Below are 110,948 nucleotides of genomic sequence, written 5' to 3' on the forward strand. Positions count from 1 at the left end.
GGGTGGTCGGGGTCGCCGTTCACCACGTTCATCGCCCAGCAGCCTTCGGTCAGGGTGCGTTTGGTCAGGTCCCAGACCTGACGTTCCTCGTTCCAGTGCGCACGCTCGGCGGTGAGGGTTTCGAACTGCTGGCGGCTGGCCTGCAGCTCGTCCTCGAGCAGGGCGCATTGCTGTTCGGCCTGCGCCAGGCGCTGTTGCAGGGCGGCGTATTGCTCGGTACTGCAGGGCGCCGGCGGTAGTTGCTCGGCGTGCTGGCGAATGCGCTGCAGCTCCGTCCAGTCGTGTTGCAGGCGCTGCAGGCTGCCGAGCAGCTGCGGCTGGCGCTGCAAGTGCGGGCGGCTGGTGTCCTGCGGTCGCTGGGCGAGCAGGCTGTCGAGCCATTGGTTAAGTTCGCTGGCCAGGTTGCGAGTCGCGTTGTTGAACCACATCGGCCGGATCTCCTTGGCTATGGGATGAAACGCGTAGGGGCGAGCCCTGCTCGCAAGCAGAGCCCGCTCCTACAGATGGCGGCTTCCCTAGCAATTCCTTCTCCAAGATCAGTACTGCCGCGTAGCTCGCGACTGATGGGCATGCCAATGCCGCGGCTAAAGCCTCGAAGCGGAAAGCTTCGCCCCGGGGCGGTGCTCCCACAGGGATGACGTATGCCCTCCACTTTTGCAGCAGCCGCGCCCCGCGGCGAATGGGAATAGCCAGCCATCACGACCTACGCCCGCACACGGTTCTTGTCCGGGTCGTAGGCGACAGTGCCGGCGCTCACCGTTGCCGCGATGCGTTTCTGCTGGCCGTCGAGCTTGCCCACTTCCAGCCGGGTGCCGGGCTCGCAGTAGGAGGCGTCGAGACGGCATAGGGCGATGTTCTTGCCCAGCGCTGGCGAGCGGGTGGCGCTGGTGATCACCCCGACCTGGGCGCGGCCGAGGTGTACGCAGTCGCCGTGGGACGCTGGCTCGTTGCCTTCCAGTTCGAGGCCGGCCAGCCTGTGCATCGGGTGTTCCTTGCGCCGCAGCAGCGCCTGGCGGCCGATAAAATCGTCCTGCTTGCTCTTCAGCGGCACGCAGAAGCCGATGCCGGCCTCGAACGGGTCGGTCTGGTCGCTGAACTCGTAGCCGGCGAAGATCAGCCCTGCCTCGATGCGCAGCATGTCCAGGGCGTGCAGGCCGAGCGGTGCCAGGCCCAGTGGCTCGCCGAGTTGCCAGAGGCGTTGCCAGATCTGCATGGCATCGCTGGGGTGGCACCAGATTTCAAAGCCCAGCTCGCCGGTGTAGCCGGTGCGCGAGACCATCAGCGGACAGCCGTTGTAGTCGCCCAAGCGGCCGGTGAGGAAGCGGAACCAGCCCAGCTCTGCCAGGGGCGGCTGGGTACCTGGCGTCCAGATCATCTGCTGCAGCAGTTGGCGGCTGAGCGGGCCTTGCACAGCGATGTTGTGGATCTGCTCGGAGGCGGATTTGATCCACACCTTCATGTCCAGTTTCTCGGCCTGCTGGCGCAGCCATTCGCCACCGAAGTCCTCGCCGCCGATCCAGCGGAAGGCGTCCGGGCCAAGGCGCAACAGCGTGCCGTCGTCGAGCATGCCGCCATGCTCGTAGCACATGGCGCTGTAGACCACCTGGCCTACCGCCAGCTTGCGCACGTCGCGGGTCAGGCAGTAGTTGAGCAGGGCTTCGGCGTCGGGGCCGAGCACCTCGAATTTGCGCAGGGCGGAGAGGTCCATCACCGCGACCCGTTCGCGGCAGGCGTGGTATTCCGCCAGCGTGCCGTAGCCGTCGAACTGGGTGGGGGTCCACCAGCCGCGGTAGTCGATGAAGTGGCGGGTGAGGGCAGAGGTGCCGGGGTGGAAGCCGCTCTCGCGGGTCAGCACCGGGTCGGCGTCGGGTGTCTTGCGAGTGGCCATGGCGATACTGAAACGCTCCTGTTCGGAATACACGCGGATGTGGATGTCGGTGGGCTGCCAGCCATTGGCCGGGTCGATGTCGTCCGGGCAGGAGCTGCTGGCGCAGACCAGGTCGGTCATGGCGCGCAGCAGTACATAGTCGCCGGGGCGCGACCAGGGCTCGTCGAGGGTCAGTTGCTGGTGGGCGTCGATGCCGGTGTTGAAGAAGAAATTGATCGCCGGCCAGCCGGGGCGGCCGTGCACGCCATGCTTGGCCAGTGCGCGGCTGATGTTGTCGCTGCAGTTGGCGTGGCCGAAGTAACCCTGGCTTTCGTAGTAGCGCGCGGTGCAGGCCAGGGCAAAGGTGTCGTGGCGGCCGACGGTGTCGCGCACCACCTCCAGCATCGGCTGCATGTCGCGGTCGAAGAATTTGCTGAACAGGCCGGGGCCCGGGTAGGCATTGCCGTTCAGGGTGCGGGTGACGGTGGGGTCGAGGTCGATCTCGCGGCCGGCGTCGAGGCCGCGCCGGTCGAAGGCGACGAAGTCCGAGCATTGCCGCCCGGCGACGTCGATCACCTGGATGTACTGGCCGGCAGCGACCACGTAATCGCGCGCCGTGCCGGGGTGGATGGTGAACTCGTCAACCAGTTCGCCGAGCGGCGCCGGCAGTGTCGGCAGCAGCAGGCTGGACGGGTTGGCGCGTTGGATCAGCAGGCGCAGCTCGCTGGCGCGCGTCTGCTGGTCCACCGGCGTCTGTCCGCCGGGTGCGGCGACTATCACCAGCAGTGCTGCGCTGGCGCTGAGGGTGCGGCGGTAACCGGCTGGGGTGCCGGGTGGCCAGAGCCGCGCGGCAGGCGGCAGGTGGCGGCAATCGATGCCGCGGCGCAGCAGCGCGGCGCCGACCTGGGCCGCCTCGCGGCTGCCGTCGTGCAGCAGGTGAGTGATGAACTCGGCACCCGGGCAGGCGGCGAGCCCGAGGGCGGTAAGCGCCGCTCGGCCATTGTCGGCGAAGGCCAGCAGCTCGGCGGCCTGGTCGCCTTCGAGGTCGATCAGCTCCAGGCGGTCGCCCGGCTCCAGGGCCACCACGGTCAAGCCGCCGGGGGCGACGCGGTGGCGTTCCAGCCCTGGGGTACGGGCGAACAGCGCCGGCTCCAGCGGCCGGGAAATCACGGGCAGGTTCATGTCATGGCTCCACGCAAGGATTCGTTCCGTAGGGTGCGCCGTGCGCACCGACAGCCGTGGCATTCGAGGGCCATCCATTGGTGCGCGCAGCGCACCCTACGGGTACGGTTTCAACCCACGGCTTTGATGGCGGTCGACGGCTCGTCGGCGAGGTAGGCGGATAGCGAATCGTCCAAGGCCTGCAGCCAGGGCGTGTGGTGCGGCGTGGCCAGGGTGCCGGTGATCAGCGAGCGGAAGCACTTGTCGCGGTAACCCATAATGTTTTCGTACTTGTCATGCTTCCATTCGAGGAAGGTCTGGTTCACCGCGGCGATGTCGAAGCTCGGGTAGTCGGTGGCTTCGATCAGTTGGCGGATGTACTCGCCCTGGAACTCGAACATCTGCTGGGCGGTTTCCAGGGTTTCTTCTTCCTGACGCCAGGCCAGGTTCTCAGCGTGCATGCGCTCCTGATCCGGCAGAGCGATGCGGCCGAGGATCACATCGCGGGCGTACCAGGCCTGGGCGTCGAACATGTTGAAGCTGTACCACTGGTCCTGCATGCCGAGGTAGATCAGCCTGGGGTTCTGCTCCCAGAACACGCCCTTGTACAGATTCAGCGGCCACAGGCGGTTGCCGGTCTTCAGGCGCAGTTCTTCCGGCAGGAAGGGGAAGTGGTGCTTGTAACCGGTACAGAGGATCACCGCGTCCACGTGCTTGCTGCTGCCGTCGGCGAAAAAGGCGGTGTTGCCGCAGACGCGCTGCAGCAGCGGCTTCTCTTCCCAGTTCGACGGCCAGCGATAGCCCATGGGCGCGCTGCGGTAGCAACTGGTGATGGAGCGGGCTCCGTACTTGAAGCATTGCGAGCCGATGTCCTCGGCCGAATAGCTGCCGCCGACGATGAGCACATCCTTGCCCTTGAATTCCAGGGCGTCGCGGAAGTCGTGGGCGTGCAGCACACGGCCGCCGAAGGATTCGAAACCCTCGAAGTAGGGCACGTTTGGGGTGGAGAAGTGGCCGCTGGCGACCACCACGTAGTCGAAGGTTTCGCTGTAGGTCAGATCCTGCTCGTAGCTGTGGGCGGTGACCTCGAAGGTGCCGTTGGCAGCGTCCCAGGTTACCCCGCGCACCGTGGTGTTGAAGCGGATGAAGGGGCGCACGCCGGCCTTCTCCACGCGGCCCTTGATGTAGTCCCAGAGCACCTCGCGCGGTGGGTAGGAGCCCATGGGGCGGCCGAAGTGTTCGTCGAAGCTGTAGTCGGCGAACTCCAGGCATTCCTTTGGCCCGTTGGACCAGAGGTAGCGGTACATGCTGCCGTGAACCGGCTCGCCGTGTTCGTCCAGGCCAGTGCGCCAGGTGTAGTTCCACATGCCGCCCCAGTCCGATTGCTTCTCGAAGCAGACCAGCTCGGGTATCTCGGCGCCCTCGGCATGGGCCGACTGGAAGGCACGCAACTGGGCGAGGCCACAGGGGCCGGCGCCGATGATGGCGACTCGTTGTTTCATGCGGGGTTCTCCAAGGTAGATAGGGGCAGGCCGGTGGCCGGGTGCTGGAGGCGCGCCGCGACCAGGGTGTTCTTCATCAGGAAGGCGATGGTCATGGGGCCGACGCCGCCGGGCACTGGGGTGATGGCGGCGGCGCGGGTGAGGGCGGAGTCGAAGTCGACATCGCCGACCAGGCGCGAACGGCCGCCTTCGTCGATGCGGTTGATGCCGACGTCGATGACCACGGCGCCGGGTTTCAGCCAGTCGGCGTCGACCAGACGCGGTTTGCCGACGGCGGCGACGACGATGTCGGCCTGGCGGCACAGCTCGCGCAGGTTGGCGCTTTTCGAGTGCACCACGCTGACCGAGCAGTGGGCCTTGAGCAGCAGGGCGGCCATGGGTTTGCCGACGATATTGGAGCGGCCGATGACCACCGCATGCTTGCCGGTCAGGTCGCCGCAGCTGTCCTGCAGCAGGCGCAGGCAGCCCGCCGGGGTGCAGGGCGTGAGCACGTCGCGGCCTTGGCTGAGGCCACCGACGTTTTCGGCGTGGAAGCCGTCGACGTCCTTCAGTGGGTTGATCGCCTGCAGCACGCGGGTTTCGTCGATATGCGCCGGCAGCGGCAACTGCACGAGAATGCCGTGCACGCTGTAGTCGGCATTCAGGCTGTGGATAAGTGCCAGCAGGTCGGCTTCAGCCGTGTCTGCCGGCAGCTTGTGTTCCAGGGAGCGGATGCCGCATTCCTCGGCGCGCAGCACCTTGTTGCGCACATAGACCTGGCTGGCCGGGTCGTCGCCGACCAGCACCACGGCCAGCGCCGGTTTGATGCCGGCGGCTTTCAGGGTGCGCACATCCTCGGTCACTTCGGCCAGCACGCGGGCGGCCGCCGCCTTGCCATCGATGAGCTTGGGAGACAGGACGGCGCTCATCGGAAGATCACCGTCTTGTCGCCGTTGAGGAGCACGCGGTGTTCCAGGTGGTACTTCAGCGCCTTGGAGAGGGCCACCGTCTCGGTGTCCCGGCCGATGGCGACGAGGTCATCGGGCAGATAGGCGTGGTCCACGCGCTGGACTTCCTGTTCGATGATCGGACCTTCGTCGAGGTCCGAAGTCACGTAGTGCGCGGTGGCGCCGATCAGCTTGACGCCGCGTTCATAGGCCTGGTGATAGGGCTTGGCGCCCTTGAAACCGGGCAGGAAGGAATGATGGATGTTGATGGCGCGGCCGGAGAGCTGCTGGCACAGGTCATCGGAGAGGATCTGCATGTAGCGCGCGAGCACCACCAGCTCGGTCTGCGTTTCGTCAACGATCTTCATCAGCGCCGCTTCCTGTTGGGCCTTGGTGTCGCGGGTCACCGGCAGGTAGATGAAGCGGATGCCCTCGCGCTCGGCCATTGGCCGCAGGTCGAGGTGGTTGGAGACGATGGCGGTGATCTGCATGTCCAGCTCGCCCTTGTGGTGGCGATAAAGCAGGTCCACCAGGCAGTGGTCGAACTTGCTCACCATCAGCAGCACGCGCATCGGCCGCTGGCTTTCGAACAGTTCCCAGTCCATGGCGAAGGGCACGGCAATGTCATCGAAACCCTGGCGCAGGGCGTCGATGTCCGCCCGGGTCGTGTCATTGAAGCGGAACACCGCACGCATGAAGAAGCGCCCGGTGAACTCGTCGTCGAACTGCGCCAGCTCGCTGAGGTAGCAGTCGCGCCCGGCCAGGTAGGTGGTGACCGCCGCGACGATGCCGGAGGTGGCCGGGCAACTGATCTTGAGGATGTAATGATTCATGGTGGTGGCTCTCGTGCAGGCAAGGTCGTGCGCTCAGCCCTTGGCGGTGCGCTTCTTCTTCTCGGGGTCGTCGAACGGCAGACTGTGGGCGATGGCGGCGCAGTCGAGGCTGCCGCGCACCTGCAGGGGCACGCCCTGCTCGGCGATCTGCGGCTCGACACGGGCGATGGCCATGGAGCGTTCGGTCAGGCGCGAGTACATGGAGCAGGTGATGACGCCGACCTGACGGCCGTCGTGCCAGAGGGTGTCGCCGCCTTGGGCGGCCTGGTGGCCGTCGAGCAGCACACCGAAGATCTTGAAACGCTCCTGGCCCTTGAGCCGGTAGTGCTCGCCGGCGCCACGGAAGTCCTGCTTGCCGGGCGATACGGTGAAATCCAGGCCCAGTTCCCACAGGGTGTCGCCGGCCTTCTGATCGGCGAAGGGGTACATCTGCGAGTTGTCGTAGGGGAAGAACAGCAGGTAGCTCTCCACCCGTAGCCAGTCCAGGGCGGTGAATGCGCAGGGGATGATGCCGTAGCCCTTGCCCTGCTCCAGGATGGCGTCCCAGATCGCTGGGGCGTCGGCGGCCTTGCAGAAGATCTCGTAGCCGCGTTCGCCGGTGTAGCCGGTGCGCGAGATCATCACCGGGCGGTCGAACAGCTTGGTCTGCAGGTGGTGGAAGTAGGGCAGGTCGCGGATGCCCGGTACATGCTCGGCGAGAAAATCCACCGCGCGTGGGCCCTGCAGGGACAGGTCGTGCAGGTCGTCGTCGAACAGCACCGCCACCTGGCGGCCCTGCGCCGAGCGGATCAGCATCTCGTGGCCGGTGCCGGCGCCGTGCACCACCATGAAGGCGTTGGGGCCGGTACGGTAGACGATGCAGTCGTCGATGAACTTGCCGTCCTCATCGAGCAGGCAGGCATACACCGATTTGCCCGGATACAGCTTGCCGATGTCGCGGGTGGTGGCGTAGTCCAGCAGGCTTTCGGCGTGCGGGCCGACGTAGTGCACCTTCTTCAGCCCGGATACGTCCATCAGGCCGGCACGGGTGCGGATGGCTTCGTGGTGGTCGGCCAGGTCGCTGGCGTAGGTCCAGGCGGTGCCCATGCCGTTCCAGTCTTCGAGTTGCGAGCCGAGTGCCAGGTGACGTTCGCGCAGCGCGCTGATGCGCCATGAATTGGCCATGGTTGAATCCTCTTGTTGGGGGAGTGTTCAGGCTTCGGGATCGAACCGGCGTAGCCAGTCCACCAGCGTCTGGCGGTAACGGGTGATGCCCTTGTAGTCGGCGATGGGATCGGGCAGGTCGCGCATCACCCGGTGCAGGCGTTGGGCCCAGGCCGGATTGCTGACCAGTTCATCGAGGCTGATGAGGTAGGTGCGGATGCCGAACAGCAGCGCGTTGGAGCGCGGCAGGCGGGCCATCAGTTGCAACTCGACGCGCAGGTGCACCAGGCGGCCGACGTTGTCCGGCGTGACCTTGCCGCGATCGTTGCCCCATTCGTGGTAGGTCTCGGGCGAGGTGTCCAGGCGCGGGTTGATGGTCAGGGTCCAGTTCAGCCGGCGTACCGGCGCACCGACCTGGATGTTCAGCAAATACTTCAGCGCGCGGTCGAACACGCCCATCTGGTGCGCCATCGGCACCGGCGAATGCCACTGCTTGAAGCTCATGCCGGCGTCGAAGCGCAGCGACCAGTCGGCCGGGCAGGTGACCATGCCTGCGTCCATGAACAGGTCGCCGTCGCGCTGGTCGAGCACCGCGAAGTCGCCCTGCATCTGCCGGGTGATGTACTCCAGCGGCTCGCAGGGCAGGCTGGCCGGGTCGCCGAAAGTGAAGCGCTGGTCGATGCCCAGAGCCAGGTTCTGCCAGTGCCAGGCATCGCCTTGCCGCGTCAGGCGAAAGTGCTGTGGGTAATCGCGGGCCAGGTGCTCCATCAGCATGGCCAGGGTGTCCCAGGCGGCCTGGGCCATATGCGGCATCACCAGGCAACGGCCGGGGTCGAGTTCCAGCACGCGGGCGCGCTCGGCCATCTCGGACACGTAGTGCTCGTCCACGTCGAATTGATGTTCGAACACCGAGCCGGGATCGCGCGACACCGCCGGCTCCAGGTTGACCGAGTACATGTACTGGTCTTCCGGGAAGGGGAAAGGAAAACGGGCGATGGCGGCGGGGCTGTTGCGGAAGCTGAAGTCTTCCCGGTAGCTCTCCAGCGGTTTGAAGGTCAGGGTCATGGGTGGCGTCTCCGGGTCAGAGGTCGAGCAGGATCGGGCTGCCGCAGCCACGCGAGACGCAGGGCATCAGGCTGCTGGTGCGCTCGTTGGCGCTAAGAAAGTGGTCGCGGTGTTCCACGTCGCCTTTCAGCCAGGGCGTCTGGCACTGGCCGCAGACTCCGCCCCGGCAGAGGTTGGGCACCTCCACACCGGCAGCCTCCAGGGCTTCCAGTAGGCTTTCGTCCGCCGCCACTTCCAGTTGTTGGCCACTGCGCGCCAGCTCGACGCGGAACGGCTGGCCGGGCTCCGCCGCGGCAAAGGCTTCCCAGTGCACGCGGCGCGGGCTCCAGCCCTGGGCGGAGGCCTGTTCCTGAAGGTCCAGAAGGAGCGATTGCGGGCCACAGGCGTAGACGTGGGTACCCAGCGTGCGGCCCTGCAGCAGGCTGGCGAGGTCGAGGCGGCGCTGGCCGCTGAGGTATTCGTGCAGACGTGGACCGAGTTGCTGGCGCAGTTCATCGACATAGGCGTCGCTGCTGCCGGCGCGGTAGGCGTAGTGCAGTTCGAAGTCGGCGCCCCGGCGCAGGAGCTCCTGGCTGTAAGCGAGGAAGGGTGTGATGCCGATGCCGGCGGCCACCAGGATGTGCTTTTGTGCTTCACCGTGCAGCGGGAAGAGGTTGGCCGGTGGCGACAGGCGCAGGCGGTCGCCGACCTTCAGGTGCTGGTGCAGGTAGCGCGAACCGCCCCGCGAGGCGTCCTGCTGGCGCACGGCGATGCGGTACTGGCGGGTGTCGGCAGGGTCGCTCAGCAGCGAGTAGGCATTGCGCCGGCCGTTGGGCAGGTGCAGTTGCACGTGGCTGCCCGCCGAGAACCCCGGCAGTGTGCTGGCCAGTGCTTCGAAGCTGTATTCGCGGATCACCGGGGTGAGCTCACGGATGGCGGCGACGCGGACGTCGAGCAGGGTGCTCATGGCTGTACCCCCTGATACGGCTGGTCGGCATCGGCGCAGACCCCAAGGTAGGCCCCCAGGCGCTGCGAGAAGTGGCGGCGCACCTCCAGCATCACGCCGCACTGGGTGCAGGTCAGGTGCCCAGCGCTGGTGGCCGGCTGGCAGGTGGCGCAGTGCACGCAGAACACCAGGCGGGTGCCTTCCGGGCTGCTGCTCATGAAGATTTCGTCGGCCAGCAGGCCAGCGGCCCGCGCCAGGGCGTGCAGCGGCCAGACGAAGGCCTCGTCGCCGCGCAAATCCAGGCGCAGGCCGACGCGAGCGTCCTTCAGCGTCGTGCTGAGAACCAGCTGCAGGTCGGCGACGCTGGGAAAGTCCGGCAGGGCCAGATGGGTTATCCGGACCTTTCCCAGCTGCGCGGCGAGAGCGTCGCGCTCTTCCTGCCCGGCACCCTGGGTTACCAATAGGTGCTCGGACGCTGCTGGGCACGTCTGGCCGCTGGGATAGCGCGGCACGCTGAAGGGGTGGTTGGTTGCGGCGCTGCTCATGGCGGCCCTCTGGCTGTCTGGTTGGGCAGAGAATCGTCTGTTTCCTCGTGGGGAAGATAATTTCCTCTAGAGAATTAGCGCTCAATCCGCAGGAGGAGGTATGCCAAAAGGAGTAGTGCCCTTGCGCAGGCATGGAAGTTGCTGCCACAGGGAACCCGCCAACCCAGAGTCGCGTACCGGAGGAGGAGAGGAATGCACCACGCCAGCCTGGTATTGACCGCCGCGCCGCCGGTGCCGGCCTGGGAAGAGTTGACTGAGCGCGAAGGGCAGACCCTGGCGCTGATCGGCGCGGGCCTGAGCAACAAGCAGATCGCCCGTGAGCTGGGCATCAGCGACGGCACGGTGAAGATCTACGTGCGCAGCCTGCTGCGCAAATTCCGCCTCAGCTCCAGGCTGGAGCTGGCCACCCGGCTGCACCGCCGCGGCGCTTCCTGGCGCATGAGCGACGAAGCGGCTTTGCCCCCCGAGGGTGCAGACGAGGGCGTGACTGCACCGATTGCGCCCGCCGCAGGCCTGCTCGACGAACTGCCGGGGCTGATCTACCGCGGTGACAACGACCGCACCTGGTTTATGGAATACGTCAGCGCCGGCTGCCTGCCCCTGACCGGCTACCCCGCCGAGTACCTCACGCGCAGCCCTCAGCACAGCTTCGGTTCGCTGATCCTCGACGAGTACGCCGACTACATCTGGTATTGCGTGCAGTGCGCGCTGCTCAAGCGCGAGCCCTATCAGCTCAGCTACCGCATCCGTTGCGCCGACGGGCGGATCAAGAACGTCTGGGAGACGGGAGTGGGTATCTATTCCAGTACCGGCGAGGTGTTGGGGATCGAGGGGGCGATCTTCGAGCGCCACGACTGATTGGGCTGGGGCAGGGAGCGAGATTCTTGCGCGTCCCCGTTTCTGTGTGGGGGCTCTGCCCGACAGTAACCGGTTGGCAAGCTAGCAGGCGTTTGAAAAACGACCTGAGTTGCCAGCGCATACGTTTTCAACGGCCTGCTAGACGGCAAGCTGGTCATAAAAAGCCCCCGGCTAAGGGGGCAAGACAAGCACACAACAAATAGAGATCAGGCGAAGGCCGGCAGGGCGCCCATCTTGCCGCGGCAGTAGATCATCGGTTCGACGCGCTGCTGCGGCACGATCAGGTTCTGCACCGCACCCACCAGGATCGCGTGATCGCCACCTTCGTATTCGCGCCACAACTCGCACTCGATGATGGCGGTGGCGTTGCCTAGCAGTGGGTTGCCCAGCTCGCTCAGCGTCCATTCGATACCGTGGGCCTTGTCCTTGCCCTTCTTGGCGAAGGCATAGGCTTCGCCCTGCTGCGCTGCCGACAGCAGGTGGATGGCGAAGCGCTTGTTCTTGATCAGCACCGGGTAGGAGTCGGAGCTGTAGTTCGGGCAGAACAGCACCAGGGCCGGGTCGATGGACAGGGAGCTGAAGGCGCTGGCCGTCAGGCCGACGATCTGGCCATCGTCGTCCAGCGTGGTGATCACGGTGACGCCGGACGGAAAGGAGCCCATGACGAGTTTGTAGGTATTTGCATCGATCATTTCGAGTACCTGCTTGGCGTATCGGCTGCGACCAGCAGCGCTTTAGTGTCTGATGGTATACCATAATATTGTTCGTGCAAGCGCTATTTGCGGGTGCTCGCGGCTCGCCCAATGCACGGCGTCTGGCGGCCTGGCCTCGTGGGGTGACGCGGGGCCGCCCGGGTTGCACGCACCCAGCGAAGTGGCGAACAGCTGGTGCTCCCGGCGCACCCTACGCTCGTATTCGACGGCGACAGGCAAAGAAAACCCCCGCCCTGCGCAGCAGGGCGGGGGCAAAGGGGGAGTTTGCCTCAGTGCGCGCCGGCGGCCTTGCTCAGGTCGCTTTCCTGCCACTGGTTGTAGACGCAGGCATCGTCCGCGGCCCAGCGCACCAGAACCGGGGCGCCGGTTTGCAGGGGCGGGGTGCTGCCGGACAGCTCCTTCAGGGTCAGCTGGGTGCCGCCGGGGGTGGTCACGCTGCAGGTCAGGCTTTCGCCGAGGAACACGGTTTCCGCGACCCGCGCCTGGATCTCGTTCCAGCCGGCCGGCCGCGGCATGCTCCCGGCCTGCTGCGGGGTCAGCACCTGGGCTTTCTCCGGGCGCACCATCAGCAGCAGTTCCTGGCCCTCGGCGATGCCCACGGTGGGGCGAACGATCAGGGTCTGGCCCTCGAAACTGGCCGCCGCGTGGCCCTGGGCCTTGATCTTGAGAAAGTTGGAGTTGCCGAGGAAAGAGGCGACGAAGGCGTTCGGCGGGTTCTGGTACAGGTCGTAGCCGCTGCCCAGGCCAACGATCCGGCCGTGGCTGAAGATGGCGATGCGCTGCGACAGGCGCATGGCTTCTTCCTGGTCATGGGTCACATAGACGATGGTGATGCCGAGGCGACGGTGCAGGTGGCGCAACTCGTCCTGCAGGTCCTCGCGCAGTTTCTTGTCGAGGGCGCCGAGCGGCTCGTCCATCAGCAGGATGCGCGGCTCGTAGACCAGGGCGCGGGCGATCGCCACGCGCTGTTGCTGGCCGCCGGAGAGCTGGGCCGGGCGCCGGTGGGCGAACTGCTCCAGTTGCACCAGCTTGAGCATGGCCTCGACCTGGCGCTCGCGCTCGCCGCGCGCCTGCTTGCGAATGTCCAGGGGGAAGCCGATGTTGTCGCGCACGTTCAGGTGCGGGAACAGCGAGTAGCGCTGGAACACCATGCCGATGTCGCGCTTGTGCGGCGGTACCTTCACCAGGGATTTACCGTCGACCAGGATCTCCCCGCTGCTGGGCGTCTCGAAGCCGGCCAGCATCGACAGGGTAGTGCTCTTGCCCGAGCCACTGGAGCCGAGGAAGGTGAGGAACTCGCCCTCCTGGATGTCGAGGGAAATATCGTCCACGGCGACGAAGTCGCCATAGTGCTTGTTCAGGTTGCGCAGGCTGACCAGCGGTAGCGGTGCCTGGCTGCGGCTGTCTTGGATTACGGCACTCATGGGGCTTTCCTCATGGCTCAGGCGCTGGGTTCGTTGCGCCGACGCAAGGCGGCGGCGATCAGCATGATCAGGATCGACAGGGCGATCAGCAGGGTCGAGGCTACTGCGATTACCGGCGTCAGGTCCTGGCGCAGGGTGGTCCACATCTTCACCGGCAGGGTCTGCAGGCTCGGGCTGGCCATCATCACGCTCAGCACCACCTCGTCCCATGACACCAGGAAGGCGAACAGCGCGCCGGCCACCATGCCGGGGCGGATGGCCGGGAAGGTCACCTTGATCACCGCCTGCAGGCGCGAGGCGCCGCAGATCACGGCGGCGTCCTCGATCGACTGGTCGAACAGTTTCAGCGAGTTGATGATGGAAATGATGGTGAAGGGCAGGGCCACTATCACGTGGCTGACCACGAAGGCGAACAGCGTGCCGGTGTAGCCCAGCTTGAGGAACAGGGCGTAGATGGCAACGGCGATGATCACCAGCGGCACGATCATCGGCAGGGTGAACAGGGCGTAGAGCAACTCCCGACCGGGGAACCTGCCGCGCACCAGGGCGAAGGCGCTGGGCAGGCCGAGGGCCACGGCGCAAAGGGTGGTCAGCAGCGCGACCTTGAGGCTGGTATAGGCCGACTCCATCCACTCCACGTTGGCGAAAAACTGCTCGTACCATTTCAGCGTCCAGCCCGGCGGCGGGAACACCAGCCACTGCGACGAGCCGAACGACAGCAGCACGATGAACACGATCGGCAGCAGCAGGAAGGCGGCGATGGCCCCCGTGGTGAGGTAGAGGCCGACGCGCAGGCGCGGCCCCATGGCGTTGGGTGAAAGCAGCATGGCTTACCTCGCTGTACTGGAAGCCACCGGCGATTCCGGTTGCAGCTTCAGATAGGCGTAGAACAGCAGCAGGGTGATGGCGATCAGCAGCGCGGCGGCGGCACTGGCCAGGCCCCAGTTGAGGAAGGACTGCACCTGCTGGACGATGAACTCCGGCAGCATCATGTTCTGCGCGCCACCGAGCAGGGCCGGGGTGACGTAGTAACCGAGCGACATGACGAACACCATCAGGCCGCCGGAGAACAGCCCAGGCCGACACAGCGGCAGGAACACCCGGAAGAAGTTGCGCCAGGGGCTGGCGCCACAGATCGAGCCGGCCTGCAGCACCATGGGGTCGATGGCGCTCATGGTGGCCTGCAGCGGCAGCACGATGAAGGGGATCATGATGTAGCTCATACCGATCACCACGCCGGTCAGGTTGTGCACCATCTCCAGCGGCTGGTCGATCAGGCCCATGGCCATCAGCGCCTTGTTGATCACCCCGGAGGCCTGCAGCAGCACCAGCCAGGAGTAGGTGCGTGCCAGCAGGCTGGTCCACATCGACAGCAGCACGATGCTCAGCAGCCAGCGACCCCAGCCGCGTGGTGCCAGGGTGATCGCCCAGGCCAGCGGGAAGCCCAGCAGCAGGCTGATCAGGGTGACCAGGCCGGCGACGGCGAAGGTATTGAACAGCACGCGGGCATAGGCCGAGTTGGCGAACAGGGTTTCGTAGTTGCCCAGACCCGGCTCCGGTTCCAGCACCCCGCGCAGCAGCAGGCCGATCAGCGGGGCGAGGAAGAACAGGCTGAGAAACAGCAGGGCGGGCAGCAGCGGGAGCGAACCTTTCCAGCGAGCCAGGCGCGCCGAGCGGGGAGTGCCGCCGGCGGGTGACTGGGTCAACTGCACGGCGGCGATCTTCATTTCAGCAGCCACTCATTCCAGCGGGCGGCAATGGTGTTGCCATGCTCGGCCCAGTAGGCGAAGTCCAGGGTAACCTGGTCGGCGGCGTGAGCCGTGGGCAGGCTGGGCGCCAAGTCGGCTTCCAGGTGCGGGACGGAATCCAGATTCACCGGTGCATAGGCGGTCAGGTTGGCGAACTCGGCCTGGCCCTCGGCACTGCTGGCGGCAGCGAGGAATTTCATCGCGGCATCCTTGTTCTTGGCGCCCTTGGGGATGACCAGAAAATCGGCCATCACCAGGTTCTGCTTCCAGCTTACGCCTACCGATGCGCCTTCCTGTTCCAGTGCATGAATGCGGCCGTTCCAGAATTGGCCGAGGCTGGCCTCGCCGGAGGCCAGCAGCTGTTGCGACTGGGCGCCGCCGCCCCACCAGACGATGTCCTTCTTGATGCTGTCGAGTTTCTTGAAGGCGCGATCCAGATCGAGCGGATACAGCTGCTCGGGCGTTACGCCGTCGGCCAGCAGGGCCAGTTCCAGCACGCCGGGGCTCGGCCATTTGTAGAGGGCGCGCTTGCCCGGGTAGGTGGCGGTGTCGAACAGAGCGCTCCAGTCCTGCGGCTGCTTGCCGCCCAGACGACGCTCGTTGTAGCCGAGCACGAAGGAGAAGAAGAAAGAGCCGACGCCGTGGTCGGAAACGAAGCGCGGATCGATGCGCTCGCGGTCGATGACGTTGAAGTCGAGCGGCTCCAGCAAGCCTTCGCGGGCAGCGCGCAGGGCGAAGTCGGCTTCCACGTCGACCACATCCCACTGCACGTTGCCGCTTTCGACCATGGCCTTGAGCTTGCCGTAGTCGGTGGGCCCATCCTGCAGCACGCGAATGCCGGTGGCTTCACTGAAGGGCGCGGCCCAGGCCTGTTTCTGCGCTTCCTGGGTGGTGCCGCCCCAGCTGACGAAGCTGAGGTTATCGGCTGCGGTGGCCGTGCCTGCGGTTATGGCCATCAGTGCGGTGGCGATTACCGCGGTAGCTGTTTTCTTGAACACCATCTTGCTTGCCCTCGTTGTTGTGTTTGTACGCAAGCGGGCTTTTGCGATGCCCGCTTTTCAGGGAGCAGTGGCCCACCAGGGGCTTTAACAGTGGCCTTACCGATGCTGTTGTTGGTGCTTTCCCATGACTGGGGGCAGTGGTAATAATTACGGCCTACGGGATGTCATATTATGGTATTCCAAAAGTTGTGCAAGACCTAATCGATGGCATTTTTCGCGGTGAGTGCAGGGGACTGCCGGGCGGCTGCGTAGGTGGCCACCAGGCGCTTCGGTAAGTGTTTGAAATAGAAAAACAAGTGCGCCTGAGCACGATCTGGCGAGGCTGCTGGAGGATGGCACCGGAGCGGCGCCATCCGTCAGCTCGTGGTCATCCCTGGAAGGGGATGCTTTCCACAACTTCCAGGTCATAGCCCGTCAGGCCGGCATATTTGAGCGGCGGGCCGAGGTGGCGCAGCTTGCCCACACCCAGGTCCTGGAGGATCTGCGCGCCGGTGCCCACTTCGGAGTAGATGCGCGACTGCGAACGGCTGAACTGCCGACGTGCTTGGGTCAGTTGCGGTACGCGCTCGAGCAGCGCCTGCGACGATTCGTTGTTGGCCAGCACCACGACAACCCCGTGGCCGGCCTCGGCCACCTTCTGCAGGGCCGCCCACAGCGTCCAGTTCTGCGGGCCGTTGTACTCGGCACCAACCAGGTCGCGCAGCGGGTCGATCACATGCACGCGCACCAGGGTGGCCTCGTCGCGGCGGATGTCGCCCATCACCATGGCCATATGCACGCCGCCTTCGATGCGGTCCTCGTAGGTCACCAGGCGAAAGGTGCCATGCACCGTGGGCAGTTCGCGTTCGCCGATGCGGCTGACGGTGTGCTCGGTGCTCAGGCGGTAATGGATGAGGTCGGCGATGGTGCCGATCTTGATGCCGTGCTTCTCGGCGAAGGTTTCCAGATCGGGACGGCGGGCCATGCTGCCGTCTTCGTTCATCACCTCGACTATCACCGCCGCCGGGCTCAGCCCGGCCAGGCGCGCCAGGTCGCAGCCGGCCTCGGTGTGGCCGGCGCGGGTCAGCACGCCGCCCTCACGGGCGCGCAGGGGGAAGATATGGCCCGGCTGGACCAGGTCGTCCGCGCAGGCTTCGGGCGCCACGGCGGTGAGCACGGTGAGGCAGCGGTCGGCGGCGGAGATACCGGTGGTCACCCCCTGCGCCGCCTCGATGGAGACGGTGAAGGCGGTGGCGAAGGCGCTGCCGTTGGCCGGCACCATCTGCTCCAGACCCAGGCGCTGGCAGTGTTCGTCGGTCAGGGTCAGGCAGATCAGGCCGCGCGCCTCGCGCGCCATGAAGTTGATCGCTTCAGGCGTGCATTTCTCGGCCGCCAGCAGCAGATCGCCTTCGTTCTCGCGATCCTCGTCGTCGACCAGCAGCACCATCTTGCCTTGGCGGAAGTCTTCGATGATTTCTTCGATGGGGTTGAATGGCATGTCGGGGTCCCGGGTGTGGATGTCGGTGAGCTTTAATGGTATACCATAATACCGTATTAACCGAAGCCTGGACGACCACCATGAAGGCCTACTGGATTGCCCACGTCGATGTCACCGACCCTGCTCGATACGCCGAATACACCAGCCGTGCCCCTGCGGTGTTCGCCCACTTCGGTGGTCGACTGCTGGCCCGCGGCGGTCGCAGCGAAGCGCTGGAGGGCAGAGCCACGCCGCAGCGCAGTGTGGTGATCGAGTTCGAGTCCTATGAACAGGCGCTGGCCTGCTACCGCTCTGCGCAATACCAGGCGGCCTGCGCCCATCGCGTGGGCGCTGCGCAGGCTGAAGTAATCATAGTCGAGGGCATCTAGGCCGGCCTCGGCCTAACCGCAGCCCGGATGCAATCCGGACAAGCGTGCCCCGGATTGCATCCGGGCTACCAAGGTGAACCGGCTCGTAGGGTGCGCCGTGCGCACCGAGGCAGATACGCGACGCGGTTTGGCGCCTTAGCGGATAAAGTGCACTCTGCCGCAGTCGTCGTTACCCATGTAGATGCCGTAGACGCCCGCCTGGCGTTCTTCGATATAGCGCTCGAGAATCTGCCGGATGGCCGGGTAGTAGATGCTCTCCCAGGGGATTTCCTCGGGTGCGAAGAAGCGGTAGGCAAGGGTTTCCGGGCCGTGCTGGCCGCTGATCTGCAGGACGGTGGCGCGGAAGATGATGTACACCTCGCTGATCTTCGGCACGCTGAAGATGGAGTAGGGCGAGACGATCTCGGCGCGGATGCCGCTTTCCTCCCAGACTTCGCGCAGGGCGGCCTGTTCGGTGGTTTCGCCGTTTTCCATGAAGCCGGCCGGCAGCGTCCAGGTGCCCGGCCGCGGCGGGATGGCGCGCTGGCACAGCAGGTACTTGCCGTCCTGCTCGATGATGCAGCCGGCGATGACCTTGGGATTTTCGTAGTGGATGTAGCCGCAGGCCGCGCAGATCAGCCGTTCGTGGGTGTCCCCGACCGGCTGCCGGCGGCTGAGGCCGGCGTCGCCGCATTGCGGACAGAAGCGCGGGCTGGGCATGGCGTCAACGTCCTATGCGCGGCTCGTTGAGCGCGATGGGGGGGACGAAGTCGCGAACCTCGCCCGGCTCGTCCTGCTTGGACTTGAGGTAGTCCAGCGCCACCTTGGCTGCGGCGCGCACGTGGTCCACCGAGGCCTGGTGCGCCGCCAGCGGGTCGCCACTCTTGATCGCCTCGACGATGCGCTCCATTTCCTGGTTGCTGCTGCCACGGCGGTTGCTCTGCGACACCGAGGTGGCGCGCAGGTAGCTGATGCGGGCCTGCAGTTGGCGCAGCTGGGTCGCCGCGATCTGGTTACCGGAGCCTTCGAGCAGTACGTCGTAGAAACCCTGCACGGAATCGAGCACCTGCTGCAATTCGCCGCTTGCCAGCACCTTGCGGTTCTCCTCCAGCGCCTTTTCCAGGGCGCGGATGTCCTTGGGCTTGGCATTGAGGGTGAACAGCTGGACGATCAGCCCTTCGAGCACGCAACGCAGCTCGTAGATGTCGCGTGCGTCTTCCAGGGTGATGATGGCCACGCGCGGACCTTTGGCGCCGGCGAACTCCACCAGTCCTTCGGACTCCAGGTGACGCAGTGCTTCGCGCACCGAGGTGCGGCTGACGCCCAGGCGGTCGCACAGGTCGCGTTCCACCAGCCGATCGCCAGGCAGCAGTTGAAAGTTCATGATGGCGCCGCGCAACTTGTCGAGCACGATTTCGCGCAGGGTGACGGGGTTGCGATTAACCTTGAAGCTATCGTCGAGTGGCAGGCGTTTCATGGGTTCCGCTCTTTTGAGGCTATCCGTAGAAAAACAACGAAGGAGCACCCGAGGGCGCTCCTTCAACAGTTTCACCGGCCCTACTGCTCCGCCTCAGCTTCAGCGAAAGCTTCGCGAGCGATGCGGAAGCTGTCCACTGCTGCAGGTACGCCGCAATAGATGCCGACCTGCAACAAGATCTCGCGGATCTGCTCACGGCTCAGGCCATTGCGCAGGGCGCCGCGAATGTGCAGCTTTAGCTCATGAGGGCGATTGAGGGCCGAAATCATCGCCAAGTTTATCATGCTGCGCTCTTTCAGCGATAAACCCTCGCGCCCCCACACGTGGCCCCAGCAATACTCGGTGACCAGCTCCTGAAGCGGCCGGTTGAAGTCATCGGCGTTCTCGATGGATTTGTTGACGTAGGCCTCGCCCAGCACCTGGGTGCGAATGGCCAGGCCCTTGTCGTATTTCTCGTTGCTCATGTGCTTGTCCTTCTGTGGTTACAGGCCACCCATGAGGGTGTACTTGATCTCCAGATAGTCTTCGATACCGTATTTAGAGCCTTCACGGCCCAGGCCCGATGACTTGACGCCGCCGAAGGGGGCCACCTCGGTGGATATCAGCCCCTCGTTGATGCCGACCATGCCATATTCCAGCGACTCGCTCATGCGCCAGGCGCGGCCCAGATCCTTGGTATAGCAGTAGGCGGCCAGGCCGTACTCGGTGTCATTGGCTAGGTGCACGGCCTCGGCTTCGTCGGTGAAGCGGAACACCGCGGCCAGGGGGCCGAAGGTTTCCTCGCGTGCCACCTTCATCTCAGCCGTTACATCGGCCAGCACCGTCGGCAGGAAGAAACCGTGGCCCAGCGGATGGCGCTCACCACCGGCGATCAGGCGTGCGCCTTTGGCCAGCGCGTCCTGCACATGGTCGGCGACTTTCTCCACCGCGCGCTGGTTGATCAGCGGGCCGAGCTTGACGCCCTCGGCGAAGCCATCGCCCACCGCCAGTTCGGCGACCCGTTCGGCCAGCCGCGCGACGAAGGCGTCGTGAATGCCGTCCTGCACCAGGAAGCGGTTGACGCACACGCAGGTCTGTCCGGCGTTGCGGTACTTGGCGATCAGCGCGCCTTCCACGGCCTTTTCCAGATCGGCGTCGTCGAAGACGATGAACGGCGCGTTACCGCCCAGCTCCAGCGAAACCTTCTTCAGGGTATTGGCAGACTGCGCCATCAGCAGCTTGCCGATCGGCGTCGAGCCGGTGAAGGAGAGCTTGCGCACCAGCGCGCTGCTGGTCAGCTCGCCGCCGATGGCCACGGCGTCGCCAGTGACCACATTGAGCACGCCGGCGGGAATGCCGGCTTGTTCGGCGAGGACCATCAGGGCCAGCGCGCTGAAGGGGGTTTCCGGTGCTGGCTTGATGATGCAGGTGCAGCCGGCGGCCAGGGCCGGGCCGACCTTGCGAGTGATCATCGCCGCCGGGAAGTTCCACGGTGTGATCGCAGCGACCACGCCGATCGGCTCCTTGCTGACGACGATGCGTGCATCGCCCTTGTGGCTCGGGATGGTGTCGCCGTAGACGCGTTTGGCTTCCTCGGCGAACCATTCGATGAAACTGGCGGCGTAAAGGATCTCGCCCTTGGCCTCGGCCAGTGGCTTGCCTTGCTCGAGGGTAAGAATGCGCGCCAGTTCGTCGGTGTGATCGAGAATCAGCGCATGCCAGCGCTTGAGCAGGTTGCTGCGTTCCTTGGCGGTCAGTGCCCGCCAGGCCGGCCAGGCGCCATTGGCCGCAGTGATGGCCTGACGTGCCTCTGCCGCGCCCATGTGCGGCACGCTGCCGATCTGCTGGCCGTTGGCTGGGTTGAAGATGGCCTGGGTCGCGCCGTCCCGGGCATCGAGCCAGTGCCCGTCGATATAGGCCTGTTGGCGCAGCAAAGCATTCATGGCGGCTCCCTTGAAAGGTGCGGGCAGCGAGCGCGGCGGCTCGCTGCGACGAATAAACGGGGCTCTGTACGAGTTAGCTGTCGAACGCCCTGTAGGAGCGGATTTATCCGCGAAAATCGCGGCTGAAGCCGCTCCTACAGCAGCTAGATCGGCGCAGCGACAGCCAAATACGACATGGCCCAACAAGACCGCGACCGAGGGTGAGTGGGCGCGGTCGTAAGCGGGTATCAGGCGATGGAGGGCAGGGCGCCGAGCTTGCCGCGGTGGTAAACCATGGGCGTCACCTCCTGCTCGGGCAGGATCAGGTTCTGCACCGCACCGACGATGATGGCGTGATCGCCACCGTCGTACTCGCGCCACAGTTCGCACTCGATGATAGCGGTCGCCTTGCTCAGCAGCGGGTTGCCAAGTTCGCTCAGCGTCCATTCGATACCCTGTGCCTTGTCCTTGCCCTTGCCGGCGAAAGCGTAGGCTTCGGCCTGCTGGTCGGCGCATAGCAGGTGGATGGCGAAGCGCTTGCTGTCGCGCAGGATCGGGTAGGTGTCAGAGGCGTAGTTAGGGCAGAACAGCACCAGCGCCGGGTCGATCGACAGGGCGCTGAAGGCGCTGGCGGTGATGCCGACGATGCCGCCTTCGCTGTCCAGGGTGGTCACCACGGTGACGCCGGACGGGAAGGAGCCCATCACTTCTTTATAAATGCCGGGTTCGATCATTTTAGGAATCTCCTAGCGCATCACGAAAGGGTCGGGCATGGGCGCCTGCGAGAGGTTGATCCACACCGTCTTGAGCTCGGTGTAGGCCAGCACCGAATCGATGCCGCTCTCGCGGCCATAGCCGCTATTGTGGAAGCCGCCGATCGGCGCCATGGCAGATACCGCGCGGTAGGTGTTGATCCATATGATCCCGGAGCGCACATCGCGCGCCATGCGGTGGGCGCGGCCGAGGTCGCGAGTCCAGATGCCGGCGGCGAGACCGAACTGCGAGTCGTTGGCCATGGCCAACGCCTCAGCCTCGTCCTTGAAGCGGATCACCGAGGCCACCGGGCCGAACACTTCTTCCTGCATGATCTTCATCGAGTGACGGTCACACTCGAACAGGGTCGGTTCGTAGTACCAACCCTTGGCGTCGATTTCGGGACGCTTGCCGCCCATGCGCAGGCGGGCGCCTTCAGCCTGGGCTTCGGCGACCAGACCTTCGACCACTGCGAGCTGCTGGGCGGTGGCCATGGGGCCCATCTCGCTGGCGTCGTCCTGCGGGTTGCCGATGCGGATGCGCTTGGCGCGTTCGATCAGACGCTCGACGAACTCGTCGTAAATCTCGTCCTGGACCAGCAGGCGTGAGCCCGCTACGCAGCTCTGTCCGGAGGCGGCATAGATGCCGGCCACGGCGCCGTTGATGGCGCTGTCCAGATCGGCGTCGGCGAAGATGATGTTGGGCGATTTGCCGCCCAGTTCCAGCGACAGCTTGGCGAAGTTCTCCGCGCTGCTGCGCACCACGTGACGGGCAGTGGCGGCACCGCCGGTGAAGGCGATCTTGCGTACCAGCGGATGACGGGTCAGCGCCGCGCCGGTGCTCGGGCCGAAGCCGGTGACCACATTAACCACACCTGCCGGGAAGCCAGCCTCCAGTGCCAGGCGCGCCAGCTCGAGGATGGTCGCCGAGGCATGCTCGGAGGGCTTCAGGACGATGGTGTTACCGGCCGCCAGGGCTGGTGCCAGCTTGATCGCGGTCAGGTACAGCGGGCTGTTCCAGGGGATGATGCCTGCCACCACGCCGATCGGCTCGTGCACCGTGTAGCCGAACATTTCCGGCTTGTCGAGGGGCAGGGTGCCGCCTTCGAGCTTGTCGGCCAGGCCCGCGGTGTAGTGAAAGAACTCTGGTAGGTAGCCGACCTGTCCGCGGGTCTCGCGGATCAGCTTGCCGTTATCGCGGCTTTCCAGCTGGGCCAGGTGCTCCTTGTTCTCGGCGATCAGATCACCCAGGCGGCGCAGCAGCTTGCCGCGCGCGGTGGCCGACAGGCTGCGCCAGGCCGTGCTTTCGAAGGCATGCTGTGCGGCCTGCACGGCGCGCTCGACGTCCTGTTCGTCGGCATCCGGCAGTTCGGCCCAGGGTTCGGCCAGAGCCGGGTTGAGGCTCTGAAAGGTCTTGCCGGAGAGCGCATCGACCCATTGGCCGTCGATGCACATCTGGAAGCGGGCGAGTGTCATGCGACTATCCCCTTTGCTTGGTTGCGCAGGTTCTGGGCCTGCTCGAGGAAGTTAAGGAGAACCTGATTGACCAGGCGCGGCGACTCCACGGGCATCATGTGGCGCTGTTCGGGCAGAACCGCGACCTGGGCGCCGGGAATGCGCTCGGCCAGCTGCCTGGCCATGTCCGGGGTGGAGCCCGGGTCCAGTTCACCAGTGGCGATCAGGGTCGGCACGCAAATGCTGCCCAGATCTTCGGCGCGATACATGTCTTGGGTCGCGAACAGCTCGTAGGTGGTCAGATAGCCCTGCGGGTCGTTGCCTGCTAGCGTCTGTCGGATAGCTGCGATCTGCGCCGGGTTAGCCGCCTGGTATTCGCGACTGAACCAGCGCGACAGGGCTTGCTCTGCGTTGGCATCCGGGCCGTGTTCGGCCGCCTGGCGAGTGCGTTCGATTACCCCGGCGCGCTGGTCGCTGCTGCGGTTGAACACACTGTTGAGTACTACCAGGCCATCGATTTGCTGCGGGTGGTGCAGAGCGAAAGCTCGCGCTACCAAGCCGCCCATGGAGAAGCCGATGACGGTGGCATGGTCGATCTGCAGGTGTTCGAGCAGCTCGCGCAACTGCTCGGCATAGCCGGGCAGGCCCGTGCCCGGCTGCGGGCGCGGGCTGGCGCCGTGGCCGAGCATGTCGTAGGCGATGACCTGGAAATGAGGTGCCAGACCGACGATCTGACCACCCCACATTTCCTTGTTCAGGCCGACCCCGTGGATCAGCACCACAGGATGTCCTTGGCCGGTGGCCAGGTAGCTGGTGCCGGCCGGGGTGGATTTAGCGGTGAGCCGAATCATGGAGAGCTCCTGCACGGGCCTTGAGGGATCACTGCGCCTGTTCTGCGGCCAGTTCTTCCAGGTCGATGTAGCGGTTGCCGATGCGCGGGTGCAGGCGGCCACCGTTGGCAGCTCCGAGCACGACCACGATTTCGTCGGCGCGCGGCGCATCCTCTATCTGCATTTCCAGGGTGATGTAGTGCGAGCGCAGGCCCTCGTCGTCTTTGTGCATCATCGGAATCTGGATCGAGGTGCCCGGGCCGCCGCGCTTGTTGGTGAAGCTCAGGTAGCTCTTGGCATCGACCGCCTGGCGGTAATGGTTGCCAAAGCGCAGGGTGTGGATCACCGCTGACGCATGCTCGATCTCGCCATCGGCGCCGACCACAGCGGCCTTGCCGTAGGCTTCGATATTAGCCGCGCCGCCGATGGCTGCTGTCAGGCGCTCGACCATCATGGCGCCCAGCTCGGAGCAGTTGGCCTTGATTTCGGGCTTGAGGTCTTCGACGAAACCGCGGCCGAGCCAGGGGTTCTTGATCACTACGGCGAGGCCGACCATGGTCACCGGCTTGTCGGTGACCTTGCCGCCTTCAATCAGGGTTTCCTCGATATAGCTGACGATCTTGCGGATCTCGAAACTCATGGATGTGCTCCTGTGTGCTGTGGGTTCGGATGCTGTCTGGCATCGATAAGTTCGTATCATGGTATACCATAATACGAGATGCGCAAGTCAAGCTTTGTCGTGTTCCTACAGCGCCCGTCGGACAAGGCTTCTGGCACAAAGACCATTAATCGGGGACTTTCCAATAAGGCGTTGAAAATGCTGATTGGTTGATGGTATACCGTAATACATCGCAAGGTTTGGCATGTATCCGGGTAGCGCAATCCTTGCCTGCAATCAGTCACACGCATTAGAAAGTGAGTGGTTCCAGGCAGGGTTATCCATCGGTCAGCCGAGCCGGCACTTGCGACGCCCCATTGGTTCACAACAAAAACAAGGAGACGCCTGTGAGCGAACGTCCCAAGAACCACCTCGAACGCGTGTTCGCAGGTGTCAATCCGACCATGGCGATCGCCTCGATCACCATGGTCCTCGCCTTCGTGCTGTTCACTGTGACCAACGCCGAGCTGGCCAACGGTATCTATACCGCTACCAAGTCCTGGATCGAGGGCTCACTGGGCTGGTACTACGTAGCCGTCGTTAGTTCGGTGCTGTTCTTTACCGTCTGGGTCGGTTTCAGCCGATTTGGCACTTTGCGCCTGGGCAAGGACGATGAGCGCCCCGAGTTCAGCAACTTCTCCTGGTTCGCCATGCTGTTCAGCGCCGCAGTTGGCACCGGCCTACTGTTCTGGAGTATCGCCGAGCCGCTGATGCACATGCAGGGCAACCCCTACATGGACATGGCCGGGGTCGCGGCTGGCAGCGCTGAGGCCGCGCAGATCGCCCTGCGCATCACCATGTTCCACTGGGGCCTGCACGGCTGGTGCATCTATATCGTGGTCGGCCTGGTGCTGGCCTATTTCACCTATCGCCGCGGCCTGCCGCTGACCATCCGCTCGGCGCTGTATCCGCTGCTGGGCGAGCGGATCCACGGTCCGATCGGCCATGCGGTGGACTTGCTGGCGATCTTCAGCACCCTGTTCGGCACCGCCACCACCCTGGGCCTGGGCGTTTCGCAGATGAACGCCGGGCTGAGCTACATGTTCGGCTGGGAAATCTCCACTACCAACCAATTGCTGCTGATTGCCGGCACCTCGGTGGTGGCGACCTTCTCCGCTGTCTCTGGCGTGCGCCGCGGCATCCTCTGGCTCAGCGAGTGGAATATCCGCCTGAGCAGCATTCTGTTCCTGTTCCTGCTGCTGGCCGGGCCGACCGTGTTCCTGCTGGGCTTGTATGCCACCAGCATCGGCGACTACCTGGCTCACTTCATTCCCATGGGGCTGTGGACCGACTCCGATCCGGAGCGCCAGTGGCAGGGCTGGTGGACGATCTTCTACTGGGGCTGGTGGCTGTCCTGGGGCCCGTTCGTCGGCATGTTCATCGCCCGTATCTCCCGTGGTCGCACCGTGCGCCAGGTGGTGGTGGGCGGGATGCTGGCTTCCACCCTCGGCGCCTTCCTGTGGATCGTGATCATGGGCGGCACCGGCGTCTACCTGCAGCTCAATGGTGTCGACCTGGCGAGCGTGGCCAACAGCGACCTGACCATGGTGCTTTACAAGACCATCGAAGGTCTGGGCGTGGAGTGGGCCATCCTGCCCATGGCCGGCCTGGCGACGCTGATGATCGTCAGCTGGTTCGTCACCTCGGCAGACTCGGCGACGCTGGTGATCTGCACCATCCTTTCCCAGGGCGACCACAACCCGCCGCAGCGCTACCGCATCATCTGGGGCCTGGGCCTCGGCGCCCTGGCCGGCGTGCTGTTGTTGGCCGGCGGCCTGCAGGGCCTGCAGGCGGCGACCATCGCGGCGGCTCTGCCGTTCTCCCTGGTGCTGCTGCTGATCTGCTACTGCCTGGTCAAGGCGCTGCATCAGGAGGAAAGTGCACTGCAGCGCACTGCCGAACCGAGGGTGGGCGCTCGCGTCTCTTGATGCTACTCACAGAGCCGAGGCACTGGGTTAACCCCGGTGCCTTGTGCTTTATCTATTGACTCGCAGGAATGACTCACTCGTTACCTGAGCGCCCTGATTTAGATAGGGTCTCCCCCGCTATATCGATGTCTGTTCCAAGCTGATCGCAATGAGGAGTGCTAGGCACGCGCCGAGGCCAGCGCTGCTGGGTGTTTGCGTTATGCACAGCACGCCGATGCATGCATTGGGTGCCGTCTCCAACCCTCGTGCAGACTGCTTTCCGGGCCAACGAAGTGCCGCCCCCTTTTATCTTGCCCTCCGCTTATTCCCTGCTTTTGTGCGCCTGAGCAGGGTAAACAGGCATGGTGATGTTAAGGATCTCGCCGCCGCTGTGCGGTAGCCGAGGGCAGAGGTAACCGCAGGTCCGCAGTGCTTGAATGCGCAGGCTGAGCACACGCTATCGACATCTAGATCGACGCGATAACCGACAGCTCATCGACATGAGTCTGATCACAAGAGCTGCGCCCGAGCGCTCACCGCGCCGACAGACACCTGACCGACGTAGCGACTGTTGAATCACTTCGGGTTTGTGCTGCTGAGCAGGAGCCGTTCCTCTCCAACTAGGCGCCGGCAGCTGTGCCAGGCTGGCAACGCGCGACCCTGTCGATCTCTGCGCAAGAGCCTGGCAACAAGGACGCCATTGATGCGCTCCCGTCTGACTATCTTGCATGCACACGTGCTGCGGTCCCATCGCCGCCACTGTTTTCGACAGCGGTGCGTTCGCCTGCAGGTGGCCGTGCTACGCAGCCACTGCATTGCCTCTGGCGGTAGGTGAACTAGCATCAGATCGCCGGCGCCAGTGAGTTGGCCGGCGAAGTGCGATACCTGCCGGTAGGCATGCTGTCGGACGTGTTGTAGATCAGCCGTGGTGGCGACGTTGCGAGCGCTGCCTAACTCAACATGAATATGCTGCCTGCGAGTAGTGTCAGCGGTCGCCATGCCTGATGAGTCCCCGGCGTCATGACGTGGCCTGCTGCTTCAGCACCTCGCGCAGCATTTCCGCCATGGTCACGCCGCGCTCGAAGGCCGTCAGCTTGATGCGCGTATGCAGCGACGATGTCACGTTCAGCGTCAGCCGAGCGCTGTCGAGGGCTGCGCCCTGGCGTATCCAGGCTTCGGCCTGCGGATCGGCCAACGGGCGTGCACCGATCCCGATACGCTTGCCGCTCATGACGACCACCTCAGCAACTCGTCGACCAGGCTGCTGACCTCGCGCGCGGCGGCGCTGTCCGGTGCCAGTTCGCGGGCAAGGCGACCGGCCGCCACGCTCTCGGCGAAGACGATACGCTGGCGTACTTCCGCCTGCAGTGCCGGCAGCGGTTGATCGGCCAACGCGCCGCGCGCTTCACGGCCGATTACCGTGGTACTGACGCGGCGGTTGATGGCGAACGCCGCGCGCAGCGTGGGCCTGAACACCTGCGCCTCGCGGATCAGGTTGACCATCTCCGCGCTGGCCCACAGGTCGTAGGGGCTGGGCTGCACCGGGATCAACACGCGATCCGCTGCCAGCAACGCCGAGCGGGCGAGGGCGGCGATGCGCGGTGGCCCGTCGATGATCACGTGATCGGCGCGACGAGCGAGCTCCGGGGCTTCCTGGTGCAGCGTCTCGCGCGCCAGGCCGACGGCGCTGAACAGCCTGGGCAAGCCCTGCTGGCTGCGCCGCTGCGCCCAGTCCAGCGCCGAGCCCTGTGGGTCGGCATCGAGCAGGATGACGTTCTTTCCACGCAGGGCCAGTTCACCGGCGATATGGGTGGCAAGGGTGGTTTTTCCTACCCCGCCTTTCTGGTTGAGCAGGGCGACGATCATGGCCGGTTCTCCCCAGCCAGACTGCCCCGATCAGCACCTGTCCACATACAAGCGCTGCCCCAATAACAAGTTAGAGCTTTTAAGTTAGCTAAGTTAAGGGAGGCTGGAAGCCGCGCCAGCCATGGCCTGTAGAGGCGTTTGTGCGCCTGAAGGCACGTGCGCCGCGCTCCTGATAGCACGGGCCGGCGTGCGCCTGAAAGCACGTCGGGATTCACAGCTTTTCCCAAAGTTATCCCCGTGCCGTTGACGGCACGCGCCGGAGATCCGGTCGCCTGGGTGCTAGCGCTGCGATGTTTCAGCGGTTTCCGAGGCAGGAGAGGGCGTCGCTCCGAAGCTGGGCGCGGGCGGCTCCAGATAATCTCGCCGAGGAGATGCGTTGCGATTTGCGGCGCATCGTCCTCGTGCTGGAGTTAGCGCCGATGGTTGCCCTCCGGGCCTGTGCGCGTTTGCCGGAAACGGGTCAGGAGCGCGTTGAGGCGCTTCAGGTGACTTGGGAAAGGGCCGCAGGTGGGGTAAGCGGCTGGAGCGTTCTAAGGGGCTCTGGAGGCGTTTCTGGCCGCTGTCGTTGAGCGTGGCTCAAGGGTGAACAGACGGGCCTAACTGGTAGACCCTGGCCTGTTCGTGTGCGAGCTCGCGTCTCGCAGTCTCGCCCAACGGGCGGCACGTGGCGTGAGTGGCTGCAGTCTCCGAAGGTGCGGTTCTACGGCTTTCTGCAAAACCGGAAAACCGCATCGGCGGATTTCAGTAAATCCGTAAAAGCGTAAATCCGCTTCCCCACCAAGCCGTAAATCCGTGGATACGGATCGACGGATTTGGGTAAAACCGTAAGACCGTAACGGTCTCAATCAACTGGCGGCACAACGTGGTTGTTCCAGGCTGATCGCCGGGGGCGCGCACCCGTGCATCAGCCTTGCGGGTGGGGCGCGCGGGTGGCCGGCAGGACAGGGGCGTAAAAACAAGGCACCGGGTCGCCCCGGTGCCTCCGCTGGGTTAGCGATTCCAGAACACGTGCACCTGCTCGAAGCCGGTCTCCAGGGTGAATAGGTCGCCGCTGTACTCCATGTCGCGGGCCATGGCGCGGTAGTCGATGTACATGGCCAGGTGCTGCGGAATGCTGGTGGTTTCCTCGGTCAGCTCCTGGGCGTAGTCGGCCAGCGAGCTGTAACAGCCACAGTAGTCTTCCTCGGCCGCCTTGCGCGCTTGCTCCAGGTCGTTGAAGTGAGAGAGCAGGGCGCCGCCAAACTCGGGGTACTCCTCGATGAAACACGCAATCTCATGGGCGTTTTCGAGACCCTCATATTCGCCGAGGCGGTAGCCGTCGAAGCCCTCGAAGTCATGGATGGCGTACTCCTCCGCCCCCTCGACCGGCGAGGCCGCCAGCATGGCGTCGACCTGCGCCTGGATATCGTTCAGCTCCAGGGTGGCATCGATCCAGATTCCATTTAGATGACCGGCGTTATAGGCGGCCAGGTCGGCAACGTAGATCCTGATTTCTTCGCTCATGGCTTTCGCTCCTTCGTCTTCAGGGTTCTGCGCTTGCGCTGCGCATGAACCCCTGCCGACTAGGGCGACTAAGGCGGTCGTGAAAAAATCAGGAAAAATCGCGGAGGCTCCACCCAGCGCAGCGGCCGGGTGGAAACCGTCTATTTTTCTTGATTTTGAGGGGGCAAGAACCCCTGCTCTGGAAAGGGGAGAGTGTCACCAGCGGTGGCAACCTAGCGTTTCGTTTGTCGGTAACTGGCTGGAGCCGGCCAGAAGCAGCCGTTAGTGGTTGGCTACGCGACGCCCTCTCATGGAGGACCTAGGTATGAGGGCAGGAGGGCTCTAGGGAAGTTGGGCCTATTCACTTTGTCCCGCTCAGCGTTTGTGACTCGCTCTAGTATCGATTATGGCACCATGCTACTTTCGCAAAAATGCCATGGACGGAGTCTCACATGCCCGAGCGGTTAACCCTGACCCAGAATGCTCAGTTTTATCGTGAAGATGTGGCGCTGACAAACGAAGCCATTCGTAATATTTTGGATGCGGCTTCTGATAACAAAACGCTTGGTTCTGTTTTTCTTATCGACCAGATAGACGCAGTACGTGAGCTTGAGGACGGCAGTCAATTTCGGTTCAGTCTGAGAGTATTCCCAACCGCGAGACCTGTCCACTTCTGGGGCGAGCCTCTATCAGACTTAATCCATGCGCTCATTTTGATCATCCAGATTGACGGCTATGTGGCGGTACTGAAGAAGTCCTGCGCAAGCGTTACCGAGGTTCTAGAAAGATACCTCACCCCCATCAAGAGTTCAGAGTTAACGGCTTCATTCAGCGATGAAGAAGCTGAGTTTCAAAAAATCGCGATGCGGAACATGACTGTTTCGGAACGAGCAATGCGCAGTAAGGCTTACGAGGCAGCAGATCTGAAAGGTCTGCTTTCCTTACACGCTGCGGGAAGGTCAATTCCCTACTTTTTCAAACTTAAGCTCAATGGGCAAGTTAAAACTATCTCGGCACAAAGTGGCCGAGTAGTGGAGTCCTCCGAGCGAAAATCACTTAACGACGTCGTGAAGTGGGTTCGCCTGCAAATTGAGCAGATCAAAAATCCTTCTGGTGAAAAAGAATTCTTAGAAGCATTCGCACAGATGGTTGAGCTAGATATCGTGTGGGATGCCACGCAACCTACTGCCGCATTAATTGAGTCATCTTTCATCGTTGATAATTTGCTAGAGAAGGATGTGCCGTTAATCTATACGACAAAAAGAGGTCGATCTTTCGAGCTGACAGGAAAGCAAATTAGCGCATTAATTCACCAACTTGAAAAGGTATACGAAGTTAACCCAGCACCGGGCTTTGAACTAAATGGCACGAGCAGGTCGGCCAGCCTTAAGAAAAATAAAAATTCAATTTCCTTGAGTTCCCCAGCTTTACGGAAGATCAAGCTTGAGGAAAATGGGAAAGAGCGCACCCTACAGGCATTTATAAACAAGAATGACCTGATTACTATTAGTTTTGCCAATCCGCAATATATGTACTTTATGGGGCAGTGCTTTAAGGATGGGGCGGGCCTAAATGAAATACCGAGCCTTCTCAAATCGTTTGTGGCGATTGACGATCTAGCGCTAGCGATCTCTGAAAAGGGTGATTACAAACCCGCCAGGAAAAAATTTGACGCAAATTCCGTTTTCGGAATTATCGAAAAGCATTTCAGCAAGAATGACTACGTTTTCTGTGACGATCTAGGTGATGAATGGGCAGATCACATCGCCTTCAACAAAAAAGAGCACTCAGTAAGTTTTATTCACTCCAAGCACGGAGATGTCAGTAAGTCTGCTAGCAATCTGCATGATGTTGTAGGTCAAGCGATAAAAAATATCGGAAACATGGACCTAGACTTGCGCACATTCATTCGAAAGTACGACGAAAAGATTCTAACAAACTACCGCGACGGCACAATGCCGCGGATAAGGAAGAAAATTCCAGGCGACTTTAAAATCTACCTTACTGAACTTAGACAGGATTATCGATTCAACAAGCGCTGCATAATCTGCTGCTCGTTTCTATCAAAGGCACTTATTGAGAGCGAGTTTGGTAAATTGCACAGAGGAGTGCGAGTGCCTGGAAATATAACCCAGATGTTTTGGATTCTTTCATCTTTTGTGCATGCAACAAAAGAAGCAGGAGCTTCACCTATTATCTATTGTCGGCCATAAAGTCGGTCATAAATGTTAAGAGAAAACCCTTTGTGGGTCGAGCTATGCCTGTGAAGACCCGCCGAGGGGCGCCTGAAGAATTTTGCACGTGCGTATATAGCAATTTCTGGCGGTTTGCAGCCGATCGCCTCCAGTTGCATGCTCAAAGAAGACATTGAGACGTACCTAAAGTGCGCCTCTCCATCGCCCAGAAACGTGTATATGTACTTATAGCCAGCCTGGGCAAATGGTCAGTACGATCAGGCAGAACAGCTAGTCGGGAAAAGAATATGGGGCTCAAAGAAGATCAGGAATTTTCCCGCGCGGCCTGTGAGCGCTTAATCATGGGGTTTCCAGCAAAGCTCCTCAAGAAAGAGTCCGCAATCGCAGATCGCCTCAGCCAGGTGAAACTATCGCCCTTGAAGAAGCTGGAGGCCGTCTACGAGCTTCTTGGTGAGATAGGTGCACACATAGCGCCTTCAACGCCCTGCAAGAAAGGTTGCTCATCCTGCTGCCACTACGGGGTCAATGTTTCTGAGGTTGAAGTTCAGTACATAGAGGCACGCACAAAGCACAAACGATTGAAGCAGATGCTGCCTAATGAAAACTTCCATGGGCAAGCGTGTCCTTTCCTTAAGGAAAACTCCTGCAGTATCTATTTAGCTAGGCCATTCGTTTGTCGCCGGCATCATTCACTGGCACCGACTCCTGAATGGTGTGCTCCCGATAAGTCAGCTGCAGGTGATTTTGCTCGGCTTGAATCCAGCGAGCTGAAAAAAGCTTTTGACGCCCTACGTGTAGGCAGTCCAGTTTGGGATATCCGACAAGTTTTCAGGGCCCAATGAGCCTCGTAGTTCGTATAGAAGAGTCAAAATGATCACTTCCAATAACATCTCAGCGGCGCTTCCCTGAGATCGCTTCTGGTCTTGGCTACCGGAAGCGGTCATTTGAGACAGGCCGCTTCCAGCCATTAACAGGCGTGTATTTACAGGGCTAGCCGGTACAAAAGTGTGGAAGCAGTGTCTCCACTGCCAACGGGTCGAATGTAAAGGTAGCGTGGAGGTAATAGCCGCCCAAGAGGGCAGCTATCATTGCTCCGTACGCTTCTAACTAGCTGGCATCTGCTTGCCGCGACGAGACACCTCTTATCATGGCCGGTTGAAGGCGGTGCCTAGCATGCTTGGCGCAAAATCCCTCCATTAGCTCACTCGGAGCATAGACAGGAGTCATTTTAGTAGTGGCCGCTCCGGAACGAACCAGGATCTTATCGACTGTGCATGCTTTGCACGGCAGCAGCCCGGCAAGAAATGCGCATTCAGCGCATACCACAATATGGTTGCTCGGGTCGTGGTCGTGGGTGTTTGACAGCTCGATATGTGTTGCGTGGTGATCCCAGACATGCGCGCAGCGTATGGTGCCAGCGGACTCGTTGTCCGCCGAAATAATGCGGGTAGTCATGACTGACCCCTCCTGAAAAGAAGTTGAGAAAAATCTTTCTGAAAAGGAGGGTATTAACGGAGTCTGTGGCGGAACTCGCTGAGCTCCGGCCCGTAGGCAAACAGAGGGGTTCGATTGCAAGCGGTTTCAGCTATTTTATCGAGGCTCATTAGTTTGCAGAGTTCAGTTTTTAACAACCGAATCGTTTCCGCTGAGCCCAGATAATATTTGCTTCCTGATAGATGACCCGCGACAGCTCGCAGAGAGTCGAGAATCGCACCTATTGCTTCCGTAAAGCTGGTAGTGCGGGAGCTAATTACAACTCGCGCGTAATCATCGTAGGCCTGTAACAGCTCTTTGCTGATGCCGCGAACTGCGATGCTTGCGGTGCCGCCCCTTAGGTCGCCTTCCGACGATTCAAGGGCTTCTTGGGTCAAACGAGCGATTTTGTCCTGATAGATATGCGCCTCAAGCAGCGCAATCTCACGGGCGACCTCCTTTTTGCCCCAGGACGTAGCCGGAGAGGCACTTTCATGCGCCTCAATGACTAGGTGGTTGGATTTAGGGCAGTTCATCGTTACGTCTACCGTTGGGGATCTGAACCAGCTCAGACCACATCTCAACTATATGCATCAGGAACGAGCCCTTCAACCAGCAGTAAGCCTATACTTCCCCAAAAGCTCATTGGTCCGAGGATTCGCTGGTGTGCTCTTGCCGTGTTTGTGCCACTAGGTTGCAAGTGCCTCCATCGTTGGGCAGAGCGCTCTCGCCTTGTCGGTAATCTCGTGTTCGGCGCATGGCGGTGTCTTCGCGTAGACGGTGAGTCGTCCTTCGTCTGTAGGCAGCCAAAGACTGCTCCTGGCCGGTTTCGGCCGGTTTCCACAGGCCGCAACGGGTCGAATGCTGCTGGTCGGGACAGGCCGGAATCGGCCCAAGACAGACATCACTTGAATATGGCAAATGTCAGGGAGTCACCGCAGGGCTCATCAGCCCCACTGCCAATGTCTTTGCTCCACCCAAATCCAGCTGCATTGTGGCGTATGACTGCATGAGTAACGCTGGCGGGAGCACCCAATCCCATTTCTCTTGAGCCATGTTCTGTACTTCCACCAGAACAGCGGATTCATCAATGCCATCCCACTCGGCGATCTCGCGCAGCTTGCTTTCAAGCGACGTCCGATCTCCCTCAACCTCGATGACCAATCCACTGTTCTCACTGGCTAGTCCGGTATACGTCAGCAAGATAGCCAGTGCATCGTTCGTCCAATCGCCTTGCCAGGTGAAAAGGTAAGTCTTACCTCCGCTTTCGGTCATGCTCGAATGTTCCAATCCGAGCTCCGAAAAGGTTCTACGCGCCTGAGCCAGTAGTTCCTGCGCCGTGGTATCGAGATAGGGATAGATGTCCGTCTCCAGCAAGACGGCCTTCATCTCTTGCCGAACCCGATCATGTACACGGGCTCCAAGCCCGTCGAAGGACGGGGGAGCACCACCAGGATCGGATCTCACGACGATGACCTTGGCCTTAGTGTCCACGCTCGTGACCCGCCAGCGGCGCCCCGCAAAGATGATGCGCTGATCGACGGTCAGTGGCCTGGAGACGGGCAATGCGCCAAGTGGTTTGCCATCGCATACCAGGCGGAACTCTTCATTGCTGACAAATGCACTGTAGAAGTCGTAGTGGTTGATCATGCGTTCCCCCATCACACCGGGCAGCAGGAGCCCCGATGGTTCCTGGGTTATCAAATCGCGCTCACCGAGGGCACGAAGCAAACTGAGGAAGCTGCCCTGCTCCACCCCAGTGAACGGACCACTGCATATCAAGGTGCTCCACAGCTCTGCAGCTGTAGCTCCACCCCGCTGGGCTATCACCGAGAGGCACTGCTGTACCAGTGTCGATAAATGAAGGCCATGAACACGAGGTGGCTCGAACCAGCCCTGCATCAACAACCGGATCATCGCGATGCTTTGCAGCAAACCCTGGCGAAGTCGATCCGACAGTGGCGAGCCATCGTCCAGCTGACGCTCCTTGCAGTAACTTCGGAGAATGGCTGCTTCTCCCGGACGGCGCCCGGATCGACCCAAGCGCTGACGTAAGCTGGCTACCGATGGCGGCGCCCCGATCTGCACCACCGTCTTGATGCTGCCTATATCGACCCCAAGCTCCAGCGTGGTAGTGCAAACTGCGGTGGCAGGCCGGTCACCGCCTTTCAGCGCTTTCTCGGTTTCCTCTCGAATGTCCTTCGCCAAGCTGCCGTGATGCGGCCAGAACTCGTTCGGTACACCATCCTGCTCGCAACGGCGACGCAGATTGTCAGCGAACCACTCCACCTGAGTTCGACTGTTGGGGAAGATCAGGTTGTTGCTGCCCCGTAGTACCTGAAAGAGGTGCTCTGCGATGGCATGGTCCGGAGAAAAAACCTCATCATCTTCAGGCTGTATCGGGAGCGCATGCTTGGACTCCACATACCCTCTAATCTGAACCTTAAGTATCTGGCCACTCCCCTTGGACTCAATCACCGATACATGATGAGGGGCATTGGGACGCAAAAAGGCAGCGGCCAGCATCATGTCGCCCAGCGTGGCGGAAAGACCAACCCTGGGCAGGGGGCGATCAATGATTGTTTCCACTCGATGCATGAGTGACTGGAGCTGCTTGCCTCGCTCACTACCGATAAAGGCATGGAGCTCATCCACCACTAGGTACCGTAGGTTGGCAAACAATCCCGCTAGACTGGTCCCCCTGTTGACGAAAAGAGCTTCGAGCGACTCCGGCGTGATCAGCAGAATGCCTTCCGGGGACTTGAGGAAGCGATGTTTGCGGCTCGCTGATATATCCCCATGCCAAGCAATGACTGGAAGTTCAAGCTCATCGCAAAGTCTCGCCAAACGATCCCACTGGTCATTGATGAGAGCCTTTAACGGGCTGATGTAAAGCACCGCCCCTGGCGTTTCTGTGTCCTGCAGGAGGTTGGTAAGGATGGGCAGGAACGCGGCCTCGGTTTTCCCTGCAGCTGTAGCCGCCGCGATGATGACATCCTGATCCGCGCCCAAAAGCGCAGGGATAGCGCGCTCCTGGGCATCGCGCAGGGAGGTCCAGCCTTCGGACCATATCCAGCGCTGGATTCGCGGCTCAAGGAGTGCGAACCCAGCCGATTCAGAGCTGGAAGGTGGCAAGCTCATCGTCCGTATCTACCTGGGTATCGGCCTCACCACCTCGATCCGGTGCAATCTCTACGGCCCCCAGCAGGGCGCGCCAATCAGCATCCGGATTCTGCTCCAGCACCGCTAGCAGGTTGATGAATGCGGTGATGGTCGTTCGTGGGGTCCGGAAGTAGGCCTCGCCCATCCGCTGATTACAGTGGGCCATAAACAGCGGCAATGCTTCGTCGGGTAGCAAATAACGCTCGCTCACGCCTGCCGCGTATACATGACGCAGTTTCTGCAGCAGCACGTAGAAATCCTCAGGCGTCAGACTGGTGAGGCGTATGACAGGACCAGAAAGATCTACCAGCCCGGACTTGGCGAAGTTGTTTTCCGCCAAACGCGACTGCAGAGCCGGATAGCTGTAGAGGCCGCGGCGAGTATCCATGAGAAACTCGGGGGTACCACCCAACACAAAACCAAGCCCCTCAGCGGAGCCCTGCAGGGAGTCATTGAGGATACGCAGAATCTGCTCGTAGTTAGCGTTGCGAGCCTGGGTGTTGGATAGCTTGTATAGGTTCACCAGCTCATCGAGACATACCATCAACCCGCTAAAGCCGGCCAATCGAACGAATCGTGCCAGCAGCTTGAGCTGATCGTAGACCGACGCATCGTCGACGATGGTTCGCACACCCAGTGCAGTGCGGGCATCTGTCTTGGTAGTGAACTCGCCACGCAACCAGCGGATAGCATCAGCTTTGAGCTGCTCGTTGCCCTCCTCGAAACCTTTGCAATAGGCCGCGATTACATCAGCAAAGTCATAGCCGTTGACCATCTCTGTCAGTTGGTCGAGATGCTCACGAATCACAGCCTCACTGTCTTTGCCGGACGCTTTAGCTTCCGTTTTGGCCTGTGCAATGAACTTCTCGACTATTCCTTGCAGAGCGCCGCCATCAGGCTTAGTCCGGGTGGACATATTCTTGGCCAATTCGGCATACAGCGAGCGAGCCTGGCCGCCAGTAGCATGGAGACGACGATCAGGGTTCAGATCGGCATGCATGGTGACGAGCTTGCGCTCCATCGCAATAGAGCGAACCAGGTTGAGGAAGAACGTCTTGCCTGCACCATATTCACCGATCACTACGCGGAACGCGGAACCACTTTCCGCGAGGCGCTCCACATCACGGATGAGCGCTTCCAGCTCACCGACACGCCCCACTTGAATCAGGTGCTGGCCTGCACGGGGAACGACGCCGGCGCGCAGGGACTGGATGACCGCATCGCGGTCCTTGGCTCTGATGCTGCTCATAGCGGTAGTTTGTCCATGATTTCAGGGTTGATTTCGAAGGGGTCTTCACCCTCGGTGACTGGCATATCGAAATGCTCGAAGGCCATGTCGTTGATCTGCTCCAATGCTCCGTCGAGCATGAGCTCCATATCGCTTGCAACCGCCTCCAACTCGTCGCGAGACCACTCAGTACGGGATACGAGTACGCGCAGGAAGGCTGAGTGATCGGCGTCTAATCCACAGATGGAGGAAGTATCCTCGACAGTCTCTTCGACAACGACCTCATCCGGCTCAGCAGGCTTGTCATCAACGAAAACCTGAGCCAGCAGCGCAGATACCTGTTCCGTTTCACGCTGCAACTGAGCGATGCGCTCCTGGTCCAGAGCAAATCCGCCAACGGGCTTGGACGGAGTTGCTCCGGGTATGGAGGGCGTTGTCTGCGATGAGCCAACGGGGCTGCCACTGGCGGCCACATGAAGGTCGCTGTACAGCGATTGCGGATCCAGCTGCAGGGTCTTGTAGACACGCTCCAGCAACTTCACCTCTGCGGGGCTAACCTCGCCGTCGACCTGCGCCAAGTGAGCGAGAAAAGCCGCCACAACCCTCTTCGCTGGCCCGGCTAGGGGCTCCAGTTTCTTCTTCAGGCTTTGCAGAGTTAGTGGCTGGTTAAGCTGCAGACGCAGGTGGGCCTTCAGGCGTTTCCGATGAGCACCGCTCAGGTGACTCCAGGAGTCGATATGCTGGGATAGCAGCATAATTTCCTGCGGCGACGTGTCACCATCGGCCGCCGCCACAGCACAAGCAAGGTCCAACGTAACAGAGGCGGCGCTATAAGCCGGCGAAGACCGCAGATCGCCATCTTCAGACTGGGTCGCAAAGAGCGCCACATTGTCCTCTGACTTGGGTGTTCGGCTGCCTGCCAGCACATCCGGCTCGATACCTATGTGTAATGACTCCAGCGCGCGGGCGAGCGTCAGAACCTTGTCTCGCGACAGGCTACCTGCACTCTGCAGCCGCCCTGCCAGCTCACCGAAGCTCATGACCACCATGCCGTCGCCGATGCGTTGTTTCAGCTCGTCGAGCGCTGTTCGAGCAGTTGGCGGCCACAGGTTTACGGGCAGCTGTAACAGTCCTTCTAGTGCATCAGGAGTGCTGGGGTTGCGGCCGAGATAACGACTGTAGGGCTCCAACTGCACCGTGCATTCGTCAACCAACTGCTGCAGCTTTTTCCGAGCTGCGCTGGTCGCAGTGACATCAGGAATACCGGATAGGCCATCCAGCTCTTGGGGTGGTAGACCCGCAGAAGCGGTGTTGTATTGAAGTCTCAGACGGGTCTTGTTCTGAGGGAGCACCATACCAGCGCCATAGCGTTCCTCGTAGCACATACGGAACAACTGGGCGAACGCTTCTTTACAGCGGGTTACAGGTGTCCGCTTCCCGATGTTGTGATCAGACAGCACCCAGGCCAACGCCCAGTCTGCCGGCATTGGTTGCTTGTCAGCAGCCAACTGTCCCAGGCCAATACGTAGCTCTATGGGCATTTCATAGCCGTAAGACAACGGTGCCGGCGGCGCCTTTTGATAGCGGCGGGCAAGCACTTGACCTTGACGGAGGAAGTCTACGAAGCGACTGGCGTAGGTATTGAACGAATGATTCTCGTCGTAGATCGAGAGCAACCTTTCGACCTCGGCAATGATGCTAGGTATCTCGGCGGCTGCAGCCTGATCCTTCTTCGCATCGACGAATGCCCTGCGCTCCAGGCCATAGAAGAACAGGAATACGTAGCCGATGTTGGCATGCGGAGCCTTCCGACCACTGGATAGCCATTGCAGATATGCGCGCCGAGCTTCAGGGGTGATGTTGTCGTAACTGGGCCAGTAAGAAGTGAGACGCTCAGCGATATCAACAATGCCCCGTGCAACCTTCAGCTTCGGGTTGATCAGCGAGGGTTCCGAAGATCCATAGCGGCTGTTTCGATCCTCACCGACATAGATCAGGCCGCCAGAAATCTTCTCGCCAGCAACCTCAATGGGTTCGCCAGCGGAAAGCCAGCGCACCTTGGCACTAGCCAGGTCCGCCGGCGCACTCGGAATTCGGTGGGAAGGCCACTCGGCGGCCTCAAGTGTCACGGTAAAGAAACCTGAGCTGTCCCGCTTTGCCGAAACCTGCTGGGGCGAGGCCGGGACTTGAGCCGATACAGACGGCTCACCTGGGGGAAAAACCTCGTCCAAAGAGAACGTCAGCCCCATGCTCGTGGGGGCATCAGAGGAGCTTGAACGAGCGACCTCTCGACGGAACGGCTGCTTAGCCGGTGGCGAAGATACGGCTGGTGGTTTGCTGAAAGCCTTGATGATCAGCCAACCACCCATACCAATAATGGCTACTCCACCCAAGACAACCCACACCCCCTTGGGAACGGAAGCAAGCAGCCCGATCACTATGGCGCCCAGAACCATCACTCCAGATACACCGGACTTGCTGCTGCGCCTACGCTTCCTTGCCATCGCCTCGACTCCCCTAAAGCTATGCTGGCCGTTTGGCAGTATCGGAAATTCGAATGCATCAGCCAATACCTCGCCGATAACTCTAGCACCGCCGTCGTTACCCTATGAGACAGCGGAGTGAAGTGTCCTCGCTTTCGTAGCCGCGGTATGACCGCTGTTGGCCGTTCTCGGCCTGTTCTAGGGCGCCCGCGTTATCGGGGCGTCCCAAAAATTTGACGACATGTGACGGTTAGCGCGAGCCGGTAAGGCCGGCTCGCGAACATCCGCTTCACAGCTCCAAGGAAAGGGGTTTAGCCGACTGGCCGCAGCACTTGGGTGAGCATATGCGCTGGTGGATGCGGCTGAGGAAGCCTACTTCGAAGGCTCTCCGTTCTATCGCGCATGGCAGTAAGTCGCGCTCGGCGATCATGACCGCCCAGAGCCAGCCGCTGCGGGCGTTGTCGAGCCAGGTTTGGGCCAGCTTCACGCCTTGGTTGAATGCCTCTCTGCAGTCAGCAGCCCAGATGATCTCGACACCTGGGTGGCCATCATGGGGAGGCAGGCAGGTCATTACGCCTTTGCTCATCTCGCACCTCCTCGCGCCTCGGATAGGGCTCGACGATAGAGCACGACCATTTCGTCGAGCAGATCCAGAGCTGAGTAAGCAGCGATCCGTATGCGCAGGTCTGCCGGCTGCAGCCCATCAGGTTCAGCCAGTTGATCCAGCAGATTGCCGAGCATGACGCCACGCAGTTCAGCTGCAGCTTCAGCGGGTAGATGAGAGCCTTCGGATTCATGCAGCGGGCTTCGCTGCAGCGGAAAAGGTACAATGCAGGATTCGAACTCAGCCATGGCACACCTCCAGGTCAGAGGTGTGCAGCAGTAATAGAAGCCCAAGGCGGAGCTCTCGGGTAAAAAGGGGGTAGCGCATTTTCCTTATGCTCCTTCGTGAGATTAAGGAGCCGCAGCCATTCGCTACCACACGAATGGAGGCGGACCGTGCAAGGGTGGTAGACCGACCCACGAAGGAAGGCCGGCCAGGCAAAAGCCTGCCTCACACGGCCCGCCATAAATGCACGAGAAAACAGCAGATCCTGAGAAGGGCCTACTCTCGTTTATGACGCAACCGCGCCTTCGTGTGAATCGGGCTACCACACCCGGCCGTGGGATTGACCACGACGGGCGCACTCTAGCCCGAGGGTTTCAGGATGGCAACCTACTCTGGCGTAGCTGAGATTGGAGACGGGTAACTCCTCGGCCTCTGATTCGGCGGCGGCATGTTCGAACTCGTCTCGAGGGCAGGGTACGGATAATATGAGGGCTGATTGATGATGGTGCCGCCAGAGCCGTCGCCCCGCAAATCGATCTATCTCCCGCGTCAGCAAAAGCTCTGCGCGATTGACGGTAGAAGTGACGGTAGGGCTCCATTGCAATCACAACGAATCCCCTAAGCCAAGCGGGCTCGGGCGGCTTGTTGATGATCGAGTGGGAGTGATCCCCGGCGCTGTATGAAGAAACCGGCTTAGGCCGGTTTTTTCATGCCTGCAGATCGGTGCTGCGGCAACCCGTCTCTGTTTGCGGACTCGTTTTTCAAGTGATGAAAATGAGAAGATACCGCAAATGAGTATGGCTACAGATTGCCGAGGATGAAAATGTCGTTTACCCGCAGACAAGTGCTCGCCGGCCTGGCTGGCCTCGGTGTTGCCGGCCTGGGCGCCGGTGGCGTGCGTTACTGGCTGGGGCGCCCGGAAAATGTGGCGACTCACGACTATGAGCTGATCGCCGCGCCGCTTGATCTGGAGCTGGTGCCGGGGCAGGTGACGCCGGCCTGGGCTTATGGCGGGCAGGCGCCGGGTGTCGAATTGCGCTGTCGTCAGGGCGAGCGTCTGCGGGTGCGCTTCATCAATAAACTGGATGTGCAGAGCACCATTCACTGGCATGGCATTCGTCTGCCGCTGGAAATGGACGGTGTGCCTTACGTTTCCCAGGCGCCAGTGTTGCCGGGCGAGTATTTTGACTATGACTTCATCTGCCACGATGCCGGCAGCTTCTGGTATCACCCGCATACCACCAGTGCCGAGCAGTTGGGGCGCGGCCTGGTCGGGCCGTTGATTGTCGAGGAGCGTGAGCCGAGCGGCTTTGGCCATGAGCGCACGTTGAGTCTTAAGACTTGGCACATCGACGAGCAGGGCGCCTTCACCGAGTTTCTGGTACCGCGTCAGGCGGCGCGTGAGGGTACGCGTGGGCGCTTGACTACCATCAACGGTGAACCCAACCCGACTCTCGACTTGCCGGCAGGGCAGGTGGTGCGTCTGCGTCTGATCAATGTCGACAACACCGTGACCTATCGGCTCAATTTGCCGGGTGGAGAGGCGCGCATCTATGCGCTGGACGGTAATCCGGTGCAGCCGCGCCCCTTGGGCAAGGAATACTGGCTGGGGCCGGGCATGCGCGTCGATCTGGCGCTGAGGGTACCGGCAGTCGGTGAAGCCTTGTCGCTGCGCAATGGGCCGCTGCGTCTGGCGACGCTCAAGGGTGTAGCCACTGGCGAAACGGCGGGAAGCTGGCCGCCGCCCCTGCCGGCCAACCCGATTGCCGAGCCGGATCTGGCGCGCGCCGAAACGCTGCGTTTCAACTTCGAGTGGGCGGCGATGCTGTCCGGTAACGTCGAGCGTGGCGGCAGTTACAAGTATTGGCAGATCAATGGCCAGGCCTGGGATATCAATGACAAAACCTGTGCCGAGCGCCCGATTGCCACGCTGAAGAAGGATGGCCACTACATCTTCGTGCTCCGCAACATGGCGCAGTACCAGCACCCGATTCACCTGCACGGCATGACTTTCAAGGTGCTGAGCTCGGACCGACGCAAAATCATTCCCTACTTCACCGACACCTACCTGTTGGGCAAGAATGAGACGGCGCGCATCGCCTTCGTCGCCGATAATCCCGGTGTGTGGATGTTCCACTGCCACGTCATCGACCATATGGAAACGGGGCTGATGGCGGCCATCGAAGTGGTGTAGGGTAGGCGCCGTTTTTCGCCGGCACCCTATGGATTGTTGCAATGAAACGACCGCAGATCATCGACCGCTCGCGTGACGAGCACTTCATGCGCCTGGCGCTGGCGCAGGCGCATCTGGGGGCTGAGCAGGGCGAGGTGCCGGTCGGTGCCGTGCTGGTGCAGGACGGTGAGGTGGTGGGGCAGGGGTTCAACTGCCCGATTCTGCGTCATGACCCCAGCGCCCATGCCGAGATGGTGGCGATCCGTGCGGCGGCGCAAAGCGTGCAGAACTATCGACTGCCCGGCAGCACCCTGTACGTCACCCTGGAACCCTGCAGCATGTGTGCAGGTTTGATCGTGCATGCGCGGGTCGCCCGCGTGGTGTTCGCCGCCAGCGAGCCGCGTGCGGGGGTGGCGATCAGTCAGGGGCAGTTCTTCGATCAGGCTTTTCTCAACCACCGCGTGCAGGTGGAAGGGGGCTTGCTGGCCGAAGAGAGCGGGGCGCTGTTGAAAGCGTTCTTCAAGGCTCGGCGCGCCTGAGTGATGTAGCCCGGATGCAATCCGGGGCGAATGCGGGCTGCTGTCGAACCTCTTTCAGGATTGCGTCTTGCCACTTGGTGCGAGTGGCGCACCCTACAAGGGCGGGGTTTGTTCTTCTTCGGGTTTACGCTTGTCGATGCCGGGCAGGTGAGCGCCGCTTTCAGCCACTTGCGTGCCTTCCAGTTGCGGCTGGGTCACCCAGGTCAGGATGTCGTAGTAGCGGCGGATGTTGCGCACGAAATGCACCGGCTCACCGCCACGCGCATAACCGTAACGGGTCTTGCTGTACCACTGCTTTTGCGCCAGGCGCGGCAGGATCTTCTGCACGTCGGCCCATTTGTTCGGGTCCAGGCCTTCGGCCTCGGTCAGCTTGCGTGCGTCTTCCAGGTGACCACCGCCAACGTTGTAGGCGGCCAGGGCGAACCAGGTGCGATCCGGCTCCTGAATGCCTTCAGGCAGTTGCTGATGAATCTGCACGAAGTAGCGGGCACCGCCGTCGATGCTCTGCTTGGGGTCGAGGCGATTGGAGACACCGACCGACTGGGCGGTGCGTTGAGTGAGCATCATCAGGCCACGCACGCCGGTCTTGGAGGTGGCATTGGGTTGCCACAGCGACTCCTGATAGCCCATGGCAGCCAGCAGGCGCCAGTCCACCTGATTGGCCTGACCGGCCTGGCGGAACATCTTCTCGTAGCGCGGCAAGCGCTGTTGCAGGTGCTGGGCAAAGGTGTAGGCGCCGACATAGCCAAGCACGTCGACATGGCCGTAGTAGCGCTCCTTCAGGCGCTGCAGGGTGCCATTGGCTTCGGCGCGCTCAAGAAAGGAGTTGATTTCCTGCAACAGGCTGTCATCTTCGCCAGCGGCCACGGCCCAGCGCATGCTGTTGGTATCGCCCAGGTCGAAGGCTACGCGCACGTTGGGGAAATACACCTGGTTCATCGCCAGCTCGTTGGAGTCGACCAGGGTCAGGTCGATCTGCCCTTCGTCGACCATGCGCAGCAGGTCGACCACTTCCACCGCGTCAGACACCTCGAACGCCAGCTGCGGCTGCTCCAGCTTGAGCGCTTCCAGCTGTTCGGCATGGCTGCTGCCGGCGAGCACCAGAATGCGTTTGCCAATCAGATCTTCAGGCTTGGTCGGGCGGCTTTCGCCCTGGCGATAGATGATCTGCGGAGTCACTTCCAGGTACGGAATCGAGAAGCGCGCCTGGCGCAGGCGCTGGGGTGTGTCGACGAGGCCGGCGGCAGCCATGACCGGGCCGTCGCTGCGAGCCAGGCTGGAAAACAGGCTGTCGAGGTTGTCGGCAGTTTCGATCTTCAGTTCCAGGCCCAGATCGGTGGCGAAGCGTTTGGCCAGTTCGTATTCGAAACCGGTGGCGCCGTTACGGTTCTGGAAGTAGGTGGAGGGACTGTTGCGAGTAACCACGCGCAGCTCACCCTCCGCCTTTACCTGCTCGAGTACGCTGGGCTTGGGGTCTTCGCCACAGCCAGCAAGCATCAGGAGGGTGCCAATCGCCAACAGCCCTGTGGCGCAACGCATGCGTGTCGCAGGTCGTGCAAACATCGGCGCAGTATACGCAAAGCGCAGGCGGCGCCATATCTCGACAGCGCAGCGCTTCTCTGCTAGCGCTCGCCCGTCTCGAAAGCATCCGGTACGGGTGCTGCGAGCGCGGCTTTAGGCTAGAATGCACGGCCTCCAAGTACACACTCTTGCCCAGAGGCTGTCCCGACGATGTTGATTCTGCGCGGCGCTCCCGCCCTTTCCGCTTTCCGCCATGGCAAATTGCTCGAGCAACTGACCAGCAAGGTGCCGGCCGTGACCGGGCTGTACGCCGAGTTCGCGCATTTTGCCGATGTCACCGGCGTACTCGACGCCGATGAGGAGCAAGTGCTGGCCCGCCTGCTCAAGTACGGCCCGAACGTGCCGGTGCAGGAGCCCAGCGGCAAGCTGTTCCTGACCATTCCGCGTTTCGGCACCATTTCGCCCTGGTCGAGCAAGGCCAGCGACATTGCCCGCAACTGCGGCCTGGCCAAGGTTCAGCGCCTGGAACGTGGTATCGCCTATTACGTCAGCGGCGAACTAAGCGAAGCCGACAGCACTGCCGTCGCCAGCCTGCTGCACGACTGCATGACCCAGCTTGTTCTGAATGCCCTCGAGGACGCCGCCGCGCTGTTCAGTCATGCCGAGCCCAAGCCGCTGACCGCCGTGGACGTCCTCGGCGGTGGCCGCGCCGCGCTGGAGCAGGCCAACCTGGATCTGGGCCTGGCCCTGGCCGAGGACGAAATCGACTACCTGGTGAAGAGCTTCAATGACCTGGGGCGCAATCCGCACGACATCGAACTGATGATGTTTGCCCAGGCCAACTCCGAGCACTGCCGCCACAAGATCTTCAATGCCAGCTGGGACATCGACGGCGAGAGCCAGGACAAGTCGCTGTTCGGCATGATCAAGAACACCTACCAGATGCACAACGAAGGTGTGCTGTCCGCCTACAAGGACAACGCCTCGGTGATCAAAGGCCACACCGCCGGGCGTTTCTTCCCCAACCCGGAAACTCGCCAGTACGGCGCGGTGCAGGAGCCGGTACACATTCTGATGAAGGTCGAGACGCACAACCACCCGACCGCCATCGCCCCGTTCCCTGGCGCGGCCACCGGCTCCGGTGGTGAGATTCGTGACGAAGGCGCGACCGGCCGTGGTGCCAAGCCGAAGGCCGGCCTGACCGGTTTCTCGGTCTCCAACCTGAATATCCCCGATTTCCTCCAGCCCTGGGAAAAGCCCTACGGCAAGCCCGAGCGCATCGTCAGCGCGCTGGACATCATGATCGAAGGCCCGCTGGGTGGCGCTGCGTTCAACAACGAGTTCGGTCGCCCGGCACTTAATGGCTACTTCCGTACCTTCGAGCAGGCTGTCAGCAGCCCCCGCGGTGAGGAAGTGCGTGGCTACCACAAGCCGATCATGCTCGCCGGCGGTCTCGGCAACATCCGCGAAAACCACGTACAGAAGGGCGAGATTTCCGTCGGTGCCAAACTGATCGTGCTCGGTGGCCCGGCCATGCTCATCGGCCTGGGCGGCGGCGCTGCTTCGTCGATGGCCACCGGTGCCAGCTCGGCCGATCTGGATTTTGCCTCGGTGCAGCGCGAGAACCCGGAAATGGAACGCCGTTGCCAGGAGGTCATCGACCGCTGCTGGCAGTTGGGCGAGGCCAATCCGATCAAGTTCATCCATGACGTCGGCGCCGGCGGTATCTCCAACGCCCTGCCGGAGCTGATCAACGACGGTGGTCGCGGTGGCCGTTTCGAACTGCGTAACGTGCCCAATGACGAGCCGGGCATGGCCCCGCACGAGATCTGGTGCAACGAGTCGCAGGAGCGTTACGTGCTGTCCGTCGATGCGGCCGACTTCGAGCGTTTCCAGTCCATCTGCGAACGCGAGCGTTGCCCGTTCGCCGTGGTCGGCGAGGCCACTGCAGAGCCGCACCTGACCGTGACCGACAGCCACTTCAGCAACACCCCGGTGGACATGCCGCTGGAAGTGCTGCTGGGCAAGCCGCCGCGCATGCACCGCAGCGTGGCTCGCGAGGCGGAGCAGGGCGATGATTTCAGCGCCGCCAGCGTCGATATCGAAGAAGCCCTGGGTCGTGTGCTGCATCACCCGGCCGTGGCCAGCAAGAGCTTCCTGATCACCATCGGCGACCGCACCATCACCGGTCTGGTTGCTCGCGATCAGATGGTCGGCCCGTGGCAGGTGCCGGTGGCCGATTGCGCCGTGACCGCCACCAGCTTTGACGTCTACACCGGCGAAGCCATGGCCATGGGCGAGCGCACGCCGCTGGCGCTGCTCGACGCACCGGCCTCCGGCCGCATGGCGGTGGGTGAGACCATTACCAACCTGGCCGCTGCACGCATCGAGAAAATCTCCGACATCAAACTGTCGGCCAACTGGATGGCGGCTGCCGGCCACCCGGGCGAAGACGCCCGCCTGTATGACACCGTCAAGGCTGTCGGCATGGAGCTGTGCCCGGCGCTGGGCATTACCATTCCGGTGGGCAAGGACTCCATGTCCATGAAAACCCGCTGGCAGGAAGAGGGCGTCGACAAGAGCGTGACCGCGCCGTTGTCGCTGGTGATCACCGGCTTCGCTCCGGTGCAGGACATCCGGCAGACCCTGACCCCGCAACTGCGCATGGACAAGGGCGAGACCGACCTGATCCTGATCGACCTCGGCCGCGGCCAGAACCGTATGGGCGCCTCGATCCTGGCGCAGGTCTATGCGCAGATCGGCCAGCAGGTGCCGGACCTCGACGACGCCGAAGACCTCAAGGCCTTCTTCGCCGTGATCCAGGGCCTGAATGCCGACGGCCACCTGCTGGCTTACCACGACCGTTCCGACGGCGGTCTGCTGACCACCGTGCTGGAAATGGCCTTCGCTGGTCATTGCGGTCTGTCGCTGAACCTCGACGCGCTGGCTGATGACAGCTCCGAGCTTCCAGCCGTGCTGTTCAACGAAGAGCTGGGTGCGGTGATCCAGGTACGCCAGGACGCCACGCCAGAAGTGCTGGCGCAGTTCAGCGCTGCCGGTCTGGACGACTGCGTGGCCGTGATCGGTCAGGCCGTGAACAACGGCGAGGTCAGCATCAGCTTCAATGGCGAGCCGGTGTTCGCTGGTGATCGTCGTCTGCTGCAGCGTCAGTGGGCCGAGACCAGCTATCGCATCCAGCGTCTGCGCGACAACGCCCAGGGGGCCGATCAGGAATTCGACCTGCTACTGGAAGAAGACAACCCCGGCCTTTCGGTCAAGCTCGGCTTCGACGTCAATCAGGACATTGCTGCGCCCTACATCAAGAAGGGCGTGCGTCCGCAAGTGGCGATCCTGCGCGAGCAGGGCGTCAATGGCCAGGTGGAAATGGCCGCCGCGTTCGACCGCGCCGGCTTCTCCGCCATCGACGTGCACATGAGCGATATCCTCGCCGGCCGCGTCAGCCTTGAAGAGTTCAAAGGTCTGGTGGCATGCGGCGGTTTCTCCTACGGCGACGTGCTCGGCGCCGGTGAAGGCTGGGCCAAGTCGGTGCTGTTCAACGCTCGCGCCCGCGATGCCTTCCAGGGTTTCTTCGAGCGTCGTGACAGCTTCACCCTTGGTGTATGCAACGGCTGCCAAATGATGAGCAATCTGCACGAACTGATCCCGGGTACCGAGTTCTGGCCGCACTTCGTGCGCAACCGCTCCGAGCAGTTCGAAGCGCGCGTGGCCATGGTGCAGATTCAGGAGTCGGCGTCGATCTTCCTGCAGGGCATGGCAGGTTCGCGCATGCCGATCGCCATCGCTCACGGCGAGGGTCATGCCGAGTTCGAGAGCGAGGAGGCGCTGCTGGAGGCGGATCTGTCCGGCACCGTGGCCCTGCGCTACGTCGATAACCACGGCAAGGTCACTGAAGCCTACCCGGCCAACCCCAACGGTTCGCCGCGTGGCATTACCGGCCTGACCAGCCGCGACGGCCGCGTGACCATCATGATGCCGCACCCGGAGCGGGTATTTCGCGCCGTACAGAACTCCTGGCGCCCGGACGAGTGGCAGGAAGACGGCGGCTGGATGCGCATGTTCCGCAACGCCCGAGTGTGGGTGGACTAAAAGCGGTCGCGTAGCGGCCCTCTGCTAACCCTCTCCCGCTTGCGGGAGAGGGTGCCCGAAGGGCGGGAGAGGGCAAAAGCGGCCGCGCTCCGATCCAGCTTGAGCTGGCACCGGTGTATAGCGAACGCCGAACCCTCTCCCCAGCCCTCTCCACTAGGCGTGCCCCCAATAAATGGGAGAGGGAGCCGATCGTGGAGCGCGTAACCCGGATGCAATCCGGGAAGCCGTTGCCAAACCCTCTGCTCGGATTCCATCCGAACCACACAGGCCCAGCCATGGCCGATGATCCTCTCCCCATCTTCCCCGAAGTTCGCCTAGTCAGGCCTGGCGAAACTCATCATCTATGCCGCTGTGGGCATTCGCCCGAGATGCCTGACTGCCCACCCGATTGCGCCCAATCCCTGATCCTGCAGCCCGAGCGCGAGCAGCGTCTGCTGCTATGCCGCTGTAGCCGATCCGCAAACCTGCCCTACTGCGATGGCAGTCACAGCCCGCCGGCCACCGGTCTGGCCGACAAATGGCGGCGCTTTTTCAGCGGTCGCTGAGAACGCCACGCCCTTTGCCTGAGTCGAAAGCAACGAATCGTTTTAATGCTGCGTATGGATTTGTGCGGGCGATCTCAAGACAACTTCATGGCGCAATGACATCATATTGGCGTCATGGCTTGTCTGTTGTTCGGTTGCCCATCTGCGGAGAACTTGATGTACAAACTGTGTTTTTACGTGCCGGAAGCCTATCTGGAGCCGGTGAAAAAGGCGGTGTTCGCAGCCGGCGGCGGGCGCATCGGGCGGTACGACAACTGCTGCTGGCAGGTGTTGGGCCAAGGTCAGTTCCGCGCTCTGGAAGGTAGCCAGCCGTTTATCGGTCAGGTTGGCAGCGTCGAGCAGGTTGCCGAGTGGAAGGTGGAAATGGTCGTTGCCGACGAGTTGATCCACGATGCCGTCAAGGCACTGAAGAAGAGTCATCCTTACGAAACACCGGCCTTCGATGTCTGGCGCTTGTCCGATCTGCAGTTCTGAATCACCTCAGCTAAGGCCTGCAACGCAGCCCTTCGTAGGAGCCCCGCCTCGGGGCGAAGCTTTTCGCCTCAGCGCGGCACGGGTTCGCGGCGGGGCGCCGCTCCTACAGGTTCAACGGGCGATTCAGTGTCTGGCTCAGGGCCTGATTTCGATCAGCGTCCCATCCTTGACCAGGCTCCATACCTCGCGCATGTCGTCGTTCTTCATGGCGATGCAGCCCTCGGTCCAGTCCAGGGTGTGGAAGAACCACTCCGGATATTCCTCATCCAGTGGCGTGCCGTGAATCATGATCATGCTGCCCGGCGGCACCCCGGCTTCCTTGGCGCGAGCCAGATCGCGTGCGTTGGGGTAGGAGATATGCAGCGACATTTGGTACTTATCGCTCGGCTTGCGCCAATCGATCCAGTAGAAGCCTTCCGGTGTGCGCAGGTCGCCTTCGCGTTGCTTGGCGCCATTGGGCTGTTTGCCCAGGGAAATACGGTACGACTTGATGGTCTCGCCGCGCTGCTGCAGGTGCAGTTTGCGCTCGGATTTGAGCACCAGCACCTTGTCCACGGTGCGGCTGCTGGTTGCTGGCGTGGTGCTGGCCAGGACGTTGAAGCTGAGGGTCAGGCAAAGCAGGGGCAACAACCAGCGCATCGGGAACGTCCGCAAGGGTCAACGGGGTGTGTAGTGGGCACGCAGCGCTTCGAGTGGCTCATTGCGTAGCGGAAAGAGATTCTGCCGACGGTCGGCGAAGAAGCATTCTAAGGTACGGCCTATGGTCGGGAAAGCCAGCTCTGACCAAGGGATTTCGCTCTCTGCAAACAATCGCACCTCCAGGCTTTCCTCGCCGACGGCAAAATCCAGGTCGACCAGTTCGGCGCGAAACAGCATGTACACCTGGCTGATGTGCGGCAGATCGAAGAAGGTATAGAGGCTCAGGTCGCGTACGCGGGCGCAGGCTTCTTCGAGGGTCTCACGGGCGGCGGCCTGTTCGGTTGTTTCGCCGTTTTCCATGAAGCCGGCCGGCAACGTCCAGTAGCCGCGGCGCGGCTCGATGGCGCGGCGGCACAGCAGCACCTGGTCGCCCCACACAGGCAGGCAGCCGGCAACGATACGCGGATTTTCGTAATGCACGGTGGCGCAGTGGCCGCAGACATGGCGCATGCGATTGTCGCCCGCGGGGATCATGCGGGTGACCGGGTTGCCGCACTGGCTGCAGAATTTCATGCCCGTTCCTCTTTTTCTGGCGTTATCTTGGCCGGCTGAGAGGTGGCCGGCAAGCCCGCTATTGCGGCCGGCCTGTCCTGTCGTCGGGGTTGGGCGGCCGCGTGCTTTCATGCCATGATGCCTGGCAAAACAAGACTCCGAGTATGCCCATGCTGGACGAGTTGCTCCATCGTGTGCGCGGTTACAGTCCGCGCCCTCTGGAGACCGAGCGCAGCTTCCCCGAAGCGGCGGTGCTGGTCCCGATTACCCGCAGTGACGAACCTGAGCTGGTGCTGACCCTGCGCGCCAGCGGTTTGTCGACCCACAGTGGCGAGGTTGCCTTTCCCGGTGGCCGGCGTGACCCGGAAGACCGCGATCTGGTGGACACCGCACTGCGCGAGGCCGAGGAGGAAATTGGCCTGCCACCTGGTTTGGTCGAGATGGTTGGGCCGCTCAGCAGCCTGGTGTCGCGCCACGGCATTCAGGTCACGCCCTACGTCGGGCTGGTGCCGGATTACGTCGAGTACAAGCCCAACGACGCTGAGATCGCCTCGGTATTCTCGGTGCCGCTGGAGTTCTTCCGCAGCGACCCGCGCGAAGTCACCCACCGTATCGACTACTTAGGGCAGAGCTGGTACGTGCCGTCCTACACCTATGGCGAGTACCGCATCTGGGGCCTGACCGCGATCATGGTGGTGGAGTTGGTCAACCTGATCTTCGACGATGCGCAGATCGCTCTGCACCAGCCCCCCGAACACTTCATACACCTGCGCTGATAGCGCCGAGGACTGACAAGCATGAAATACCGCCTGGGAAGCTCCCGTGTCGACGCCCATCCCGAGAGCTGGGTCGCACCAAGCGCCGACCTGATCGGCAAGGTTCGCCTGGAGGCTGGTGCCAGCGTCTGGTTTGGTGCCGTGCTGCGCGGCGACAACGAGCTGATCCATGTCGGCGAGAACAGCAACGTGCAGGACGGCAGCGTGATGCATACCGACATGGGCTTTCCGCTGACTCTGGGTAAGGGCGTTACCGTTGGCCATAACGTGATGATGCATGGCTGCACCGTCGACGATTACAGCCTGATCGGCATCAACGCGGTGATCCTCAATGGCGCCAAGATTGGCAAGTACTGCATCATCGGCGCCAACAGCCTGATTCCCGAAGGCAAGGTGATTCCTGATGGCAGCCTGGTCATGGGCAGCCCGGGCAAGGTGGTGCGCGAGCTGACCGAGCCGCAGAAGAAGATGCTGGAGGCCAGCGCCGCGCATTACGTTCATAATGCGCAGCGCTATTCCCGTGAGCTGGTGCCTGATGACGACGAGTGATGTAGAAAAGCCGGTGCGTTCGCCCTGTGTGCATGTCTGCGCGCTGGACGAACAGGATGTTTGCATTGGCTGTCAGCGCACCGTCGCCGAGATCACCCGTTGGGGCCGCATGGACAATGCCGAGCGCCGCGAGGTGCTGCAACTTTGCCTGGAGCGCGCCCGCGCTTCGGGTCTGCTAATGACTTCTTCCTGATTCACTGTTCGAGGAACACTCATGCCCCGTATTGGAACCCCTCTGTCGCCTTCCGCGACCCGTGTGCTGCTGTGTGGCTGCGGCGAGCTCGGCAAGGAAGTGGTGATCGAGCTGCAGCGCCTGGGCTGCGAAGTCATCGGTGTCGACCGTTACGCCAATGCGCCGGCCATGCAGGTGGCACATCGTAGCCACGTCATCGACATGCTCGACGGTGCCGCGTTGCGTGCAGTGATCGAGAAGGAGCAGCCGCACTACATCGTGCCCGAGATCGAGGCGATCGCCACGGCCACGCTGGTCGAGCTGGAAACCGAAGGCTTCAACGTGGTGCCGACCGCACGTGCCGCACAGCTGACCATGAACCGCGAAGGCATTCGTCGTCTGGCGGCCGAGGAGCTGGGCCTGCCCACCTCGCCGTACCATTTCTCCGACACCTTCGAGGACTACGCCGCGGCGGTGAAATCCGTCGGCTACCCCTGCGTGGTCAAGCCGATCATGAGCTCTTCCGGCAAGGGCCAGAGCGTGCTCAAGAGCGACGCCGACCTGCAGCGCGCCTGGGACTACGCCCAGGAAGGCGGCCGTGCCGGCAAGGGGCGGGTGATCGTCGAGGGTTTCATCGACTTCGACTACGAAATCACCCTGCTCACCGTGCGTCATGTCGGCGGCACCAGTTTCTGCGCCCCGATTGGTCATCGCCAGGAGAACGGTGACTACCAGGAGTCCTGGCAGCCGCAACCGATGAGCCCGAAGGCGCTGGCCGAATCCGAGCGCGTGGCGCTGGCAGTGACCGAGGCACTCGGTGGCCGTGGCCTGTTCGGTGTCGAGCTGTTCGTCAAGGGCGATCAGGTGTGGTTCAGCGAAGTTTCGCCGCGCCCGCACGACACCGGTCTGGTGACGCTGATTTCCCAGGAATTGTCCGAGTTCGCCCTGCATGCCCGCGCCATTCTCGGTCTGCCAATTCCGGCAATCCGCCAGATGGGCCCGTCGGCGTCGGCGGTGATTCTGGTGGAGGGCAATTCGCAGCAGGCCAGCTTCGCCAACCTCGGCGCCGCGCTGAGCGAGCAAGACACGGCGCTGCGCCTGTTCGGCAAACCCGAAGTCAAGGGCCAGCGCCGCATGGGCGTGGCGCTGGCGCGTGACGAGTCCATCGAGGCGGCGCGTGCCAAGGCACTGCGCAGCGCGCAAGCGGTTCGCGTCCAGCTGTGAGCCGGCATGCGCTGTGGTGGCTGGCGACTGTGCCACTGCTGCCATTGGCGCTGCCTCTGGCTTTGCATACCCGGCGCACGGCGCTGCGTCTACCGATTGCGCAGGGCGAGCCGGGCGGCATCGCTGCTGCGCACTTGCCGGGTGAACCCTTGCGTCTGCTGCTGATCGGTGAGTCGACCGTGGCAGGCGTTGGGGGCACCCGCTTCGATCAATCCCTGGCAAGTTGCCTGGCCGCCGCCCTGGCTGAACGTCTGGGGCGACCGGTACGCTGGCGTGCCTGTGGCGAGAATGGCATCACTGCTTCTGCGGCCTGTGAGCGCCTGCTGCCATTGGCCCTGGCGGAACCGGCCGATCTGGCACTGCTGGTGTTTGGCGTCAATGACACCACGCACCTCACGCCGAGCAGGCGCTGGCAGCAGGCACTTACTGCGATGGCCGATGCACTGGGCGGACGTGGCTGTCGCGTGGCGTTCAGCGCTGTGCCGCCGTTGCAGCATTTTAGCGCCTTGCCCTGGTTGCTGCGGCAGTTGATGGGCTGGCGGGCCAGCTTGCTGGATTGTGAGTTGCAGCGCCTGGCGCAACGTCTGGGCGCATTGCATTGCCAGTTGGATATACCGTTCGAGCCGGCCTATCTCGCCGAGGATGGTTATCACCCCTCGGCATTGGGCTATCGATGCTGGGCCGATGGCCTGGCCGAGCGCCTTACTCCGGTGCTGTCGGGCTCGGTTTGACTTTCCCCGCCTGCCACACGCGTACGCTTTTCACCCGGTTTTCCGCCGCCTGGAGAATCTCCAGGCGATAGGGGCCGATCTTCAGGCAGACGCTGCTGTCAGGGATGGTCTCCAGGGCTTCGGTGATCAGGCCATTGAGGGTCTTGGGACCATCGCTGGGCAGATGCCAGCCGAGAGTCTTGTTCACTTCGCGAATGTAGGCGGCGCCGTCGATGACCAGCGTGCCGTCTTCTTGCGGATGAATGTCGGGGCTGCGCAGGCTGTCCTGGTTGCTGAAGTCGCCGACGATCTCTTCGAGGATATCTTCCAGGGTGACGATGCCGATCACCTCGCCATACTCGTCGACGACGATGCCGATGCGCCGCTTCTGCTTCTGGAAATTGATCAGCTGGGTCGCCAGCGGCGTGTTTTCCGGGATGAAATAGGGCTCGTTGCAGGCTGCCAGCAAGCTGTCCTTGGTCAACTGGTTGTGGCTCAGCAGGCGGGCGATCTGGCGCATGTGCACCACGCCTTCGATCTGATTGATGTCGCCACGAAACACCGGCAGGCGCGTGTGCGGGGTGGTGCGCAGCTGGTCGACGATGCTCTCCAGGTCGTCGTCCAGGTCGATGCCGGCCACCTCGTTGCGCGGGATCATGATGTCGTCCACCGTCACCCGTTCGAGGTCGAGGATGCTCAGCAGCATGCTCTGGCGGTTCGTCGGCAGTTCTGAGCCGGACTCACGCACCACGCTGCGCAGTTCCTCGGTGGACAGACTGTCGCTGACGCGCTGCGTCGGGTCGATGCCGAACAGGCGCAGCAGGCCGTTGCTGATCACGCTGGTCAGCCAGACCACCGGGTAGAGCAGGCGTAACAGCAGGCTCAGTACGCGGCTGGCAGGGAAGGCCACCAGTTCCGGGCGTAGCGCGGCCAGGGTCTTGGGCGTAATCTCGCCGAAGATCAGTACGATGATGGTCAGGCCTGCGGTGGCGATGGCGATACCGGCCTCACCCCACATGTCCACCGCCAGCACTGTGGCGATGGAAGCGGCGAGGATGTTGACCACGTTGTTGCCGACCAGGATGGTGCCGAGCAGGCGATCCGGGCGATCCAGCAGGCGGGTGACGCGCTTGGCGCCCTTGTGGCCCTCCTTGGCCAGATGCTTGAGCCGGTAGCGGTTGAGGCTGAGCAGGCCGGTCTCGGAGCTGGAGAAGAACGCCGAGCAGAGGATGAGGAAAAACAACAGGCCGAGCAGGTAGCTCGAATGTATGTCGTCCATGACGTCTGCCTCAGATGTGCAGGATGAATTCGCGTACCAGCTTGCTGCCGAAATAGGCCAGCATCAGCAGACAGAACCCGGCGAGGGTCCAGCGAATGGCCTTGTGCCCGCGCCAGCCGAGCTGGTGGCGCCCCCACAGCAGCACAGCGAAAACCACCCAGGCGAAGCAGGACAGGAAGGTCTTGTGCGCCAGGTGCTGAGCGAACAGATCATCGATGTACAGCGCGCCGGACAGCAGCGACAGCGACAGCAGCAGCCAGCCGGCGAAGAGAAAGCCGAACAGCAGGCTTTCCATGGTTTGCAGGGGTGGAAAGTTGCGGATCAGCCCGGACGGGTGCTTGTGCTTGAGCTGATGGTCCTGCAACAGCAGCAGGATCGACTGGAACACGGCGATGGTGAGCATGCCGTAAGCCATGATCGAGAACAGGATGTGGGCGAGGATGCCGGGGTGCTCGTTGATCGGGTTGATGGTGCCACTGGGCATGAATTCGGCCGCCAGCACGGTCAGTGTGCCGAGCGGGAACAGCAATAGCAGCAGGTTTTCCACCGGGATGCGCAAGCAGGCCAGCAGAATCAGGCCGATAACCGCCCAGGCAATCAGGCTGGCTGCGTTGAAGAAGTCCAGGTTGAGGCCGTGTACGTCATACAGCTGGTAGAACAGGCTGATGCCGTGCAGGCACAAGGCGAGCACACCTAGCGACGCCAGCAGGCGTTTGTCGGGGATGCTGCGCTGCGTCAGACGCAGGCCTTGGTAAGCGGCGGCGCCGGCATAGAGGAGGGCGGCGGCGAGACTGGGCAACAGAGGGTGCATAAATCCGTGTAAGGCGAGCCCGAAAGGCGCTGAGTGTGGCACAGAAGGGCGTCAGCACGAAAGACCGCCGGCGGTGTCGGCAGCTCGGCGACTTCGCTATAATCCGCCGCCTGTCGCACACCCGGCGCGCCGGGTCGCACCTATCAAAGGAACGCGCATGTTCGAAAATCTTACCGATCGCCTGTCCCAGACGCTGCGTAATGTCACGGGCAAGGCCAAGCTGACCGAAGACAACATCAAGGATACGCTGCGCGAAGTGCGCATGGCCCTGCTCGAGGCCGACGTGGCTCTGCCGGTGGTCAAGGACTTCGTCGGCAAGGTCAAGGATCGCGCCGTTGGTACCGAAGTCTCCAAGAGCCTGACGCCGGGCCAGGCCTTCGTGAAGATCGTTCGCGCCGAGCTGGAAGAGCTGATGGGCGCTGCCAACGAAGACTTGGCGCTCAATGCAACTCCGCCAGCCGTGGTGCTGATGGCCGGCCTGCAGGGCGCGGGCAAGACCACCACCGCCGGCAAACTGGCCAAGTTCCTCAAGGAGCGCAAGAAGAAGTCTGTGCTGCTGGTGTCGGTCGACGTCTACCGTCCGGCGGCAATCAAACAGTTGGAAACCCTGGCGGGCGACCTCGGGGTGACTTTCTTCCCCTCCGATGCCAGTCAGAAGCCGGTGGATATCGCCAACGCAGCGATCCGCGAAGCCAAGCTGAAGTTCATCGACGTGGTCATCCTCGATACCGCCGGTCGCCTGGCCATTGATGCCGAGATGATGGCCGAGATCCAGGCGCTGCACGCAGCCGTCAAACCGGTCGAAACGCTGTTCGTGGTCGACGCCATGACCGGCCAGGACGCCGCCAACACCGCCAAGGCGTTCGGCGAGGCGTTGCCGCTGACTGGTGTGGTGCTGACCAAGGTCGACGGTGACGCCCGTGGTGGCGCTGCCTTGTCCGTCCGTCATATCACCGGCAAGCCGATCAAGTTCATCGGTATGGGCGAGAAGAGCGACGCGCTCGAGCCCTTCCATCCGGATCGTATCGCCTCGCGCATCCTCGGCATGGGTGATGTGCTCAGCCTGATCGAACAGGCCGAGCAGACCCTTGATCGCGAGAAGGCCGAGAAACTCACCAAGAAGCTGAAGAAGGGCAAGGGCTTCGATCTCGAAGACTTCCGTGATCAGCTGCAGCAGATGAAAAACATGGGCGGCCTCGGCGGTCTGATGGACAAGCTGCCGTCCATCGGTGGCGTTAATCTGTCGCAGATGGGCAATGCTCAAGGTGCGGCGGAGAAGCAGTTCAAGCAGATGGAGGCGATCATCAACTCGATGACGCCGGCCGAGCGCCGCGATCCGGACATCATCAGTGGCTCGCGCAAGCGCCGCATCGCTATGGGTTCCGGTACCCAGGTGCAGGACATCGGTCGCTTGATCAAGCAGCACAAGCAGATGCAGAAGATGATGAAGAAATTCACCGCCAAGGGCGGTATGGCCAAGATGATGCGCGGCATGGGCGGCATGCTTCCGGGTGGCGGCGGAATGCCGAAATTCTGAGGCCTGTACGCCGGCCGATGGTCGTCCGGAAAAAGAGATTTGCAAACCGCCGCATAATCCTTAAAATATGCGGCCTTTCGGGCCTAGGCCCATTTTTGATGTGTGCCTCAAGTTAGCACCGACTACAGGAACGATGTTCTCATGGTAACTATTCGTCTCGCTCGTGGCGGCTCCAAAAAGCGCCCCTTCTACCACCTGACCGTGACCAACAGCCGCAATGCGCGCGACGGTCGCTTCGTAGAGCGTATCGGTTTCTTCAACCCGATCGCCGCGGGTGCTGAAGTCAAGCTGTCCGTCAATCAAGAGCGTGCTGCCTACTGGCTGAGCCAGGGCGCGCAGCCGTCTGAGCGCGTTGCTCAGCTGCTCAAGGAAGCTGCCAAGGCTGCTGCCTAAGCATCTTTATGAGTACGACGCCGGCCGTCGCCGAGGATTTGATCGTTCTCGGCAAGATTGTTTCGGTGCACGGCGTCAAGGGTGAAGTGAAGGTGTACTCCTTTACCGATCCCATCGATAACGTGCTCGATTACCGCAACTGGACGCTCAGGCGTGACGGTGAGGTAAAGAAAGTGGAACTGGCCAGCGGCCGCCTTCAGGGCAAGGTGCTGGTAGCCAGGTTGAAAGGTCTGGATGATCGCGAAATTGCGCGTACCTACGCCGGTTTCGAGATCTGCGTGCCGCGTAGCGAGTTGCCAGAGCTGGAAGATGGTGAGTTCTACTGGTACCAGTTACAGGGCTTGAAGGTCATTGATCAGGCAGAGCAGCTGCTCGGTGTGGTCGACCACTTGTTCGAGACCGGTGCCAACGATGTGATGGTGGTCAAGCCCTGCGCGGGCAGTCTGGATGATCGCGAGCGTCTGTTGCCCTACACGGGGCAGTGCGTGCTTTCGATTGACCTGGCAGCTGGTGAGATGCGGGTCGACTGGGATGCGGATTTCTAAGGCTCATGCGTGTAGAAGTCATCACCCTGTTCCCGGAAATGTTTGCCGCCATCGGCGAGTACGGCATCACCAGTCGAGCGGTCAAGCAGGAGCTTCTCAAGCTCAATTGCTGGAACCCGCGAGACTACACGACTGATCGTCACCATACGGTGGATGACCGCCCTTTCGGCGGTGGTCCGGGAATGGTGATGAAAATCAAGCCTCTCGAGGATGCCTTGGCCGGTGCCAGGCAAGCCGCGGGAGAGAAGGCGAAGGTGATCTACCTGTCGCCGCAGGGCCGTAGCCTGAATCAGGCGGCGGTCCGCGAGCTGGCGCAGGAGGATGCACTGATCCTGATCGCTGGTCGTTATGAAGGCATCGACGAGCGTTTCATTGAGGCGCATGTCGATGAGGAATGGTCGATTGGCGACTACGTCCTGTCCGGCGGTGAGCTGCCGGCCATGGTGCTGATCGACGCGGTGACGCGCCTTTTGCCTGGTGCATTGGGTCATGCCGATTCGGCCGAGGAGGACTCCTTTACGGATGGCCTGCTCGACTGCCCGCACTACACCCGCCCGGAGGTGTATGCGGATAAACGTGTTCCCGAAGTGTTGCTTAGTGGCAATCACGAACACATCCGGCGCTGGCGTTTGCAGCAGTCCCTTGGTCGGACCTGGGAACGTCGCGCTGATCTTCTGGATAGCCGCTCGCTTTCTGGAGAAGAGAAGAAGCTGCTGGAGGAATACATCCGCCAGCGGGACGATAGTTAACGTATCGATGATGGGCCGGGAGGCTTGTCTTAGGAGCGCAGCATGACCAACAAGATTATCCAGATGCTCGAAGCTGAGCAGATGAACAAAGAAATACCGACTTTCGCCCCTGGCGACACCGTAGTCGTACAAGTGAAAGTAAAGGAAGGCGACCGTCAGCGTCTGCAGGCCTTCGAAGGCGTGGTTATCGCCAAGCGTAACCGCGGCCTGAACAGCGCCTTCACCGTGCGCAAGATCTCCAGCGGCGTTGGCGTTGAGCGTACCTTCCAGACCTACAGCCCGCTGGTTGACAGCCTGGCAGTCAAGCGTCGTGGTGACGTGCGCAAAGCCAAGCTGTACTACCTCCGCGATCTGTCCGGCAAAGCCGCACGCATCAAGGAAAAGCTGTCCTAAGTTCGGACGCTTCTCTGACAAAGGCAGCCTAAGGGCTGCTTTTGTCGTTTCTGGCTTGCAGTGATCATGAGTGGCATTGAGATGACCCCGAGAGAGCAAGAGATCCAGCGACGCATCGCACTGTCGGAAACCCGTGTGACCAAGGCGGTGTTTCCACCGACCACCAATCATCACAACACCCTCTTCGGCGGCACCGCGCTGGCCTGGATGGACGAAGTGTCGTTCATCGCTGCTACGCGGTTCTGCCGTCTGCCGTTGGTCACCGTTTCCAGCGATCGCATCGATTTCAAGCACGCGATACCGGCGGGCTCCATCGTCGAGTTGGTTGGGCGGGTAATCAAGGTCGGCAATACCAGCCTCAAGGTGGAGGTTGAGGTGTTCGTCGAGGGGCTGTATCAGGAAGGGCGCGAGCGGGCGATCAGCGGTAGTTTCAGCTTCGTCGCCGTCGATGATCAGCAGAAGCCAGTGCCGGTATTGCCGGGATTCGCTAGCTAGCCATTTGCCGGCCTTGGGCAAGGGCCGCTGATCGTCGGCCTGGTCTGCTGGTGCGTCGGGTGTTGGCTGTGGAACACTTGCCTACCCTGTAATTGAAGGTCAATCGATGCCTGCGCTGACTCACCCTCTGATCGAGCGCTTCCTCGAAGCCCTATGGTTGGAAAAAGGGCTTTCCGCCCATACTCAGGCCGCCTATCGCAGTGATCTGGAGCACTTCAATGGCTGGCTCGCTGGGCGTGGCCTGGCGCTGCAGCATATCGGCCGCGACGCCATTCTCGATCACCTGGCCTGGCGTCTCGAGCAGGGCTATCAGGCGCGCTCCACGGCGCGCTTTCTCTCCGGTGTGCGCGGCTTCTACCGTTTCCTGCTGCGTGAAGCACTGATCAGCGAAGACCCGACCTTGCAGGTCGAGCTGCCGCAGATCGGCCGGCCACTGCCCAAGTCACTGTCCGAAGCGGATGTCGAGGCGTTGCTGCAGGCGCCGGACCTGGATGACCCCATCGGCCTGCGTGATCGCGCCATGCTCGAGGTGCTCTACGCCTGCGGTTTGCGTGTCAGCGAGCTGGTCGGTCTGACGCTGGAGCAGGTCAATCTGCGTCAGGGCGTACTGCGGGTGTTCGGTAAAGGCAGCAAGGAGCGTCTTGTACCGTTGGGTGAAGAGGCTATTGCCTGGATCGAGCGCTACATACGCGAGGCGCGTCCGCTGTTGCTGGGCGGCAAACCCAGCGATGTGCTGTTTCCCAGCTTGCGTGGCGAGCAGATGACTCGGCAGACCTTCTGGCATCGCATCAAGCATCAGGCCCAGGTCGCTGGCATCAGCAAGGCGTTGTCGCCGCACACATTGCGCCACGCCTTCGCCACGCATCTGCTCAATCACGGCGCCGATCTGCGGGTGGTGCAGATGTTGCTGGGGCACAGTGACCTGTCCACCACGCAGATCTACACCCATATCGCACGTGCCCGTTTGCAGGAGCTGCATGCGCAACACCACCCGCGTGGCTGATGCGCTGGCGGAATGGGGGGCCGTTGGCTGCGCCATCTGCTAGCTGGTCGGCTGTCCGGTGTTGCATCTGTGGTAGGCTGTTGCGATCTTCAACGGTCCGTCGTTCGACAGGAGTATTCATGTCCCTGACCCGTATTTCCCTGGCTCTGGCACTTGTGCTGGGCAGTAGCGCCGCCCTGGCTGCCGATCCTGATCAGGCCATTCGCCAGTCGCTCAAGTCGCTCGACGCCAATTTGCCGATCGAGGCGATTGCCGAAAGCCCGTTGCCGGGTATCTATCAGGTGCAGCTGGAGGGCGGCCGTCAGCTCTATACCAGTGCCGATGGTCAGTTCCTGATCCAGGGTTATCTGTTTCAGGTCAAGGACGGTAAGGCCGTCAACCTGACCGAGCTCGAAGAAAGCCGCGCGGTGGCCAAGCAGATCAATGCCATTCCGGCCAAGGAAATGGTGGTGTTCGCGCCGAAGGCGCCGAAGACCCATATCACCGTGTTCACCGATACCGACTGCGGCTACTGCCAGAAGCTGCACAGTGAAGTGCCCGAGCTCAACCGTCTGGGCGTCGAAGTGCGTTATGTCGCCTTCCCGCGCCAGGGCCTGAACAGCCCGGCGGCCAAGGAGCTGGTCAATGTCTGGTGCGCCAAGGATCAGCAGGAGGCGATGAACCGCGCCAAGACCCGCCAGAGCGTAGCCGATGCCTCCTGTGACAACCCGGTGGCCAAGCAGTACCAGCTCGGCCAGATGATTGGGGTCAATGGTACGCCGGCTATCGTGCTGGCCAACGGCAAGATGATTCCGGGCTATCAGCCGGCGCCGCAGTTGGCCAAAATTGCGCTGGAGTCGAACTAAGAACCTGTCCACGAGCTGCTGTGCGTCGGCTCTGCTGCGTTAAAAACAGGCCCGGAAAGCCGCTTGCGGCTAACGCACCTCAGTGCGGCCCGAAAGGGTGAGCGAAGCGAGTAATGCTCATTTACACCTCGTAAACTGCGCTTCCTTGCCTGTTTGACTCGCTGGCGCTCGCCCTTCGGGCCAGCCTTCGGCTGTTACTCCCGCTGGTCGTTGCGCCTTGCATAGCTCTAGCTCGCGAGCTCGTGATCAGGTTCTGTGAGCGGTGGATTGACTAACAAACAGCCGCTTCGTAAGGTGCGGCTCTTTATCTGCGGCCGGAGCATGCTCCGGCCGTTTCGTGCAGTGCTGATGGGGAATTGAGTGTGAAGCCGGTCAAAGTGGGCATCTGTGGGTTGGGCACCGTCGGTGGCGGTACGTTGAATGTACTCAAGCGCAATGCCGAGGAGATTACTCGGCGCGCCGGTCGCGGCATCGAGATTGCCCAGATCGCCATTCGTTCCCCCAAGCCGCAGTACGACACCACCGGCATTGCCATGACCAGCGACGTGTTCGAGCTGGTCAACAACCCCGAGATCGATATCGTCATCGAGCTGATCGGCGGTTACACCCTGGCCAAGGAGCTGGTGCTCAAGGCCATCGACAACGGCAAGCATGTGGTCACCGCCAACAAGGCGTTGATCGCCGTACACGGCAACGAGATCTTCGCCAAGGCGCGCGAGAAGGGCGTGATCGTCGCTTTCGAAGCGGCTGTGGCTGGCGGTATTCCGGTGATCAAGGCGATCCGCGAGGGGCTTGCGGCCAACCGCATCAACTGGCTGGCCGGCATCATCAACGGCACCGGCAACTTCATCCTCACCGAGATGCGCGAGAAGGGTCGTGCCTTCGAGGACGTGCTCAAGGAAGCGCAGGCGCTGGGTTATGCCGAAGCTGATCCGACTTTCGACGTCGAAGGCATCGATGCCGCGCACAAGCTGACCATTCTCGCATCCATCGCTTTCGGCATCCCGTTGCAGTTCGACAAGGCCTACACCGAAGGCATTACCAAGCTGACCACAGCCGACGTGAACTATGCCGAGGCGTTGGGCTATCGCATCAAGCACCTGGGTGTCGCTCGCCGCACCGATGCAGGCATCGAGCTGCGCGTGCACCCGACGCTGATTCCGGCCGATCGCCTGATCGCCAACGTCAACGGCGTGATGAACGCGGTGATGGTCAATGGCGATGCCGTCGGCAGCACCCTGTACTACGGCGCGGGCGCCGGCATGGAGCCGACCGCTTCGGCAGTGGTGGCTGATCTGGTAGATGTGGTGCGTGCACTTACTACCGATCCGACCAACCGCGTGCCGCACCTGGCCTTCCAGCCGGATTCGCTCTCCGATCACCCGATCCTGCCCATTGCCGAGTGCGAGAGCGCCTACTACCTGCGCATCCAGGCCAAGGATCATCCTGGCGTGCTGGCCCAGGTGGCGAGCATTCTCTCCGAGCGCGGCATCAATATCGAGTCGATCATGCAGAAGGAAGCCGAGGAGCAGGACGGCCTGGTACCGATGATCCTGGTCACCCACCGTGTGGTCGAGGCGCGTATCATCGAGGCCATCGCCGCCATGGAAGCGCTGGATGGCGTGACCTCGCCTGTCATGCGCCTGCGCGTCGAACAGCTCAACTAATCCCGTGTCCACCCGCAGGCGCAGGCCTGCGGGTGCAGTCGAACGAAGGTTTATCCCATGCGCTATATCAGTACCCGCGGCCAGGCGCCGGCCCTGAATTTCGAAGACGTGCTGCTGGCTGGCCTAGCCAGTGATGGCGGCCTCTACGTGCCGGAGAATCTGCCGCGCTTCACCGTCGAGGAGATCGCTTCCTGGGCCGGCCTGCCGTACCACGAGCTGGCCTTCCGGGTGATGCGCCCGTTCGTTGCCGGCTCCATCGCTGATGCCGACTTCAAAAAGATTCTCGAAGAGACCTACGGTGTGTTCGAGCACAACGCCGTGGCGCCGCTGCGGCAGCTCAATGGCAATGAGTGGGTGCTGGAGCTGTTCCACGGCCCGACCCTGGCGTTCAAGGACTTTGCCCTGCAACTGCTCGGCCGCCTGCTCGACCACGTACTGGCCAAGCGCGGCGAGCGCGTGGTGATCATGGGCGCCACCAGTGGCGATACCGGCTCGGCCGCCATCGAAGGCTGCAAGGCCTGCGACAACGTCGACATCTTCATCATGCACCCGCACAACCGCGTGTCCGAAGTGCAGCGCCGGCAGATGACCACCATCCTCGGCGAGAACATCCACAACATCGCCATCGAAGGCAACTTCGATGACTGCCAGGAGATGGTCAAGGCCAGCTTCGCCGACCAGGGCTTCCTCAAGGGCACGCGCCTGGTGGCGGTCAACTCGATCAACTGGGCGCGGATCATGGCCCAGATCGTCTACTACTTCCACGCTGCGCTGCAGCTCGGCGCGCCGGCGCGATCCATCGCCTTCTCGGTGCCGACCGGCAACTTCGGCGATATCTTTGCTGGTTACCTGGCGCGCAACATGGGCCTGCCGGTCAGCCAGCTGATCGTCGCCACCAACCGCAACGACATCCTGCACCGCTTCATGAGCGGCAATCAGTATGTAAAAGAAACCCTGCACGCGACCTTGTCGCCGTCGATGGACATCATGGTCTCGTCCAACTTCGAGCGCCTGCTGTTCGACCTGCATGGGCGTAATGGTGCGGCTATCGTCGGCTTGATGGATACTTTCAAGCAAGGTGGTGGCTTCAGTGTCGAGGAAGATCGCTGGAGCGAGGCGCGCAAGCTGTTCGATTCGCTGGCGGTGAATGACGAGCAGACCTGCGAGACCATCACTGAGGTGTACAGGGAGTGTGGCGAGCTGCTCGATCCGCACACCGCCATCGGTGTGCGCGCCGCGCGTGAGTGCCGCCGCAGTCTGGCGACGCCCATGGTGGTGCTGGGTACCGCGCATCCGGTCAAATTCCCCGAGGCGGTGGAAAAGGCCGGTATCGACGCCGTGCCGGCGCTGCCGGCGCACCTGGCCGATCTGTTCCAGCGCGAGGAGCGCTGCACCGTACTGGCCAATGACCTGAAGACCGTGCAGCAGTTCGTTGCCGCGCATGGTAATCGCGGCAAGCCGCTCTGAGGCTGTCGCTTCGATAAAACCGGCGCCCTCGTGGCGCCGGTTTCGTTTACAGGGCGAAGATCAGGCCGGCTAGCGCCATCAGAATGATCAAAATCAGCCAGATCAGCGCATTGAGGCGGCTGGCGCGTACCACGGCAGCGCCACGCATACGTATGGGCGGGTTGTCTTCCAGGTATCGGTCGACGCGGCGCTCGGCTTCCTTCTGGTCGTTGGCCAGGTTTTCGCTGAGCAGGTCGATGGCGGCCTGGCGTTGATTGGCATGCAGCAGTTGGCGTACGGCCGGGGGGAGTTCGTCAATCATGCGGCCGATCCTCTTGATCAGGTGAGCGTCAGTCAGTCCGTGCTGGTGGCGACTGTTGGTCGGCACCTGATGTCGTCACAGTGGCAAGCTGGCAGTCATGGAGATGCTGCAGTTACCTTTAATAAGCCCTCGTAGTCGAGATATTGGCAAGGCGCCAGTTGACCATCGCCACTGCATGTCTGCGCTGCCGGTATCGAACGGTGCTTGCAGCGCTTGCGCAGGGCACGCAAGAATTGCCGGAGAGGGCAATAGCCTCCTGTCGCGAATAAGGGTTATGCAAACGAATACCGATATTGGCTGGCGTAGTTGTGGCGTTACATGGGAGGTATCCATCTCGATCCTTTGCATGACGGCAGGCGGCGTAGCATCGTGAGGCGAGGCTGGCTGGTCGAGTTGCGTCCGCTGCTGTTGATCAGTGGCGCGCTGCTGCTGGTGCAACTGGTCAATGCTTCGCTCGGTGGCGCCTTGAACGTCTGGGGGCTGGTGCCCCGGCATATCGAGGCGCTGCCTGGCATTCTCCTCGCGCCCTGGCTGCACGGCAGTTGGGCGCATTTGCTGAGTAACCTCAGTGGACTACTGGTGCTCGGTAGCCTGGTGTTGTTGCGTTCGCGTAGAGACTTCTATTTGTCCAGCGCCTTCATCATTGTCGGTAGCGGTGTGTTGGTCTGGTTGTTCGGACGCACTGGTCTGCACGTTGGAGCCAGTGGCTGGCTTTTTGGCTTCTGGGGATTGCTGTTGGCGCGAGCCTGGTTCGAACGCAGCCTGCTCGACCTGTTGCTGGCTGTGCTGGTTTTTTGCCTTTATGGCGGCTGGTTTTTCGGTCTGTTGCCGCGTGCCGATGTCTCCTTTGAGTACCACCTGGCGGGTGCGTTTTGTGGCGTGTTATATGCCGCGCTGAGTCGCCGACAATATCGTTGAATGGACTGCAGCCGGCTCGGTGAGTAACTGGTGTGATTGCCTGGTTGGCCTGTGCCGAAGTAGCGATGCGCGCGACGGGGCAGGTGGTGTGAGGGTGGGGCGGGTTATGGCCTGAGCTCTTGCAGATAGAGCATCCTGTCGTGCCGGGCATCAGGGCGGCTCAAGTGGCTGACGATGCGCTTGTGTCCGGTCGGGCGGCGGAAGAGGTTTCGCGGTAGACTTGGCGACTTTCCCGACCAGCCAAGAAGCCCGCCATGGCCCTGCCATCGACCACGTACAAGATCGAACTGAACCTCACCGACATGGATCGCAGCGTCTATGAAAACCTGCGTTTCACCGTCGCGCGTCACCCGTCCGAAACCGAAGAGCGCCTGGCCGCGCGGTTGATCGCCTATGCGCTGTTCTATCACGAGCAACTGGCGTTCGGCCGCGGTCTGTCGGATGTCGACGAGCCGGCGCTGTGGGAAAAGAGCCTGGATGATCGCGTGCTGCACTGGATCGAAGTGGGGCAGCCGGATAGCGAGCGCATTACCTGGTGCTCGCGGCGTACCGAAAAATTCAGCCTGGTGGCCTACGGTAACCTGCGCGTGTGGCAAACCAAGTGCCTCGATCCCGTACGCAGCCTGAAGAATATCAACGTGGTCGCCCTGGGCCAGGAAGCATTGGCCGACCTGGCGCTGGACATGCCACGTTCGCTGAATTGGAGCGTGATGATCAGCGATGGTGAGTTGTTCGTCACCGACGAGCGTGGTCAGCACGAAATCCCCATTGAGTGGCTCGCTGGTCAGCGTTGAAATCATAGGGCGGGTGCAACCCGCCGGATCACTGTGGCGGGTTGCACCCGCCCTACAAGAAAAAGACCCAAGATGCGTATCGAAGCCCGTCCCTTACCCGCACAACTGCCTGACCTGGGCAATCTGCCGCCTTTGCTGACCCGTCTCTACGCCGCCCGCGGCGTGCAGTCTGCCGAGGAGCTGGACAAGGGCCTTGCACGGTTGATCCCGTACCAGCAGCTCAAGGGCATCGATGCGGCGGTGGAGCTGTTGGTGCAGGCGCTTGAACAGCGTCAGCGTATCCTGATCGTCGGCGACTTCGACGCCGACGGCGCCACCGCCAGCTCGGTCGGCGTGCTTGGCCTGCGTCTGCTTGGCGCGGCGCATGTGGATTATCTGGTGCCGAACCGCTTCGAGTACGGCTATGGCCTGACTCCGGAGATCGTTGCCGTGGCGCTGGAGCGCCAACCCGATCTGTTGCTGACCGTCGACAACGGCATCTCCAGCGTCGACGGCGTGGCTGCCGCCAAGGCGGCCGGGCTGACGGTGCTGGTCACCGACCACCACCTGCCTGGGCCGGAGCTGCCGGCGGCCGATGCCATCGTCAACCCCAATCAGCCGGGTTGCGAGTTTCCGAGCAAGGCCATGGCTGGTGTCGGCGTGATGTTCTATGTGCTGTTGGCGCTGCGCGCGCGGCTGCGCGAGATCGGCTGGTTTGCCAGTCGGCAGGAGCCGAATCTAGGCGAGCTGCTCGACCTGGTGGCGCTGGGCAGTGTCGCCGATGTGGTGCCGCTGGATGCCAACAACCGCATCCTGGTGCACCAGGGCCTGGCGCGTATTCGTGCCGGCCGGGCAAGGCCGGGCCTGCGGGCGATTCTCGAAGTAGCCGGGCGCGACCATCGCCGTATCACTTCCACCGATCTCGGTTTCATCCTCGGCCCACGGCTGAATGCGGCCGGGCGCCTGGACGACATGAGCCTCGGTATCGAATGCCTGCTCTGCGACGACGAGGCCCTGGCTCGCGACATGGCGGTGCAACTCGACCAGCTCAACCAGGACCGCAAGGCCATCGAACAGGGCATGCAGCGCGAGGCGCTGGCCCAGCTCAAGGACCTGTCACTGGACGACATGCCATTCGGCTTGTGCCTGTTCGAGCCGGACTGGCACCAGGGCGTGATCGGCATCCTCGCTTCGCGCCTGAAGGAGCGCTATCACCGCCCGGCCATCGCCTTCGCCGATGCCGGCGACGGCATGCTCAAGGGCTCGGCGCGTTCGGTGCCGGGGCTGCATATCCGCGATGCGCTGGACGCCGTGGCGGCGCGTCATCCGGGGCTGATCAGCAAGTTCGGCGGGCATGCCATGGCTGCCGGGATGTCGCTGCCGCAGGAGAATTTCGGCGCGTTCGCCGTCGCCTTCGACGCCGAGGTACGGCGCCAGTTGTGCGAGGACGACTTGACTGGCCGCCTGCTCTCCGATGGCCAGCTCGATGCCACCGAGTTCCACCTGGAACTGGCCCGCGCTCTGCGCAATGCCGGCCCCTGGGGCCAGCACTTTCCCGAGCCGCTATTTCATGGCGTGTTCCAGATCGTCAATCAGCGCATCGTCGGTGAGCGTCACCTGAAACTGGTGCTCAAGACCGAGTGCGGCAGCGTGCAACTCGACGGCATCGCCTTCAACATCGATCGCGAGGTCTGGCCCAACCCGACGCTACGCTGGGTCGAAGTGGCGTACAAGCTCGACCTCAACGAGTTTCGTGGCAATGAAACCGTGCAACTGATGGTGGCGCATATCGCTCCGCGTTGATTGCGGCTGCAATGAAATTCGGCGTTACCAATATGCCCGGCTGGTTGGGGCGAACTCTGTTAGAAATTCACGTCCGTTCAACCGCTGTCGGTTGAAGAGCCACGGGATTTCCCGGTGCTTTCCGGGGTCGGATGTTCCGGTGCCTACTTTTCAGGAGAGTTCGTGATGAACACCAGTAATCTGCTCGACCAACTGCTCAAGGCCGGCCAGCAGGCCATGCATAAACCTGCGGCGAAGAGCCCTCAGGGGCAGCAGGCAGGCGGTTTGGGTGGCCTGCTCTCTGGTGGAGGCCTGGGCAGCCTGCTCTCGGGTGCGGGGGGCGGCGCGCTGGCGGCCGGTGCGGTCGGCTTGCTGCTGGGCAACAAGAAAGCGCGCAAGATGGGCGGCAAGGCGCTGACCTATGGTGGTCTGGCCGCGCTCGGCGTGATGGCGTACAAGGCCTATGGCAACTGGCAGGCGCAGCAAGCCCAGCAGGGTGGTGCGCAGCCGGTCGAGCCGCAAACCCTGGATCGTTTGCCGGCGCCGCAAGTCGAGCAGCACAGCCGCGCCATTCTCAAGGCGCTGGTGGCGGCGGCCAAGGCCGATGGTCATGTCGATGAGCGTGAGCGTCAGTTGATCGAAGAGGAGTTGGGCAAGCTGGCGCAGGACGCCGAACTGCAGAGCTGGCTGCACACCGAGCTGAACAAGCCGCTGGATCCGGCCGACGTCGCGCGTGCTGCCAGCACGCCGGAAATGGCCGCAGAAATGTACCTGGCCAGTGTGCTGATGGTCGACGAAGAGCACTTCATGGAGCGCGCCTACCTCGAGGAGCTAGCGCGTCAACTGAAGCTGCCACTGGCGCTGAAGAGCGAGCTGGAAACCCAGGTGCGCTCGCTGTCGGCCGGTGTCTGAGTCGTCTTCTCATTTCAGTCCGCATGCCGGGCATGGCCCGGCATCGCCTCATCAGCATGATCGCTCAGGTAGGCTTCGACGGCCGCGCTAACCGTTGGTTGAAGGTGCCTTGGCTGATCGTCGTGCAGTAACCCGAAGCGCCGCAGCTTGTCCTTGAGCGGCCCCTTGACCTCCGCGAAATGCAGTTCGATGCCGGCTTCAGCCAGCATCCGTTCCAGGTCGCCGAGCATGTCGGCAGAGGTCACGTCGATGCTGGTAACCGGTTCGGCGGCGATCACCACGCGGCGCACTGGCGCCGGGGCTTTTTCCAGCGCTTGCAGCAAACATTGCTGGAAGAGCTCGGCATTGGCGAAGAACAGCGGCGCGTCCCAGCGAAACAGCAGCAGGCCGGGTATCTGCCGCGCATCGGGGTGTCGCTTGATGTCATGGAAACCGCGGATGCCCTCTACCTGGCCGAGAACGGTGTAGTACGGGCGCCAGCCATCCCAGAGAAATTCGAGCACCGCCAGCACCACGGCAATGCCGATGCCGGGGATCACGCCGAAGGTCACCACGCCGGCGAAGCAGGCCATCGACAGCCAGAACTCCCATTGCTGCACGCGGAAGATGCGCCGCAGGTCGGTGACCACGAACAGGCCGATGACAGCGGCAATCACCACCGCGGCCAGCGCACTGGTGGGCAGGTGCTGCATCAGGTCCGGGGCCAGCACCAGCAGCAGGGCGACGCTCAGGGCGCCGACGATACCGGCGACCTGGGTCATCGCGCCTGCAGCTTCAGCGACCGGCGTGCGTGAGGCGCTGCTACTGATGGGAAAACCCTGAAACAAACCACCGGCCAGGTTCGCCGCGCCAAGGGCGACCAGTTCCTGATTGGGGTCTACTGGGCGTCCGGTACGTGCTGCATAGGTACGCGACAGCACGCTGGTGTCGGCGAACGCGACCAGGGCAACGGCGATACCGCCCAGCACCACGCTGGCCAGATCGACGCCGCTGAGCCAGGGCAGGGTGAAGCTGGGCAGCCCCTGGGGCAGTTCGCCGAGCACCTGTACGCCCTGGCTATCGAGCTCGAACAGGGCCACCACCAGGGTTGCCAGGGTCACGGCGATGAGGATGCCGGGCAATTGCCGGAAGCGGCTCAGCAGCAGGATCAAGGCCAGTGTGCCGGCGCCGACGAGCAGGCTGTAGAGGTGGGCCTGGCCCTCGATCAGCGCGCTGGCGATGGCCCGGAGGTCGCTGAGCGGACCCTGGCTGTCGATGCTAAAGCCGAACAACTTGGGCGTCTGGCTGATCAGCACGCTCAGCGCAATACCGTTCATGTAGCCATAGCGGATGGGCTTGGACAGCAACTCGGTGATGAACCCCAGGCGCAGCAGTCCGGCTATCAGGCAGGTGAGGCCGGCCACCACGGCCATCATGCTGGCCAGGGTCACCGCGCGCATCGGGTCGCCGCCTGAGAGCGGCAGCACCACAGCGAGAATCAGTGCTGCCAAGGCTGAATCCGGGCCGAGCACGAGAATACGGCTGGGGCCGAACAGGGCGTAGGCCAGCAGCGGCACGATGGTCGCGTACAGGCCATAGATGCCGGGCACGCCGGAAGCCTCGGCATAGGCAATGCCCACCGGCACCAGCATGGTGGTCAGCACCAGGCCGGCGGCAATGTCCTTCGGCAGCCAGGCCAGGCGATAGTCCCTGAGCGTTTGCAGCCCCGGAAGCCAGCGGAGCCAGCCGCGCTGTCGCGATAAGCGGGGAAGGGGCTTGTGTGGCGTGCTGGCTGGCGCTGGTGGCATAACGGGTGGGCTCTGGCAGGATTACGTGCAAGTAAAGCGCAGAGCGCAGGTGCTTCACCATAGCTGCCAGGCGATGAACGCGCATTCAGCATGCGCATCAGACCAAAAGACCATTCATCCCGGCCCCCGGCTTGTTTTAGGCTGAAGACCAACGACAAGAACGACACGCGAGGATGCCCATGTCGCAAGCGCTCCTGGATGCCTATGACTACCTGATCGTCGGTGCCGGTCCGGCCGGCTGTCTGTTGGCCAATCGGCTGTCTGCCGACCCTGGCGTCAGCGTGTTGCTGGTCGAGGCGGGTGGGCGTGACAACTACCCCTGGATCCACATTCCGGTCGGCTACCTCTACTGCATCGGCAATCCGCGTACCGACTGGTGCTACAGCACCGAGGCCGATCCCGGTCTGCATGGCCGTTCGTTAAAGTACCCGCGTGGCCGCGTGCTTGGCGGCAGCTCGTCGATCAACGGCATGATCTATATGCGTGGCCAGGCCGCGGACTATGATGGCTGGGCTGCGGCGGGTAATCCCGGTTGGGCCTGGCGTGATGTGTTGCCGCTGTTCAAACGCTCGGAGAATCATTTTGCTGGCACCAGCGAATGGCACGGTGGCGACGGCGAATGGCGGGTCGAGCGCCAGCGTTTGTCGTGGGAGATTCTCGAGGCCTTCCGTGAGGCAGCGGAGCAGAGTGGTATTGCCAGCGTCGATGATTTCAACGGTGGGGATAACGAAGGCTGCAGCTACTTTCAGGTCAACCAGAAGCGCGGTGTGCGCTGGAATGCCTCCAAGGCCTTTCTGCGCGATATTCGCCAGCGCCCCAATCTGCAGGTGCTGACCGGCGCCGAAGCCGAACGGCTGGAGCTGGAGGGCGGTCGCGCCCGTGCCCTGCATATGCGCAGCCAGGGGCGGGCGCTGCGGGTGGCGGCACGTCGCGAGATCATCCTGTGTGCCGGCGCCATCGGTTCACCGGTCTTGCTGCAGCGTTCCGGCATCGGCCCACGGCCGCTGCTCGAACGCCTGGGCATCGGCGTCAGGCACGAGCTGCCAGGTGTCGGTGAGAGCCTGCAGGATCACCTGCAACTGCGCCTGATCTATCGCGTCGAGGGCGTGAAGACGCTCAACCGCATTGCAGCCACCCCCTGGGGCAAGCTGGGCATGGGCCTGGAGTACCTGCTCAGGCGCAGCGGGCCGCTGTCCATGGCGCCCAGCCAGCTTGGTGCCTTCGCCAAGTCCGACCTCGGCCAGGCGCGCGCCAACCTGCAGTATCACGTGCAGCCATTGTCGCTGGAGCGCTTTGGCGAGCCCTTGCACGATTTTCCGGCCTTCACCGCATCGGTATGCAACCTGCGCCCGACCAGCCGCGGCAGCGTTCAGATTGCCTCCGTCGATGCCAGCGTAGCCCCGCTGATACGGCCAAACTACCTCAGTGACGAACGGGATCTACAGGTGGCGACCGATGCCATTCGCCTGACCCGGCGCATCGTCGCCGCGCCCGCCCTGGCCCGCTACCGGCCCGAGGAATACAAGCCGGGGCCGCAGTACCAGAGCGAGGAGGACCTGCAGCGTGCTGCGGGCGAGATCGGCACTACCATCTTCCACCCGGTCGGCACCTGCGCCATGGGCCAGGGCCGTGAAGCGGTGGTCGATGCGCGTCTGCGCGTACATGGTATCGCCGGTTTGCGTGTGGTCGACGCGTCGATCATGCCGAGCATTACCTCGGGCAATACCTGCTCGCCGGTACTGATGATCGCGGAAAAGGCCGCGCAGATGATCGCCGCCGATGCGCGAGCGGCGATAAGCGTGGTGCCGCAGTGCGAGCCTGGTTGAGGGGTGAGCGCGTGACCGCTCGACCGAGGTGCCTCGGTGGGTGTGGCTGACGGTGTGCTCTGCTAGGGTCTGTTGCCGTTTCGCGCACGGCTCGCCTCGAAACGGCAACAGACCCTAGCATTGGGCGTCGATGACTGGAGGCGAACATGGCTCTGCGTGTAGCGCTGCTCGGGTTGGGCTTGTTTCAGGTCGCCACGGGCGTAGTCGCTGGCGACCTGGCGTTGGACCAGCGCGCCCTGCTCCTGGAGGGCGATAGGTTGCCGCGTGAGGCAGCCCTGGATCGTCTGCAGCAGGTGCGCTTCGCTTTTCGCGAGGCGGCGCCTGAGGCCGGCGAGTGGCCACTGTGGTCGCGCACTTGCGGCATCCAGGGGCGCTGGGACGACGCCGGCCTCGAGCGCCGCGGCGAGGGGTTGCTGATGGGGATGGATCGTGCGCTGGGCGGACAGTGGATCGGTGGTGTGCTGGGTGGAGTGGCGCGTGCCCGGCTGGATCATGATCAGGGTCATGGCCGCACCGACAGTCGTTACCTGGGGGGCTACGCCGCGACTCGGGTATACAACCAGTTGGGGTTCGGCTCGGGTTGCTGCACGGCTGGCATGAGCTGGAACGGCGCGATAACGCGTGCAGTTGGCAGCTGTTTGGCGAAAGCAGTTACGCCATGGACTATCGCAATTTCACCTTGGAGCCATTTGCCGGCCTGGCGTTAGTGCATCTGGATGCCGACGCCCGGCGTTTCGACGGACAGCGCCTGGTGGCAGCGTACGAGCAGGCTGGCTACCTGACGCTTGGCTGGCGCCTGGCCGCGCCCTGGCACTGGCAACAGCGCAAGTGGGTAGGGCGTGCCAGTCTGACGCTGCGGCAGAACCTGGGCAGCGACCGCTTGCGCGACGAGGCGGTCGACGGCCAGGGCGTACTCCAGCAGATGCACAGTCGTGAGTTCGAGCGCAGCAGCCTGCGTCTTGACCTGAGTCTGGATCATGAGCTCAGCCGCAGTCTCTACCTGGGCCTGACCTATGCGGGCCATTACGCCGAAGACGCGCGCGACAACGCCTTGGCCGCACGCCTGAGCCTGAAGTTCTGAGTGCGCCCCGCCGGTCAGCCAGCGGGCTGCCAGGGGGCTGCGAGTCGGGTATACTCTCCGGCTTTTCAGAAACTTTGCGGTCACGGCTCTTGCCGTGCTCGGCCAGGGCAGCGCATTAGCCGCCCGGGCGAGCCGGATTGAGCCGTTTCGCGTCTTTTGCCCGAGAGTGCTGCCCACCATGGAAATCAATCCGATCCTCAACAGCATCAAGGACCTGTCCGAGCGAACCCAGTCAATTCGGGGGTATCTTTGACTACGATCACAAGCATGATCGCCTGGTCGAAGTAAACCGCGAGCTGGAAGACGCCAGCGTCTGGAACAAGCCCGAGTACGCCCAAACCCTGGGCCGTGAGCGCGCCATGCTGGCGCAGATCGTCGAAACCATCGACGACCTCACCGGCAGCCTGGCCGATTCCAAAGATCTGCTGGAAATGGCTGCCGAAGAAAACGACGAAGGCGCCGTGAACGATATCGCCGCCGAAGTCGAGCGCCTGCGCGAAATCCTCGAGAAGCTGGAATTCCGCCGCATGTTCAGCGGCGAGATGGACCCGAACAACTGCTACCTGGATATCCAGGCCGGTTCCGGCGGCACCGAGGCCCAGGACTGGGCCAACATCCTGCTGCGCATGTACCTGCGCTGGGCCGACAAGCGCGGCTTTGACGCCACCATCATCGAACTGTCCGAGGGTGAAGTCGCCGGTATCAAGGGTGCCACCGTGCACATCAAGGGCGAATATGCCTTCGGCTGGCTGCGCACCGAGAGCGGCGTGCACCGCCTGGTGCGCAAGAGCCCGTTCGACTCCGGCGCGCGTCGCCACACCTCGTTCTCGGCGGTGTTCGTCTCGCCCGAGATCGACGACAAGGTCGAGATCGAGATCAACCCGGCCGACCTGCGCATCGACACCTACCGCTCCTCCGGCGCCGGTGGCCAGCACGTCAACACCACCGACTCGGCGGTGCGCATCACCCACGTGCCGACCAATACCGTGGTCGCGTGTCAGAACGAACGCTCCCAGCACGCCAACAAGGATACGGCGATGAAGATGCTGCGGGCCAAGCTCTACGAGCTGGAGATGCAAAAGCGCAACGCGGCTTCGCAGGCGCTGGAAGACAGCAAGTCCGATATCGGCTGGGGTCATCAGATCCGCTCCTACGTGCTCGATGACTCGCGCATCAAGGACCTGCGTACCGGCGTCGAGCGTAGCGACTGCCAGAAAGTCCTCGATGGCGACCTCGACGGCTACCTCGAGGCCAGCCTCAAGCAGGGCCTGTAAGCCTTACCCTGTAGGGGCCAGCTTGCTGGCGATCACGCTCTCGAAGCGCATCGCCAGCAAGCTGGCTCCTACCAAACCCCCATTTGCATATACACGCCAGGCAGATAAAACGACCATGAGCGACCAACAACTCGACCACAACGAGCTGCAACAGGAAGAAAACAAGCTGATTGCCCAGCGCAAAGAGAAGCTTGCTGCCGTCCGTGAGCAGGGCAATGCCTTCCCCAACGATTTCCGCCGTGACAGCCTGTGCGCCGACCTGCAGAAACAGTACGCGGAGAAGACCAAGGAAGAGCTGGAAGCGGCCGCCATCCCGGTCAAGGTCGCCGGGCGCATCATGCTCAACCGTGGCGCCTTCATGGTTATCCAGGACACCTCCGGGCGCCTGCAGGTCTACGTCAACCGCAAGACCCTGCCAGCCGAGCAGCTGGAAGCGGTCAAGCACTTCGACCTGGGCGACATCATCGCCGCCGAGGGCACCCTGGCCCGCTCGGGCAAGGGCGACCTGTACGTCGACATGCAGAACGTGCGCCTGCTGACCAAGTCGCTGCGCCCGCTGCCGGACAAGCACCATGGCCTGACCGACACCGAGCAGCGCTACCGCCAGCGCTACGTCGACCTGATCGTCAATGAGGAAGTGCGCCACACCTTCCGCGTACGTTCGCAGGTGATCGCGCACATCCGTCGTTTCCTCAACGAGCGCGGTTTCCTCGAAGTGGAAACCCCGATGCTGCAGACCATCCCCGGCGGCGCTGCGGCCAAGCCTTTCGAGACCCATCACAATGCGCTGGATATGCAGATGTTCCTGCGTATCGCCCCGGAGCTGTACCTCAAGCGTCTGGTGGTCGGTGGCTTCGAGAAAGTCTTCGAGATCAACCGCAACTTCCGTAACGAAGGCGTCTCGACCCGGCACAACCCCGAGTTCACCATGCTCGAGTTCTACCAGGCCTATGCCGACTACCGCGACAACATGGACCTCACCGAAGAGCTGTTCCGCGAGCTGGCCCTGGCCGTGCTGGGCAGTACCGACGTGCCCTATGGCGACAAGGTATTCCACTTCGGCGAGCCGTTCGTGCGCCTGTCGGTGTACGACTCCATCCTCAAGTACAACCCGGACATCACCGAGGCAGATCTCAACGACGTCGAGAAGGCCCGCGCCATTGCCAAGAAGGCCGGCGCCAAGGTGCTCGGCCACGAAGGCCTGGGCAAGCTGCAGGTGATGATTTTCGAAGAGCTGGTGGAGAGTAAGCTGGAGCAGCCGCACTTCATCACCGAGTATCCGTTCGAAGTGTCGCCACTGGCGCGTCGCAACGACGACAATCCCAATGTCACCGACCGCTTCGAGCTGTTCATCGGTGGCCGCGAGATCGCCAACGCCTACTCCGAGCTCAATGACGCCGAAGACCAGGCCGAGCGTTTCCTCGCCCAGGTGGCCGAGAAGGACGCCGGTGATGACGAAGCCATGCACTATGACGCCGACTTCATCCGCGCCCTGGAGTACGGCATGCCGCCGACGGCTGGTGAAGGCATCGGTATCGACCGCCTGGTGATGCTGCTGACCAACTCACCGTCGATCCGCGACGTCATCCTGTTCCCGCATATGCGTCCGCAGGCTTGATGCCAGACAGAAAGCCGCCTTCGGGCTAATGCCAGTCAGTTAAGCCGTTGCACTCGATTTTTGTAGGAGCCGGCTTGCCGGCGATCCGCCATAAAAAGCATCGCCAGCAAGCTGGCTCCTACGAAAAGCGCCCCCTCTACTGCAAGTAGGAGGGGGTGGTGACGAACTTATCTGATCAGCATTAGCCTTCGGGCGGCTTTTTGCTACTTGTCGTTATGCATTTCGCGGCGATTTCGCTGGGTGCCTGGCCTGTAAGCGAAACGGAGCCTTTTGCTTGCCTGTCCAAGCCATTACTCTCCCTGTCATAACTAGAACGTAGAGGGTCGACCCACCGTGAGCTCCGTGCCCGCGCCCCCGAATGCCACCCGGGCAGCCAATGCCGTCGCCGAAAGCGTCCAGTACCAGGGCCGCAAGGCCAGTCGTCAGGGCAGCGAGCAGCGCCGTCAGGCGATTCTCGATGCCGCCATGCGCATCATCGTGCGCGATGGCGTGCGCGCCGTGCGCCATCGCGCTGTGGCGGCCGAGGCGCAGGTACCCTTGTCGGCCACGACCTACTATTTCAAGGACATCGATGACCTGATCACCGATACCTTCGCCCAGTTCGTCGAGCGCAGCGCTGCGCAGATGGCGGCATTCTGGGCCGGTACCCAGGGTGTGCTGGAGGAGATGGTCGGGCGCCTGGATGGCAGCGAGCAGGCGCGTCGGCAATTGGCTGACGAAATCGCCGCTCTGGCGGTGCAGTACGTGCAGCGCCAATTGCGTGAGCGTCGTGATCACCTGATCGCCGAGCAGGCATTCCAGCAGGAAGTCTTGCTCAATCCGCGACTGCGCGAGCTGGTGCGAGCTCACCGGCAGATCCTGCAGCAGGGGGTCACCCACTTCTTCGAGGTGCTGGGCTCGCGCCAGCCTGAACAGGACGCCGTGCTGTTGACGGCCGCCATCGTGCGGATGGAGTATCAGGGCCTGCTAGACGGTGTAGAGCACCTGGACAGCCAAGGAATGCTGGCCATCCTTAAACGCTACATGAATCTGGTTCTGGGGTTGTAAACCGTCGATCATCGGGTCGAACGGTCTTCACAAGGAGAGCGTAATGAAAGCCTGGCGCGCATTGGTCGCCCTGTCCTTCCTGCTGTTGAGTGGTTGCCTGGTTACCTTCAAGGACCCGATTCCGGCCAACGAGGCTGCCCCGATACCTCTGCTGGGCGAATGGACCCGGCAGGACGAGTGGGGCGACCAGCTATTTCTGGAAATCACCCGTGCCGGCTCCAATCTCTACCAGGCGCGCATTTACGAGGGCAGCGCGGACAACCTCGGCAGCCTCGAGGAGTTCGGTTTCACCGTCGCTCATCATGGCCGCCGCTGGTACCTCTCGGCGGGCCTGCCGAAGAGCCTGGGGGCCAATTTCGCCATTGCCGGTTTCGAGTTGACCAAGGACAACGAGCTGGTGCTGTACAACCTCGACACCGACCGCATTCTCCAGGATATGGAAAAGGGCCTGCTGCAAGGGCAGGCCGTTTCCATGCCCGAAGCGGACGGCGCACTGATCACCAGCCCGCTGGACAAGGTATTCGCCTATCTCGATGACCCGGCCAATGCCGACCTGTTCGTCGAGGTGGCGCGTTACCAGCGGGTGGCCGAAGTGGCCGAATAGGAATCGTAATGAACAGCCTGCAAAAACTGGATGACTACCAACTCTGTATTCGCGCTCTCAGCGACCGTATTGTCGAGGCGCAGACCCCGATCCGTGTACTGGATGCGGTGAAATGGGATGACGGTATCCGTGAGGCGTTTCTCCAGGCCAAGGGCAAGCAGTTGCCAGCGGTGGATCGCGACTACTACCTAAGTCGGCCGCTGGCCTTCGATGCCGCCGCGAAGAAACTGGAATTCCAGAACATCGAGCGTGATATCACCCGTCAGCTCGGCCAGTTCAACCCGGTCGGGCAGATCATGCGGCGCATGTGCAAGGAATACCGCATGGTCATCCGCATGCTCGAGGCACGCGGCACCGAGGACTTCGGCCTGATCAGTCAGGAGCTGTATGGCGCTGCCTCCGACGCCTTTCATGCCGGTGATCCGACCCTGGCCGACCTTGGCCTGATGCTCTCGGACTACCTCAACAACATCGCTGCGCGTGGCGACCTTGAAGACGAGGCCAAGACCCTCGGTGCCAGTGATGCGGTGAACATCCTGCAGCAGCGTCTGGCTGGCGTATTTGGCGACGAAACCATTCGTGTGTTCGAGTCCGACGGTATTCTCGCCGATGCCGCGGCTGGCGCCGACTACATCAAGATCCGCAGCGATGCGCGTTTCAACGAGCGCGACGTCAAGGCGCTGGAAGTGCATGAAGGCCTGGTGCATGTCGGCACCACGCTCAACGGCCTCAACCAGCCGATCTGCACCTTCCTGGCCAAGGGCCCGCCCTCATCGACGGTGACCCAGGAAGGTCTGGCCATTCTCATGGAAGTGATCGCCTTCGCCTCCTACCCGACCCGCCTGCGCAAGCTGACCAACCGCACCCGCGCCATCCACATGGCCGAGGAGGGCGCGGATTTTCTCGAGGTGTTCGAGTTCTTCCGTGGCCAGGGCTACGGCCTGGATGGCGGCTACAGCAACGCCAGCCGGGTATTCCGCGGCTCGCTGCCGACGGGCCTGCCGTTCACCAAGGACCTGTCGTACCTCAAGGGCTTCATCCTGATCTACAACTACATCCAGCTGGCGGTGCGCAAAGGCAAGCTGGAGCAGATCCCGCTGTTGTTCTGCGGCAAGACCACCCTGGAAGACATGCGCACCCTGCGCAAGCTGGTGGACGAAGGCCTGGTACTGCCGCCCAAGTACCTGCCTCCGCAGTTTCAGGACATGAACGCACTGTCGGCCTGGATGTGCTTCTCCAACTTCCTCAATCACCTGAGCCTGGATCGCATCGAAGCGGACTACGCCAATATTCTCTGATCGCAGCCCTGTAGGGTGCGCCGCGCGCACCGCTGGCGCAGCGCATCGTCAGGTTTACAACGTCGTGGCCCACCCCAGAGACCTGCAAGTGTCCAGCCATCAACTTGAATATGAAATCCTCGGTGCTTCCGCCCAGTCGGTGGAAATCATCCTCGACCCCGGCGAGACGGTGATCGCCGAAGCCGGGGCGATGAACTACATGACCGACGGCGTGCGCTTCGAGACGCGCATGGGCGACGGCTCGTCCAGTGGGCTGTTGGGCAAGCTGTGGAGCGCCGGCAAGCGCATGCTCACCGGCGAGTCGCTGTTCATGACCCACTTCAGCAATGCCGGCAAAAGTCAGGCACGAGTGGCCTTCGCCGCGCCTTATCCGGGCACCGTGGTGCCCATCGACCTGGCGAAGATCGGCGGGCGCTTGATCTGCCAGAAAGACGCCTTCCTCTGCGCCGCGCATGGCACCAGCATCGGCATCAGCTTCGCCAAACGCCTGGGCGCCGGCTTCTTCGGCGGCGAGGGTTTCATCCTGCAGAAGCTCGAAGGTGACGGCCTGGCCTTCGTGCATGCCGGTGGCACGGTGATCCGCAAGGAGCTGAACAACGAAACCCTGCGCCTGGATACCGGCTGCCTGGTGGCCTTCAGCAGTGGCATCGATTACGACATCGCTCTGGCCGGCGGCCTCAAGAGCATGCTGTTCGGCGGCGAAGGCATCTTGCTGACCACGCTCAAGGGTACCGGCACGGTGTGGATTCAGAGCCTGCCGTTCTCGCGCCTGGCCGAGCGCGTCTATGCGGCGACTGTTCAGGCGCGCGAAGAGGTGCGCGCCGGTGGCAAGTAGCCTACGGGCGCTGGTGTTGCTGCTGGCCAGCCTGTGGCTGGCCGGTTGCAGCGGCCTGCTGTTCTACCCGGAACCAGGGCTGCCGATTACCCCGGAGCGTGCCGGGCTGGAATACCGCGACATCGAACTGCGCGCCGCCGATGGCACGCGTCTGCATGCCTGGTGGTTGCCGGCCAAGGCTGGGGTGCAGGTCAAGGGCACGGTGCTGCATCTGCATGGCAATGGCGGCAACCTGGCCTGGCACCTGGGTGGCGTTCACTGGCTGCCGGAGCAGGGCTATCAGGTGCTGATGCTGGATTACCGGGGGTATGGCCTGTCCGCTGGCAAGCCGCGTTTGCCCGAGGTCTACCAGGATATCGACGCGGCCTTCGCCTGGCTCGATCAGGCGCCGCAGGTGCAGGGCGCGCCGCTTTTCCTGCTTGGGCAGAGCCTCGGTGGTGCGTTGGCCGTGCATTATCTGGCCGAGCATCCCGAGCGCCAATCGACCTTGCAGGCCATTGCACTGGACGGTGTGCCGGCCAGCTATCGCGACGTTGCCCAGCATGCGCTGAGCAAGTCCTGGTTGACCTGGCCGCTGCAGGTGCCGCTGTCCTGGCTGGTGCCTGACGGCGACAGCGCGATTCACAGCATCGATCGACTCGCAGGTGCGCCCTTGCTGATCTATCACAGTGTTGACGACGCGATCGTGCCGCTTTCCAATGGCCAGCGTTTGTATCAAGCTGCGCGCCCGCCACGCGCCTTTCAGGCGACCCGTGGCCCGCACGTGCAAACCTTTGCCGAGCCCGCCTGGCGTCAGTCGCTACTGGCGTTCTTCGTCGCGCCGCAGGCCTACGTCGAGCGCCTGGGACCGGCTACCGAATCCGCAACAGAGAGTCCGCAATGACCGAACGTAACCCCATTCCCCTGATCCTCACAGGTATCGCCAGCATCGTCGGCACCATCGGCGTGCTTTGGTACTACGGCTACGTGCATTTCGCCAAACCGGAAGATGCGCTGCTGCTGTCCGATTTCACCATGCTCAAGACCATTCCTGGTGAGGACTACAAGGTCTCGCTGAAACCGGCCAATCAAGTGGCGCAGTGCATCGATGGCGTGCTGGTATTGTTCGACATGCAGCAGAAGGGGCTGACCGGCGTGCTGGTGGACAACAAGAAGCAGGCGGTGCGCTGCATCGGCCAGGAAACCCCGGCCCTGGAGCAGTAAGGTCCGGCGCTAAAAAGAAGGTCCTTCGCATAGTTTGGGGAAAGTGCGGGTTGACACACCGGACTGGCAATTAGGTGTGGGCTTTCGATGACTTGGTACTCTCCATTCTCACGCCGCCTGGCCTGATGGGTTTCGCCCCTTACGGGGGCGAGTCACTTGATTCGCTGCGCTCACCCTTCGGGCCAGCCTGCGGCTGTTACTTCGCTGCGCTTCGTAGCTGCTTGCCCAAGAGAAAGTAACCAAAGAGAAGGGCACTCCGACATCCGAGCTAGACGCCCCCGCCCTGCTGCGCCGGGGTTCCCTCGCTCCATCACCACTCCGGGGGCACGACCGGATGCGGCCCACTGACGAAGGGCCATCCATGGCCCATCGCAGCTCTCGCGACATCCATGTCGCTCAACCCCTTACGTGGCGATTCCACTCGGCCTCCTGAGGGGAATTGGACGTCGCCTGTACCATCGCAGTTGAAGAGCAAAGGCAAAGGCCAGACGCCGCCAATTCCAATTCCGCAAAGATTACGTAAGCTCGCGACCTGGCCCCTTCAGGAGGCCGAGTGAAGGTGTTGCGTAGGGGGAGCGAGCCGCATGGATGCACCCAGTGCCAGGGCAGCCAGTTTGATCCCGTGCAGGCGGCTGCGCGGGGCTTTCTCGGTATGGGGCTTCATGGCGGCTAACTTCATTTGAAACACTCCTATGAACGACGTTATCCGTGGCAATTGGCCCATCGTGATGCTCGTCTACCAAGGGGCTTGGCGATATTGGCGTGTCACGATGGCTTGTCTCTTTGCCCAGGTCACTCAGTTCACGCAGGTATTTGCGCGACAGCGCCAGAAAGCGCGGTGTGGGCCCTATGTCCTCTTACAGCGGGTCGCCTTGCTCGTCCAGCGCCACGACCTTGCTGCCGCGCACGTAGGGCTGCCTGGGTACGCGTCGCACCCTTGTAAGAAGTTGGCGCGCTGGGCACTCTGTTGACACCAGACAGGAGAAGGAGTGCGACATGGCGGAAATCGATGCGCGCCTGCGTGAAGAGGTGCACCTGCTCGGCGAGCTGCTCGGGCACACCATCAGCACCCAGTTGGGCGACGAGTTTCTCGACAAGATCGAACGCATACGCAAGTCGGCCAAGGCCGGTCGTCGTGGCTCTGCCGCGGGTGCCGAGCAGTTGACCAGCACCCTGGGGGACCTGGGTGACGACGAACTGCTGCCGGTGGCGCGGGCCTTCAATCAGTTTCTCAACCTGGCCAACATCGCCGAGCAGCAGCACCGTGTGCGCCGTCGCCGTGCCGGTGAGCCCGAGCCATTCGAGTTGCGCGTGCTCGACGAGCTGCTCGAGCGCCTGCTCGCTGCCGGGCAGGGCAGCGATGATCTGGCGCGGCAACTGGGGCGTCTGGACATCGAACTGGTGCTGACCGCGCACCCCACCGAAGTGGCGCGGCGTACGCTGATCCAGAAATACGATGCCATCGCCGCGCAACTGACGGCGCTGGATCACAGCGACCTGTCGCCGAGTGAACGTGAGCGCATCGTCGAACGTTTGCAGCGGCTGATCGCCGAGGCTTGGCACACCGAGGAAATTCGTCGTAGCCGGCCCAGCCCGGTGGACGAAGCCAAGTGGGGTTTCGCTGTCATCGAGCATTCGCTATGGCAGGCCGTGCCGCAGTTCCTGCGCCGTGCCGATCAGAGCCTGCAGGCCGCTACCGGCCTGCGTCTGCCGCTGGAGGCTGCGCCGATTCGCTTCGCCTCGTGGATGGGCGGTGACCGTGACGGCAACCCCAATGTCACCGCGCGCGTGACCCGTGAGGTGTTGCTGCTGGCGCGCTGGATGGCCGCTGATCTCTACCTGCGCGACGTGGACAATCTGGCCGCGGAACTGTCCATGCAGCAGGCCAGTGACGAACTGCGCGCGCAGGTGGGCGACAGTGCCGAACCGTACCGTGCCTTGCTCAAGCAGCTGCGCGAGCGCCTGCGCGAAACGCGTAGCTGGGCGCAGCAGGCCCTCACTGCCGATGTGGCGCCGAGTACTGCAGTGCTGTGCGACAACCATGAGCTGCTGGCGCCGCTGCAGCTCTGCTACCAGTCGCTGCATGCCTGCGGCATGGGTGTGATTGCCGATGGTCCGTTGCTCGATTGCCTGCGCCGGGCAGCCACCTTCGGTCTATTTCTGGTACGCCTCGATGTTCGTCAGGATTCCTCCCGGCACGCTGCGGCGATGTCGGAAATCACCGATTATCTCGGCCTCGGTCGCTACGTCGAATGGGATGAGGAGGCGCGCCTCAGTTTTCTCCAGCGCGAGCTGGATAACCGCCGGCCACTGCTGCCGAACGACTATCGTCCTTCGGCCGATACTGCCGAGGTACTCGCCACCTGCCGCGAGGTGGCTGCCGCTCCCGCCGCATCGCTGGGCTCCTACGTGATCTCCATGGCCGGTGCTGCCTCCGACGTGCTGGCCGTGCAACTGCTGCTGAAAGAGGCCGGGTTGCGCCGGCCGATGCGGGTGGTGCCACTTTTCGAAACCCTGGCCGATTTGGACCACGCCGGGCCGGTTATCGACCGGCTACTGGGGTTGCCCGGCTATCGCGCGCGGCTGCATGGCCCTCAGGAAGTGATGATCGGTTATTCCGATTCGGCCAAGGACGCCGGTACAACCGCCGCAGCCTGGGCGCAGTACCGCGCCCAGGAGGAACTGGTGCGCCTGTGTCGCGAGCACCAGGTCGAACTGCTGTTGTTCCACGGTCGCGGTGGCACCGTCGGCCGTGGCGGTGGCCCTGCTCACGCAGCCATTCTGTCGCAACCCCCGGGCTCGGTGGCGGGCCGTTTCCGCACCACCGAGCAGGGGGAAATGATCCGCTTCAAGTTCGGCCTGCCGGATATCGCCGTGCAGAACCTCAACCTCTATCTGGCCGCGGTGCTGGAAGCCACGCTGCTGCCGCCACCGGTACCGGAGCCAAGCTGGCGGGCGATGATGGACCGCCTTGCCGATGTCGGCGTGAAGGCCTATCGCGGCGTGGTGCGCGAGCATCCGCAGTTCGTCGAATACTTCCGCCAGGCCACGCCGGAGCAGGAGCTCGGCCGTTTGCCGCTGGGCAGCCGCCCGGCCAAGCGGCGCGAAGGCGGTGTGGAGAGCCTGCGGGCGATCCCGTGGATCTTCGCCTGGACGCAGACGCGACTGATGCTGCCGGCCTGGCTCGGCTGGGAGCAGGCCCTGGGACAAGCCCTGCAAGGCGGTGATGCTGACCTGCTGAAAAGCATGCGCGAACAATGGCCGTTCTTTCGCACCCGCATCGACATGCTGGAAATGGTCCTGACCAAAGCGGATGCCAATATCGCCGCCCTGTATGACGAGCGTCTGGTCGAGCCGGCCCTGCAGCCGCTGGGGGCGCAGTTACGCGACCTATTGTCGCAGGCGTGCGCTGCCGTGCTGGAATTGACCGGGCAGTCGCGCCTGCTCGCGCACAATCCGGAAACCCTGGAATCGATCAGCGTACGCAACACCTACCTCGACCCGCTGCACCTGCTGCAGGTCGAGCTGCTGGCGCGCTGCCGGCAACGTCAACAGGCGCCCGAGAGCCCTCTGGAGCAGGCGTTGCTGGTCAGCGTGGCAGGTATCGCTGCAGGTTTGCGCAACACCGGTTGAAGGACGGCAGGTGCTGGCCGTCATATGCCTGGCCAGCGTCATGTGCCTGATTCAGGCCGCCAGGAGGAGGGTTTTATCCGACTTTTGGCGGCTTGTGCGCCTGGGGTGCGCTGTGTATCTTGAGCAGCCTTTTGGCCGCTACGGCAGCCGCACTACATTCAAGAGATTGGCCCCACGAGGCGAGTCCGACCGATTACTACATAACTCTTGAGGAGCACATCGATGCGCGTGATTCTGCTGGGGGCGCCCGGTGCCGGCAAAGGTACCCAGGCTCGCTACATCACCGAGAAATTCGGCATTCCGCAAATCTCCACTGGCGACATGTTGCGTGCTGCGGTCAAGGCTGGCACCGAGCTCGGCCTGAAGGCCAAGAGCGTTATGGACGCAGGCGGTCTGGTCTCCGACGACCTGATCATCAATCTGGTCAAGGAGCGTATCGCTCAGGCCGATTGTGCCAATGGCTTTTTGTTCGACGGTTTCCCGCGCACCATTCCGCAAGCCGAAGCGCTGCGCGAGGCCGGCGTAGCGCTGGATCACGTGGTTGAAATCGCCGTTGAGGACGAGGAAATCGTCAAGCGTCTGTCCGGCCGCCGTGTCCACCCGGCTTCCGGCCGCGTCTACCACATCGAGTACAACCCGCCGAAGGTTGCCGGCAAGGACGACATCAGCGGTGAAGAGCTGGTTCAGCGCGAAGACGACAAGGAAGAAACCGTGCGTCATCGCCTGTCCGTCTACCACTCGCAGACCAAGCCGTTGGTGGACTTCTACAAGAAGCTCTCCGCCGAGACCGGTACGCCGAAATACAGCCATATCCCGGGTGTCGGCAGCGTCGAAGAAATCACCGCGAAGACCCTGGCAGCCCTTGGCTGAGTCCAGCTCGCCCAGCGTTATCGCAACAAGGCCCCGCAAGGGGCCTTGTTCGTTATGGAGCCTGACACGTTCAGGTCGTTCTCAAGCATGGCCGCGCAATGTGTGCCGGCTAGTATCGACGATGTAGCCTCCGGTCTGCGCCGGGGCGTGTCGATAACCTATAGGGAAGAGGGCATTCAATGACCGAGAGACGCATCTGGCTGGGCCTTGCGGTATCGCTGCTGGCCACTCCGCTGGCATTTGCCGACACCGCGACGGATTGTTCCGTCGCCGAGTTCACCATGGGCCTGCGCTTTCAGCAGCAGTCCGCGGAAATCCAGGCGCTGCAGTTGCAGGCCTACAACATCGCCACGGAGAAGCTCGACAAGGCTGTGGCGGCGGCGAAGGATCCCTCGAAGCTGGCCATCGTCACCGACCTCGATGAAACCGTGATCGACAACAGCGCGCTGCTGGCCCGCGATCTGGCCAACTGTCATCAGTACGATGCCTGGGACACCTGGCTGCCCTGGGAACGTGACGGTACGCCGGAGCTGATCCCTGGCGCGAAGAAGTTTCTCGAGCATGCCGACAAGCTCGGCGTGACCATCCGCTACGTCTCCGATCGTGCCGACGAGCAGAAGAAATACACCCTGGCCACCCTGAGCAAACTAGGCCTGCCGCAGGTATCGGAAGAGAGCGTGCTGCTGCTCGGGCCGCCCAAGGTCGAGCGTCGCGCCATCGTCAGTGCCGATCACCAGATCATCATGCTGCTGGGCGATACGCTGCATGACTTCGATGCGCGTTTCCGCAAAACGCCGCTCGACGCACAGCGCAAGACCGTTGCCGAAGAGTCGGACAAGTGGGGTGTGGAGTGGATCGTGTTCCCCAATGCCGGATATGGCACCTGGTCCAAGGCGCCGCTCAAAGGCTGGGAGGCCGAGCCGGTAGTCGAGCCCTGGTAAGAGCCTGTTCAAAGTCTGCTGCGCGTCGGCCCTGCCGCGTTTAAAACAGGCTCGGAAAGCCGCTTGCGGCTAACGCGCTTTAGCGCGGCCCGAAGGGCGAACGAAGTGAGTAATGCTCATGTACAAAAGTACAGTCGCCTGCGACTCCGACCGTTCCTCGCCTGTTTGATTCGCTGGCGCTCACCCTTCGGGCCAGCCTTCGGCTGTTACTCCCGCTGGTCGTTGTGCCTTGCATTGCTCTAGCTCGCGAGACTTTGAGCAGGCTCTAAGGGTGCCCATCGGTCGCTCGGCGCAAGTCGGGCGCCGTCATGGTGCTGGAAAAAAATGCGTCGAGCCGGTCTAATGCCGGCTCTTTTTTCTTCAGCTGTCCGAATGCAATGACCACTCTCCTGGCCCTCGATACCGCCACCGAAGCCTGCTCCGTCGCACTGCTGCATGATGGTCGCGTGCTCAGCCACTACGAAGTCGCCCCGCGCATGCATGCGCAGCGCCTGTTGCCGATGATTCAGCAACTGCTGGGCGAGGCGGGTATCGCCGCATCGGCGCTGGATGCCATCGCCTTCGGTCGTGGCCCGGGTGCGTTCACCGGTGTGCGCATCGCCATCGGCGTGGTGCAGGGGCTGGCCTTTGCCCTGGATCGTCCCGTGCTGCCGGTATCCAATCTGGCCGTGTTGGCCCAGCGTGCGCTGCGTGAGCAGGGCGCGACTCAGGTCGCAGCCGCCATCGACGCGCGGATGGACGAAGTCTATTGGGGCTGCTACCGCGTCGAAGCCGGCGAGATGCGTCTGCTCGGTCAGGAGGCGGTGTTGCCGCCGGAGCATGCCGAGGCGCCGCGTGGCAGCGATGGTGAGTGGTTCGGCGCCGGCACCGGTTGGGGTACCTTCGCCGCGCGTATCGCCCTCACACCTGTGAGCATGGATGGCAGCATGCTGCCGCACGCCGAAGACCTGCTGACTCTGGCCCGTTTTGCCTGGGCCCGTGGCGAGGCGGTACCGGCCGATCAGGCGCAGCCGGTGTACCTGCGTGACCAGGTCGCCACGCCGAAAGCACCGCCGGCATGACAACTGGTCGGATGCTTGGCGTCAGGATTCCTTCGGCATTTGCCAAGGACGCAGCCCGCCGCTACATTGCCAGCACTGTCCCTTGTTCAGCCGAGCCCACCGAGCAGTCCTAGATGCGGATCGACGGTTACTTACCCTCCTACTCGCCAGACCGTGGCCCCCGTTCGGGCACCGCGGTCACGCCCTATCGTGAGGCGCAGCGGGAGGTCGAGGTTCAGCGTGAACAACCGGCTGCACCCGCCAGTAGCCAGGGGCTGGAGCAGGCGCCGCAGATTCGCCGCGTACAGGCCAGCAGCAGTAACACCGATAGCCTGCCGACCCGCTCGCAGGACCTCAGTTATCAACAGCCTACGTTGAGCAACCGTGCCGCTCAGGCGTTGGCCAGCTACAGCGCCACCGCCGCTTACGCCAGCGAGTACGATGCGCAGGAAGTGCTCGGCCTCGATCTCTACGTGTAACCCCGTTTCACGGCGTGGCTCACGCCCCTCAGCTTGGACCGTCGCATAGATCGATGAGCGCTGCGCTTCCCTATTACCTTGGTTGTCCGTCCTGGAGCGAAGCGGCCTGGCGCGCCACGCTGTATCCGCAGGATACCCGGCCAACCGAGTTTCTCAGCCGCTACACCGAGGTGTTCAACGCGGTGGAAGGCAACACCACGTTCTATGCCAGGCCCAGCGAGCAAACGGTGGCGCGCTGGGCGCAGGTCATGCCGGCGCACTTTCGTTTCTGCGCCAAGTTGCCGCGAGACATCAGCCATAGCGAGGATCTTTGCCAGCAACTGGATGAAGTCACGCAGTTTCGCCAGTTGCTGGCACCGCTCGGCGAACGAGTGGCGCCTTACTGGCTGCAACTGCCGGCCAGCTTCGCGCCGTCGCGGTTGGCGGAACTGGCGGCGTTCATCGAACAGTGGGGAGACTGGCCACTGGCGATAGAGGTGCGCCACCCGGAGTTCTTCGCCAAGGGCGATGCCGAACGCGTGCTCAATCGCCTGCTGCACGAGCGTGGTATCGAGCGCATCTGCCTGGATTCGCGCGCGCTGTTCAGCTGCGACTCGCAGGAGCCCGCCGTGCTGCATGCGCAAGCCAAGAAGCCGCGCCTGCCGACTCGGCCTACCGCGTTCAGTCAGGGCCCGCAGTTGCGCTTCATCGGTCACCCCGAGTTGCTGGCCAACGACCCCTTCATGCTGCCCTGGCTGGACAAGGTCGCCGGCTGGATCGAGCAGGGGCTGCGTCCTTACGTTTTTGCCCATACCTCGGACAACCGCCTGGCACCGGAGCTGGCGCGGCGTTTTCATGAGCAGCTGATGCAGCGCCTGCCTGGTTTGCCCGAACTGCCTGTGTTGCAGATTGAACCGGAACTGGAGCAGCTTGGCTTACTCTGATGGAGCATGGATATGCTGATACGGATAATCGGCCGTTTGCTGTTTCTCTTCCTGCTGCTGGGCGCAGCGCTACTGGTGGCGCTGTGGCGTGGCTGGCTGGAGGTGGCGCCGCGTTACAACCCCTGGGCGCCGCTGGATGTGCGAGAGACGCCGAACCTGCTGACCCCCTTCAAGCTCTGGCGTCTGGGTGATGATCGCGAGTTGTGCGACTTGGCCCTGGCGACGTCCGGGCTGCGTTTTACCCGTCTGGCCGACAGCGCGCCGCACCCGGGTTGCCCGGTGGAAAACGCCGTGCGCATCCAGGGCGCCAACGTTGGCCTGAGCAGCAGCTTCATGGCCACCTGCCCGCTGGCGGTGAGTTTCGCCCTGTTCGAGCGACATGGCTTGCAGCCGGCTGCGCAAGCGGTGTTCGGCCAGCCGGTGAGCCGCGTCGAGCATGTCGGCAGCTTCACCTGTCGCAGCATTGCCGGTAGCCAGCGGCCCAGCCAGCATTCCTATGCCAACGCGCTGGATATGGTCGGCTTCCGTCTGCGCGACGGCCAGCACATAAGCGTGCTGCGCGACTGGCCGGGGCAGGGCGACAAGGCGCGCTTTCTGCGTCTGGTGCAGGAAGCGGCCTGTGACAGCTTCAACGTCACCCTGGGCCCGGAATACAACGCCGCCCACCGCGATCACTTTCACGTGGACATGGGCATGTGGCGGATGTGTCGCTGAGGCGCTTGCGATCCGTAGGGCGGGTGCAACCCGCCATAGCGCCAATGGCGGGTTGCACCCGCCCTACGGCAACGAAAAAGCTTCGCCATCCTTAGCAGGCTGTTGAAAAACTACCTGCGTTGCCATTGCTGCGTTAAAAATAGGCTCAAAATGCTCATTTACAACTCGTAAACTCCGCTTTTCCGCCTGTTTTTGCCTTGCACTGGCTGCCTCGGCTACGTTTTTCAACGGCCTGCTAGCGCTTGGCCAACAGCAGATCGGCCGCCTGTCCGCTGCGTCCATCGGTGAACTCGAATCGGCCCAACTGGGCGATCCGGTCGTAAGCGCCCAGGGCGATGCTCACGTCGCGGGCGCGCAGGTCGATGGCGCTGACGCCGGCTTCGCCGAGCTTCTGCAACTGCTGGCGGCCCTGGGCATCGAAACGCAACAGGCGCAGTTGGTCGAATACCGCATCGGCCGCATCAATACGGCCGTCGCCGTTGTCGTCGAAGCGGGCCAGTTCGGCGAAGCCATTGGCAGCGCCATGCTGATCGCCGAACAGCTCGCGGCCATCGTCGATATGCCCGTTGCCGTTACGATCCAGCGCCAGTAGCGCGTCGTCACCGGTGGGTACGCTGATCGAGTCCATGCGTCCGTCGGCATCCAGATCGAAGCGCACGGGGCGGCTCAGGCCGCTGGTGGGAAAACCATTGCCGGCCAGATCCAGCACCAGTGGATCGACCTGCTGGGGCGCCTGGCCCAGGCTGACATTCAGTTCCAGGCCGCGTTGATCGATTACCGCCTGGCTGACCACGGCGGCGCTGCTGGACACGGCAGGTGGCTCGGCGGTTTCCCGCAGCTCACGAGCGATCTCACCTGGTTTCTGCTCTTCGTCTATCCCAAGGGTGCGGCGCAGAATCTGATAGTTGATGGATTCGTGTGTCGCGCGGTCGAGTTCGTCATCGAGAGGACGAGCGCTGACGGGGCTGTTGTTTGGGCGTGGGGCGGAGAGGGCGTCGAACATGTTCACTCTCGATGCGGCTGTCGGCGGCCGGGTCTGGCAGAATGCCGCTTCTTCGATATCGGCCGTGTGGCCGGTGCTTTGAGTGATTTTTGAGCAGAACGAGCCAATGACCGACGAGCGGCACAACGCCAGCATCCGCATCCAAGCCTTGCATCCTCAGTACGCCGAAGCGGCCGCCCGATGGGCGTCACGTCTGGGCCTGGCGCAGGAGGGCGAGACCGAGTTCGCCTTGCAACTGGGTGACGACGGGCTGCAACTGGTCGAGCTGGGCGACAAGGCCCCTGGCCCGGTACGGGTGGATTTCGTCGAGGGGGCGGCGGCGCATCGGCGCCAGTTCGGCGGCGGCAGTGGGCAGATGATCGCCAAGGCGGTGGGCGTGCAGTCGGGCATTCGGCCACGGATTCTCGACGCGACTGCGGGGCTGGGGCGTGACTCGTTCGTGCTGGCCAGCCTGGGCTGCGAGATGACCCTGATCGAGCGCCAGCCGCTGGTGGCGGCGTTGCTGGAGGACGGCCTGCAGCGTGCGGCACTGAACCTCGATGTGGCGCCCATCGTGGCGCGCATGCGCCTGCTTACCGGTAACGCCATCGAGCTGATGCGCAGCTGGCAAGGGGAGGCGCCACAGGTGATCTACCTCGATCCGATGTTCCCGCATCGCGACAAGAGTGCGCTGGTGAAGAAGGAAATGCGCCTGTTCCGCCCGTTTGTCGGCGATGACCTGGATGCGCCGGCGTTGCTCGAAGCGGCGCTGGCGCTGGCCACTCACCGCGTGGTGGTCAAGCGCCCGCGCAAGGCCCCGGCCATCGAAGGTGGCAAGCCGGGCTATGTGCTCGAGGGCAAATCCAGCCGTTACGACATCTACCCGAAGAAGAAGCTGGAGCCCGGCGCTCAGGTGTAAGCAGTCAGGGTCTGTAGGCGCGCAGGAACAGTTGCACGGCGTCCTGCACGTGATGCTCGGCGGCTTCACCTTCCAGCGGTTCGCCACAACCGATCAGCAGGCGAAAGTGCGCGCCGCCCTTGAGCAGGCTGAAGAAGTGATCGGCGGCCAGATGCGGATTATCCAGGCTCAGCAGACCGCGCTTGGCGGCCTTGCGCAGTAGCACTTCCATCTCTTCCTGCACCCGCTTCGGGCCGGCTTCGTAGAACAGCTGCGACAACTTCGAGCCCTGGCTGGCCAGGTTCACCATCATCCGGTGCATTTCTACCGATTCGCGACTGTTGACCAGTGCCAGGAAGCCACGCGCGATTTCCAGGAGCTGGCTTTCCAGCGGCACGTTATCCGGCAGTTCGAACAGCAGTTCGGGAAGCTGCTCTTCGCACTTGGCCTTGATCGCCGCGGAGAACAGGGTCTCCTTGTCGGTGAAATGGCTGTACACCGTGAGCTTGGAAACCCCAGCCTCGGCGGCGATGGCGTCCATGCTGCTGCCGTCGTAACCATTACGCAGGAACAGGCTCTTGGCCGCCTCGAGGATGGCACGACGTTTGGCGGGATCCTTTGGTCGGCCGGGGCCGGAAGGTTGTAACAACTTGTCAGGCATTGGCGGATTTTAATACTGGACTGGTGAGTTTGCTATTTTTGCTATACCCGCCAGTACAAATATTCCAAACCTTCTCTGAAAGGTCTTACACATGTCTCGCCATGCTCTCCCGCTTGTTGCTTCTCTGGGTCTCGTCTTCCTGCTGTCTGCCTGCGGTAACGGTGAACAGGCGGAACAACCGATCCGTCCTGCCATGGTGGTGCAGCCGCAGCCGGCTACTGCGCTGGTCGACAGCTATCCGGGCGAGGTGCGTGCACGTTACGAGCCGGAGCTGGCCTTCCGTATCGCCGGCAAGGTGAGCAAGCGCATGGTGGATGTCGGCGACCGGGTGAAGAAGGATCAGCCACTGGCCGAGCTGGACCCGCAGGACGTGCGCCTGCAGCTGGAAGCCATCCGCGCGCAAATGGCGGCCGCTGAGGCCAACCTGCAGACCGTGCGCGCCGAGCGTGAGCGCTACAAGGCGCTGCTTGGGCGCAATCTGGTCAGCCGCTCGCAGTTCGACAACGTCGAGAATCAGTACCGTGCTGGCGAAGCGCGTCTGAAACAGGTCAAGGCCGAGTACGACGTGGCCCGCAATCAGACCGACTATGCCGTGCTGCGGGCCTCGCAGGACGGCGTGATCGCCCGTCGTGCGGTCGAGGTGGGGCAGGTGGTGGCGGCTGGTCAGACGGTGTTCACTCTGGCTGCCGACGGTGAGCGTGAGGTGTCGATCAGCCTGCCGGAGCAGAGCTTTGGTCGTTTCGAGATTGGTCAGGTGGTCGAGGTGGAACTCTGGTCGCAGCCCGATCAGCGTTTCCCCGGACGCATCCGCGAGATGGCGCCGGCGGCCGATCCACAGTCGCGCACTTTCGCCGCCCGTGTCGCGTTCACCGAAGGCAAGGTGCCGGCGGAGTTGGGGCAGAGCGCGCGGGTATTCATCGCCAGCAATGGCGAGGTACCGCTGGCGGTGCCGCTGTCGGCACTCAGCGCCGAGCAGGACCAGGCGTTCGTCTGGGTCGTGGACCCCAAGGAGCACACTGTGCAACGCCGCCCGGTGCGCGTCGGCGCTTATGGTGATGACCGGGTTCCGGTGCTGGAGGGGCTCGCCGCTTCCGATTGGGTAGTCGCCGCCGGGGTGCAGATTCTTCGCGAAGGCCAGCAGGTACGCCCGGTCGATCGCGACAACCGCAACGTCGAACTGGCCGCCGAGGAGTAAGCCCGCATGAGCTTCAACCTGTCTGCCTGGGCGCTGCGCCATCGCCAGATCGTCCTCTACATCATGCTGCTGTTCGCCGTGGTCGGCGCGCTTTCCTATACCAAGCTGGGGCAGAGCGAGGATCCGCCGTTCACCTTCAAGGCCATGGTGATTCGCACCAACTGGCCGGGCGCCAGCGCCGAAGAGGTATCGCGCCAGGTCACCGAGCGCATCGAGAAGAAGCTGATGGAGACCGGTGAGTACGATCGCATCACCAGTTTCTCCCGTCCGGGCGAGTCGCAAGTGACCTTCGTAGCACGCGACTCCATGCGCAGCTCGGAGATTCCCGAGCTGTGGTATCAGGTGCGCAAGAAGATCAGCGACATCCGCCACACGCTGCCGCCCGGCATCCAGGGGCCGTTCTTCAATGACGAGTTCGGCACCACCTTCGGCAATATTTATGCGCTGACCGGCAACGGTTTCGACTATGCCGTGCTCAAGGACTACGCCGACCGCCTGCAGTTGCAACTGCAGCGGGTCAAGGATGTGGGCAAGGTCGAGCTGGTGGGACTGCAGGACGAGAAAATCTGGATCGAACTGTCCAACACCAAGCTAGCGACCCTAGGTTTGCCACTGTCTGCCGTGCAGCAGGCGCTGGAGGCGCAGAATGCGGTGGCGGCTGCCGGTTTCTTCGAAACCGCCAGCGAGCGTATTCAACTGCGGGTGACCGGGCGCTTCCAATCGGTGGAGGAAATTCGCGATTTTCCCATTCGCGTTGCTGATCGCACCTTCCGCATTGCTGACGTTGCCGAGGTCAAGCGCGGTTTCAACGACCCACCCGCGCCGCGCATGCGCTTCATGGGCGAGGACGCCATCGGCATCGCTGTGGCAATGAAGGACGGCGGCGACATTCTGGTGCTGGGCAAGGCACTTGAAGGTGAGTTCGCCCGCCTGCAACAGACGCTGCCGCTGGGCATGGAGCTGCGCAAGGTGTCGGATCAGCCGGCAGCGGTGAAGACCGGCGTGGGCGAGTTCGTCAAGGTGCTGGTGGAGGCGTTGGTGATCGTGCTCGCGGTCAGCTTTTTCTCCCTCGGTCTGCGCACCGGCCTGGTGGTGGCGCTGGTGATCCCGCTGGTGTTGGCGATGACCTTCGCCGCCATGTATTACTTGGGGATAGGCCTGCACAAGATTTCTCTCGGTGCGCTGGTGCTCGGCCTCGGCCTGCTGGTGGACGACGCGATCATCGCGGTGGAGATGATGGCGATCAAGATGGAGCAGGGCTACGACCGCTTCAAGGCGGCCAGCTTCGCCTGGACCAGTACCGCCTTTCCGATGCTCACCGGCACGCTGATTACCGCGGCCGGGTTCCTGCCCATCGCCACCGCGCAGTCCGGTACGGGTGAGTACACCCGGTCGATCTTCCAGGTGGTGGCCATTTCGCTGATCGCCTCATGGATCGCGGCGGTGATGTTCGTGCCCTATCTGGGCGACAAGCTGCTGCCCGATCTGGCCAAACTGCATGCGGCGAAACACGGTGGCAGCGCAGGCGGTCATGACCCTTATTCGACGCCGTTCTACCGCCGTGTTCGCGCCACGGTGCAATGGTGCGTGCGTCGTCGCGGCATCGTGATCCTGCTGACCGTTGCGTTGTTCGTCGCCTCTGTGTTGCTGTTTCGCTTCGTGCCGCAACAGTTCTTCCCGGCCTCCGGGCGCCTGGAGCTGATGGTCGACATCAAGCTGGAGGAGGGCGCCTCGCTGAGCGCCACCGAGGCCGAAGTGCATCGTCTGGAGAAGCTGCTCAAGGAGCAGCCCGGCATCGACAACTACGTGGCCTATGTTGGCACCGGCTCACCGCGTTTCTATCTGCCGCTGGATCAACAATTGCCGGCGGCAAGCTTTGCACAGTTCGTGGTACTGGCCAAAAGCATCGAAGAGCGCGAGCGCCTGCGTGGTTGGCTGATCAAGGTGATGAACGACGAGTTCCCGACCCTGCGTAGCCGCGTCAGCCGCCTGGAGAACGGGCCGCCCGTGGGCTACCCGATCCAGTTCCGCGTCAGCGGCGAGCATATCGACGAGGTGCGTGCCCTGGCCCGTCAGGTGGCGGACAAGGTGCGCGAGAACCCGCATGTGGTGAACGTGCACCTGGACTGGGAGGAGCCGAGCAAGGTGGTGATCCTCAATATCGATCAGGATCGTGCCCGTGCCCTGGGGGTCAACACCGCCGAGCTGTCGCGCTTCCTGCAAGGCTCGCTGTCCGGCACCAGCGTCAGCCAGTACCGTGAGGGCAATGAGCTGATCGAGATTCTCCAGCGTGGTACACCGCAGGAGCGCAAGGCGCTGAGTCTGTTGCCGAGTCTGGCGGTGCCGACTGACAGCGGCCGCAGTGTGGCGCTGTCGCAGGTGGCGACGCTGGAATACGGCTTCGAGGAAGGCATCATCTGGCACCGCAATCGCCTGCCCAACGTCACCGTGCGTGCCGACGTCTATGGCAAGCAGCAGCCGGCCAGTCTGACCCAGCAGATCCTGCCGACGCTGGACCCGATCCGCGCGGAACTGCCTGCGGGTTATCTGCTGGAGGTCGGCGGCACGGTGGAGGACTCGCAACGCGGACAGAAATCGGTGAACGCCGGTATCCCGCTGTTCATCGTGGTGGTGCTGACGCTGCTGATGCTGCAGCTGAAAAGCTTCTCGCGCTCGGCGATGGTGTTTCTCACCGCGCCACTTGGCCTGATCGGCGTCACCCTGTTCCTGCTGATCTTCCGCCAGCCGTTCGGCTTCGTTGCCATGCTCGGCACCATCGCCCTGGCCGGGATGATCATGCGTAACTCGGTGATCCTGGTCGATCAGATCGAGCAGGACATCAGCCACGGTCTGGATCGTTGGCACGCCGTTATCGAGGCCACGGTGCGCCGTTTCCGTCCTATCGTGCTCACTGCACTGGCGGCGGTGTTGGCGATGATTCCGCTGTCGCGCAGCGTGTTTTTCGGGCCGATGGCGGTAGCGATCATGGGCGGGCTGGTGGTGGCCACGGCATTGACCCTATTGTTCCTGCCGGCGCTGTATGCGGCGTGGTTCCGGGTCAAGGAAAACGAGGCGCAGTAAGTTGTGGGAGGCGCTTCAGCGGCGACTTGCTATCGCGGCTTGAGTCCCTTCCACGAGATTCTTCATAGCAATAAAAAACGGGAGCCAGTGGCTAATGTCAGTCAGTTAAGCCGTTGCACTCGATCTTTGTAGGAGCCGGCTTGCCGGCGATCCGCCATAAAAAGCATCGCCAGCAAGCTGGCTCCTACGAAAAGCGCCCCCTCTACTGCAAGTAGGAGGGGGTGGTGACGAACTTATCTGATCAGCATTAAGCCAGTGGCTCCCGTTTTTCGTCGAGCGGATCGGACTTATTCGTCCATCTGCGACTGCAGGTAGTTCTGCAGGCCGACGGCTTCGATCAGGCTGAGCTGGGTTTCCAGCCAGTCGATGTGATCTTCTTCGGAGCAGAGGATTTCTTCGAGCAGTTCGCGGCTGGCGTAGTCACCGATGCTCTCGCAATAGGCGATGGCGGCCTTCAGGTCACCGTGGGCCTTGTGTTCGATCTTCAGGTCGCACTCGAGCATTTCCTTGGTGTTTTCACCGATCAGGATCTTGCCCAGGTCCTGCAGGTTGGGAATACCTTCGAGGAAGAGAATGCGCTTGATCAGCTTGTCGGCATGCTTCATCTCGTCGATGGACTCGTGGTACTCGTGCTCGCCGAGTTTCTTCAGGCCCCAATCTTCGTACATGCGCGCATGCAGGAAGTACTGGTTGATGGCGACCAGTTCGTTACCAAGAATCTTGTTCAGGTGTTGAATGACCTTCTTGTCGCCTTTCATGACCGCTCCTGCTGCTTCAATGACCGTGATGACCTCGGATTTTCGGCCTGGTTCTCCCTTATGTCAAACTTAAGTGGTTGAAACATAAGTAAAAATAAAACTGAATAAGAATGTTTTTATTCCGCATCATGACGCCAAGTTATTGAATCAATGCAATAAAAAAGTTGCTGAAAGTTCTACGCTGACTGAAACGGGGAAGTAACCCCGATATTTTATTTTTCCGTGCCCATAAAAAAGCCCCGCAGAGCGGGGCATGGGGCACGCAGAATTCAGGCAGCGTAAGCCGAATGCGGGTCGCGGCTGTTCAGGTAGTCCTGGAGGCGGGCCTGCTGCGCCGGGGTCATGAACAGGCCCAGTTTGCTGCGCCGCCAGAGAATGTCGGCACTGCTGCGCGCCCATTCTTCACGGCGCAGGTATTCCACTTCGCGGGTGTAAAGCCCGGCACCGAGATGTTCGCCGAGGTCGGTAAGGTTGTGTACGCCATCGAGCAGGCGCCAGGTACGGCTGCCATAGCTGGTAGCCCAGCGTCTGGCCAGGCTGGTGGGTAGCCAGCCATAGCGTTCGCAGAGCGCTTCGACCAGGGCGCTCAGGCCTTGCAGATCCTCACCACCGGGGAGCGGGGCGGTGGCTGTCCAGCTCGGCCCCAGGTTGCTGAAATGCGCGGCCAGTTCCTGCATGGCGGACTCGGCCAGCTTGCGATAGGTGGTCAGCTTACCGCCGAAGACTGAAAGTAGCGGCGCCTCGCCCGGCGCGCCGGAGAGCGAAAGGGTGTAGTCGCGGGTAATGGCCGACGGCTCATCGGATTCGTCATCGCACAGTGGGCGCACGCCCGCGAAGCTGTGCAGGACATCGTCGCGACTGAGCTGTTGCTTGAAGTGATCATTGACCACCTTGAGCAGATAGTCGGTTTCCTCGGCGGTGATCGTCACCTGGGCGGGGTCGCCCTGATATTCGCGATCAGTAGTGCCGATCAGGGTGAAGCGCTCCAGATAAGGAATGGCGAAGACAATGCGACGGTCTTCGTTCTGCAGGATGTAGGCCTGCTCACCGTCATACAGGCGCGGCACGACGATATGGCTGCCCTGGATCAGGCGAATGCCGTACGGCGATTGCTGCTTGAGGTCTTCACGGATGAAGCGCGCGACCCAGGGGCCGGCAGCGTTGACCAGAGCGCGGGCGCGAATGGACAGCAGGCTGCCGTCGCTGCGCTCCAGGTGGATATGCCACAGGCCCTTGCTGCGCCGCGCACTGACGCAGCGAGTGCGCGTGTGGATGTGCGCGCCTTTTTCCCGCGCGGCCATGGCGTTGAGCACCACCAGGCGAGCATCGTCCACCCAGCAGTCGGAATATTCGAAACCGCGGCTGATCTCCGCTTTCAACGGGCTACCGGCGCCGAAGCGCACGCCGCGCGAAGCCGGCAGGCGCTTGCGCTTGCCCAGGTGGTCGTAGAGGAACAGGCCGGCGCGGATCATCCAGGCCGGACGCAGGTGTGGGCGGTGCGGCAGAACGAAGCGCATCGGTTTGACGATATGCGGCGCCTTGGCCAGCAACACTTCGCGCTCGGCCAGGGCCTCACGTACCAGGCGGAACTCGTGGTGCTCCAGGTAGCGCAGGCCGCCATGGATCAGTTTGCTGCTGGCAGATGAAGTATGGCTGGCCAGGTCGTCCTTTTCACAAAGGAACACGGACAGGCCGCGGCCGGCTGCATCGGCGGCGATGCCCACACCATTGATACCGCCGCCAACGACGGCGAGGTCATAGACTTCCGCAACGGGGCTGGCGAACTGGTCGTGGGGCATGTAGTACGCTCGGCTGTTGGATTCGAATGTGGTTATGTTCACTTTCGAAAATATGCTAGACGAAGATGCGCAGCTTCGCTACCCCGGCACGCGATTGCGCGCCGAGCGGTAGTTAAGAGGTGGGTTTGCAGTAGGGCGGGTGCAACCCGCCGATACGTTGCTGGCGGGTTGCACCCGCCCTACGCGATAGCCGTCGAGAGACCAATCAGACCAGATCGAGCTGGACCTTGTGGCTGTGCAGCAGGCGGGAGATGGCGGCTGAAGGTGCGCTATCGGTAAAGACGCGGTCGACCAGGGCGATGGAGCCCAGGCGTACCACGGCGTTGCGGCCGAACTTGCTGGAGTCGACGGCGAGGAAAACCTGCCGCGCGTTGTCGATGATCGCCTGGGAAACGCGTACTTCCTGATAGTCGAAGTCGAGCAGGCTGCCGTCGTCGTCGATGCCGCTGATGCCGACGATGGCGTAGTCGACCTTGAACTGCTGGATGAAATCCACCGCCGCCTGGCCGACGATACCGCCGTCGCTGCGCACCGTACCGCCGGCCACCAGGACCTCGAAGTCGGCCTTGGCGCTGAGTTGCGCGGCGACGTGCAGGTTGTTGGTGATGATCTTCAGGCCCTTGTGACTCTGCAGCTCTCGAGCGATGGCCTCGGTGGTGGTGCCGATATTGATGAACAGTGAGGCGTGATCGGGAATCTGCGCCGCCACGGCTTCGGCGATACGCTGTTTTTCTTCGCGCATCTGCCCGGCGCGCATGCCATAGGCGGTGTTCTGAATGCTCGATGATTCGCACGCCGCGCCGCCATGGGTACGACGCAACAGGCCGTGCTCGGCCAACAGGTTGATGTCGCGGCGAATGGTCTGTGGGGTAACGGCGAAGGCTTGAGCCAGTTCATCGATGCTGACGTAGCCACGGTCGCGGGCGAGGTTGAGGATGTCGTGCTGGCGGGGAGCGAGATTCATGAGCGCTTCCTGTGATGGTCACCCATTATAGGCTGTAGATGCGGAGGATTTCGGCCTGTTAATGTAGGGCATCTTTCACAGCGTTTTCACATTCGAACATGACTCCCGCAATCGATCTGTTGAAAAAGGCCAAGGCCGAACACCGCGTGCACAGCTACCAGCACGATCCCAAGGCGCCGTCCTACGGGCTGGAAGCGGCGGAAAAGCTCGGCCTGGCGCCCGAGTGCGTGTTCAAGACGCTGCTCGCGGTGACCGAGAAAGGCGAGCTTCTGGTGGCGGTGGTGCCGGTCGTCGGCAGTCTCGATCTCAAGGCGCTGGCTGCAGCGGCTGGCGCGAAGAAGGCCGACATGGCCGACCCGACTGCCGCGCAGCGCGCCACTGGTTATCTGGTCGGCGGCATCAGCCCGCTGGGTCAGAAGAAACGCTTGCGCACCTTTATTGACGAATCGGCACGTCGGCATCCAACCATTCACGTCAGCGGCGGCCGGCGCGGGCTGGAGCTGGAACTCTCGGCCGAGACCCTGGCGCAGCATACCCAGGGGCAGTTCGCCGCTATCGGCAAAGCCTGAAGCGAGCAGTATGCTCGCCAGCAAAATAAGCCAGTCTGCCGTCAACTGCAGTGATAACAACAAGGAACCTTGCATGACCCAATACCTGCTAGCCATCGACCAGGGCACCACCAGCTCCCGCGCCATCATCTTCAGTGCCCAGGGCTTGCCGGTTGCACGTGCCCAGCAGGAGTTCAAGCAGTACTTCCCGCAGGATGGCTGGGTCGAGCACGACGGTGAGGAGATATGGTCCTCCACGCTCCAGGTTTGCCGCGATGCCATCGCCAGCAGCAGCTTGCAGCCGCAAGCGATTGCCGCCATCGGCATCACCAACCAGCGCGAAACCACCTTGGTGTGGGATGCCGTCAGTGGTACGCCTATCCATCCGGCTATCGTCTGGCAGGATCGGCGTACCGCCGACTATTGCGCCGGACTCAAGGAGCAAGGCCACGAGGCGGAGGTCTCGGCCAAGACCGGCCTGCTGATCGATCCGTATTTCTCCGCCACCAAGCTGCGCTGGATTCTGCATAACGTGCCGGGCGCTCGTGAGCGGGCCGAGCGCGGTGAGCTGCGCTTCGGTACCGTCGACAGCTTCCTGTTGTGGCGTCTGACCGATGGCAAGGTGCACCGCACCGACGCCAGCAACGCCTCGCGCACGCTGATGTTCAACATCCATACCCAACAGTGGGACGAAGAGCTGCTCAAGCTGTTCGAGATCCCGGCCAGCCTGCTGCCCGAGGTGCTCGATTGTGCCGCCGAGTTCGGTCACACCGACAGCGTGCTGCTCGGCGCCAGCATTCCGGTGCTGGGCATGGCCGGTGACCAGCAGGCGGCCCTGATCGGCCAGGCCTGCTTCGAGCCGGGCATGGTCAAGAGCACCTACGGTACTGGCTGTTTCATGATCCAGAACACTGGCGATCAGCCGGTGAGTTCGAAGAACCGTCTGCTGACCACGGTCGGCTATCGCCTTAATGGCAAGGTCACCTACGCGGTGGAGGGCAGTATCTTCGTCGCGGGCGCGGCGGTGCAGTGGCTGCGTGACGGTATCAAGCTGATCAGCCATGCGCGCGAGAGCGAGGCGTTGGCCGAGGCAACCGGCGAAGCCTGCGGCGTCTATCTGGTGCCGGCTTTCACCGGTCTGGGCGCACCGTATTGGGACCCCAAGGCACGTGGTGCCATCTTTGGCCTGACCCGCGACACCGGGATCAAGGAGGTCGTCACCGCCGGTCTGCAATCGGTGTGCTACCAGACCCGCGACCTGCTCGAAGCCATGCGCCAGGATGGTGCTGCGGCGCCGAGCGCGCTACGTGTCGACGGTGGCATGGTGGAGAACAACTGGGTCATGCAATTTCTCGCCGACATTCTTGGCGTCAGTGTCGAGCGCCCCGAGGTCACCGAGACTACGGCGCTCGGTGTCGCCTACCTGGCGGGGCTGAAGCTCGGCCTGTACCAGGACCTCAATGCCATCGCCAGCCACTGGCATCGGCAGCAGCGTTTCGAGCCGAGGATGAACGAGGCGCATCGCGAGCGCCTCTACGCCGGTTGGCTGGATGCGGTGAAACGGGTGCGCAGCGAGCCCAGAAGCACCCCAGGATCGTAGGAGCGGCTTTAGCCGCGATGCTCTCAGAGCATCTGGAAAACAGGAACTGTATCTGTTGCGGCTTACCCTGCGCAGGCATGCTGGCGGCTCTCATCTGGCCAGGAATGCAGCATGCCTCTCGAATTCCATCAAGTTGACGCCTTTACCGATCAGCCGTTCGCGGGCAATCCCGCCATGGTCTATCGCCTGAATGCCTGGCTCGACGATGCCCTGATGCAGCGCATCGCTGCCGAGCACAACCTGGCCGAGACCGCATTCGTGGTGAAAGAGAGCAGTGCCTGGCATATCCGCTGGTTCACCCCAGTCAGCGAGGTGCCGCTCTGTGGGCATGCCACCCTGGCGGCGGCCAAGGTGCTGTTCGACATCTATCAGGAATCGGCCGAGGTGCTGGATTTCACCTGCTTGTCCGGAGCGCTGCAGGTCACCCGGCAGGGTGAGCGTCTGCAGCTGGATTTCCCAGTGCGCCCGGTGTTGCCGGTGGCGGCGTCGCTACAGGCCGACGTCGAACGCGCGCTGGGGCAGTCCGCGCAGCAGGTTCTGGCTCTGCTGAATGCCGATGGCAGCGTGCAGGAGCTGATGGTGGTGCTGGCGTCCGAGGCGCAGGTGCGCTGCTTCACCGCCGATCTGCCGGCGCTGGCCGCCCTGCCAGGGCTTGGCGTGCTGGTGACTGCCAGCGGGCAAAAACACGACTTCGTCTCGCGCTACTTCGCGCCGAGCATTGGTATCGATGAAGACCCGGTGACCGGCTCGACGCACTGCATGCTTGTGCCCTATTGGGTCGAGCGTCTGGGCCGCAACACGCTCAGTGCCTTCCAGTGTTCGGCGCGTGGTGGTGAGTTGCTCTGTCGTCTGGAGGGCGAGCGGGTCAAGATCGCTGGCCACGCGCGGCATATCGCCAGTGGCCAGCTGATGCTCTGATCAGTTGCTGCTGACCCGGCGCACGCCACCGGAGTCGCTGAGTTGCAATTGCGCGGCGACGCTGCCGAGAGCCGGGAAGGCCACCAGGTGATCGGCGACGACGCGGATGCCCACCTCGTCGCCTGGCTGGTGATCGGCATGGCTGGGGAAGATTGATTCCAACTGACTGCCGGTCGGCAGTTGCAGGCGGTAGAGCGTCGCAGCGCCGAGGAAGGTCTTGCCGACGATGCGCGCCTTCAGTTCGCTGTGCTCGTCCGGGACGATGTCGTCCGGGCGCAGCAATACGTCCACCGCGCTGCCCTGAGCCCAGGTATAGGCGCGGTTGCCGCGAATCATGCCGAGTTCGGTCTGCACCGTTTCCGGGCCGAGCAACTGGCCGCGAATGAAGTAACCCTGACCGATGAAGCTGGCGACGAAAGGCGTCAGCGGCTCGTGATAGAGGTTGAACGGTGTGTCCCACTGCTCCAGGCGGCCATCCTTGAACACGCCGACGTGATCGCTGACGGCGAAGGCTTCTTCCTGATCGTGAGTGACCAGAATGGCGCTGGTACCACGTGCCTTGAGAATTTCCCGAACCTCATGGCTCAGGCGCCTGCGCAGTTCGCCATCGAGGTTGGAGAAGGGTTCGTCGAGTAGCAGCAATTTCGGTTCCGGCGCCAGCGCGCGCGCCAGGGCGACCCGCTGCTGCTGACCACCGGACAGCTCGTGCGGGTAACGTTTGGCCAGGTTGCCGAGCTTGACCAACTCCAGCAGCTCTTGAGTGGCGCGCTCGGCGTTGGGCTGCTTGCGGATACCGAAGGCAACGTTCTCGGCCACGCTCAGGTGGGGGAACAGGGCGTAGTCCTGGAACACCATGCCGATATGGCGTTTCTCCGGCGCCAGGGTAAAACCGGCGCGGGAAATCACTTCACCTGCCAGTTCGATCTCGCCTTCCAGGACCGGCTCGAAACCGGCAATGGCGCGCAGCGTGGTGGTCTTGCCGCAGCCCGATGGACCGAGCAGGCAGCCGATGTCGCCAGGGTTGAGGTGCAGGTCGAGATCCTGCACCACCTTGTGGGCGTGGTAGCCGCAGTTCAGCCCGCGTAGCTGCAGCAGAGGCTGGCTCATGCGTGGTGGTACGCCGGTTCGACCAGCATCTCCAGCAGCGCCTTCTGCGCGTGCAGGCGGTTCTCGGCCTGATCCCACGCTACCGAGCGCGGGTCGTCGAGCAGGTCGAAGCTGATTTCTTCGCCACGGTGCGCCGGCAGGCAGTGCATGAACAGCACGTCTTCGGCGGCGGCGTCGAGCAGCTCGCGGGTGACCTGGTAGGGGCGGAACAACGCCATGCGCTGCTCGGCTTCGTCTTCCTGGCCCATGGAGGCCCACACGTCGGTGCTCACCAGATGGGCGCCGGCCACCGCTTCTCGCGGGTTGCGCACGATCTGCACGCGCTCGCCGGCCTGGGCCAGAAAGCGCGCGTCTGGCTCGTAGCCAGCAGGGCAGGCGACCTTCAGCTGGAAGTCGAACTGCATCGCCGCTTCGATATAGGAGTTGCACATGTTGTTGCCATCGCCGATCCAGGCCACCGTCTTGCCGGTGATGCTGCCGCGGTGTTCGAGGAAGGTCTGCATGTCGGCCAGCAGCTGGCAGGGGTGCAGATCGTCGGACAGGCCGTTGATTACCGGTACCTTGGACTTGGCGGCGAACTCGGTGAGGTTGCTGTGGGCGAAGGTGCGGATCATCACCGCGTCGAGCATGCTCGACATGACGATGGCGGCATCGCCGATCGGCTCGCCACGGCCCAGTTGGGTGTCGCGCGGCGAGAGGAAGATGGCCTGGCCACCGAGTTGGATCATGCCGGCTTCGAAGGACAGACGGGTGCGAGTCGAGGCCTTCTCGAAGATCATGCCCAGCACGCGATTCTTCAGTGGCTCGAACAGTACCCCACGGTTGCGCAGATTCTTCAGCTCGATGCCTCGGCGGATCAACCCCACCAGTTCGTCCGGTGTGTAATCCATCATCGAGAGAAAGTGTCTGACGCTCATCGTTAACTACCTTTATCACTACAGTTCGCAAGCTTGCGTTCGGGGATAAAACCGACAAAAACAGCAGAGCTTGCGGCAGGAGGCCGCAGGGTGCGACGAAACAGGGGAAGGCGCGATCCTATAAGGAAATGACGAGACGGCGCAAGTTAACGCCTACGGGCGCGCAGAATGATGTTTTACAAGCCTTTTTAGCCAAAGCGCTGGCGCCAGTGATATTGAACGCAGTCGTGCCAGGGGCCACGTACGTGGTGCTGCTGAATCGGCAGGCTTGATGCCTGTCGATTCATGAGGCGAACGCTGCTGGCGTCGTCTCCGTGCTCGGCCCATAGTCCATGATCTGCGACCTGACCGGTCGTCTCGGATCAGAACAAGAGGCCAGGCCATGACCAAGTCCCTCCATTACCGTGCATGCCATCTGTGCGAAGCCATCTGTGGGCTCGCCATCGAAACCGAAGCTCAAGCTGACGGCAGCACGCAGATTCGCTCGATCAAGGGCGATGCCCAGGACAGCTTCAGCCGCGGCCATATCTGTCCCAAGGCCGTGGCGCTGCAGGATATCCAGAACGACCCGGACCGTATCCGCCAGCCCATGCGCCGAATTGGCGAGCAGTGGCAGGCCATCGGCTGGGATGAGGCGTTCGAGCTGGTGGCCGAGCGCCTGAGCGCGATCCAGGCCGCGCATGGGCAGAACGCCGTGGCCGTGTATCAGGGCAATCCCAGCGTGCACAACTACGGGCTGATGACCCACAGCAACTATTTCCTCGGTCAGCTGAAAACCCGCAATCGCTTCTCCGCTACCTCGGTCGACCAGTTGCCGCACCACCTGACCAGCCTCCTGATGTACGGCCACGGCCTGCTGATCCCGATTCCTGACATCGATCACACCGATTTCATGCTGATTCTGGGCGGCAACCCGCTGGCCTCCAACGGCAGCATCATGACCGTGCCGGATGTGGAAAAGCGCCTCAAAGCCATCCAGGCGCGTGGTGGCAAACTGGTGGTGGTCGATCCGCGGCGCAGCGAAACCGCGGCCATCGCCGACCAGCACCTGTTCGTGCGCCCCGGCAGCGATGCCGCGCTGTTGCTGGCGCTGCTCAACACCCTGTTCGAGGAAGGCCTGACGCGCGACAGCCATCTGCCGGTGGAAGGATTGCAGCAGGTACGCGAAGCGATTGGCGGGTTCCATGCCGAGGCCATGAGCGCGCGTTGTGGGGTGCCGGCCGAAACCATTCGGCAACTGGCGCGGGATTTCGCCGCAGCGGACAAGGCAGTCTGCTACGGCCGTATGGGCGTTTCCACGCAGGCCTTCGGTACGCTTTGTCAGTGGCTGGTGCAACTGATAAATCTGGTCACCGGCAATCTGGATCGCAGCGGCGGTGTGCTCTGCACAACGCCGGCGGTGGATCTGGTGGCGAGTACTTCCGGTGGGCATTTCAGCCGCTGGCAGAGCCGGGTTTCCGGCCTGCCGGAATACGGCGGTGAGTTGCCGGTCTCGGCGCTGGCCGAGGAGATGCTGACGCCCGGCGAAGGGCAGATTCGTGCGCTGGTCACCGTGGCCGGCAACCCGGTACTGTCGACACCCAACGGCCGCCAACTGGAGCAGGCGCTGGACGGCCTGGGCTTCATGCTTTCGGTGGATTTCTACATCAACGAGACCACACGGTACGCCGACCTGATCCTGCCGCCAACTGCGCCGCTGGAGCATGATCACTACGACACCACCTTCAATGTGTTCGCGGTACGCAACGTCACCCGTTTCAACGAGGCGGTGCTGGCCAAGCCGGACGGCGCCTTGCACGACTGGGAAATCTTCGTCGGCCTGGCCAAGGCCTTCGCGGCGCGTAATGGCCTCGAGCTGAAACCGACCCTGGCGCCTGAGCAGATGATCGATATGGGCCTGCGTTTCGGCCCCCATGGTGATAGTAGCGAGCGCAAACTCAGCCTGGCGGCTTTGCGCGAGCATCCGCATGGGCTCGACCTGGGACCACTGCAACCGAATCTTGCTGCGCGCCTGAAAACGCCGAGCAAGGCGGTGCAGGCCGCGCCTGAGCTGCTGCTGGCCGATCTGGCACGTTTCGCCGAGCAGCAACAACCGGCTGCCCATGAACTGCTGCTGATCGGCCGTCGCCATGTGCGCAGCAACAACTCCTGGATGCACAACTATCACCGTCTGGTGAAGGGCAAGCCGCGTCATCAGTTGTTGATGAACCCGGCGGACCTGGCCAGGCGTGGTCTGAGCGATGGTCAGCGTGTGCAGGTGCGTTCGCGTGTGGGCAGCATCGAGGTGGAGGTCGCCGCCAGCGATGAGGTGATGGCCGGTGTGGTCAGCCTTCCCCATGGCTGGGGCCATGCCCGCCCTGGCGTGCAGATGGACATTGCCCGTGCGCAACCGGGGGCCAGCGCCAATGACCTGACCGACGAGCGCCAGCTCGATGCGCTGTCCGGCAATGCGGTGCTTAATGGTGTGCCAGTCGAAGTGGTGGCCGCGTAGACGGGCGTCTCTCCAGGCCGGGTTGTAGGAGCCGCGCCTCGCGGCGAAGGGTGGCCGTCACGCCATGTTGGGGAAATACCCAAGAGCTTCGCCCCGAGGCGGGGCTCCCACAGGGCATAGCAAGACCGCGTCGGCAAGGCCGAGCATTATGCTCGGCTTTTCGCTACAATCGCGCCACCGTGGCGACCGTCGGGTCGCGAAGTCTATGCTGAGGTGCCCCCATGGATATCATCGAAACCATCAAAGAGCAGATCGCCAACAACACCGTTCTGCTGTACATGAAAGGCTCGCCCAACGCCCCGCAGTGTGGCTTCTCTGCCCGCGCTGCGCAGGTTGTGATGGGCTGCGGCGAGAAGTTCGCCTACGTCGACATCCTGCAGAACCCGGAAATCCGCGCCAACCTGCCGAAGTACGCCAACTGGCCGACTTTCCCGCAGCTGTGGGTGGCTGGTGAGCTGGTCGGCGGTAGCGACATCCTCACCGAGATGTACGAGAAGGGTGAACTGCAGACCCTGATCAAGGATGCCGTGAGCAAAGCCGGCGCCTGATCGCTGCTTCTCGCAACAAAGAACCCGCCTAGGCGGGTTCTTTCGTTGTGCGCCAGGCATGGCGCGTAGCGCCGTGACTGGCGCTGTTCGGTTCACTGTGGTGGTGGACTGGACGACTTGGAGGTGAAAGTCCTCTACACACCCGGCAAGGGGAAGTGTTAGCCAGAGGCAAGGGTGTCGCGGGCGACTGCGAATCTGAAGGAAGCCCGAGGCAAAATGCTGGC

101 protein-coding genes and 1 pseudogene (1 of these 102 running past the window's edge) are annotated in these 110,948 nt (G+C 62.6%); 55 read left to right on the forward strand and 47 right to left on the reverse strand.

The window, feature by feature from the left end:
- The 9 genes from PSOLE_RS25020 to PSOLE_RS05040 all read right to left on the reverse strand — a co-directional run.
- Positions 1–428, reverse strand: the 5' portion of a protein-coding gene (locus tag PSOLE_RS25020) for a methyl-accepting chemotaxis protein (RefSeq protein ID WP_003118340.1). The gene continues 559 nt to the left of window position 1, outside the view; 428 of the gene's 987 nt are visible here — the first part of the coding sequence; its start codon is at positions 426–428; its stop codon lies off the left edge, out of view.
- A 275-nt stretch (positions 429–703) separates the two neighbouring features.
- Positions 704–3,049, reverse strand: a complete 2,346-nt coding sequence (locus PSOLE_RS05005; RefSeq protein WP_003118341.1) for a DUF1989 domain-containing protein — start codon at positions 3,047–3,049, stop codon at positions 704–706.
- Between the two features lie 110 nt (positions 3,050–3,159).
- Positions 3,160–4,530, reverse strand: a complete 1,371-nt coding sequence (locus PSOLE_RS05010) for an NAD(P)-binding domain-containing protein (RefSeq protein ID WP_003118342.1) — start codon at positions 4,528–4,530, stop codon at positions 3,160–3,162.
- On the reverse strand, positions 4,527–5,438 hold the full coding sequence (folD, locus tag PSOLE_RS05015; RefSeq protein WP_003118343.1) for a bifunctional methylenetetrahydrofolate dehydrogenase/methenyltetrahydrofolate cyclohydrolase FolD: 912 nt from the start codon (positions 5,436–5,438) through the stop codon (positions 4,527–4,529). The genes PSOLE_RS05010 and folD overlap by 4 nt, the downstream gene beginning before the upstream one ends.
- The gene (gene purU, locus PSOLE_RS05020) at positions 5,435–6,289 is read right to left on the reverse strand and encodes a formyltetrahydrofolate deformylase (protein WP_003118346.1); all 855 of its coding nucleotides are present in this window, start codon (positions 6,287–6,289) and stop codon (positions 5,435–5,437) included. The genes folD and purU overlap by 4 nt, the downstream gene beginning before the upstream one ends.
- Before the next feature lie 33 nt (positions 6,290–6,322).
- A complete protein-coding gene (locus tag PSOLE_RS05025) occupies positions 6,323–7,453 on the reverse strand; it encodes an aminomethyltransferase family protein (protein WP_003118347.1) in 1,131 nt (376 codons plus the stop codon).
- 27 nt (positions 7,454–7,480) lie between these two features.
- Entirely contained in the window at positions 7,481–8,497 is a 1,017-nt protein-coding gene (locus PSOLE_RS05030; protein WP_003118348.1) for a heme-dependent oxidative N-demethylase family protein, read from the reverse strand.
- A 16-nt stretch (positions 8,498–8,513) separates the two neighbouring features.
- Positions 8,514–9,443: a PDR/VanB family oxidoreductase gene (locus PSOLE_RS05035; RefSeq protein ID WP_003118349.1), complete on the reverse strand. Its 930-nt coding sequence runs from the start codon at positions 9,441–9,443 to the stop codon at positions 8,514–8,516.
- Entirely contained in the window at positions 9,440–9,967 is a 528-nt protein-coding gene (locus PSOLE_RS05040; RefSeq protein WP_012019486.1) for a dimethylamine monooxygenase subunit DmmA family protein, read from the reverse strand. The genes PSOLE_RS05035 and PSOLE_RS05040 overlap by 4 nt, the downstream gene beginning before the upstream one ends.
- Before the next feature lie 192 nt (positions 9,968–10,159).
- Here PSOLE_RS05040 and PSOLE_RS05045 point away from each other — a divergent pair, with 192 nt between their 5' ends.
- Positions 10,160–10,825: a LuxR C-terminal-related transcriptional regulator gene (locus tag PSOLE_RS05045; RefSeq protein WP_003118350.1), complete on the forward strand. Its 666-nt coding sequence runs from the start codon at positions 10,160–10,162 to the stop codon at positions 10,823–10,825.
- 206 nt (positions 10,826–11,031) lie between these two features.
- On the opposite strand, the gene PSOLE_RS05050 is transcribed toward PSOLE_RS05045, so the two are convergent.
- From PSOLE_RS05050 to ribBA, 6 genes are all read right to left on the reverse strand, one after another.
- Positions 11,032–11,517 carry a flavin reductase family protein gene (locus PSOLE_RS05050; RefSeq protein WP_003118351.1) on the reverse strand — a complete coding sequence of 162 codons (486 nt, stop codon included), beginning with the start codon at positions 11,515–11,517 and terminating at the stop codon, positions 11,032–11,034.
- A 290-nt stretch (positions 11,518–11,807) separates the two neighbouring features.
- Complete coding sequence (locus PSOLE_RS05055) at positions 11,808–12,962, reverse strand: ABC transporter ATP-binding protein (RefSeq protein ID WP_003118352.1); 1,155 nt, start codon at positions 12,960–12,962, stop codon at positions 11,808–11,810.
- A gap of 17 nt (positions 12,963–12,979) precedes the next feature.
- Entirely contained in the window at positions 12,980–13,789 is an 810-nt protein-coding gene (locus PSOLE_RS05060) for an ABC transporter permease (RefSeq protein WP_012019485.1), read from the reverse strand.
- Between the two features lie 3 nt (positions 13,790–13,792).
- Positions 13,793–14,689, reverse strand: coding sequence for an ABC transporter permease (locus tag PSOLE_RS05065; protein ID WP_003118354.1), 897 nt, complete (start codon positions 14,687–14,689; stop codon positions 13,793–13,795).
- Positions 14,686–15,711, reverse strand: a complete 1,026-nt coding sequence (locus tag PSOLE_RS05070) for an ABC transporter substrate-binding protein (protein WP_003118355.1) — start codon at positions 15,709–15,711, stop codon at positions 14,686–14,688. The genes PSOLE_RS05065 and PSOLE_RS05070 overlap by 4 nt, the downstream gene beginning before the upstream one ends.
- 367 nt (positions 15,712–16,078) lie before the next feature.
- Entirely contained in the window at positions 16,079–17,188 is a 1,110-nt protein-coding gene (ribBA, locus tag PSOLE_RS05075; RefSeq protein WP_003118356.1) for a bifunctional 3,4-dihydroxy-2-butanone-4-phosphate synthase/GTP cyclohydrolase II, read from the reverse strand.
- 80 nt (positions 17,189–17,268) lie between these two features.
- On the opposite strand from ribBA, the gene PSOLE_RS05080 reads away from it, so the two are divergent.
- Complete coding sequence (locus tag PSOLE_RS05080; RefSeq protein WP_003118357.1) at positions 17,269–17,556, forward strand: DUF1330 domain-containing protein; 288 nt, start codon at positions 17,269–17,271, stop codon at positions 17,554–17,556.
- 135 nt (positions 17,557–17,691) lie between these two features.
- Here PSOLE_RS05080 and PSOLE_RS05085 read toward each other — a convergent pair whose 3' ends face one another.
- The 8 genes from PSOLE_RS05085 to PSOLE_RS05120 form a co-directional block, all read right to left on the reverse strand.
- A complete protein-coding gene (locus PSOLE_RS05085) occupies positions 17,692–18,255 on the reverse strand; it encodes an NUDIX hydrolase (protein ID WP_003118358.1) in 564 nt (187 codons plus the stop codon).
- A gap of 4 nt (positions 18,256–18,259) precedes the next feature.
- Positions 18,260–19,012 (reverse strand): GntR family transcriptional regulator, encoded by a 753-nt coding sequence (locus PSOLE_RS05090; RefSeq protein ID WP_003118359.1) that lies wholly within the window; start codon positions 19,010–19,012, stop codon positions 18,260–18,262.
- Positions 19,013–19,092: 80 nt separating this feature from the next.
- Entirely contained in the window at positions 19,093–19,476 is a 384-nt protein-coding gene (locus tag PSOLE_RS05095; protein ID WP_003118360.1) for a carboxymuconolactone decarboxylase family protein, read from the reverse strand.
- An 18-nt stretch (positions 19,477–19,494) separates the two neighbouring features.
- Positions 19,495–20,934 (reverse strand): NAD-dependent succinate-semialdehyde dehydrogenase, encoded by a 1,440-nt coding sequence (locus PSOLE_RS05100; RefSeq protein WP_012019482.1) that lies wholly within the window; start codon positions 20,932–20,934, stop codon positions 19,495–19,497.
- A 227-nt stretch (positions 20,935–21,161) separates the two neighbouring features.
- Positions 21,162–21,647 carry a flavin reductase family protein gene (locus PSOLE_RS05105; RefSeq protein WP_003118363.1) on the reverse strand — a complete coding sequence of 162 codons (486 nt, stop codon included), beginning with the start codon at positions 21,645–21,647 and terminating at the stop codon, positions 21,162–21,164.
- A gap of 12 nt (positions 21,648–21,659) precedes the next feature.
- A complete protein-coding gene (locus PSOLE_RS05110) occupies positions 21,660–23,141 on the reverse strand; it encodes an aldehyde dehydrogenase (protein WP_003118364.1) in 1,482 nt (493 codons plus the stop codon).
- Positions 23,138–23,971, reverse strand: a complete 834-nt coding sequence (locus PSOLE_RS05115) for an alpha/beta fold hydrolase (protein ID WP_003118365.1) — start codon at positions 23,969–23,971, stop codon at positions 23,138–23,140. The genes PSOLE_RS05110 and PSOLE_RS05115 overlap by 4 nt, the downstream gene beginning before the upstream one ends.
- 28 nt (positions 23,972–23,999) lie before the next feature.
- Positions 24,000–24,590 (reverse strand): amino acid synthesis family protein, encoded by a 591-nt coding sequence (locus tag PSOLE_RS05120; RefSeq protein WP_074856546.1) that lies wholly within the window; start codon positions 24,588–24,590, stop codon positions 24,000–24,002.
- Between the two features lie 365 nt (positions 24,591–24,955).
- Between PSOLE_RS05120 and PSOLE_RS05125 the strand changes: the two genes are divergently transcribed.
- Positions 24,956–26,536 carry a BCCT family transporter gene (locus tag PSOLE_RS05125; RefSeq protein ID WP_003118368.1) on the forward strand — a complete coding sequence of 527 codons (1,581 nt, stop codon included), beginning with the start codon at positions 24,956–24,958 and terminating at the stop codon, positions 26,534–26,536.
- 997 nt (positions 26,537–27,533) lie between these two features.
- Here the strand turns inward: PSOLE_RS05125 and PSOLE_RS05135 are convergent.
- From PSOLE_RS05135 to PSOLE_RS05145, 3 genes are all read right to left on the reverse strand, one after another.
- Positions 27,534–27,746, reverse strand: coding sequence for a hypothetical protein (locus tag PSOLE_RS05135; protein ID WP_003118370.1), 213 nt, complete (start codon positions 27,744–27,746; stop codon positions 27,534–27,536).
- Positions 27,743–28,381 carry a ParA family partition ATPase gene (gene parA / locus PSOLE_RS05140; protein WP_003118371.1) on the reverse strand — a complete coding sequence of 213 codons (639 nt, stop codon included), beginning with the start codon at positions 28,379–28,381 and terminating at the stop codon, positions 27,743–27,745. The genes PSOLE_RS05135 and parA overlap by 4 nt, the downstream gene beginning before the upstream one ends.
- 990 nt (positions 28,382–29,371) lie before the next feature.
- Entirely contained in the window at positions 29,372–29,884 is a 513-nt protein-coding gene (locus tag PSOLE_RS05145) for an antirestriction protein ArdA (RefSeq protein ID WP_023106006.1), read from the reverse strand.
- Between the two features lie 431 nt (positions 29,885–30,315).
- Here PSOLE_RS05145 and PSOLE_RS05150 point away from each other — a divergent pair, with 431 nt between their 5' ends.
- Positions 30,316–32,076: a hypothetical protein gene (locus PSOLE_RS05150; protein ID WP_041772952.1), complete on the forward strand. Its 1,761-nt coding sequence runs from the start codon at positions 30,316–30,318 to the stop codon at positions 32,074–32,076.
- Positions 32,077–32,246: 170 nt separating this feature from the next.
- Complete coding sequence (locus PSOLE_RS05155; RefSeq protein WP_012019480.1) at positions 32,247–32,900, forward strand: YkgJ family cysteine cluster protein; 654 nt, start codon at positions 32,247–32,249, stop codon at positions 32,898–32,900.
- A gap of 666 nt (positions 32,901–33,566) precedes the next feature.
- Here the strand turns inward: PSOLE_RS05155 and PSOLE_RS05160 are convergent.
- The 6 genes from PSOLE_RS05160 to PSOLE_RS05190 all read right to left on the reverse strand — a co-directional run bounded on the left by PSOLE_RS05160 (position 33,567) and on the right by PSOLE_RS05190 (position 41,256).
- Positions 33,567–34,067 (reverse strand): hypothetical protein, encoded by a 501-nt coding sequence (locus PSOLE_RS05160; RefSeq protein WP_012019478.1) that lies wholly within the window; start codon positions 34,065–34,067, stop codon positions 33,567–33,569.
- 388 nt (positions 34,068–34,455) lie between these two features.
- A complete protein-coding gene (locus PSOLE_RS05170; RefSeq protein WP_003118393.1) occupies positions 34,456–36,672 on the reverse strand; it encodes a DEAD/DEAH box helicase in 2,217 nt (738 codons plus the stop codon).
- Positions 36,647–37,942, reverse strand: a complete 1,296-nt coding sequence (locus PSOLE_RS05175) for an ATP-binding protein (RefSeq protein ID WP_003118394.1) — start codon at positions 37,940–37,942, stop codon at positions 36,647–36,649. Before PSOLE_RS05175 ends, PSOLE_RS05170 begins: the two co-directional genes overlap by 26 nt.
- Entirely contained in the window at positions 37,939–40,425 is a 2,487-nt protein-coding gene (locus PSOLE_RS05180; RefSeq protein ID WP_023106009.1) for a tellurite resistance TerB family protein, read from the reverse strand. Before PSOLE_RS05180 ends, PSOLE_RS05175 begins: the two co-directional genes overlap by 4 nt.
- Positions 40,426–40,693: 268 nt before the next feature.
- Positions 40,694–40,990, reverse strand: a complete 297-nt coding sequence (locus tag PSOLE_RS05185; RefSeq protein WP_003118396.1) for a LasR-specific antiactivator QslA — start codon at positions 40,988–40,990, stop codon at positions 40,694–40,696.
- Positions 40,987–41,256, reverse strand: coding sequence for a hypothetical protein (locus PSOLE_RS05190; protein WP_071537428.1), 270 nt, complete (start codon positions 41,254–41,256; stop codon positions 40,987–40,989). Before PSOLE_RS05190 ends, PSOLE_RS05185 begins: the two co-directional genes overlap by 4 nt.
- Positions 41,257–42,056: 800 nt before the next feature.
- Here PSOLE_RS05190 and PSOLE_RS05195 point away from each other — a divergent pair.
- Both PSOLE_RS05195 and tadA read left to right on the forward strand, forming a co-directional pair.
- On the forward strand, positions 42,057–43,427 hold the full coding sequence (locus PSOLE_RS05195) for a multicopper oxidase family protein (RefSeq protein WP_074856588.1): 1,371 nt from the start codon (positions 42,057–42,059) through the stop codon (positions 43,425–43,427).
- Positions 43,428–43,468: 41 nt separating this feature from the next.
- On the forward strand, positions 43,469–43,945 hold the full coding sequence (tadA, locus tag PSOLE_RS05200) for a tRNA adenosine(34) deaminase TadA (RefSeq protein WP_074856543.1): 477 nt from the start codon (positions 43,469–43,471) through the stop codon (positions 43,943–43,945).
- Positions 43,946–44,038: 93 nt separating this feature from the next.
- Here tadA and mltF read toward each other — a convergent pair whose 3' ends face one another.
- A complete protein-coding gene (gene mltF / locus PSOLE_RS05205; RefSeq protein WP_074858047.1) occupies positions 44,039–45,508 on the reverse strand; it encodes a membrane-bound lytic murein transglycosylase MltF in 1,470 nt (489 codons plus the stop codon).
- Positions 45,509–45,676: 168 nt separating this feature from the next.
- On the opposite strand from mltF, the gene purL reads away from it, so the two are divergent.
- From purL to PSOLE_RS05220, 3 genes are all read left to right on the forward strand, one after another.
- Positions 45,677–49,573, forward strand: coding sequence for a phosphoribosylformylglycinamidine synthase (purL, locus tag PSOLE_RS05210; RefSeq protein WP_074858044.1), 3,897 nt, complete (start codon positions 45,677–45,679; stop codon positions 49,571–49,573).
- Positions 49,574–49,941: 368 nt separating this feature from the next.
- The gene (locus tag PSOLE_RS24560; RefSeq protein WP_244597196.1) at positions 49,942–50,118 is read left to right on the forward strand and encodes a CDGSH iron-sulfur domain-containing protein; all 177 of its coding nucleotides are present in this window, start codon (positions 49,942–49,944) and stop codon (positions 50,116–50,118) included.
- A 156-nt stretch (positions 50,119–50,274) separates the two neighbouring features.
- Complete coding sequence (locus tag PSOLE_RS05220; protein WP_003462734.1) at positions 50,275–50,592, forward strand: Nif3-like dinuclear metal center hexameric protein; 318 nt, start codon at positions 50,275–50,277, stop codon at positions 50,590–50,592.
- Positions 50,593–50,727: 135 nt separating this feature from the next.
- On the opposite strand, the gene PSOLE_RS05225 is transcribed toward PSOLE_RS05220, so the two are convergent.
- Together PSOLE_RS05225 and PSOLE_RS05230 are read right to left on the reverse strand one after the other, a co-directional pair.
- Positions 50,728–51,231 (reverse strand): L,D-transpeptidase family protein, encoded by a 504-nt coding sequence (locus tag PSOLE_RS05225; RefSeq protein WP_074858039.1) that lies wholly within the window; start codon positions 51,229–51,231, stop codon positions 50,728–50,730.
- A gap of 18 nt (positions 51,232–51,249) precedes the next feature.
- Positions 51,250–51,804, reverse strand: a complete 555-nt coding sequence (locus PSOLE_RS05230; RefSeq protein WP_003462730.1) for an NUDIX hydrolase — start codon at positions 51,802–51,804, stop codon at positions 51,250–51,252.
- 149 nt (positions 51,805–51,953) lie between these two features.
- On the opposite strand from PSOLE_RS05230, the gene PSOLE_RS05235 reads away from it, so the two are divergent.
- Genes PSOLE_RS05235 through PSOLE_RS05255 form a run of 5 tightly spaced genes read left to right on the forward strand, consistent with a single transcriptional unit; the run spans position 51,954 to position 55,235 of the window.
- Positions 51,954–52,559: a CoA pyrophosphatase gene (locus PSOLE_RS05235; RefSeq protein WP_039964927.1), complete on the forward strand. Its 606-nt coding sequence runs from the start codon at positions 51,954–51,956 to the stop codon at positions 52,557–52,559.
- 21 nt (positions 52,560–52,580) lie between these two features.
- Positions 52,581–53,108: a gamma carbonic anhydrase family protein gene (locus PSOLE_RS05240; RefSeq protein WP_074858037.1), complete on the forward strand. Its 528-nt coding sequence runs from the start codon at positions 52,581–52,583 to the stop codon at positions 53,106–53,108.
- Positions 53,095–53,301 carry a DUF1289 domain-containing protein gene (locus tag PSOLE_RS05245; RefSeq protein ID WP_074858034.1) on the forward strand — a complete coding sequence of 69 codons (207 nt, stop codon included), beginning with the start codon at positions 53,095–53,097 and terminating at the stop codon, positions 53,299–53,301. Before PSOLE_RS05240 ends, PSOLE_RS05245 begins: the two co-directional genes overlap by 14 nt.
- Before the next feature lie 21 nt (positions 53,302–53,322).
- Positions 53,323–54,504 carry a formate-dependent phosphoribosylglycinamide formyltransferase gene (gene purT / locus PSOLE_RS05250; protein ID WP_074858031.1) on the forward strand — a complete coding sequence of 394 codons (1,182 nt, stop codon included), beginning with the start codon at positions 53,323–53,325 and terminating at the stop codon, positions 54,502–54,504.
- Positions 54,501–55,235 (forward strand): SGNH/GDSL hydrolase family protein, encoded by a 735-nt coding sequence (locus PSOLE_RS05255; protein ID WP_074858028.1) that lies wholly within the window; start codon positions 54,501–54,503, stop codon positions 55,233–55,235. The genes purT and PSOLE_RS05255 overlap by 4 nt, the downstream gene beginning before the upstream one ends.
- Here PSOLE_RS05255 and PSOLE_RS05260 read toward each other — a convergent pair.
- On the reverse strand, positions 55,207–56,493 hold the full coding sequence (locus tag PSOLE_RS05260; protein WP_074858026.1) for an HlyC/CorC family transporter: 1,287 nt from the start codon (positions 56,491–56,493) through the stop codon (positions 55,207–55,209). The two genes, PSOLE_RS05255 and PSOLE_RS05260, sit on opposite strands and share 29 nt — an antisense overlap.
- Positions 56,494–56,503: 10 nt before the next feature.
- Entirely contained in the window at positions 56,504–57,304 is an 801-nt protein-coding gene (locus PSOLE_RS05265; RefSeq protein WP_003462716.1) for a cytochrome C assembly family protein, read from the reverse strand.
- 157 nt (positions 57,305–57,461) lie between these two features.
- On the opposite strand from PSOLE_RS05265, the gene ffh reads away from it, so the two are divergent.
- From ffh to thrC, 10 genes are all read left to right on the forward strand, one after another.
- Positions 57,462–58,841, forward strand: a complete 1,380-nt coding sequence (gene ffh, locus PSOLE_RS05270) for a signal recognition particle protein (RefSeq protein ID WP_003462712.1) — start codon at positions 57,462–57,464, stop codon at positions 58,839–58,841.
- Positions 58,842–58,982: 141 nt separating this feature from the next.
- On the forward strand, positions 58,983–59,234 hold the full coding sequence (rpsP, locus tag PSOLE_RS05275) for a 30S ribosomal protein S16 (protein WP_037003051.1): 252 nt from the start codon (positions 58,983–58,985) through the stop codon (positions 59,232–59,234).
- Positions 59,235–59,242: 8 nt separating this feature from the next.
- Positions 59,243–59,779: a ribosome maturation factor RimM gene (gene rimM / locus PSOLE_RS05280; RefSeq protein ID WP_074858024.1), complete on the forward strand. Its 537-nt coding sequence runs from the start codon at positions 59,243–59,245 to the stop codon at positions 59,777–59,779.
- Positions 59,780–59,784: 5 nt separating this feature from the next.
- A complete protein-coding gene (trmD, locus tag PSOLE_RS05285) occupies positions 59,785–60,528 on the forward strand; it encodes a tRNA (guanosine(37)-N1)-methyltransferase TrmD (protein WP_074858022.1) in 744 nt (247 codons plus the stop codon).
- 42 nt (positions 60,529–60,570) lie between these two features.
- Entirely contained in the window at positions 60,571–60,921 is a 351-nt protein-coding gene (rplS, locus tag PSOLE_RS05290; RefSeq protein ID WP_045734872.1) for a 50S ribosomal protein L19, read from the forward strand.
- Between the two features lie 81 nt (positions 60,922–61,002).
- Positions 61,003–61,416, forward strand: coding sequence for an acyl-CoA thioesterase (locus tag PSOLE_RS05295; RefSeq protein ID WP_074858020.1), 414 nt, complete (start codon positions 61,003–61,005; stop codon positions 61,414–61,416).
- A 106-nt stretch (positions 61,417–61,522) separates the two neighbouring features.
- Positions 61,523–62,419 (forward strand): site-specific tyrosine recombinase XerD, encoded by an 897-nt coding sequence (gene xerD / locus PSOLE_RS05300; protein ID WP_074858017.1) that lies wholly within the window; start codon positions 61,523–61,525, stop codon positions 62,417–62,419.
- A gap of 119 nt (positions 62,420–62,538) precedes the next feature.
- Positions 62,539–63,264, forward strand: coding sequence for a bifunctional protein-disulfide isomerase/oxidoreductase DsbC (gene dsbC / locus PSOLE_RS05305; RefSeq protein ID WP_003462695.1), 726 nt, complete (start codon positions 62,539–62,541; stop codon positions 63,262–63,264).
- Positions 63,265–63,626: 362 nt separating this feature from the next.
- Positions 63,627–64,931 (forward strand): homoserine dehydrogenase, encoded by a 1,305-nt coding sequence (locus PSOLE_RS05310; protein ID WP_003462692.1) that lies wholly within the window; start codon positions 63,627–63,629, stop codon positions 64,929–64,931.
- Positions 64,932–64,988: 57 nt separating this feature from the next.
- Complete coding sequence (gene thrC / locus PSOLE_RS05315) at positions 64,989–66,398, forward strand: threonine synthase (protein WP_003462689.1); 1,410 nt, start codon at positions 64,989–64,991, stop codon at positions 66,396–66,398.
- A gap of 46 nt (positions 66,399–66,444) precedes the next feature.
- Here the strand turns inward: thrC and PSOLE_RS05320 are convergent, their stop codons facing one another.
- Positions 66,445–66,699, reverse strand: a complete 255-nt coding sequence (locus PSOLE_RS05320; protein ID WP_003462686.1) for a hypothetical protein — start codon at positions 66,697–66,699, stop codon at positions 66,445–66,447.
- A 369-nt stretch (positions 66,700–67,068) separates the two neighbouring features.
- On the opposite strand from PSOLE_RS05320, the gene PSOLE_RS05325 reads away from it, so the two are divergent.
- The 4 genes from PSOLE_RS05325 (at position 67,069) to PSOLE_RS05340 (ending at position 71,084) form a co-directional block, all read left to right on the forward strand.
- Entirely contained in the window at positions 67,069–67,617 is a 549-nt protein-coding gene (locus PSOLE_RS05325; RefSeq protein ID WP_039964876.1) for a rhomboid family intramembrane serine protease, read from the forward strand.
- A gap of 254 nt (positions 67,618–67,871) precedes the next feature.
- A complete protein-coding gene (locus PSOLE_RS05330) occupies positions 67,872–68,411 on the forward strand; it encodes a YaeQ family protein (protein WP_074858014.1) in 540 nt (179 codons plus the stop codon).
- Positions 68,412–68,483: 72 nt separating this feature from the next.
- On the forward strand, positions 68,484–70,193 hold the full coding sequence (gene recJ / locus PSOLE_RS05335) for a single-stranded-DNA-specific exonuclease RecJ (protein WP_074858011.1): 1,710 nt from the start codon (positions 68,484–68,486) through the stop codon (positions 70,191–70,193).
- Positions 70,194–70,358: 165 nt separating this feature from the next.
- Positions 70,359–71,084, forward strand: coding sequence for a tellurite resistance TerB family protein (locus PSOLE_RS05340; protein WP_074858009.1), 726 nt, complete (start codon positions 70,359–70,361; stop codon positions 71,082–71,084).
- 14 nt (positions 71,085–71,098) lie between these two features.
- On the opposite strand, the gene PSOLE_RS05345 is transcribed toward PSOLE_RS05340, so the two are convergent.
- Positions 71,099–72,871, reverse strand: a complete 1,773-nt coding sequence (locus PSOLE_RS05345) for a SulP family inorganic anion transporter (protein ID WP_074858007.1) — start codon at positions 72,869–72,871, stop codon at positions 71,099–71,101.
- A 179-nt stretch (positions 72,872–73,050) separates the two neighbouring features.
- On the opposite strand from PSOLE_RS05345, the gene PSOLE_RS05350 reads away from it, so the two are divergent.
- The 11 genes from PSOLE_RS05350 (at position 73,051) to PSOLE_RS05395 (ending at position 83,657) form a co-directional block, all read left to right on the forward strand.
- Positions 73,051–74,697 carry a GMC family oxidoreductase gene (locus PSOLE_RS05350; RefSeq protein WP_074858005.1) on the forward strand — a complete coding sequence of 549 codons (1,647 nt, stop codon included), beginning with the start codon at positions 73,051–73,053 and terminating at the stop codon, positions 74,695–74,697.
- Positions 74,698–74,843: 146 nt separating this feature from the next.
- Positions 74,844–75,404 (forward strand): autotransporter outer membrane beta-barrel domain-containing protein, encoded by a 561-nt coding sequence (locus PSOLE_RS24915; protein WP_003462666.1) that lies wholly within the window; start codon positions 74,844–74,846, stop codon positions 75,402–75,404.
- Positions 75,356–75,778 (forward strand): autotransporter outer membrane beta-barrel domain-containing protein, encoded by a 423-nt coding sequence (locus tag PSOLE_RS24920; RefSeq protein WP_169713310.1) that lies wholly within the window; start codon positions 75,356–75,358, stop codon positions 75,776–75,778. Before PSOLE_RS24915 ends, PSOLE_RS24920 begins: the two co-directional genes overlap by 49 nt.
- 178 nt (positions 75,779–75,956) lie before the next feature.
- Positions 75,957–77,052 (forward strand): peptide chain release factor 2 gene (gene prfB, locus PSOLE_RS05360; protein WP_115288493.1). Its coding sequence is split into 2 segments (ribosomal slippage): positions 75,957–76,028 and positions 76,030–77,052, totalling 1,095 coding nucleotides; the frame shifts between segments, so codons are not numbered across the junction.
- A gap of 115 nt (positions 77,053–77,167) precedes the next feature.
- Positions 77,168–78,670, forward strand: a complete 1,503-nt coding sequence (gene lysS, locus PSOLE_RS05365) for a lysine--tRNA ligase (protein ID WP_039964873.1) — start codon at positions 77,168–77,170, stop codon at positions 78,668–78,670.
- Between the two features lie 333 nt (positions 78,671–79,003).
- Positions 79,004–79,717, forward strand: a complete 714-nt coding sequence (locus PSOLE_RS05370) for a TetR/AcrR family transcriptional regulator (RefSeq protein WP_074858003.1) — start codon at positions 79,004–79,006, stop codon at positions 79,715–79,717.
- A gap of 43 nt (positions 79,718–79,760) precedes the next feature.
- A complete protein-coding gene (locus PSOLE_RS05375) occupies positions 79,761–80,321 on the forward strand; it encodes a hypothetical protein (RefSeq protein ID WP_003462652.1) in 561 nt (186 codons plus the stop codon).
- A gap of 8 nt (positions 80,322–80,329) precedes the next feature.
- A complete protein-coding gene (locus PSOLE_RS05380; protein ID WP_074858000.1) occupies positions 80,330–81,619 on the forward strand; it encodes a flavohemoglobin expression-modulating QEGLA motif protein in 1,290 nt (429 codons plus the stop codon).
- Between the two features lie 88 nt (positions 81,620–81,707).
- The gene (locus tag PSOLE_RS05385) at positions 81,708–82,454 is read left to right on the forward strand and encodes a TIGR00266 family protein (RefSeq protein WP_039964872.1); all 747 of its coding nucleotides are present in this window, start codon (positions 81,708–81,710) and stop codon (positions 82,452–82,454) included.
- Positions 82,405–83,337, forward strand: a complete 933-nt coding sequence (locus tag PSOLE_RS05390; protein WP_241197995.1) for an alpha/beta hydrolase — start codon at positions 82,405–82,407, stop codon at positions 83,335–83,337. The genes PSOLE_RS05385 and PSOLE_RS05390 overlap by 50 nt, the downstream gene beginning before the upstream one ends.
- On the forward strand, positions 83,334–83,657 hold the full coding sequence (locus tag PSOLE_RS05395; protein ID WP_003462641.1) for a hypothetical protein: 324 nt from the start codon (positions 83,334–83,336) through the stop codon (positions 83,655–83,657). The genes PSOLE_RS05390 and PSOLE_RS05395 overlap by 4 nt, the downstream gene beginning before the upstream one ends.
- A gap of 770 nt (positions 83,658–84,427) precedes the next feature.
- Here PSOLE_RS05395 and PSOLE_RS24570 read toward each other — a convergent pair.
- A pseudogene (locus tag PSOLE_RS24570) lies at positions 84,428–84,571 on the reverse strand (pilin assembly protein); the annotation flags it as partial.
- Positions 84,572–84,653: 82 nt separating this feature from the next.
- Here PSOLE_RS24570 and ppc point away from each other — a divergent pair.
- From ppc to PSOLE_RS05440, 7 genes are all read left to right on the forward strand, one after another.
- Complete coding sequence (gene ppc / locus PSOLE_RS05410; protein ID WP_074857997.1) at positions 84,654–87,290, forward strand: phosphoenolpyruvate carboxylase; 2,637 nt, start codon at positions 84,654–84,656, stop codon at positions 87,288–87,290.
- Between the two features lie 222 nt (positions 87,291–87,512).
- Positions 87,513–88,160, forward strand: coding sequence for an adenylate kinase (adk, locus tag PSOLE_RS05415; protein WP_003462636.1), 648 nt, complete (start codon positions 87,513–87,515; stop codon positions 88,158–88,160).
- Positions 88,161–88,339: 179 nt separating this feature from the next.
- Positions 88,340–89,101: a 5'-nucleotidase, lipoprotein e(P4) family gene (locus tag PSOLE_RS05420; RefSeq protein ID WP_003462634.1), complete on the forward strand. Its 762-nt coding sequence runs from the start codon at positions 88,340–88,342 to the stop codon at positions 89,099–89,101.
- A 377-nt stretch (positions 89,102–89,478) separates the two neighbouring features.
- Positions 89,479–90,162, forward strand: coding sequence for a tRNA (adenosine(37)-N6)-threonylcarbamoyltransferase complex dimerization subunit type 1 TsaB (tsaB, locus tag PSOLE_RS05425; RefSeq protein ID WP_074857994.1), 684 nt, complete (start codon positions 89,479–89,481; stop codon positions 90,160–90,162).
- Between the two features lie 113 nt (positions 90,163–90,275).
- The gene (locus PSOLE_RS05430) at positions 90,276–90,620 is read left to right on the forward strand and encodes a hypothetical protein (RefSeq protein WP_074857992.1); all 345 of its coding nucleotides are present in this window, start codon (positions 90,276–90,278) and stop codon (positions 90,618–90,620) included.
- 53 nt (positions 90,621–90,673) lie between these two features.
- Positions 90,674–91,543: a DUF72 domain-containing protein gene (locus PSOLE_RS05435; protein WP_074857989.1), complete on the forward strand. Its 870-nt coding sequence runs from the start codon at positions 90,674–90,676 to the stop codon at positions 91,541–91,543.
- A 12-nt stretch (positions 91,544–91,555) separates the two neighbouring features.
- Positions 91,556–92,257 carry an extensin-like domain-containing protein gene (locus PSOLE_RS05440; protein WP_003462630.1) on the forward strand — a complete coding sequence of 234 codons (702 nt, stop codon included), beginning with the start codon at positions 91,556–91,558 and terminating at the stop codon, positions 92,255–92,257.
- A 235-nt stretch (positions 92,258–92,492) separates the two neighbouring features.
- Here the strand turns inward: PSOLE_RS05440 and PSOLE_RS05445 are convergent, their stop codons facing one another.
- Positions 92,493–93,260, reverse strand: coding sequence for a hypothetical protein (locus PSOLE_RS05445; protein ID WP_244597208.1), 768 nt, complete (start codon positions 93,258–93,260; stop codon positions 92,493–92,495).
- A 106-nt stretch (positions 93,261–93,366) separates the two neighbouring features.
- Between PSOLE_RS05445 and PSOLE_RS05450 the strand changes: the two genes are divergently transcribed.
- Positions 93,367–94,158, forward strand: a complete 792-nt coding sequence (locus tag PSOLE_RS05450; protein ID WP_074857981.1) for a class I SAM-dependent methyltransferase — start codon at positions 93,367–93,369, stop codon at positions 94,156–94,158.
- A 4-nt stretch (positions 94,159–94,162) separates the two neighbouring features.
- Here the strand turns inward: PSOLE_RS05450 and PSOLE_RS05455 are convergent, their stop codons facing one another.
- On the reverse strand, positions 94,163–94,798 hold the full coding sequence (locus PSOLE_RS05455) for a TetR/AcrR family transcriptional regulator (protein ID WP_074857979.1): 636 nt from the start codon (positions 94,796–94,798) through the stop codon (positions 94,163–94,165).
- Between the two features lie 91 nt (positions 94,799–94,889).
- Here PSOLE_RS05455 and PSOLE_RS05460 point away from each other — a divergent pair, with 91 nt between their 5' ends.
- Entirely contained in the window at positions 94,890–95,993 is a 1,104-nt protein-coding gene (locus PSOLE_RS05460; protein WP_074857976.1) for an efflux RND transporter periplasmic adaptor subunit, read from the forward strand.
- 6 nt (positions 95,994–95,999) lie between these two features.
- Complete coding sequence (locus PSOLE_RS05465) at positions 96,000–99,074, forward strand: efflux RND transporter permease subunit (RefSeq protein ID WP_074857973.1); 3,075 nt, start codon at positions 96,000–96,002, stop codon at positions 99,072–99,074.
- 287 nt (positions 99,075–99,361) lie between these two features.
- Here the strand turns inward: PSOLE_RS05465 and bfr are convergent, their stop codons facing one another.
- The 3 genes from bfr to PSOLE_RS05480 all read right to left on the reverse strand — a co-directional run bounded on the left by bfr (position 99,362) and on the right by PSOLE_RS05480 (position 102,595).
- Positions 99,362–99,832, reverse strand: a complete 471-nt coding sequence (bfr, locus tag PSOLE_RS05470; protein WP_003462607.1) for a bacterioferritin — start codon at positions 99,830–99,832, stop codon at positions 99,362–99,364.
- A gap of 269 nt (positions 99,833–100,101) precedes the next feature.
- The gene (glpD, locus tag PSOLE_RS05475) at positions 100,102–101,631 is read right to left on the reverse strand and encodes a glycerol-3-phosphate dehydrogenase (RefSeq protein WP_074857970.1); all 1,530 of its coding nucleotides are present in this window, start codon (positions 101,629–101,631) and stop codon (positions 100,102–100,104) included.
- Between the two features lie 205 nt (positions 101,632–101,836).
- A complete protein-coding gene (locus PSOLE_RS05480) occupies positions 101,837–102,595 on the reverse strand; it encodes a DeoR/GlpR family DNA-binding transcription regulator (RefSeq protein ID WP_074857967.1) in 759 nt (252 codons plus the stop codon).
- A 98-nt stretch (positions 102,596–102,693) separates the two neighbouring features.
- Here PSOLE_RS05480 and ybaK point away from each other — a divergent pair, with 98 nt between their 5' ends.
- From ybaK to PSOLE_RS05495, 3 genes are all read left to right on the forward strand, one after another.
- Complete coding sequence (gene ybaK / locus PSOLE_RS05485) at positions 102,694–103,164, forward strand: Cys-tRNA(Pro) deacylase (protein ID WP_074857965.1); 471 nt, start codon at positions 102,694–102,696, stop codon at positions 103,162–103,164.
- 73 nt (positions 103,165–103,237) lie between these two features.
- A complete protein-coding gene (gene glpK, locus PSOLE_RS05490; protein ID WP_003462603.1) occupies positions 103,238–104,743 on the forward strand; it encodes a glycerol kinase GlpK in 1,506 nt (501 codons plus the stop codon).
- A gap of 111 nt (positions 104,744–104,854) precedes the next feature.
- Positions 104,855–105,661, forward strand: a complete 807-nt coding sequence (locus tag PSOLE_RS05495) for a PhzF family phenazine biosynthesis protein (RefSeq protein ID WP_074857962.1) — start codon at positions 104,855–104,857, stop codon at positions 105,659–105,661.
- Here PSOLE_RS05495 and PSOLE_RS05500 read toward each other — a convergent pair whose 3' ends face one another.
- Positions 105,662–106,768: an ABC transporter ATP-binding protein gene (locus PSOLE_RS05500; protein ID WP_074857961.1), complete on the reverse strand. Its 1,107-nt coding sequence runs from the start codon at positions 106,766–106,768 to the stop codon at positions 105,662–105,664.
- Complete coding sequence (gene argF, locus PSOLE_RS05505; RefSeq protein WP_074857957.1) at positions 106,765–107,685, reverse strand: ornithine carbamoyltransferase; 921 nt, start codon at positions 107,683–107,685, stop codon at positions 106,765–106,767. The genes PSOLE_RS05500 and argF overlap by 4 nt, the downstream gene beginning before the upstream one ends.
- Before the next feature lie 382 nt (positions 107,686–108,067).
- Between argF and PSOLE_RS05510 the strand changes: the two genes are divergently transcribed.
- A complete protein-coding gene (locus PSOLE_RS05510) occupies positions 108,068–110,176 on the forward strand; it encodes a molybdopterin oxidoreductase family protein (protein ID WP_074857954.1) in 2,109 nt (702 codons plus the stop codon).
- 221 nt (positions 110,177–110,397) lie between these two features.
- Entirely contained in the window at positions 110,398–110,724 is a 327-nt protein-coding gene (gene grxD / locus PSOLE_RS05515; protein WP_003246056.1) for a Grx4 family monothiol glutaredoxin, read from the forward strand.
- Positions 110,725–110,948 lie beyond the last annotated feature (224 nt).

Origin of the sequence: Pseudomonas oleovorans subsp. oleovorans (assembly GCF_002197815.1) — a bacterium.
GTDB lineage: Bacteria > Pseudomonadota > Gammaproteobacteria > Pseudomonadales > Pseudomonadaceae > Aquipseudomonas > Aquipseudomonas oleovorans.

What these genes read in the sequence shown, in the direction of transcription:
- bfr (WP_003462607.1), bottom strand. Translation starts at nt 99,832, where the DNA reads ATGAAAGGCGACAAGAAGGTCATTCAACACCTGAACAAGATTCTTGGT.
- PSOLE_RS05230 (WP_003462730.1), bottom strand. Translation starts at nt 51,804, where the DNA reads ATGAAATTCTGCAGCCAGTGCGGCAACCCGGTCACCCGCATGATCCCC.
- PSOLE_RS05085 (WP_003118358.1), bottom strand. Translation starts at nt 18,255, where the DNA reads ATGCCCAGCCCGCGCTTCTGTCCGCAATGCGGCGACGCCGGCCTCAGC.
- PSOLE_RS05320 (WP_003462686.1), bottom strand. Translation starts at nt 66,699, where the DNA reads ATGATTGACGAACTCCCCCCGGCCGTACGCCAACTGCTGCATGCCAAT.
- PSOLE_RS05495 (WP_074857962.1), top strand. Translation starts at nt 104,855, where the DNA reads ATGCCTCTCGAATTCCATCAAGTTGACGCCTTTACCGATCAGCCGTTC.
- PSOLE_RS05150 (WP_041772952.1), top strand. Translation starts at nt 30,316, where the DNA reads ATGCCCGAGCGGTTAACCCTGACCCAGAATGCTCAGTTTTATCGTGAA.
- PSOLE_RS05195 (WP_074856588.1), top strand. Translation starts at nt 42,057, where the DNA reads ATGTCGTTTACCCGCAGACAAGTGCTCGCCGGCCTGGCTGGCCTCGGT.
- mltF (WP_074858047.1), bottom strand. Translation starts at nt 45,508, where the DNA reads ATGTTTGCACGACCTGCGACACGCATGCGTTGCGCCACAGGGCTGTTG.
- PSOLE_RS05070 (WP_003118355.1), bottom strand. Translation starts at nt 15,711, where the DNA reads ATGGTGTTCAAGAAAACAGCTACCGCGGTAATCGCCACCGCACTGATG.
- PSOLE_RS05445 (WP_244597208.1), bottom strand. Translation starts at nt 93,260, where the DNA reads ATGTTCGACGCCCTCTCCGCCCCACGCCCAAACAACAGCCCCGTCAGC.
- parA (WP_003118371.1), bottom strand. Translation starts at nt 28,381, where the DNA reads ATGATCGTCGCCCTGCTCAACCAGAAAGGCGGGGTAGGAAAAACCACC.
- grxD (WP_003246056.1), top strand. Translation starts at nt 110,398, where the DNA reads ATGGATATCATCGAAACCATCAAAGAGCAGATCGCCAACAACACCGTT.
- PSOLE_RS05170 (WP_003118393.1), bottom strand. Translation starts at nt 36,672, where the DNA reads ATGAGCTTGCCACCTTCCAGCTCTGAATCGGCTGGGTTCGCACTCCTT.
- glpD (WP_074857970.1), bottom strand. Translation starts at nt 101,631, where the DNA reads ATGCCCCACGACCAGTTCGCCAGCCCCGTTGCGGAAGTCTATGACCTC.
- rpsP (WP_037003051.1), top strand. Translation starts at nt 58,983, where the DNA reads ATGGTAACTATTCGTCTCGCTCGTGGCGGCTCCAAAAAGCGCCCCTTC.
- PSOLE_RS05500 (WP_074857961.1), bottom strand. Translation starts at nt 106,768, where the DNA reads ATGAGCCAGCCTCTGCTGCAGCTACGCGGGCTGAACTGCGGCTACCAC.
- PSOLE_RS05040 (WP_012019486.1), bottom strand. Translation starts at nt 9,967, where the DNA reads ATGAGCAGCGCCGCAACCAACCACCCCTTCAGCGTGCCGCGCTATCCC.
- PSOLE_RS05025 (WP_003118347.1), bottom strand. Translation starts at nt 7,453, where the DNA reads ATGGCCAATTCATGGCGCATCAGCGCGCTGCGCGAACGTCACCTGGCA.
- PSOLE_RS05435 (WP_074857989.1), top strand. Translation starts at nt 90,674, where the DNA reads ATGAGCGCTGCGCTTCCCTATTACCTTGGTTGTCCGTCCTGGAGCGAA.
- PSOLE_RS05175 (WP_003118394.1), bottom strand. Translation starts at nt 37,942, where the DNA reads ATGAGCAGCATCAGAGCCAAGGACCGCGATGCGGTCATCCAGTCCCTG.
- PSOLE_RS05145 (WP_023106006.1), bottom strand. Translation starts at nt 29,884, where the DNA reads ATGAGCGAAGAAATCAGGATCTACGTTGCCGACCTGGCCGCCTATAAC.
- PSOLE_RS05105 (WP_003118363.1), bottom strand. Translation starts at nt 21,647, where the DNA reads ATGATCGAACCCGGCATTTATAAAGAAGTGATGGGCTCCTTCCCGTCC.
- PSOLE_RS05080 (WP_003118357.1), top strand. Translation starts at nt 17,269, where the DNA reads ATGAAGGCCTACTGGATTGCCCACGTCGATGTCACCGACCCTGCTCGA.
- PSOLE_RS05190 (WP_071537428.1), bottom strand. Translation starts at nt 41,256, where the DNA reads ATGGCTGAGTTCGAATCCTGCATTGTACCTTTTCCGCTGCAGCGAAGC.
- ppc (WP_074857997.1), top strand. Translation starts at nt 84,654, where the DNA reads ATGGCGGAAATCGATGCGCGCCTGCGTGAAGAGGTGCACCTGCTCGGC.
- purU (WP_003118346.1), bottom strand. Translation starts at nt 6,289, where the DNA reads ATGAATCATTACATCCTCAAGATCAGTTGCCCGGCCACCTCCGGCATC.
- PSOLE_RS05450 (WP_074857981.1), top strand. Translation starts at nt 93,367, where the DNA reads ATGACCGACGAGCGGCACAACGCCAGCATCCGCATCCAAGCCTTGCAT.
- recJ (WP_074858011.1), top strand. Translation starts at nt 68,484, where the DNA reads ATGCGTATCGAAGCCCGTCCCTTACCCGCACAACTGCCTGACCTGGGC.
- rplS (WP_045734872.1), top strand. Translation starts at nt 60,571, where the DNA reads ATGACCAACAAGATTATCCAGATGCTCGAAGCTGAGCAGATGAACAAA.
- PSOLE_RS05035 (WP_003118349.1), bottom strand. Translation starts at nt 9,443, where the DNA reads ATGAGCACCCTGCTCGACGTCCGCGTCGCCGCCATCCGTGAGCTCACC.
- PSOLE_RS05345 (WP_074858007.1), bottom strand. Translation starts at nt 72,871, where the DNA reads ATGCCACCAGCGCCAGCCAGCACGCCACACAAGCCCCTTCCCCGCTTA.
- PSOLE_RS05380 (WP_074858000.1), top strand. Translation starts at nt 80,330, where the DNA reads ATGAACAGCCTGCAAAAACTGGATGACTACCAACTCTGTATTCGCGCT.
- PSOLE_RS05115 (WP_003118365.1), bottom strand. Translation starts at nt 23,971, where the DNA reads ATGATTCGGCTCACCGCTAAATCCACCCCGGCCGGCACCAGCTACCTG.
- PSOLE_RS05510 (WP_074857954.1), top strand. Translation starts at nt 108,068, where the DNA reads ATGACCAAGTCCCTCCATTACCGTGCATGCCATCTGTGCGAAGCCATC.
- PSOLE_RS05045 (WP_003118350.1), top strand. Translation starts at nt 10,160, where the DNA reads ATGCACCACGCCAGCCTGGTATTGACCGCCGCGCCGCCGGTGCCGGCC.
- tsaB (WP_074857994.1), top strand. Translation starts at nt 89,479, where the DNA reads ATGACCACTCTCCTGGCCCTCGATACCGCCACCGAAGCCTGCTCCGTC.
- PSOLE_RS05350 (WP_074858005.1), top strand. Translation starts at nt 73,051, where the DNA reads ATGTCGCAAGCGCTCCTGGATGCCTATGACTACCTGATCGTCGGTGCC.
- ybaK (WP_074857965.1), top strand. Translation starts at nt 102,694, where the DNA reads ATGACTCCCGCAATCGATCTGTTGAAAAAGGCCAAGGCCGAACACCGC.
- PSOLE_RS05135 (WP_003118370.1), bottom strand. Translation starts at nt 27,746, where the DNA reads ATGAGCGGCAAGCGTATCGGGATCGGTGCACGCCCGTTGGCCGATCCG.
- PSOLE_RS05060 (WP_012019485.1), bottom strand. Translation starts at nt 13,789, where the DNA reads ATGCTGCTTTCACCCAACGCCATGGGGCCGCGCCTGCGCGTCGGCCTC.
- ffh (WP_003462712.1), top strand. Translation starts at nt 57,462, where the DNA reads ATGTTCGAAAATCTTACCGATCGCCTGTCCCAGACGCTGCGTAATGTC.
- PSOLE_RS05010 (WP_003118342.1), bottom strand. Translation starts at nt 4,530, where the DNA reads ATGAAACAACGAGTCGCCATCATCGGCGCCGGCCCCTGTGGCCTCGCC.
- glpK (WP_003462603.1), top strand. Translation starts at nt 103,238, where the DNA reads ATGACCCAATACCTGCTAGCCATCGACCAGGGCACCACCAGCTCCCGC.
- PSOLE_RS05185 (WP_003118396.1), bottom strand. Translation starts at nt 40,990, where the DNA reads ATGAGCAAAGGCGTAATGACCTGCCTGCCTCCCCATGATGGCCACCCA.
- PSOLE_RS05375 (WP_003462652.1), top strand. Translation starts at nt 79,761, where the DNA reads ATGAAAGCCTGGCGCGCATTGGTCGCCCTGTCCTTCCTGCTGTTGAGT.
- PSOLE_RS05120 (WP_074856546.1), bottom strand. Translation starts at nt 24,590, where the DNA reads ATGAGTTTCGAGATCCGCAAGATCGTCAGCTATATCGAGGAAACCCTG.
- PSOLE_RS05395 (WP_003462641.1), top strand. Translation starts at nt 83,334, where the DNA reads ATGACCGAACGTAACCCCATTCCCCTGATCCTCACAGGTATCGCCAGC.
- PSOLE_RS05090 (WP_003118359.1), bottom strand. Translation starts at nt 19,012, where the DNA reads ATGAAACGCCTGCCACTCGACGATAGCTTCAAGGTTAATCGCAACCCC.
- PSOLE_RS05005 (WP_003118341.1), bottom strand. Translation starts at nt 3,049, where the DNA reads ATGAACCTGCCCGTGATTTCCCGGCCGCTGGAGCCGGCGCTGTTCGCC.
- PSOLE_RS05260 (WP_074858026.1), bottom strand. Translation starts at nt 56,493, where the DNA reads ATGGACGACATACATTCGAGCTACCTGCTCGGCCTGTTGTTTTTCCTC.
- rimM (WP_074858024.1), top strand. Translation starts at nt 59,243, where the DNA reads ATGAGTACGACGCCGGCCGTCGCCGAGGATTTGATCGTTCTCGGCAAG.
- thrC (WP_003462689.1), top strand. Translation starts at nt 64,989, where the DNA reads ATGCGCTATATCAGTACCCGCGGCCAGGCGCCGGCCCTGAATTTCGAA.
- PSOLE_RS05180 (WP_023106009.1), bottom strand. Translation starts at nt 40,425, where the DNA reads ATGGCAAGGAAGCGTAGGCGCAGCAGCAAGTCCGGTGTATCTGGAGTG.
- PSOLE_RS05220 (WP_003462734.1), top strand. Translation starts at nt 50,275, where the DNA reads ATGTACAAACTGTGTTTTTACGTGCCGGAAGCCTATCTGGAGCCGGTG.
- purL (WP_074858044.1), top strand. Translation starts at nt 45,677, where the DNA reads ATGTTGATTCTGCGCGGCGCTCCCGCCCTTTCCGCTTTCCGCCATGGC.
- PSOLE_RS05095 (WP_003118360.1), bottom strand. Translation starts at nt 19,476, where the DNA reads ATGAGCAACGAGAAATACGACAAGGGCCTGGCCATTCGCACCCAGGTG.
- PSOLE_RS05340 (WP_074858009.1), top strand. Translation starts at nt 70,359, where the DNA reads ATGAACACCAGTAATCTGCTCGACCAACTGCTCAAGGCCGGCCAGCAG.
- PSOLE_RS05100 (WP_012019482.1), bottom strand. Translation starts at nt 20,934, where the DNA reads ATGAATGCTTTGCTGCGCCAACAGGCCTATATCGACGGGCACTGGCTC.
- PSOLE_RS05110 (WP_003118364.1), bottom strand. Translation starts at nt 23,141, where the DNA reads ATGACACTCGCCCGCTTCCAGATGTGCATCGACGGCCAATGGGTCGAT.
- PSOLE_RS24920 (WP_169713310.1), top strand. Translation starts at nt 75,356, where the DNA reads ATGGACTATCGCAATTTCACCTTGGAGCCATTTGCCGGCCTGGCGTTA.
- PSOLE_RS05430 (WP_074857992.1), top strand. Translation starts at nt 90,276, where the DNA reads ATGCGGATCGACGGTTACTTACCCTCCTACTCGCCAGACCGTGGCCCC.
- lysS (WP_039964873.1), top strand. Translation starts at nt 77,168, where the DNA reads ATGAGCGACCAACAACTCGACCACAACGAGCTGCAACAGGAAGAAAAC.
- PSOLE_RS05240 (WP_074858037.1), top strand. Translation starts at nt 52,581, where the DNA reads ATGAAATACCGCCTGGGAAGCTCCCGTGTCGACGCCCATCCCGAGAGC.
- xerD (WP_074858017.1), top strand. Translation starts at nt 61,523, where the DNA reads ATGCCTGCGCTGACTCACCCTCTGATCGAGCGCTTCCTCGAAGCCCTA.
- PSOLE_RS05050 (WP_003118351.1), bottom strand. Translation starts at nt 11,517, where the DNA reads ATGATCGATGCAAATACCTACAAACTCGTCATGGGCTCCTTTCCGTCC.
- ribBA (WP_003118356.1), bottom strand. Translation starts at nt 17,188, where the DNA reads ATGCCATTCAACCCCATCGAAGAAATCATCGAAGACTTCCGCCAAGGC.
- adk (WP_003462636.1), top strand. Translation starts at nt 87,513, where the DNA reads ATGCGCGTGATTCTGCTGGGGGCGCCCGGTGCCGGCAAAGGTACCCAG.
- PSOLE_RS05295 (WP_074858020.1), top strand. Translation starts at nt 61,003, where the DNA reads ATGACCCCGAGAGAGCAAGAGATCCAGCGACGCATCGCACTGTCGGAA.
- PSOLE_RS05420 (WP_003462634.1), top strand. Translation starts at nt 88,340, where the DNA reads ATGACCGAGAGACGCATCTGGCTGGGCCTTGCGGTATCGCTGCTGGCC.
- PSOLE_RS05440 (WP_003462630.1), top strand. Translation starts at nt 91,556, where the DNA reads ATGCTGATACGGATAATCGGCCGTTTGCTGTTTCTCTTCCTGCTGCTG.
- dsbC (WP_003462695.1), top strand. Translation starts at nt 62,539, where the DNA reads ATGTCCCTGACCCGTATTTCCCTGGCTCTGGCACTTGTGCTGGGCAGT.
- PSOLE_RS05055 (WP_003118352.1), bottom strand. Translation starts at nt 12,962, where the DNA reads ATGAGTGCCGTAATCCAAGACAGCCGCAGCCAGGCACCGCTACCGCTG.
- PSOLE_RS05225 (WP_074858039.1), bottom strand. Translation starts at nt 51,231, where the DNA reads ATGCGCTGGTTGTTGCCCCTGCTTTGCCTGACCCTCAGCTTCAACGTC.
- PSOLE_RS05390 (WP_241197995.1), top strand. Translation starts at nt 82,405, where the DNA reads ATGCGGCGACTGTTCAGGCGCGCGAAGAGGTGCGCGCCGGTGGCAAGT.
- argF (WP_074857957.1), bottom strand. Translation starts at nt 107,685, where the DNA reads ATGAGCGTCAGACACTTTCTCTCGATGATGGATTACACACCGGACGAA.
- folD (WP_003118343.1), bottom strand. Translation starts at nt 5,438, where the DNA reads ATGAGCGCCGTCCTGTCTCCCAAGCTCATCGATGGCAAGGCGGCGGCC.
- PSOLE_RS05160 (WP_012019478.1), bottom strand. Translation starts at nt 34,067, where the DNA reads ATGAACTGCCCTAAATCCAACCACCTAGTCATTGAGGCGCATGAAAGT.
- purT (WP_074858031.1), top strand. Translation starts at nt 53,323, where the DNA reads ATGCCCCGTATTGGAACCCCTCTGTCGCCTTCCGCGACCCGTGTGCTG.
- PSOLE_RS05245 (WP_074858034.1), top strand. Translation starts at nt 53,095, where the DNA reads ATGACGACGAGTGATGTAGAAAAGCCGGTGCGTTCGCCCTGTGTGCAT.
- PSOLE_RS05465 (WP_074857973.1), top strand. Translation starts at nt 96,000, where the DNA reads ATGAGCTTCAACCTGTCTGCCTGGGCGCTGCGCCATCGCCAGATCGTC.
- PSOLE_RS05480 (WP_074857967.1), bottom strand. Translation starts at nt 102,595, where the DNA reads ATGAATCTCGCTCCCCGCCAGCACGACATCCTCAACCTCGCCCGCGAC.
- PSOLE_RS05265 (WP_003462716.1), bottom strand. Translation starts at nt 57,304, where the DNA reads ATGCACCCTCTGTTGCCCAGTCTCGCCGCCGCCCTCCTCTATGCCGGC.
- PSOLE_RS05030 (WP_003118348.1), bottom strand. Translation starts at nt 8,497, where the DNA reads ATGACCCTGACCTTCAAACCGCTGGAGAGCTACCGGGAAGACTTCAGC.
- PSOLE_RS24915 (WP_003462666.1), top strand. Translation starts at nt 74,844, where the DNA reads ATGGCTCTGCGTGTAGCGCTGCTCGGGTTGGGCTTGTTTCAGGTCGCC.
- PSOLE_RS05460 (WP_074857976.1), top strand. Translation starts at nt 94,890, where the DNA reads ATGTCTCGCCATGCTCTCCCGCTTGTTGCTTCTCTGGGTCTCGTCTTC.
- PSOLE_RS05235 (WP_039964927.1), top strand. Translation starts at nt 51,954, where the DNA reads ATGCTGGACGAGTTGCTCCATCGTGTGCGCGGTTACAGTCCGCGCCCT.
- PSOLE_RS05455 (WP_074857979.1), bottom strand. Translation starts at nt 94,798, where the DNA reads ATGCCTGACAAGTTGTTACAACCTTCCGGCCCCGGCCGACCAAAGGAT.
- PSOLE_RS05330 (WP_074858014.1), top strand. Translation starts at nt 67,872, where the DNA reads ATGGCCCTGCCATCGACCACGTACAAGATCGAACTGAACCTCACCGAC.
- tadA (WP_074856543.1), top strand. Translation starts at nt 43,469, where the DNA reads ATGAAACGACCGCAGATCATCGACCGCTCGCGTGACGAGCACTTCATG.
- trmD (WP_074858022.1), top strand. Translation starts at nt 59,785, where the DNA reads ATGCGTGTAGAAGTCATCACCCTGTTCCCGGAAATGTTTGCCGCCATC.
- PSOLE_RS05065 (WP_003118354.1), bottom strand. Translation starts at nt 14,689, where the DNA reads ATGAAGATCGCCGCCGTGCAGTTGACCCAGTCACCCGCCGGCGGCACT.
- PSOLE_RS24560 (WP_244597196.1), top strand. Translation starts at nt 49,942, where the DNA reads ATGCCTGACTGCCCACCCGATTGCGCCCAATCCCTGATCCTGCAGCCC.